102 protein-coding genes, 1 tRNA gene and 1 riboswitch (1 of these 104 only partly in view) are annotated in these 114,520 nt (G+C 71.0%); of the genes, 62 read left to right on the top strand and 41 right to left on the bottom strand.

The window, feature by feature from the left end; genetic code table 11:
* Positions 1-59: 59 nt before the first annotated feature.
* Together P8S73_RS09125 and P8S73_RS09130 are read right to left on the bottom strand one after the other, a co-directional pair.
* Complete coding sequence (locus P8S73_RS09125; protein ID WP_019310624.1) at positions 60-1,016, bottom strand: hypothetical protein; 957 nt, start codon at positions 1,014-1,016, stop codon at positions 60-62.
* Positions 1,017-1,025: 9 nt separating this feature from the next.
* A complete protein-coding gene (locus tag P8S73_RS09130) occupies positions 1,026-1,655 on the bottom strand; it encodes a TetR/AcrR family transcriptional regulator (protein WP_019310623.1) in 630 nt (209 codons plus the stop codon).
* 210 nt (positions 1,656-1,865) lie between these two features.
* On the opposite strand from P8S73_RS09130, the gene P8S73_RS09135 reads away from it, so the two are divergent.
* The 3 genes from P8S73_RS09135 (at position 1,866) to P8S73_RS09145 (ending at position 5,673) form a co-directional block, all read left to right on the top strand.
* A complete protein-coding gene (locus P8S73_RS09135; RefSeq protein ID WP_019310622.1) occupies positions 1,866-3,800 on the top strand; it encodes a primary-amine oxidase in 1,935 nt (644 codons plus the stop codon).
* Positions 3,801-4,018: 218 nt separating this feature from the next.
* Entirely contained in the window at positions 4,019-4,753 is a 735-nt protein-coding gene (locus P8S73_RS09140) for a type IV toxin-antitoxin system AbiEi family antitoxin domain-containing protein (RefSeq protein WP_019310621.1), read from the top strand.
* Positions 4,754-4,833: 80 nt separating this feature from the next.
* The gene (locus tag P8S73_RS09145) at positions 4,834-5,673 is read left to right on the top strand and encodes a nucleotidyl transferase AbiEii/AbiGii toxin family protein (protein WP_235586565.1); all 840 of its coding nucleotides are present in this window, start codon (positions 4,834-4,836) and stop codon (positions 5,671-5,673) included.
* A gap of 26 nt (positions 5,674-5,699) precedes the next feature.
* Here the strand turns inward: P8S73_RS09145 and P8S73_RS09150 are convergent, their stop codons facing one another.
* Both P8S73_RS09150 and P8S73_RS09155 read right to left on the bottom strand, forming a co-directional pair.
* Positions 5,700-6,551: a class I SAM-dependent methyltransferase gene (locus tag P8S73_RS09150; RefSeq protein WP_019310619.1), complete on the bottom strand. Its 852-nt coding sequence runs from the start codon at positions 6,549-6,551 to the stop codon at positions 5,700-5,702.
* Positions 6,552-6,639: 88 nt separating this feature from the next.
* Entirely contained in the window at positions 6,640-6,846 is a 207-nt protein-coding gene (locus P8S73_RS09155; protein WP_124109525.1) for a hypothetical protein, read from the bottom strand.
* 284 nt (positions 6,847-7,130) lie between these two features.
* Between P8S73_RS09155 and P8S73_RS09160 the strand changes: the two genes are divergently transcribed.
* The gene (locus tag P8S73_RS09160) at positions 7,131-7,511 is read left to right on the top strand and encodes a VOC family protein (RefSeq protein ID WP_029603403.1); all 381 of its coding nucleotides are present in this window, start codon (positions 7,131-7,133) and stop codon (positions 7,509-7,511) included.
* Positions 7,512-7,585: 74 nt separating this feature from the next.
* Here the strand turns inward: P8S73_RS09160 and P8S73_RS09165 are convergent, their stop codons facing one another.
* A complete protein-coding gene (locus P8S73_RS09165; RefSeq protein WP_019310616.1) occupies positions 7,586-8,542 on the bottom strand; it encodes a YafY family protein in 957 nt (318 codons plus the stop codon).
* A 94-nt stretch (positions 8,543-8,636) separates the two neighbouring features.
* On the opposite strand from P8S73_RS09165, the gene P8S73_RS09170 reads away from it, so the two are divergent.
* Positions 8,637-9,194: a DUF664 domain-containing protein gene (locus P8S73_RS09170; RefSeq protein WP_019310615.1), complete on the top strand. Its 558-nt coding sequence runs from the start codon at positions 8,637-8,639 to the stop codon at positions 9,192-9,194.
* An 82-nt stretch (positions 9,195-9,276) separates the two neighbouring features.
* On the opposite strand, the gene allB is transcribed toward P8S73_RS09170, so the two are convergent.
* The 5 genes from allB to arsB all read right to left on the bottom strand — a co-directional run bounded on the left by allB (position 9,277) and on the right by arsB (position 14,851).
* Positions 9,277-10,575 (bottom strand): allantoinase AllB, encoded by a 1,299-nt coding sequence (allB, locus tag P8S73_RS09175; protein ID WP_050899499.1) that lies wholly within the window; start codon positions 10,573-10,575, stop codon positions 9,277-9,279.
* Positions 10,576-11,069: 494 nt separating this feature from the next.
* Positions 11,070-12,200, bottom strand: coding sequence for a glycerate kinase (locus tag P8S73_RS09180; RefSeq protein ID WP_019310613.1), 1,131 nt, complete (start codon positions 12,198-12,200; stop codon positions 11,070-11,072).
* A 193-nt stretch (positions 12,201-12,393) separates the two neighbouring features.
* The gene (locus P8S73_RS09185) at positions 12,394-13,179 is read right to left on the bottom strand and encodes a hydroxypyruvate isomerase family protein (protein WP_019310612.1); all 786 of its coding nucleotides are present in this window, start codon (positions 13,177-13,179) and stop codon (positions 12,394-12,396) included.
* Positions 13,180-13,376: 197 nt separating this feature from the next.
* The gene (locus P8S73_RS09190; RefSeq protein ID WP_019310611.1) at positions 13,377-13,790 is read right to left on the bottom strand and encodes an arsenate reductase ArsC; all 414 of its coding nucleotides are present in this window, start codon (positions 13,788-13,790) and stop codon (positions 13,377-13,379) included.
* A complete protein-coding gene (arsB, locus tag P8S73_RS09195) occupies positions 13,787-14,851 on the bottom strand; it encodes an ACR3 family arsenite efflux transporter (protein WP_019310610.1) in 1,065 nt (354 codons plus the stop codon). The genes P8S73_RS09190 and arsB overlap by 4 nt, the downstream gene beginning before the upstream one ends.
* Before the next feature lie 193 nt (positions 14,852-15,044).
* Between arsB and P8S73_RS09200 the strand changes: the two genes are divergently transcribed.
* The 3 genes from P8S73_RS09200 to P8S73_RS09210 all read left to right on the top strand — a co-directional run bounded on the left by P8S73_RS09200 (position 15,045) and on the right by P8S73_RS09210 (position 17,167).
* Positions 15,045-15,344: a helix-turn-helix transcriptional regulator gene (locus P8S73_RS09200; protein WP_019310609.1), complete on the top strand. Its 300-nt coding sequence runs from the start codon at positions 15,045-15,047 to the stop codon at positions 15,342-15,344.
* Positions 15,345-15,464: 120 nt separating this feature from the next.
* The gene (locus tag P8S73_RS09205) at positions 15,465-16,511 is read left to right on the top strand and encodes an NAD(P)-dependent alcohol dehydrogenase (protein ID WP_019310608.1); all 1,047 of its coding nucleotides are present in this window, start codon (positions 15,465-15,467) and stop codon (positions 16,509-16,511) included.
* Between the two features lie 95 nt (positions 16,512-16,606).
* The gene (locus tag P8S73_RS09210) at positions 16,607-17,167 is read left to right on the top strand and encodes a GNAT family N-acetyltransferase (protein ID WP_059280702.1); all 561 of its coding nucleotides are present in this window, start codon (positions 16,607-16,609) and stop codon (positions 17,165-17,167) included.
* A gap of 87 nt (positions 17,168-17,254) precedes the next feature.
* Here P8S73_RS09210 and aceB read toward each other — a convergent pair whose 3' ends face one another.
* Positions 17,255-18,862 carry a malate synthase A gene (gene aceB / locus P8S73_RS09215; RefSeq protein WP_019310606.1) on the bottom strand — a complete coding sequence of 536 codons (1,608 nt, stop codon included), beginning with the start codon at positions 18,860-18,862 and terminating at the stop codon, positions 17,255-17,257.
* Between the two features lie 221 nt (positions 18,863-19,083).
* Between aceB and P8S73_RS09220 the strand changes: the two genes are divergently transcribed.
* On the top strand, positions 19,084-19,845 hold the full coding sequence (locus P8S73_RS09220) for an IclR family transcriptional regulator (RefSeq protein ID WP_019310605.1): 762 nt from the start codon (positions 19,084-19,086) through the stop codon (positions 19,843-19,845).
* Between the two features lie 88 nt (positions 19,846-19,933).
* Here P8S73_RS09220 and rfbA read toward each other — a convergent pair whose 3' ends face one another.
* A complete protein-coding gene (gene rfbA / locus P8S73_RS09225) occupies positions 19,934-20,824 on the bottom strand; it encodes a glucose-1-phosphate thymidylyltransferase RfbA (RefSeq protein WP_019310604.1) in 891 nt (296 codons plus the stop codon).
* A gap of 120 nt (positions 20,825-20,944) precedes the next feature.
* On the opposite strand from rfbA, the gene P8S73_RS09230 reads away from it, so the two are divergent.
* From P8S73_RS09230 to P8S73_RS09240, 3 genes are all read left to right on the top strand, one after another.
* Complete coding sequence (locus P8S73_RS09230; protein WP_019310603.1) at positions 20,945-21,679, top strand: glutamine amidotransferase; 735 nt, start codon at positions 20,945-20,947, stop codon at positions 21,677-21,679.
* Between the two features lie 312 nt (positions 21,680-21,991).
* The gene (locus P8S73_RS09235) at positions 21,992-23,146 is read left to right on the top strand and encodes a CPBP family intramembrane glutamic endopeptidase (RefSeq protein WP_070636645.1); all 1,155 of its coding nucleotides are present in this window, start codon (positions 21,992-21,994) and stop codon (positions 23,144-23,146) included.
* Position 23,147: 1 nt separating this feature from the next.
* A complete protein-coding gene (locus P8S73_RS09240) occupies positions 23,148-24,578 on the top strand; it encodes a M18 family aminopeptidase (protein WP_070636646.1) in 1,431 nt (476 codons plus the stop codon).
* Between the two features lie 193 nt (positions 24,579-24,771).
* On the opposite strand, the gene P8S73_RS09245 is transcribed toward P8S73_RS09240, so the two are convergent.
* The gene (locus P8S73_RS09245; protein ID WP_223110557.1) at positions 24,772-26,187 is read right to left on the bottom strand and encodes a glyceraldehyde-3-phosphate dehydrogenase; all 1,416 of its coding nucleotides are present in this window, start codon (positions 26,185-26,187) and stop codon (positions 24,772-24,774) included.
* Between the two features lie 223 nt (positions 26,188-26,410).
* On the opposite strand from P8S73_RS09245, the gene P8S73_RS09250 reads away from it, so the two are divergent.
* From P8S73_RS09250 to P8S73_RS09290, 9 genes are all read left to right on the top strand, one after another.
* On the top strand, positions 26,411-27,343 hold the full coding sequence (locus P8S73_RS09250; protein WP_259906245.1) for a carbohydrate kinase: 933 nt from the start codon (positions 26,411-26,413) through the stop codon (positions 27,341-27,343).
* 150 nt (positions 27,344-27,493) lie between these two features.
* A complete protein-coding gene (locus P8S73_RS09255) occupies positions 27,494-28,015 on the top strand; it encodes a YbhB/YbcL family Raf kinase inhibitor-like protein (protein ID WP_259906246.1) in 522 nt (173 codons plus the stop codon).
* Between the two features lie 5 nt (positions 28,016-28,020).
* Positions 28,021-28,944, top strand: coding sequence for an HAD family hydrolase (locus tag P8S73_RS09260; RefSeq protein ID WP_396350344.1), 924 nt, complete (start codon positions 28,021-28,023; stop codon positions 28,942-28,944).
* Positions 28,937-29,833 carry a glycerophosphodiester phosphodiesterase family protein gene (locus P8S73_RS09265; RefSeq protein WP_396350345.1) on the top strand — a complete coding sequence of 299 codons (897 nt, stop codon included), beginning with the start codon at positions 28,937-28,939 and terminating at the stop codon, positions 29,831-29,833. Before P8S73_RS09260 ends, P8S73_RS09265 begins: the two co-directional genes overlap by 8 nt.
* Positions 29,834-30,084: 251 nt before the next feature.
* Positions 30,085-30,273, top strand: a complete 189-nt coding sequence (locus P8S73_RS09270; protein WP_259906250.1) for a hypothetical protein — start codon at positions 30,085-30,087, stop codon at positions 30,271-30,273.
* 374 nt (positions 30,274-30,647) lie between these two features.
* On the top strand, positions 30,648-32,057 hold the full coding sequence (locus P8S73_RS09275; protein ID WP_375543991.1) for an ABC transporter substrate-binding protein: 1,410 nt from the start codon (positions 30,648-30,650) through the stop codon (positions 32,055-32,057).
* A gap of 4 nt (positions 32,058-32,061) precedes the next feature.
* A complete protein-coding gene (locus P8S73_RS09280; RefSeq protein ID WP_019310593.1) occupies positions 32,062-33,018 on the top strand; it encodes an ABC transporter permease in 957 nt (318 codons plus the stop codon).
* Positions 33,015-34,031, top strand: coding sequence for an ABC transporter permease (locus P8S73_RS09285; RefSeq protein WP_327062949.1), 1,017 nt, complete (start codon positions 33,015-33,017; stop codon positions 34,029-34,031). Before P8S73_RS09280 ends, P8S73_RS09285 begins: the two co-directional genes overlap by 4 nt.
* Positions 34,032-34,063: 32 nt before the next feature.
* On the top strand, positions 34,064-36,091 hold the full coding sequence (locus P8S73_RS09290) for an ABC transporter ATP-binding protein (protein WP_396350346.1): 2,028 nt from the start codon (positions 34,064-34,066) through the stop codon (positions 36,089-36,091).
* Positions 36,092-36,194: 103 nt separating this feature from the next.
* On the opposite strand, the gene P8S73_RS09295 is transcribed toward P8S73_RS09290, so the two are convergent.
* From P8S73_RS09295 to P8S73_RS09305, 3 genes are all read right to left on the bottom strand, one after another.
* On the bottom strand, positions 36,195-36,923 hold the full coding sequence (locus P8S73_RS09295; RefSeq protein ID WP_396350347.1) for a hypothetical protein: 729 nt from the start codon (positions 36,921-36,923) through the stop codon (positions 36,195-36,197).
* 122 nt (positions 36,924-37,045) lie between these two features.
* On the bottom strand, positions 37,046-37,219 hold the full coding sequence (locus P8S73_RS09300; protein WP_396350348.1) for a hypothetical protein: 174 nt from the start codon (positions 37,217-37,219) through the stop codon (positions 37,046-37,048).
* Between the two features lie 330 nt (positions 37,220-37,549).
* Positions 37,550-38,452 carry a LysR substrate-binding domain-containing protein gene (locus P8S73_RS09305; protein WP_191873223.1) on the bottom strand — a complete coding sequence of 301 codons (903 nt, stop codon included), beginning with the start codon at positions 38,450-38,452 and terminating at the stop codon, positions 37,550-37,552.
* Between the two features lie 203 nt (positions 38,453-38,655).
* Between P8S73_RS09305 and P8S73_RS09310 the strand changes: the two genes are divergently transcribed.
* Positions 38,656-39,777, top strand: coding sequence for a TDT family transporter (locus P8S73_RS09310; RefSeq protein ID WP_245190504.1), 1,122 nt, complete (start codon positions 38,656-38,658; stop codon positions 39,775-39,777).
* A 197-nt stretch (positions 39,778-39,974) separates the two neighbouring features.
* Positions 39,975-41,036, top strand: a complete 1,062-nt coding sequence (locus P8S73_RS09315; protein ID WP_396350349.1) for an enoyl-CoA hydratase/isomerase family protein — start codon at positions 39,975-39,977, stop codon at positions 41,034-41,036.
* Between the two features lie 268 nt (positions 41,037-41,304).
* Here the strand turns inward: P8S73_RS09315 and P8S73_RS09320 are convergent, their stop codons facing one another.
* Positions 41,305-42,720, bottom strand: coding sequence for a uracil-xanthine permease family protein (locus tag P8S73_RS09320; protein WP_257744673.1), 1,416 nt, complete (start codon positions 42,718-42,720; stop codon positions 41,305-41,307).
* A 324-nt stretch (positions 42,721-43,044) separates the two neighbouring features.
* Between P8S73_RS09320 and P8S73_RS09325 the strand changes: the two genes are divergently transcribed.
* The 4 genes from P8S73_RS09325 to P8S73_RS09340 all read left to right on the top strand — a co-directional run bounded on the left by P8S73_RS09325 (position 43,045) and on the right by P8S73_RS09340 (position 47,909).
* Positions 43,045-43,899 (top strand): 3-hydroxyacyl-CoA dehydrogenase, encoded by an 855-nt coding sequence (locus tag P8S73_RS09325; RefSeq protein WP_019310584.1) that lies wholly within the window; start codon positions 43,045-43,047, stop codon positions 43,897-43,899.
* A gap of 245 nt (positions 43,900-44,144) precedes the next feature.
* Positions 44,145-45,257: a hypothetical protein gene (locus P8S73_RS09330; protein WP_191873229.1), complete on the top strand. Its 1,113-nt coding sequence runs from the start codon at positions 44,145-44,147 to the stop codon at positions 45,255-45,257.
* A 9-nt stretch (positions 45,258-45,266) separates the two neighbouring features.
* Positions 45,267-46,127, top strand: coding sequence for a metal-dependent transcriptional regulator (locus tag P8S73_RS09335; protein WP_191873231.1), 861 nt, complete (start codon positions 45,267-45,269; stop codon positions 46,125-46,127).
* A gap of 246 nt (positions 46,128-46,373) precedes the next feature.
* The gene (locus P8S73_RS09340; RefSeq protein WP_070636656.1) at positions 46,374-47,909 is read left to right on the top strand and encodes an LTA synthase family protein; all 1,536 of its coding nucleotides are present in this window, start codon (positions 46,374-46,376) and stop codon (positions 47,907-47,909) included.
* A gap of 161 nt (positions 47,910-48,070) precedes the next feature.
* On the opposite strand, the gene P8S73_RS09345 is transcribed toward P8S73_RS09340, so the two are convergent.
* From P8S73_RS09345 to P8S73_RS09380, 8 genes are all read right to left on the bottom strand, one after another.
* Entirely contained in the window at positions 48,071-49,186 is a 1,116-nt protein-coding gene (locus P8S73_RS09345) for a lipid II:glycine glycyltransferase FemX (RefSeq protein WP_396350350.1), read from the bottom strand.
* 218 nt (positions 49,187-49,404) lie between these two features.
* Positions 49,405-49,722 (bottom strand): YrhK family protein, encoded by a 318-nt coding sequence (locus tag P8S73_RS09350; RefSeq protein ID WP_082019261.1) that lies wholly within the window; start codon positions 49,720-49,722, stop codon positions 49,405-49,407.
* 165 nt (positions 49,723-49,887) lie between these two features.
* Positions 49,888-50,250 (bottom strand): hypothetical protein, encoded by a 363-nt coding sequence (locus P8S73_RS09355; protein ID WP_124109422.1) that lies wholly within the window; start codon positions 50,248-50,250, stop codon positions 49,888-49,890.
* Between the two features lie 11 nt (positions 50,251-50,261).
* Positions 50,262-50,377: riboswitch (SAM riboswitch) on the bottom strand.
* 148 nt (positions 50,378-50,525) lie between these two features.
* Positions 50,526-52,160, bottom strand: a complete 1,635-nt coding sequence (pgm, locus tag P8S73_RS09360) for a phosphoglucomutase (alpha-D-glucose-1,6-bisphosphate-dependent) (protein WP_124109421.1) — start codon at positions 52,158-52,160, stop codon at positions 50,526-50,528.
* Between the two features lie 273 nt (positions 52,161-52,433).
* Entirely contained in the window at positions 52,434-54,026 is a 1,593-nt protein-coding gene (locus tag P8S73_RS09365; RefSeq protein ID WP_208546749.1) for an amidase, read from the bottom strand.
* A 35-nt stretch (positions 54,027-54,061) separates the two neighbouring features.
* Positions 54,062-55,531 carry an amino acid permease gene (locus tag P8S73_RS09370; RefSeq protein ID WP_271073951.1) on the bottom strand — a complete coding sequence of 490 codons (1,470 nt, stop codon included), beginning with the start codon at positions 55,529-55,531 and terminating at the stop codon, positions 54,062-54,064.
* A 305-nt stretch (positions 55,532-55,836) separates the two neighbouring features.
* On the bottom strand, positions 55,837-57,180 hold the full coding sequence (gene gabT / locus P8S73_RS09375; RefSeq protein ID WP_271073950.1) for a 4-aminobutyrate--2-oxoglutarate transaminase: 1,344 nt from the start codon (positions 57,178-57,180) through the stop codon (positions 55,837-55,839).
* A gap of 91 nt (positions 57,181-57,271) precedes the next feature.
* A complete protein-coding gene (locus P8S73_RS09380) occupies positions 57,272-58,747 on the bottom strand; it encodes an NAD-dependent succinate-semialdehyde dehydrogenase (RefSeq protein ID WP_257745116.1) in 1,476 nt (491 codons plus the stop codon).
* A gap of 328 nt (positions 58,748-59,075) precedes the next feature.
* On the opposite strand from P8S73_RS09380, the gene P8S73_RS09385 reads away from it, so the two are divergent.
* A complete protein-coding gene (locus P8S73_RS09385) occupies positions 59,076-60,455 on the top strand; it encodes an NAD-dependent succinate-semialdehyde dehydrogenase (protein ID WP_019310570.1) in 1,380 nt (459 codons plus the stop codon).
* 178 nt (positions 60,456-60,633) lie between these two features.
* On the opposite strand, the gene P8S73_RS09390 is transcribed toward P8S73_RS09385, so the two are convergent.
* The 3 genes from P8S73_RS09390 to P8S73_RS09400 all read right to left on the bottom strand — a co-directional run bounded on the left by P8S73_RS09390 (position 60,634) and on the right by P8S73_RS09400 (position 65,841).
* On the bottom strand, positions 60,634-62,262 hold the full coding sequence (locus P8S73_RS09390; RefSeq protein WP_271073949.1) for an amidohydrolase: 1,629 nt from the start codon (positions 62,260-62,262) through the stop codon (positions 60,634-60,636).
* 120 nt (positions 62,263-62,382) lie between these two features.
* Complete coding sequence (locus P8S73_RS09395; protein ID WP_070636664.1) at positions 62,383-64,029, bottom strand: thiamine pyrophosphate-binding protein; 1,647 nt, start codon at positions 64,027-64,029, stop codon at positions 62,383-62,385.
* 78 nt (positions 64,030-64,107) lie between these two features.
* Complete coding sequence (locus P8S73_RS09400) at positions 64,108-65,841, bottom strand: amidohydrolase (protein ID WP_289929342.1); 1,734 nt, start codon at positions 65,839-65,841, stop codon at positions 64,108-64,110.
* Between the two features lie 377 nt (positions 65,842-66,218).
* On the opposite strand from P8S73_RS09400, the gene P8S73_RS09405 reads away from it, so the two are divergent.
* The 4 genes from P8S73_RS09405 (at position 66,219) to P8S73_RS09420 (ending at position 70,636) form a co-directional block, all read left to right on the top strand.
* The gene (locus tag P8S73_RS09405) at positions 66,219-67,718 is read left to right on the top strand and encodes an amino acid permease (RefSeq protein ID WP_396350351.1); all 1,500 of its coding nucleotides are present in this window, start codon (positions 66,219-66,221) and stop codon (positions 67,716-67,718) included.
* A 184-nt stretch (positions 67,719-67,902) separates the two neighbouring features.
* Positions 67,903-68,238 (top strand): rhodanese-like domain-containing protein, encoded by a 336-nt coding sequence (locus P8S73_RS09410; RefSeq protein ID WP_019310565.1) that lies wholly within the window; start codon positions 67,903-67,905, stop codon positions 68,236-68,238.
* A complete protein-coding gene (gene pheA, locus P8S73_RS09415; protein ID WP_019310564.1) occupies positions 68,235-69,236 on the top strand; it encodes a prephenate dehydratase in 1,002 nt (333 codons plus the stop codon). The genes P8S73_RS09410 and pheA overlap by 4 nt, the downstream gene beginning before the upstream one ends.
* 5 nt (positions 69,237-69,241) lie before the next feature.
* Positions 69,242-70,636 (top strand): GntP family permease, encoded by a 1,395-nt coding sequence (locus P8S73_RS09420; RefSeq protein WP_039101094.1) that lies wholly within the window; start codon positions 69,242-69,244, stop codon positions 70,634-70,636.
* Between the two features lie 84 nt (positions 70,637-70,720).
* Here P8S73_RS09420 and P8S73_RS09425 read toward each other — a convergent pair whose 3' ends face one another.
* Positions 70,721-71,701, bottom strand: coding sequence for a diacylglycerol kinase family protein (locus P8S73_RS09425; RefSeq protein WP_224764877.1), 981 nt, complete (start codon positions 71,699-71,701; stop codon positions 70,721-70,723).
* A gap of 130 nt (positions 71,702-71,831) precedes the next feature.
* On the opposite strand from P8S73_RS09425, the gene serS reads away from it, so the two are divergent.
* The 4 genes from serS to P8S73_RS09445 all read left to right on the top strand — a co-directional run bounded on the left by serS (position 71,832) and on the right by P8S73_RS09445 (position 74,966).
* Entirely contained in the window at positions 71,832-73,136 is a 1,305-nt protein-coding gene (serS, locus tag P8S73_RS09430) for a serine--tRNA ligase (protein WP_239357785.1), read from the top strand.
* 163 nt (positions 73,137-73,299) lie between these two features.
* Complete coding sequence (locus tag P8S73_RS09435) at positions 73,300-73,437, top strand: hypothetical protein (RefSeq protein WP_396350352.1); 138 nt, start codon at positions 73,300-73,302, stop codon at positions 73,435-73,437.
* The gene (locus P8S73_RS09440) at positions 73,434-74,270 is read left to right on the top strand and encodes an HAD family hydrolase (RefSeq protein WP_100205745.1); all 837 of its coding nucleotides are present in this window, start codon (positions 73,434-73,436) and stop codon (positions 74,268-74,270) included. Before P8S73_RS09435 ends, P8S73_RS09440 begins: the two co-directional genes overlap by 4 nt.
* Before the next feature lie 63 nt (positions 74,271-74,333).
* On the top strand, positions 74,334-74,966 hold the full coding sequence (locus P8S73_RS09445) for a hypothetical protein (protein WP_039101037.1): 633 nt from the start codon (positions 74,334-74,336) through the stop codon (positions 74,964-74,966).
* A 53-nt stretch (positions 74,967-75,019) separates the two neighbouring features.
* Here the strand turns inward: P8S73_RS09445 and P8S73_RS09450 are convergent, their stop codons facing one another.
* Together P8S73_RS09450 and P8S73_RS09455 are read right to left on the bottom strand one after the other, a co-directional pair.
* A complete protein-coding gene (locus P8S73_RS09450; protein WP_070636666.1) occupies positions 75,020-75,841 on the bottom strand; it encodes a hypothetical protein in 822 nt (273 codons plus the stop codon).
* A gap of 175 nt (positions 75,842-76,016) precedes the next feature.
* Positions 76,017-76,532, bottom strand: coding sequence for an inorganic diphosphatase (locus P8S73_RS09455; protein ID WP_019310557.1), 516 nt, complete (start codon positions 76,530-76,532; stop codon positions 76,017-76,019).
* 291 nt (positions 76,533-76,823) lie between these two features.
* Between P8S73_RS09455 and dacB the strand changes: the two genes are divergently transcribed.
* The 20 genes from dacB (at position 76,824) to P8S73_RS09555 (ending at position 97,461) form a co-directional block, all read left to right on the top strand.
* Positions 76,824-78,368 (top strand): D-alanyl-D-alanine carboxypeptidase/D-alanyl-D-alanine-endopeptidase, encoded by a 1,545-nt coding sequence (gene dacB / locus P8S73_RS09460; protein WP_070636667.1) that lies wholly within the window; start codon positions 76,824-76,826, stop codon positions 78,366-78,368.
* A gap of 132 nt (positions 78,369-78,500) precedes the next feature.
* A complete protein-coding gene (locus P8S73_RS09465) occupies positions 78,501-79,598 on the top strand; it encodes a zinc-dependent metalloprotease (RefSeq protein ID WP_121241986.1) in 1,098 nt (365 codons plus the stop codon).
* Positions 79,599-79,653: 55 nt separating this feature from the next.
* Positions 79,654-80,115 (top strand): hypothetical protein, encoded by a 462-nt coding sequence (locus P8S73_RS09470; RefSeq protein WP_019310554.1) that lies wholly within the window; start codon positions 79,654-79,656, stop codon positions 80,113-80,115.
* 4 nt (positions 80,116-80,119) lie between these two features.
* Positions 80,120-81,247: a tRNA lysidine(34) synthetase TilS gene (gene tilS / locus P8S73_RS09475; RefSeq protein ID WP_239357781.1), complete on the top strand. Its 1,128-nt coding sequence runs from the start codon at positions 80,120-80,122 to the stop codon at positions 81,245-81,247.
* Entirely contained in the window at positions 81,244-81,795 is a 552-nt protein-coding gene (hpt, locus tag P8S73_RS09480) for a hypoxanthine phosphoribosyltransferase (protein WP_019310552.1), read from the top strand. Before tilS ends, hpt begins: the two co-directional genes overlap by 4 nt.
* A 253-nt stretch (positions 81,796-82,048) precedes the next feature.
* The gene (ftsH, locus tag P8S73_RS09485; protein ID WP_019310551.1) at positions 82,049-84,178 is read left to right on the top strand and encodes an ATP-dependent zinc metalloprotease FtsH; all 2,130 of its coding nucleotides are present in this window, start codon (positions 82,049-82,051) and stop codon (positions 84,176-84,178) included.
* Positions 84,179-84,829: a GTP cyclohydrolase I FolE gene (gene folE, locus P8S73_RS09490; RefSeq protein WP_019310550.1), complete on the top strand. Its 651-nt coding sequence runs from the start codon at positions 84,179-84,181 to the stop codon at positions 84,827-84,829.
* Entirely contained in the window at positions 84,826-85,860 is a 1,035-nt protein-coding gene (gene folP / locus P8S73_RS09495) for a dihydropteroate synthase (protein ID WP_019310549.1), read from the top strand. The genes folE and folP overlap by 4 nt, the downstream gene beginning before the upstream one ends.
* A gap of 7 nt (positions 85,861-85,867) precedes the next feature.
* Complete coding sequence (gene folB, locus P8S73_RS09500) at positions 85,868-86,281, top strand: dihydroneopterin aldolase (RefSeq protein ID WP_019310548.1); 414 nt, start codon at positions 85,868-85,870, stop codon at positions 86,279-86,281.
* Positions 86,281-86,802, top strand: coding sequence for a 2-amino-4-hydroxy-6-hydroxymethyldihydropteridine diphosphokinase (gene folK / locus P8S73_RS09505; protein ID WP_019310547.1), 522 nt, complete (start codon positions 86,281-86,283; stop codon positions 86,800-86,802). The genes folB and folK overlap by 1 nt, the downstream gene beginning before the upstream one ends.
* Positions 86,790-87,344, top strand: a complete 555-nt coding sequence (locus P8S73_RS09510) for a DUF3180 domain-containing protein (RefSeq protein WP_019310546.1) — start codon at positions 86,790-86,792, stop codon at positions 87,342-87,344. The genes folK and P8S73_RS09510 overlap by 13 nt, the downstream gene beginning before the upstream one ends.
* Complete coding sequence (locus P8S73_RS09515; RefSeq protein WP_019310545.1) at positions 87,328-87,843, top strand: PH domain-containing protein; 516 nt, start codon at positions 87,328-87,330, stop codon at positions 87,841-87,843. The genes P8S73_RS09510 and P8S73_RS09515 overlap by 17 nt, the downstream gene beginning before the upstream one ends.
* A complete protein-coding gene (locus tag P8S73_RS09520) occupies positions 87,840-89,576 on the top strand; it encodes a PH domain-containing protein (RefSeq protein WP_039101043.1) in 1,737 nt (578 codons plus the stop codon). Before P8S73_RS09515 ends, P8S73_RS09520 begins: the two co-directional genes overlap by 4 nt.
* A 52-nt stretch (positions 89,577-89,628) precedes the next feature.
* The gene (locus tag P8S73_RS09525; RefSeq protein WP_019310543.1) at positions 89,629-90,618 is read left to right on the top strand and encodes a Rossmann-like and DUF2520 domain-containing protein; all 990 of its coding nucleotides are present in this window, start codon (positions 89,629-89,631) and stop codon (positions 90,616-90,618) included.
* Positions 90,615-91,463 carry a pantoate--beta-alanine ligase gene (gene panC, locus P8S73_RS09530; protein ID WP_053069381.1) on the top strand — a complete coding sequence of 283 codons (849 nt, stop codon included), beginning with the start codon at positions 90,615-90,617 and terminating at the stop codon, positions 91,461-91,463. The genes P8S73_RS09525 and panC overlap by 4 nt, the downstream gene beginning before the upstream one ends.
* A 24-nt stretch (positions 91,464-91,487) precedes the next feature.
* On the top strand, positions 91,488-93,020 hold the full coding sequence (gene lysS, locus P8S73_RS09535; protein WP_019310541.1) for a lysine--tRNA ligase: 1,533 nt from the start codon (positions 91,488-91,490) through the stop codon (positions 93,018-93,020).
* 61 nt (positions 93,021-93,081) lie between these two features.
* Positions 93,082-93,357 carry a hypothetical protein gene (locus tag P8S73_RS09540; protein WP_035885298.1) on the top strand — a complete coding sequence of 92 codons (276 nt, stop codon included), beginning with the start codon at positions 93,082-93,084 and terminating at the stop codon, positions 93,355-93,357.
* Between the two features lie 220 nt (positions 93,358-93,577).
* A complete protein-coding gene (locus tag P8S73_RS09545) occupies positions 93,578-93,919 on the top strand; it encodes an Lsr2 family protein (RefSeq protein ID WP_019310539.1) in 342 nt (113 codons plus the stop codon).
* A 283-nt stretch (positions 93,920-94,202) separates the two neighbouring features.
* A complete protein-coding gene (locus P8S73_RS09550; RefSeq protein ID WP_396350353.1) occupies positions 94,203-96,821 on the top strand; it encodes an ATP-dependent Clp protease ATP-binding subunit in 2,619 nt (872 codons plus the stop codon).
* Between the two features lie 121 nt (positions 96,822-96,942).
* Positions 96,943-97,461, top strand: a complete 519-nt coding sequence (locus P8S73_RS09555; protein WP_029603384.1) for an amino-acid N-acetyltransferase — start codon at positions 96,943-96,945, stop codon at positions 97,459-97,461.
* Here P8S73_RS09555 and P8S73_RS09560 read toward each other — a convergent pair.
* Positions 97,445-98,428: an A/G-specific adenine glycosylase gene (locus tag P8S73_RS09560; RefSeq protein ID WP_052239250.1), complete on the bottom strand. Its 984-nt coding sequence runs from the start codon at positions 98,426-98,428 to the stop codon at positions 97,445-97,447. The genes P8S73_RS09555 and P8S73_RS09560 overlap by 17 nt on opposite strands.
* Before the next feature lie 25 nt (positions 98,429-98,453).
* Between P8S73_RS09560 and P8S73_RS09565 the strand changes: the two genes are divergently transcribed.
* The gene (locus P8S73_RS09565; protein ID WP_039101048.1) at positions 98,454-99,191 is read left to right on the top strand and encodes a DUF4232 domain-containing protein; all 738 of its coding nucleotides are present in this window, start codon (positions 98,454-98,456) and stop codon (positions 99,189-99,191) included.
* A 28-nt stretch (positions 99,192-99,219) separates the two neighbouring features.
* On the opposite strand, the gene disA is transcribed toward P8S73_RS09565, so the two are convergent.
* From disA to P8S73_RS09580, 3 genes are all read right to left on the bottom strand, one after another.
* Complete coding sequence (disA, locus tag P8S73_RS09570; protein WP_039101049.1) at positions 99,220-100,296, bottom strand: DNA integrity scanning diadenylate cyclase DisA; 1,077 nt, start codon at positions 100,294-100,296, stop codon at positions 99,220-99,222.
* Positions 100,297-100,423: 127 nt separating this feature from the next.
* Positions 100,424-101,815, bottom strand: coding sequence for a DNA repair protein RadA (radA, locus tag P8S73_RS09575; protein WP_039101096.1), 1,392 nt, complete (start codon positions 101,813-101,815; stop codon positions 100,424-100,426).
* Between the two features lie 105 nt (positions 101,816-101,920).
* A complete protein-coding gene (locus tag P8S73_RS09580) occupies positions 101,921-103,078 on the bottom strand; it encodes an aromatic acid exporter family protein (protein ID WP_039101050.1) in 1,158 nt (385 codons plus the stop codon).
* Positions 103,079-103,314: 236 nt separating this feature from the next.
* Between P8S73_RS09580 and pstS the strand changes: the two genes are divergently transcribed.
* From pstS to pstB, 4 genes are all read left to right on the top strand, one after another.
* Complete coding sequence (gene pstS, locus P8S73_RS09585) at positions 103,315-104,421, top strand: phosphate ABC transporter substrate-binding protein PstS (RefSeq protein ID WP_039101051.1); 1,107 nt, start codon at positions 103,315-103,317, stop codon at positions 104,419-104,421.
* 148 nt (positions 104,422-104,569) lie between these two features.
* The gene (gene pstC, locus P8S73_RS09590; protein WP_047979436.1) at positions 104,570-105,517 is read left to right on the top strand and encodes a phosphate ABC transporter permease subunit PstC; all 948 of its coding nucleotides are present in this window, start codon (positions 104,570-104,572) and stop codon (positions 105,515-105,517) included.
* Positions 105,517-106,635, top strand: coding sequence for a phosphate ABC transporter permease PstA (gene pstA / locus P8S73_RS09595; protein ID WP_396350354.1), 1,119 nt, complete (start codon positions 105,517-105,519; stop codon positions 106,633-106,635). The genes pstC and pstA overlap by 1 nt, the downstream gene beginning before the upstream one ends.
* Before the next feature lie 34 nt (positions 106,636-106,669).
* The gene (gene pstB / locus P8S73_RS09600) at positions 106,670-107,449 is read left to right on the top strand and encodes a phosphate ABC transporter ATP-binding protein PstB (RefSeq protein ID WP_019310528.1); all 780 of its coding nucleotides are present in this window, start codon (positions 106,670-106,672) and stop codon (positions 107,447-107,449) included.
* 101 nt (positions 107,450-107,550) lie between these two features.
* Here the strand turns inward: pstB and P8S73_RS09605 are convergent, their stop codons facing one another.
* From P8S73_RS09605 to glsA, 4 genes are all read right to left on the bottom strand, one after another.
* Positions 107,551-108,582: an inorganic phosphate transporter gene (locus P8S73_RS09605; protein ID WP_039101054.1), complete on the bottom strand. Its 1,032-nt coding sequence runs from the start codon at positions 108,580-108,582 to the stop codon at positions 107,551-107,553.
* Positions 108,583-108,588: 6 nt separating this feature from the next.
* Positions 108,589-109,206, bottom strand: a complete 618-nt coding sequence (locus tag P8S73_RS09610; protein ID WP_019310526.1) for a hypothetical protein — start codon at positions 109,204-109,206, stop codon at positions 108,589-108,591.
* A 339-nt stretch (positions 109,207-109,545) separates the two neighbouring features.
* A complete protein-coding gene (locus tag P8S73_RS09615; RefSeq protein WP_019310525.1) occupies positions 109,546-110,166 on the bottom strand; it encodes a hypothetical protein in 621 nt (206 codons plus the stop codon).
* A gap of 275 nt (positions 110,167-110,441) precedes the next feature.
* Entirely contained in the window at positions 110,442-112,283 is a 1,842-nt protein-coding gene (gene glsA / locus P8S73_RS09620; RefSeq protein WP_135010767.1) for a glutaminase A, read from the bottom strand.
* 259 nt (positions 112,284-112,542) lie between these two features.
* On the opposite strand from glsA, the gene P8S73_RS09625 reads away from it, so the two are divergent.
* A tRNA-Lys gene (locus tag P8S73_RS09625) sits at positions 112,543-112,618 on the top strand.
* A gap of 249 nt (positions 112,619-112,867) precedes the next feature.
* On the opposite strand, the gene P8S73_RS09630 is transcribed toward P8S73_RS09625, so the two are convergent.
* Both P8S73_RS09630 and P8S73_RS09635 read right to left on the bottom strand, forming a co-directional pair.
* Entirely contained in the window at positions 112,868-113,260 is a 393-nt protein-coding gene (locus tag P8S73_RS09630; RefSeq protein WP_035885296.1) for a hypothetical protein, read from the bottom strand.
* A 415-nt stretch (positions 113,261-113,675) separates the two neighbouring features.
* Positions 113,676-114,520 carry the 3' portion of an IS110 family transposase gene (locus P8S73_RS09635; RefSeq protein WP_019311302.1) on the bottom strand. Its footprint extends 376 nt past the window's final position, so only the last 845 of its 1,221 coding nucleotides appear in the window; its start codon lies off the right edge, out of view — the gene reads right to left on this strand; its stop codon occupies positions 113,676-113,678.

Genomic DNA, 114,520 nt, shown 5'->3' on the forward strand with positions numbered 1-114,520 from the left:
ACGCGGCCGGCCCACCGGGCTGACGTGCCGCAGGAGCGGGCGGGCCGCATCCCGGGCGATCAGCCCGCCTGCTCCTGGATGATCGCGATCTTCTGCCACACCTTCCGCGCCATGTCCGAGGTGAGGGTCTCGATGCCCTCCACCGCATCCAGCACGTCCCCGTCCGTGGTGTCCTCCGCGAACAGCGCCGCAGTCTTGCCCACCAGGGAGAGCATCTCGGTGCAGTAGTCCAGGTACTGCGTCATCTCGGAGCGGGTCATCCACAGTTCTCCGCCGCGCTCATCCGTCGTTGGCGACGATGCCGCGTCGGTCCCGTCCGCAGCCACCGGCGGCACGTCGTCACCGCTCGGACCCGCGCCGCGGCCGTGGGCGTCACCCACCGCCGCCTCCGACGACGCCGCTCCGCCGCCCCGCGCGGAACCGGCACCTGGGCCGCGGGGGTGCGCGGGCGACGTCGTGCCCCCGGCCTCCGGACGGGCGGTCGGCAGGCGCTCGGGGACCTTGACGAGCTGGTGCATGTCGATCACGTGGGCCAGCGAGCGCAGCCGGTGCAGCACGCGCAGCACCCGGGCGCGCTCCATGCGCTGGGGCACGGCCAGCAGGAAGAAGATGGCGATGCCCGCGAAGACGAGGTCGTTGACCACGGTCTCCAGCAGGGGCAGCCAGTCCACGGGGCCCAGGGCGTCGGGGTTGGACCAGAGGCTCGCGGCGGCCAGGGCGATGGCCGTGCCGAAGACCAGCAGCACCACCAGCACGCCGAGCCGCGAGAGCAGCCGGGCCGAGCGGATCCGGCGTCGGCTGATGCCGCCGCCCTCGACCACCTCGTCCACCAGGGCGATCAGCTCACCGCCCACCTCCCACAGGCTGCGGCGGGGGAAGCGCGCGTAGATCCGGCGCTGCAGGGTGGCGGCGGAACCGCGGACGGCGGCGCTGTCGAGGCGCTGGTAGCGGCTGCCGGCCGGAGGGCCGTCGTCGTGGTCGTCGGGGCGCGCGGGAAGCGGGCGAGGGGAACGCATCCCAGCAGGTTACGTCAGCGGGGACGGCCCGCCGGCGTGCTCTGCGCCACGGGCACGCACGGGAGCGAGGACTCCCCGCAGCTGTGCCTCCAGGAGGTCGGAGGAGGCGATCGGCAGGCCGAGCGCGGCAGTGACCTGGGTGCCCAGGAGGAAGGTCAGCAGGGTGTCTCCCCACAGGGTGAGGTCCACGTCCTCCGCGAGCTCCCCGGCGCCGCGGGCCTCGGTCAGCCACCCGGTGACGGACTCGCGCCACTGCGCCATGAACCGCCGGTTGTGCTCCGCCCGCACGGGATCGTGGGTGGCCTCCTGCCAGAAGGTCATGACCACGCGGGCCTCGTCCAGCCGGTCCGCGTCCAGGGGCATGACCTCGCGGCAGAACACCTCCAGGGCGGCCAGGCCGGAGCGTTCCACCACCGCACGGGTCACGCGCTCGTTGGTGCGCTCGAACACGTGGGTGTAGGTGGCCTCGATGAGATCCGCCTTGGAGGCGAAGTACGGCTTGAGGGCGCCGTTCGCGTACCCGGCCTCCGCTGCCACCTGGCGCATGGTCATCCCCGAGGAGCCGTCCCGGGCGAGCACGCGCCACACGGCGCGCACGATCTCCTGCTGGCGGGCGGCGTGGTCCACCACTCGGGGCATCTGCGGACCTCCTGGGGGTCGGGGGTGCTCGGGGTGCGGGCGACGCCGGTGGCGCGGTGGGGCCGGTGCCCGGGCGGCGTCGTCGGTCGTCAGGGGGTTGTCACGGGGCGGGGGCCGCCCTAGTCTCTACAAGCGTAGAACAAAAGTGATCCGGGACACATTCTGCGGGTCACGGCCCGCCGCGGTGTCGGCGCCACGAAAGGATCCGTCATGTCCCACGAGACCACCAGCCCCTACGCCCTGCAAAGCCTCGAGGAGATCCGGGTGGTGCGCGAGGTCCTGGAAGAGGCCGGGCACTTCCCCGAGACGGCGCGCATGGCGTACCTGGGCCTCGTCGAGCCCGCCCGGGGCACACCCGCGGACGCGCCGGCGGACCGCAGGTTCCGCGTGTTCCTGCTCGACGTCGCCGGGGGACCCGCCAAGGACGTCGTCGTCTCCGCGACCGCCCGCCGCGTGGAGAGCGTGACCGAGCTGGACACCTCCGAGACCGGGGAGCTGCCGGTGCTCGAGGAGGAGTTCGAGATGGTGGAGCAGATCCTCTCCACGGACGAGCGCTGGCTGGCCGCGCTGCAGAAGCGCAACCTGCCCGTGGAGAAGGTGCGGGTGGCGCCGCTGTCCGCCGGGGTGTTCGAGTACCCGGAGGAGAAGGGCCGGCGCATGCTGCGTGGGCTCGCGTTCCTGCAGGAGCACGAGGAGGACTCGGCGTGGGCGCACCCGATCGACGGGCTCGTGGCCTACGTGGACGTGACCAACCAGGCCGTGGACCAGGTGCTGGACCTGGAGGTGGTCCCGGTGCCGCAGGAGCACGGCAACTACACGGATCCCGAGCTCACCGGACCCACGCGCACCACCCAGAAGCCGATCGAGATCACCCAGCCCGAGGGGCCGTCCTTCACCGTGACCGGCGGCAACCACGTGGAGTGGGAGAAGTGGAGCCTGGACGTGGGCTTCGACATGCGCGAGGGGCTCGTGCTGCACAACATCGCGTTCGAGGACCAGGGCCAGAAGCGCCGGATCCTGGACCGCGCCGCCATCGCGGAGATGATGGTGCCCTACGGGGACCCCTCCCCGGTGCGGTCCTGGCAGAACTACTTCGACACCGGCGAGTACCTGGTGGGGCAGTGGGCCAACTCCCTGGAGCTCGGCTGCGACTGCCTGGGTGACATCACCTACCTGTCCCCGGTGGTTGTGACCGGGCGCGGCGAACCGCGGGAGATCACCAACGGCATCTGCATGCACGAGGAGGACTGGTCCATCCTCTCCAAGCACACGGACCTGTGGAGCGGGGTGGCGTACACCCGCCGCAACCGCCGCCTGGTGATCTCCTTCTTCACCACCGTGGGCAACTACGACTACGGCTTCTACTGGTACCTCTACCTGGACGGCACCATCGAGTTCGAGGCCAAGGCCACCGGCGTGGTCTTCACCTCCGCCCTGCCCAACGGCTCCTCGGACTTCGCCTCGGAAATTGCCCCGGGGCTGGGTGCGCCGTTCCACCAGCACCTGTTCTCCGCGCGCCTGGACTTCGCGCTCGACGGCGGGCCCTGCCGCGTGGAGGAGGAGGACGCGGTGCGCGTGCCCATCTCCGACGACAACTCCCGCGGCAACGCGTTCACCCGCAGGCGCACCGTGCTGGAGACGGAGAAGGCCGCCATGCGGGACGCGGACATGTCCCGGGCGCGCACGTGGGTGGTCTCCAGCACCGAGCACACCAACCGGCTGGGCCACCCCGTGGGCTACAAGCTGCACCCGGAGGGGCTGCCCACCATGCTGGCCTCGGAGGACTCCTCGATCCACCGCCGCGCCGCGTTCGCCACCAAGGCCCTGTGGGTCACCCCGTACGAGGAGTCCGAGCGGTACCCCACCGGCGACTTCCCCAACCAGCACGCCGGTAACGGCGGCCTGCCGGAGTGGACCGCCCAGGACCGCTCGGTGGACGGCACGGACATCGTGGTGTGGCACACCTTCGGGCTCACCCACTTCCCGCGCGTGGAGGACTGGCCGATCATGCCCGTGGACACCGTGGGCTTCAAGCTGCGCCCGGAGGGCTTCTTCGACCGCTCCCCGGTGCTGGACGTCCCCGCCCCGAAGAAGGGCCACTGCTGCGAGGGCGAGCAGGAGCAGTCCTCCTGTTGCGAGTCGTAGGACCACCCGCGCCGGCTTTTTCCGGTAGCGCGTGAGCGAGGCGCCCACCCTCCACGGGGTGGGCGCCTCGTCCGTCTCCGGGCGACGACGACGCCGTGCCCGGCCTTCGCGGGGCGGGGCACGGCGCCGTCGTGGGAACGTCGCGAATTGGGTGACCGGGGCAGCTGCAGTGGTCAAAAGTGCTTCACTTGTATCTCTAAACAGATACAATTGCAGGTATGAAGCTCCTTGAGGTGGTGTCGCAGGTGTCGCAGCTGGCGGCACGCCAGTGGGGGTTGCTCACCACCGCACAGGCAGCGAGCGAGGGCATCAGTCGGCTGCACCTGGGCCGCCTTGCAGCCGCCGGTGTCATCGAGCGGCTCGACAGGGGCATCTACGGCATCCCGGCGGCGGTGGATGAAAGGACTCCGATGCGGGTTGCGTGGCTGTCGCTCGATGCCGGGCGGTTCGCCGAAGAACGACTGGTGGATCCCGTTGCCTCCGGGGTGCTGTCGCACACCTCGGCGGCGGCACTGCACGGGATGGGAGATCTCCTGGATGACGAGCCGGAACTCTCGGTTCCCGGCAGGAAGCAGAGCAGGCGGGGCATCCGACTGCATCGCGCCGCGCTCGCCGCCGATGACGTGACCCTTGTCAGTGGTCTGCCGGTGACCACACCAGCTCGAACCGTCGCAGACCTCCTGCGCGACGGGCACGAACCCTCCCATGTTGCCGACATCGTCGGCGAGGCGGTGAGGAGGGATCTCGCCACGCCTCACGAGTTGGAGGTGGCGCTGGAACCGCTGGCCCGGAGGAACGGCCAGACGAGCGGGGCCGCACTGCTCGGTGACCTGCTCGACGGGGCAGGTCTGAACTTCGAGTGGGCGCTGCTCTCGAGCGCTGCACCTGCAATGAGCGAGATCAATAGGTATTCGTTGCCCCCGGGCGCTGACTCGACCGGCATCTCGCAATGACGGAAATGACGGAGGGGTTTCCCTATCGGGATGGCAATGCACTCTGGGCTGCAGCCAGAGCCCATGCCAAGACGGAGTCCATGACCTCTGGGGTTCCGGTTGAGGCCGTCATCAGACGGTTCGTCGTCGATCGTTTTCTCGCCCGGGTGTTCGTTTCGCCCTCTGCGAGGTGGGTGCTCAAAGGAGGCAACGCCGTGCTCGTTCGGGTGCATGATGCGCGCACGACCAAGGACGTCGACCTCCTGGCGGAATTGGCTGACCCTGAGGATGCCGTATCGGCGCTGCGGGCGGCAGTCGCCATTGATCTGGGTGACCATTTCCGATTCGCCGTGACCGGGGTCCGCGCAGCGTCCGGGGGTGTTCTGCAACCGGGCATCGCCGGCTGCAAGGTATCGCTCGACGCCTACTGTGGTGTGACGCGGCGCCACAGTTTCAGCGTGGATGTGGTGACAGGTTCCCTGATGACTGCCTCGCCAGAGGTCCGTACCCGTCCAGGTCTCGTTCCCGCCGTCCCGCCAACCCGTGTCAGTCTCTACCCCGTGGTCGACCACATCGCTGACAAGCTCTGCGCTACGCAGAGCATGTACGGCTCCGCCGGGGACCAGTCTTCGACCCGAGTGCGAGATCTGGTCGACCTGGTAGTGCTCGCACGGACCCAGCACGTCAACGGCATTGAACTCTCACAAGCCATTGCGGCCGAATGGGAACACCGCGGACTCTCCGGAGCACCGTTCTTCGCCCCACCGAAATCGTGGGACCGCCTGTATCCGCCCGTAGCGAGGCGTGTTCCAGCGTGTGGGGACTTCCTCACCTTCGATGCCGCTGTTGAGCTCACCACCGCGTTCCTCGATCCGGTGCTTGATGGCTCTGCCGAGGACTGTCTGTGGTCCCCGGAGAGACTTGCCTGGGAGAGGGAGTGAGTCCCGTCGGCGGGGGCTGAGGTCAATTAAGCCTTTCCCTGATGGGCTGCAAGGTTGGGGCGCGCAATGAGCTCGCCGTGGGGCATGCAGAACCAGGCGTCGGGGGACCGGCCCCAGTCCTGCCAGGCCACGGCGATCTGCTCGACCTCGGCGAGGGAGAGACCCTGCTCTCGCGCCCGGACGGCGAAACCGGAGGTGCGGACGCGTTCGGCCTGGGAGCCGCCCCACCAGCGGGTCGTCTCGGGGGTCGCGTAGGTCCACGTAGAGGACTGGGCGGTCTCGACGTCGAGCCCCGCCTCGTTTGCCCAGGCCCGGAGCCGCCGCCCGGCATCCGGTTCGCCGCCCAGAGCCCGGGAGCTCGCGCAGTACGTCTCCCGCCACCGGTCGAGGCCCGCGTTCTCGGGGTACCAGACCATGACCCCGTAGTCGGCGTCGCGGCATGCGATGATCCCGTCCTCGGCGCAGTAGCCCGCCATCGCGTCCAGTGCCGCCACCGGGTCGGGAACGTGCTGGAGCACCTGGTGGGCGTGGACCACGTCGAACGAACCGGGCTCGACGTCCACGGTGAAGAAGTCCGAGGCGAGGAACGTGGCGGTCGTGTCCGCCCGCGTCCGCGCGTTCTCACGTGCCGCGGCGACGGCCTCCTCGGAGAAATCCACGCCGACCACCTCCCCGGCGGGGCCCACGATTTCCGCCAGGTCCAGGGTGATCGAGCCGGGGCCGCACCCCAGGTCGAGAACCCGCATCCCGGGACGCAGCCGGTCGAGGAAATAGGCGCAGCTGTTCGCTGCCGTCCGGGTGCCGTGGGAGGCGAGGACCGCAGGCTGGTGGCCGTGGCTGTAGCGAGGGGTTGCTCCCGAGCTGGGCGAGGTGGTCATGAGGGCACCGTAAGGCGCGGGCAAAGCTCAGGAAAAGACAGGATCACCTGGTGAGACGAGCCCGTGGTGGCGCTGGAGTCCGGGGTCGTCACTTGGCCTGGGGACTGCTCCTCACGAAGATGATGAGGAGCACCGCGATGGCGATCGTGGAGTACGAGTAGAACAGGCCGGACGTGGTCCCCGCCGAGAGCTTCAGAGTGATGGCCACGATGCTGGCCAGAATCGCCAAGGCGGCTCCGATGTAGACGAACATTTTGACCCCGTACTGCACCCTGGCGGTCTTCTTCTCGGTCATGACCATTCCCTCCCCCTGGTGCCCCGGCGGGGCGGTTCCTTTCCGCTGATCCTGGCGGAGGAGGACGGCTGCCGCAAGACACAGTTCCGGTGGAATCGCCAGCTTCCCCGGGGGAAGCAGGGCAGACGGGGACTGTCGCACGGCCAGGTAGCAGCAAACCCGGCTTGCCCAGCGGATCAGCACCATCACAACGGACCACGGGACAACCTGAGAGTTTTCATCAGTGAGATCCACCGTTGACACAGTGGACTGCCGTTGTCGGTGACATCTTCTACCGTCAGTGCATGACTACTCGTGTGGCGCCCCTCGCGTCGATCTCCATCGACTGCCCCAGCCCCGACGACCTTGCCCCCTTCTACAAGAGCCTGCTCGGACTCGAGGAAGCCTTCGCCACCCCTGACCGGGGTGTCATCTGCCTGAGCGGAGCAGGCCCCATGCTGACGCTGATGCGGGTGAACGAGTACGAACCGCCGACATGGCCGCAGGGGCCTCAGTTCCAACAGATGCACCTGGACCTCGCGGCTGACGACCTTGACGCCGATGTGGCGGCGGCCCTCAAGATCGGGGCCCGCGAAGCCGATTTCCAGCCTTTCCCCGAACAGTGGAGGGTCATGCTCGATCCGGTCGGGCACCTCTTCTGCCTGAGTGCTGTCCGTCCTGATTGACCTGGAGTTCAAACGGAGGACTCCGAACCATCGGTCTCTCATGGCCTGCGGCGATCGGCCCTGGCCGGGACTCCTCAGCGTGTGCTGCGCGCCAGGTCCGAAATGCGGGCCATAGCCTCTCGGAACGGGTCTGCTCCTGGACCGTCGAGAACTGTCAGGGGAGTTTTGAGATCGCGACTGATCCACAGCATGTGCCAGGCGAGGTCGTCCCAGTCGGGTGCACCCACCAGGAACCGGCAGCCGTGGGGAGTGGATTCGAGGTCGGCCCGGTAGGGCGCCGGGACCCGGGCACGGACCTTCTCCACGTCGATTCCCATTGCCACACGGACACGACAGGGGTAGCGGTGGGGGAGATCCTGCTGGAACTCCGGTGGAGGTGTCTCCCGTGGGTCGAAGCGCCAGGTGGTGCTGCGGAGGTCGGTCATCCGGTCCAGACGGAACACCCGCCAGTCGTCCCGGCCGCGGTCGAAACCTTGCAGGTACCAGTGCTCGCCCTGCGTCAGGAGACGCGCCGGCTCCACTTCCCGTGCGCTCGTCTCACCCGTGGCCTTGCAGTAGTCGAAACGTACCAGCGCGCGGTCGCGCTGCGACGTGGCGAGCCGTTGCAGAACTGCGAGGTCCACGGGTGGGCGGTTGCCCGGGATGGCGCGGGTGGCCCGGTCGACGGCCGAGGCGAGGGCGCGCAGTCTTGGGGGCAAAACCTGGTCGAGCTTCGTCAGCGCACGCAGTGCTGCTTCTCCCACCTCGTCAGCTCCCGAGAGCGCGCCCATCCGGAGGCAGGCAACCAGCGCGATGGCTTCGTCGTCGTCGAGCAGCAGAGGAGGAAGGCGGCGCCCGGCACCCATGCGGTACCCGCCGTCCAACCCCCGCGCGGCCTCCACCGGATAGCCCAGCTGCCGCAATCTGGTGACGTCCCGGCGCACGGTGCGCTCCGTGACGTCCATGCGGGCGGCGAGCTCGTGCGCCTGCCAGGTGGTGCGCGCTTCCAGCAGCCCGAGCAGGCGCAGGACGCGCTGAGTGGTGTCGGCCATGTCTGCATTCTCTCGGACACAGCGGACTGGAGCTGTCCGCATGCCCAGGTGTCATGTTCCTGACAGCACCCGCTGACCTTGAGAGGACATCACCGTGTACCTGCCCCAGATCGACGACGAACGCACCACTCTCTGCAAATACCTGGACGTTCAGCTCGATGCGATTCGCGCGAGTTCCTACGGGCTCGACGATGCCCAGGCACGCTGCGCTCCCCTGCGCAGCGCTTTGAGCATCAGCGGGATCACCAAACACATCATCTTCTGCATGAAGCAGTCACTCTCCGGAGCTGGACACCACGAGCACGACCAGCCGTTCGAGGCGTTCTTCGCGAGCTTCACAGCGTCGGATGATGAGGACATCGCGACGCTGCTGGAGACCTTCGACGCGGTCCGCGGCCAGTACATGGAGATGTGCCGTGAAGGGGATCTCGAAGCAGAACTGCCCGTGGGCCCCATGCCCTGGGTGGGCATGGACGAAGCCCGCCCGGCGAAACTGCGGTACCTCTACGTGCACCACGTGGAGGAGTTCGCCCGGCACGCGGGACACGCCGACATCATCCGTGAGGAGATCGACGGCGCCCAGGCCGCTGAACTGCTCGCGGCGGTCGAAGGACGACCCGCGAACGACTTCGTGACCCCCTGGAAAGTCTGACAGCGCCGTCGTCCCGAACGCCCGGACCTGGACGACGGGCAGACGACGCCGTGCCCCGCGAAGGCGGGGCACGGCGTCGTCGTCAGGCCTGGCCGCGGCTCAGAAGACGGCCCGTGGGCGTCTCGTAGTCCACCTCGTGCCCGCCCACGAACGTGCGACGAACCTTCCCGGAGAGCACCTTGCCCTGGTCCGGGGTGATGGGGTTCTTGTGGTTCAGGCGCTGGGCGTCTACCACGTAGCTCTCGTCCGCGGCGAAGACCGCCATGTCCGCGTCGTAGCCCAGGGACAGCTTGCCCTTGCCGCGCAGGCCCACGCGCTCGGCCGGGCGCGTGGACATCCACCGCACCACGCGCTCGAGCCCGACCCCGCGGCGTCGCGCCTCGGTCCAGATCAGGGACAGGCCCAGCTGCAACGACGAGACGCCGCCCCACGCCACCCCGAAGTCCCCGTTGCCCAGGTCCTTGAGGTCCAGTGTGGAGGGGGAGTGGTCCGAGACGATGTAGTCGATGGTGCCGTCGATCAGCCCCTCCCACAGCTTCTCCCGGTTGGAGACCTCGCGCACCGGCGGGCAGCACTTGAACGCGGTGGCGCCGTCCGGGATCTCCTCGGAGAGCAGCGTGAGGTAGTGCGGGCAGGTCTCCACGGTGATGTCCAGGCCGTCGTTCTTGGCGGAGCGGATCATGGGGATTGCGTCCGAGGAAGACAGGTGCAGGATGTGCGAGCGGGCCCCGGTCCAGCGGGTGCGCTCGATGACCTCCGCGATCGCGATGTTCTCCGCACCGCGCGGGCGGGACTTCAGGAAGTTCTCGTACACGTTGCCTTTGGGCTGCGGGGCCTTGTCGATGGTGCGGGAGTCCTCCGCGTGCACGATCAGCAGCGAGTCGAAGGTCTTGATCTCGGCGAGCGCCTCCTCCATCTCGTCCGCCTCCAGGTGCGGGAACTCGTCCACACCGGAGTGCAGCAGGAAGCACTTGAAGCCGAACACGCCGTCGTCGTGGAGGGGGCGCAGATCGGACTTGTTGCCGGGCACGGCGCCGCCCCAGAAGCCGATGTCCACGAACGCGTTCTGCTGGGCGAACAGCCGCTTGTACTCGAGTGCGGCCGTGTTCACGGTGGCGGGCACGGAGTTCAGGGGCATGTCCACGATGGTGGTCACACCGCCCGCCGCGGCCGCCCGGGTGGCGGTGGCGAAGCCCTCCCACTCGGTGCGCCCGGGCTCGTTCACGTGCACGTGGGTGTCCACGAGGCCGGGCAGCAGCGTCTCGTCCTCGGCGAGCTCCACGACCCGCGCGCCCTGCAGACCGGCGCCGAGCGGCTCGATCGCGGCGATCTTCCCGTTCCGCACGCCCACCTCCCGGGGCACGAAGTGGTCCCCGCACATCACCCGGTGGCCGCGGACCACGAGGTCGAACTCGCCGTCCCGCCGTCCGGTGCCCCGGGCCTCCGCGGACTCGTCCGCCCCCGTGAGATGGTGCTCGGCTCGGTACTCCCGGATCAGTTCGCGCACGTGCTCCGCACCGTTGACCTCGGCGGCCAGCGCGATCTGCGCGGCACGCTCACCACCCCGTTCGGCGCGGTTCTCGGGGGTCTCCGCGAGGTTCGAGTTATGCTCCGCAACCTCCTCGGGAGACTCGTCACGCTCCGGGGACGACGCCGCCCGCTCCACCTTCGCGCGCACGTCCACCGTGGCCTGCTCGTCGTTCCGGGCGTGGTCCGTGGCGACCGCGTCCTCGGGCCGCTGCGGCGCGCTGTCCGGGGCCGCGGCGTCGTCGTGCGAGGGCTTGCGGGAACCGCGCTGGGGTGAGGCGTTCATGTCGGTGGTCCTTTCGGTGGGGCGTGCCGGTGATGCGGCAGAAGTGGGTGGGCGTACGGGTGCTACTGCGAGCGTAGGCGGTGACCCACCTCACGCAGCAGGCGCGGGGCCTCGCGCATGGAGGTGTTCGTGTCCGGGGCGAGGGCGCGCAGCTCGTGGACGGCGGCGAAGCCCGCTTCGGCCAGCGCCTCCGGGGACAGCGTGGTGCGACCGCACACCGCGATCACCGGGACCCCGTGGCGCCGGCCCACGCGCAGCACGCCCAGCGGGGTCTTGCCGCCCAGGCTCTGCTCGTCCAGGCTGCCCTCGCCCGTGACGAGAAGGTCCGCGCCCGCCACGGCGGCGTCCAGGTCCACGAGGTCCAGGACCACGTCCACGCCGGGCCTGCGCTCGGCCCCGAGCACGGCGAGCGCCGCGTACCCCACGCCACCGGCGGCACCCGCTCCCGGGGCATCGGCGGCGGCGCGGGCGGGCTCGCCGAGCGCGACGGTGAGCCGGTCGCGGAAGGTTCCCAGGGCGGCGTCGAGCTCCGTGACGTCCTGCGGCGAGGCGCCCTTCTGGGGGCCGAAGACGGCAGCGGCGCCGCGCGGACCCGTCAGGGGGTTGTCCACGTCCGCGGCCAGCACGAACTGCGCCTCCCGCACGCGGGGGTGCAGCCGGGAGGCGTCCACGGTGCGCAGGTGCGCGAGAGCCGCGCCGCCGCGGAGGAGGGGCTCGCCGTGCTCGTCCAGCAGGCGCAGACCCAGGGCGGTGAGCATCCCGGCGCCGCCGTCCGTGGTGGCGCTGCCGCCCACGCCCAGGACCACGCGGGTGCACCCGGCGTCCAGGGCGGCGGCGATCAGCTCGCCCGTGCCCTGGCTCGTGGCGGTGCGGGCCTGCAGCACGGGCTCGCCGTCGTGGTGGGGCAGAGCGGCCAGGCCCGAGGCCAGCGCCATCTCGACCACGGCCTCGTCCCCGCGCCGGGCCCACGCCGCGGCCACGGGATCGCCCGCGGGGCCCGTGACGGTGAGGTCCTGGCGCGTGAAACCGGCCTCCCGGGCGGCGTCGAGCGTGCCCTCGCCGCCGTCGGCCACGGGCAGCTCCACCACGTCCGCCTCCGGGGTGGCGTCCCGGATCCCGGCCGCGAGGTGCGCGGCGGCCTCGCGGGCGGTCACGGAGCCCTTGAACTTGTCGGGTGCCACCACGATGCGCACGGCGCCTCCTCGCGGAACGGTCTCGGTCACGGCCGGAGCGCCCCGGTGGTGTGCGCCCCGCGGGGCCATTCCAGCACGACGACGCCGCGGGGCCCCGTTCCGCGCACCGCCCGTCGGGAGCGCGCTGGCACCGCTCTGCGCGGGCGCTCGAACGTGCACGGGGAGGCCAGGCACGTGACCGGTGACGCCGCGCTCATGCCCGCTCCGACCGCGGCAGCCACGCGAACGGGTCCTCGTGGGACGACACGTATTCGAGGGCGACGTCCCCGCTGTAGCCGAGCTCACGGGACCGGGCCACCCAGTCGAGCAGCGGCAGCCCGCCGGTGCCCGGTTCGTGGCGACCGGGGGCGTCCGCGATCTGGACGTGCCCGAAGTCCGCGGCGTGGGCCTCGATGACGGCGGGAACGTCGTCGCCGTTGACAGCCAGGTGGTAGAAGTCCGCGAGCAGCCGCACGTTTTCCCGGCCCACGGCGTCGACCACGGCCAGCGCGTCCTTCGCGGTTCTGAGGGGGTAGGCGGGGACGCCGGAGACCGGTTCGAGCACCACCGTGCCGTCCAGTGGAGCGAGAAGGTCTGCGGCGTGGCGGAGGTTCGTGAGCGCCGTCGTCCTCTGCTCCTCCGCGGTGAGATCGTAAAGGCGGTTGCCGTGCAGCGCATTGAAGTGGCGGCACCCCGTGGCGCGGGCGATCTCCGCGACCAAGTCCACGTTCGCGCGGAACTCCGCCGTGCGGGAGGGGTGGGAGAGCACGCCGCGCTCGCCGGCGGGCATGTCCCCGGCGTAGAAGTTCAGCCCGGTGAGCTGGACGCCCGCGTCCCGCAGGGAGGCCACGAAGGCGTCCACCTCCTCTTGAGGTGGGGTGGGGGAGTCGAACGGCCACCAGAACTCCGCGCGCGTGAAACCGTGCCGGGCGACCGCGGCCGCGCGGTCGAGCAGGGGGAGGTCCGCGAAGACGATCGAGGCATTGACGGTGTAGTTCATGGAGTCATCCTGCCAGCGCCCCGATGCGGCGTCTTTCCGTGACGCGAGCGTGGGGTGCTGGGGTGGCTCCACACCGTCACACCGGGGCAGCCCACCAGGTCAGGTGACCGGTTACGCAGGACTCGCAGGACGGGCCCGCTCGCTCGCCCGGGCGGACGCAGGGCGAGACCGAGCGGGCCGTTGCCGACGAGCGGTGGTCAGCGCGCGTGCACGCCGAGCGAGCCCAGCAGCTCCACCACGCGCCGCCTGATCTCGTCGCGGATGGGGCGCACGGCGTCAACGCCCTGCCCCGCGGGGTCCTGCAGCGCCCAGTCCTCGTAGCGCTTGCCGGGGTAGTAGGGGCACGCGTCCCCGCACCCCATGGTGATGACCACGTCCGAGGCCTCCACGGCGTCCGGGGTGAGCACTGTGGGCTTCTCAGCGCTGAGGTCGATGCCCTCCTCGAGCATGGCCTCGTGGACCGCCGGGTTGATGGACGCGGCGGGCGCGGAACCGGCAGAGCGGACCTCCACGGCACCGCGCGAGAGGTGCCGCACGTAGGCGGCCGCCATCTGGGAGCGCCCCGCGTTGTGGACGCACACGAACAACACGCTGGGATCCGGGTGGCTCATGCGCGGACCTCCTGCTGGGGGTAGCGCTTGCGGAGTGCCAGGCTCACGTAGACGAGACCGACGAGGACGGGCACCTCGATGAGCGGCCCCACGACGCCGGCCAGTGCCTGACCGCTGGTCACACCAAACGTGGCGATGGCCACCGCGATGGCCAGCTCGAAGTTGTTGCCGGCGGCGGTGAAGGCGAGGGTGGTGGTCCGCTCGTAGGAAAAGCCCAGCGCACGCCCCAGCAGGAAGCCGCCACCCCACATCAGCAGGAAGTAGGCGAGCAGGGGAAGGGCGATCCGCACCACGTCGAGCGGGTGTGAGGTGATCTGCTCACCCTGCAGGGCGAACAGGATCACGATGGTGAACAGCAGGCCGTACAGAGCCCACGGGCCGACCTTGGGCAGGAACGAGGACTCGTAGGCCTCCCGGCCCCACTTCTTCTCGCCGATGAGCCGCGAGAGGTATCCAGCCACGAGCGGGACCCCCAGGAACACGAGCACGGACGCCGCGATCCGCCACGGGGAGACGTCCAGTGACGCCTGCTCCAGCCCGAGCCACCCCGGCAGCACCTCCAGGTAGAACCACCCGAGGAAGCCGAACGCCACGATCTGGAAGATCGAGTTGAGGGCCACGAGCACGGCTGCCGCCTCACGGTCGCCGCACGCGAGGTCGTTCCAGATGATGACCATGGCGATGCAGCGCGCCAGTCCCACGATGATGAGACCCGTCCGGTACTCCGGGAGGTCGGGCAGGAAGATCCAGGCGAGGGCGAACATCAGCGCGGGACCGACGACCCAGTTGAGCAGGAGAGACGCCCCGAGCATGCGCTTGTCACCGGTCACGGTGTCCAGGCGGTCGTAGCGCACCTTGGCGAGCACCGGGTACATCATCACGAGCAGACCGATCGCGATCGGCAGCGAGACCCCCTGGATCTCGACGGCGCCCAGTGCCTCTCCCAGTCCCGGCACCAGACGGCCCAGCGCGAGTCCGGCAACCATGGCCGCAATGATCCACACGGGAAGAAACCGGTCGAGGGTGGAGAGGCGGGCGGCCGGTGGTGCGTCAGTTCTCAAGGTCGTCTCCAGTGGTGGGGCACGAGCGGGTGGCGTCGTCGGAGGCTCCGCCCCAGCGGCCCAACGGTGCGCTGGAGGGCCGGTTCGCGGGGGACAGGCGCCGCGCGACTGAGCACCCCGGGGGGTCCTTGCTTAGACAGAAGCCAATACAGTCCAGGTTGCCCGCCGTATAGACGGTTGTCAAAATAGGCGCATGACCTCGGTTGAGCTTCACATCGACAACGCGCCCGACGGCGTCGAACGCTCGGCCGCCGTGTTCAAAGCCCTGGCGGATCCAGTGCGCCTGAGCCTCTACCTCGCGATCCGAAAGGCTCTGCCCGGGAGCATCTGCGTGTGCGACCTCCCGGACTTCGATCTGTCCCAGGCGACCATTTCGCACCACCTGCGCAAGCTCCGGGAGGTCGGGCTCGTCAGCTCGCGTCGGCAGGGCACGTGGGTGCACTACACCGCGCAGGAGGGTGTGTTCGAGCTGGCCGTCGACTCAGTGGCGTAGAGCCGTGTCCCGCCCTCGTCCGCCGTGGCGCCCTTGAAGGCCCCGAGCGGGTGCAGATTGGCACGAACCACTTTCCCCCGAAATGACCTGACCGGGGGCACAGGTCTACAGTCACATCCCATGACTACTAACGTTGCTGCCTATCAGGCCGTCGCCTCCGGTGCTCCGCTCGAGAAGGGCACCATCGAGCGTCGGGACCTGCGCCCGGACGACATCCGCATCGAAATCGAGTTCGCCGGGATCTGCCACTCGGACATCCACACCGTGCGCGAGGAGTGGGGGCCCATCGACTTCCCGCTCGTCCCCGGGCACGAGATCATCGGTCGCGTCACGGAGGCCGGCTCCGAGGTCCAGAAGTTCACCGTGGGGGAACGCGCGGGCGTGGGGTGCCTCGTGGACTCCTGCCGCGAGTGCGAGTGGTGCCTCAAGGGTGAGGAGAACAACTGCCCGAAGGCCGTGGGCACCTACCGCGGCAAGGACCGTTTCACGGGGGAGCAGACCGACGGCGGGTACTCCACCGAGATCATCGTGTCCGAGGCCTTCGCCCTGCACATCCCCGAGAACCTGGACCCTGCGGCCACCACGCCGCTGCTGTGCGCTGGGATCACCACGTACTCCCCGCTGCGCACGTGGGGTGTCACCGAGGGCTCCAAGGTGGCCGTGGTGGGCATGGGCGGTCTCGGCCACGTGGCCGTGAAGCTCGCCGCCGCCATGGGCGCGGAGGTGACCGTGATCAGCCAGACCCGTTCCAAGGAGGAGGACGGCCGCCGCTTCGGCGCCACCGACTGGATCGCCCGCACGGAGGATCCCGAGGCGCTGTCGCAGCACAAGGGCGAGTTCGACGTCATCATCAACACCGTCTCGGCGCACGTGGACGTGCAGGAGTTCATGGCCACCCTGCGCCCGCACGGCGCCATGGTGCTGCTGGGTCTGCCCACCGAGACCCTCGAGGTGAAGGCCCCGCTGCTGGTCAGCGGCCGCAAGTCCCTCACGGGCTCCAACATCGGCGGCATCCGCGAGACCCAGGAGATGCTCGACTTCTGCGGTGAGCACGGGGTCACGGCGGAGATCGAGCTCATCAACGCCGAGGACCTCAACGACGCCTACGACCGCGTGGTGGACTCGGACGTGCGCTACCGCTTCGTGATCGACGCGAAGACCATCTGAGGCAAGACCCAGGCACGCCGACCACGGCGCCCCGGACTTTCGCGGTCCGGGGCGTCGTCGTCGTGCGTCTCACCGCGCTCCACTACCCTGAGCCCATGCCCCGAACCCTGGACGACCTCTCCTGGCCCCGCCGCACCGAGCGGCTCACCGTGGCTCGCCTGGCCCCGGAGGATGCCGACGCTCTATGGGAGTTGAAGAGCGACCCGGAGCTGAACCGCTGGACCACCAGGATCTACGACTCACGCGAGGAGTTCCGCGCGGACTGGAACGCCCTGGCCACCACCCACCTGATGGCCCACTGGGACGGGCAGCTCGCGGCCTACCTCATGGTCAAGCACCAGGACGCGTGGTCCCAGACGGACGTCGCCGAACAGGCCCGGGGGCAGCGGGTGGAGCTCGGCTGGGTGGTGGCGCCCTGGGCCCAGGGCCGTGGCGTGGCCACGGAACTCGTGCGCGAAGGCCTGGCCATCGCGTTCGACATGGGTGTTCACCGGGTGGAGGCCGGCTGCTTCGCGGAGAACACCGGATCCTGGAAGGTCATGGAGAAGGTGGGGATGCGCCGAGAAATCCACACGGTCAGGGACTGCATGCACCGGGATGGTCAGTGGCACGACGGCTACGGGTACGCCATGCTCGCGGAGGAGCACCACGGCTGAGCGAGCGGACGGACAGACCTCCGGCCCCCGAGGTACCGCACGAGGCGGCAACCGCGGGGGCCGGACGGGGCAGGCGCTGGGGGCGGCCTACCTGGTGCTCTCCATCAGGTCGTAGGCGGACAGCGTGAGGAAGGCCGGGTAGTCCTCCCTGAGCACCATGTCCGAGATGAGCCGCCCAGCGGGCACGAACCACTTCTCGTAGTTCTCCTGGTCGATCTCCCCGCGCAGCACCTCGAGCTGCTTGTCGAGGGCGTCGGAGACGAGCTCGCGCGTGGCGGTGCTGCCGGTGTCCGTGTAGACCACGCCGTTCTTGATCTGCTGCCAGATCTGCGAGCGGGAGATCTCCGCGGTGGCGGCGTCCTCCATGAGGTTGTGGATGGCCACCGCGCCGCTGCCGGACAGCCACACCGCCACGTAGCGGATGGCCACGTACAGGTTGGCGTTGAGCTCTTTCTCGGTGCGCTGGTCACCGGCGGAGGGCACGTCCAGCAGCATCTCGGCGGTCACGTCCACCTCGGGGCGCTGGCGGTCCACCTGGTTCGGTTTCTCACCGAGCACGCCGTCGAAGACCTCCTGGCACACGGGCACGAGGTCCGGGTGGGCCACCCACGAGCCGTCGAAGCCGTCCCCGGCCTCGCGGGTCTTGTCGTTGCGGACCTTCTCGAACGCGGCCTTGTTGATCTCCTCGTCCTTGCGGGAGGGGATGAACGCGGCCATGCCGCCCATCGCGAAGGCACCGCGCTTGTGGCAGGTCTGCACCAGCAGGTCCGTGTACGCGCGCATCAGGGGAGCGGTCATGGTCACCGCGGAACGGTCCGCCAGGATGAACTTCTCCCCGGCATCGCGGAAGTACTTGATGATGGAGAACAGGTAGTCCCAGCGCCCCGCGTTGAGCCCGGAGGCGTGGTCCCGCAGCTCGTAGAGGATCTCGTCCATCTGGAACGCGGCGGGGATGGTCTCGATCAGCACGGTCGCGCGGACGGTGCCGTGCTCGATGCCCAGGTACTCCTCCGCGAACGTGAACACGTCGTTCCACAGCCGCGCCTCCAGGTAGGACTCCATCTTGGGCAGGTAGTAGTACGGGCCCTGGCCGTTCTCGATCAGCTGCTTGGCCGTGTGGAAGAAGTGCAGCCCGAAGTCCGTGAGGGAACCGGAGCCGGTCTTCCCGTTGACCGTGATGTTGTACTCGGGCAGGTGCCAGCCGCGCGGGCGCATGACCACCACGGCCAGGGGCACGTCCTCGCGGAGCGTGTACTCCTTGCCCTCCGGGGAGGTGAAGCCCAGGGTGCCGCGGGCGGCGTCGCGCAGGTTGGCGATCGCGTCCACCTGGTTGGCCCAGCTGGGGGAGGCGGCGTCCTCGAGGTCCGCGAGCCACACCTTGGCCCCGGAGTTCAGCGCGTTGATGGCCATCTTGGCGGGCGACGCCGGTCCGGTCATCTCCACGCGCCGGTCCTGCAACGCCTCGGGGGCCGGGGCCACCTTCCAGTCGCCCTCCCGGACCTCGCGGGTCTCGGGGAGGAAGTCCATGGTGCCGGTCTTGGCGGCCTGCGCGCGGGCGGTCTCGCGCTTGCCGAGCAGCTCCTCACGGCGGTCCGCGAACTTCTCGTGCAGCGCCTCCACGAACGCGAGGGCCTCCTCCGAGAGGATCTCGTCCGCCGCGGCCTCGTTCTGCGGGGTGGTGTGGGTGATGCTCATGGAGTGCCTCCAAGTATCCGTATTGTGGAAAAATTATTCCATTACCACGAGTTTAGACATAGGATGTGACCCAGGACAAGGCCCTGCTGAGACGCGGGCCACACGTGCGAGGGGTCACCGGGATCGCCCGAACCCGGCCGTGGCCGTTCGGTCCCGCCGCGGCGCGACCCGACCGGCGGTGAGCCACGCACGACACCATCGACGACCGAGGGAGCGCACGGATGCCAGAGGCCAGGAGCACGGGCGGGGTGCAGTCCGTCGAACGGGTCTTCGGCCTGCTCGACATCATCACCGCAGCCGGGGGAGAGATCTCGCTGAGCGAGCTGGCCTCCAGGGCGCAGCTGCCGCTGCCCACCATCCACCGGCTGCTGCGCACCCTGATCCCGCTGGGCCACGTGCGCCAGCTGCCCAACCGCAGCTACGCGCTGGGCCCGGGACTCATCCGGCTGGGCAACGCCGCGGGGCTCGCGCTGGGCACCTACGCGCAGCCCGTGCTGCAGGGGCTCGTGGACCAGCTGGGGGAGTCCGCCAACATGGCCGTGCTGGACGGGCGCATGGTCGTGTACGTGGGGCAGGCGCAGTCCTCCCACTCCATGCGCATGTTCACCGAGGTGGGCCGTCGCGCGCACCTGCACGGCACCGGCGTGGGCAAGGCCATCCTGGCCACCCTCCCGGAGGAGCAGGTGGTCTCGATCGTCACGTCCATGGGCATGCCCACCCCCACCGAGAAGAGCCTGGGCACCGTGGAGGAGCTGCTCGCGGACCTCGCGCTGATCCGCGAACGCGGCTACGCCGTGGACGACGAGGAGCAGGAGATCGGCGTCCGCTGCTTCTCCGTCCTCGTCCCGGACGCCCCCACCCCCACGGCGATCTCGGTCTCGGGCCCCACCACGCGGGTGGACTGGGACTTCGGCGAGCGCGCCGTTCCGCTGCTGCGCGAGGCCGCGGCGCAGCTGTCCGGACAGCTCTCCCGCGCTGGCTGAGGCGGACGACGCCGCTGTGCCCCGCCTGGGTGGACGTGCTCCACGACGCCGCGGGGCACGCGGACGGGTTCGAGCGCGAGGGTGCGGGTCAGTGGCGCTGGGGCAGGGCGGCGTCGTGCTCCGTGAGCAGGGACTCGAGGTACGCGCCGTAGCCGCTCTTGTGCAGCGCCGCGGCGCACTCGCGCAGCTGGGCGTCGGAGATCAGGCCCATGCGCCAGGCGACCTCCTCGGGGCAGCCGATCGAGGTGCCCTGGCGCGCCTGGACGGTGCGGATGAAGTTGGTGGCGTCCGCGAGGGAGTCGAACGTGCCGGTGTCCAGCCACGCGGTGCCGCGCGGGAGCACGTGCACCGCGAGCTCGCCCCGGTCCATGTACATCCGGTTGAGGTCCGTGATCTCCAGCTCGCCGCGCGGTGATGGCGTGAGCGAGCGGGCGAACTCGACGGCGCGCCGGTCGTAGAAGTAGAGCCCCGGGACCGCGTACGGGCTGCGGGGGTGCGCGGGCTTCTCCTCGATGGACACGGCCTGCCCGGCGGCGTCGAACTCCACCACGCCGTACGCGCTGGGGTCCGCCACCCGGTACCCGAAGATCGCGGCCCCCTGGAGGTCGTGGAAACGGCGCAGCTGGGTGCCGAGTCCCGGCCCGTAGAAGATGTTGTCGCCCAGGATGAGGCACACGCTGTCGTCCCCGATGTGCTCGGCCCCCAGCAGGAACGCCTGGGCGAGCCCGTCCGGGGACTCTTGCCGGGCGTAGGAGATCTCCGCGCCGAAGCGGGAGCCGTCCCCGAGCAGGCGACGGAACTGCTCGGCGTCGTGCGGGGTGGTGATCACCAGGATCTCCCGGATGCCCGCGAGCAGTAGCGTGGAGAGCGGGTAGTAGATCATCGGCTTGTCGTAGACCGGCACGAGCTGCTTGCTCACGCCCAGGGTCACGGGGTGCAGACGGGAGCCCGTGCCGCCCGCGAGGATGATGCCCTTCATGTCCCCATCATGGCAGGGACTCATTCGAGTGCATGGGACGCATGGCCTGTGTGGGGATCGTCCCAGGTGCCCGAGCCGCCGGTGTGCGGCGAGGCCTGCGGCCGTGGCTAGCATGAGGGCATGAAACCGTTCGTGCTGCTGGCCACCCGTGATGACGACGTCCTGGCGGACGAGGAGTACGAGGCCGTGGCGCGCTTCGGAGGGCTGAGTACCTCGCAGCTGGAACGCATCCGCCTGGAGCAGGGGAATTTCCCCACGCTGGACCTGGACCGTTACAGCGGGATCATCGTGGGCGGCTCGCCGTTCAACTCCTCGGACCCCGCGGAGCAGAAGTCCCGCGTGCAGCGGCTCGCGGAGACCTGGATCAGCGGCTTGCTGGACGAGGTGGTGGCCCGTGACTACCCGTTCCTGGGGGCGTGCTACGGCGTGGGGACCCTCGGCATCCACCAGGGCGCCGTGGTGGACCGGACCCGTCCGGAGGAGGTGGGTCCCATCACCGTGACCCTCACGGAGGCGGGGGAGGCGGATCCGCTCCTCGCGGACATGCCCCGGGAGTTCAGCGCCTACGTGGGGCACAAGGAAGGCACCCGCGTGATGCCCCCGAACGCCGTGCTGCTGGCCGAGGGCTCGGTGTGCCAGGTCCAGATGTACCGCATCAAGGAGAACCTCTACGCCACGCAGTTCCACCCGGAGCTGGACGTGGAGGGGCTCGTGAACCGCATCCGCGTGTACAAGGACCTGGGCTACTTCAAGCCGGACGAGCTGGAGACCGTGATCGAGCGGATCACCCACGGGCCCGCCGTGGACCAGGCGCCCAAGGTGCTCAGCGCGTTCGTGGAGCGCTACGCCCGCTGACACCGGCCGCGGGTGCCGCGTGGTCGTCAGGTAGGGGCGTGCGTCGCCGCGGGTTGCCCTCGAACGACGGCGCTCGCGGCAGGAGGTCGCGCGAGCCACCTGGGTGGGCCGTTCCACGGGGCCCCGGGGGCGCCCACGGGCTGCCGCGAGGGTGAGCGCACGGCGGGCGCCCTGCACAATCCGGCGCACCGGGCCCCGGACCGATACCGTGGGGGAATGAGTCACCCCAGCGCACCGTGGTCCCGTCCTGTTCCCTCCCCGACAAGCACCCCGAGCGCACCGGCCCCGGGCGAGACGTGGCCCGGTGCTCCCATGGGCGGGTCTGTGACGGGCGGAGTGCAGCCGGCTCCCCGGACCCGCACGTACTTCTACCACCGTCTGGCCCGCACGGACCCCCACCACCGCTGGTGGATGCCGCTGGTGGAGGGGCTGATCCTCTTCGGCATCTTCATGGTCCTGAGCATCCTGTTCGGGATCGTGCTGGCGCTCGCATTCCCCGAGACCCTGACCGAGGACGTGCTGGCCGCCGACCAGCTGGACCCGGTCGTGTACTTCATGCTCTTCGCGTCCGTGGCGCTGCTGCTGCCCAGCGCCCTGCTGGCCCGGCTCGTGCTCGGCCCCCGGCCGCTCGGGCTGATCTTCTCGGTCACCGGCCGCATCCGGTGGAAGTGGCTGCTCCTGTGCTTCCTGGTGGCTGTGGGCGTCTACGCGGTGGTCAACCTGGCGGGCATCGGCCTGGACCTCGCCACGGGCGGGACCCCCACCTCCGTGCAGCTGGCACCGGGCTTCGGCTGGCTGCTGGCCACCACGCTGATCGTGGTGCCACTGCAGTGCACGGCGGAGGAAGTGGTCTTCCGCGGGTACCTGGCCCAGATGGTGGGCCGCTGGCTCAAGCACCCCGCGTGGGCCATCCTGCTGCCCGTCCCGCTGTTCGTGGCCGGGCACGTGTACGACGTGTGGGGTCTGCTCTCAGTGGCGATCATGGCGGTGTCCATGGGCATCGTCACGTGGCGCACCGGCGGGCTCGAGGCGGGCATCGCCCTGCACGCCGTGAACAACATGACCGTCTCGCTGTTCGCCATGCTCGGTTTGGTGGACATGAACGACACCAGCGGGGCGCCCACGGACCTGGTCACCGAGGTGATCCTCAACGGCGCCTTCATCGCCCTGGTGTTCTGGCTCGTGAAGCGCCACCCGGAGGTCGCGGTCACCCGCACCGTGGTGCTCCCGCAGCCCCCGGCCCCGCCCCGGCTGCCGACCGTGCGGCCCGCGGCGATCGCGGCGGACCGCTCCGGGCTGGCCGCCTACCCCTACGACCCCGCCACGCAGACCTACCTGAGCCTGCCCCCGCAGTACGGCCCCTACGTGGTGCGGGACGGCCAGGGCCGCTACGTGGGTGTCCTGGACACCCGCGGCGCCGGTGAGATGCAGCCCACATACACTGGGCCCCATGACGGACAGTACTGACATGCACGCTTCCGACCGGGCGCACGCGGCCCCAGACAGCCCTGCCCACGCAGAGTTCGCCCGCGACCTCGGGCGGTTCGTGACGGCGTCCCCCAGCTCGTACCACGCCGTGGCCACTGTGGCCGCGGCACTCGACGACGCCGGGTTCACCGCCCTGGACGAGGCCCAGCCGTGGCAGATCGGCGCGGGCCGCTGGTACACGGTGCGCGACGGCGCCCTGATCGCCTGGGTGCTCCCGTCCGGTGCCGCACCGGGGGCGGGTTATCGCATCCTGGGTGCCCACACCGACTCCCCGGGCTTCAAGCTCAAGCCCCGCCCCACCACGGTGACCCACCGCTGGTACCAGGCGGGCGTGGAGGTCTACGGCGGAGCGCTGCTGAACTCGTGGCTGGACCGGGACCTGCGCTTCGCGGGCCGGCTGGTGGTGCGCGGCGCGGACGGGGCACCGCGCTCCGTGCTCACGAGCACCGGGCCCGTGGCCCGCATCCCGCAGCTGGCCATCCACCTGGACCGCTCCGCCAACGACGCCCTGAGCCTGGACCGGCAGCGCCACACCCAGCCCGTGTGGGGTGTGGGGGATGCCCAGGACGCGGACGTCCTCGCGGTGCTGGCAGACGCCGTCCACGCACCGGCCGCCGGCGGCGCCGGGGAGGCGAGCGACCCTGCAGCGCGGACTGCCGGTTCCGGCACGGCGCCCGGCACCGGGACGCCCACGGCGGAGGTGCCCGCCGTGGACCCCGCCGACATCCTGGGCTACGACATCACCGTGGCGGACACCCAGGCCCCCGAGCTCATCGGCGCCCAGCAGAACCTGCTGGCCAGCGGCCGCCTGGACAACCTCACCACCGTCCACGCGGGGCTGCGGTCCCTGGTGGAGCACGCGGAGGAGCTGGAGTCCGCGGAACACGTGAGCGTGTTCGCCGCGTTCGACCACGAGGAGGTGGGGTCCGCGACCCGCTCCGGTGCGGCCGGCCCGTTCCTCGAGGACGTGCTCGTGCGCATCGGCGCCTCCCGCGGGGACTCCACCGACGACCACCGCCGCGCGCTCGCACACTCCGTGTGCCTGTCCTCGGACGCGGGCCACCTGGTGCACCCCAACTACCAGGGCCACCACGACCCGGTGAACACCCCGGAGCCCGGCCGTGGCCCGCTGCTCAAGATCAACGCGCAGCAGCGCTACACCACGGACGCCGTGGGTGCCGCGGTGTGGGCGGAGGCGTGCGAACGCGCCGGTGTTCCGTACCAGGAGTTCGTCTCCAACAACGGTGTGCCGTGCGGGTCCACCATCGGCCCCATCACCGCCACCCGCCTGGGCATCCGCACCCTGGACGTGGGGGTGGGTCTGCTGTCCATGCACTCGGCGCGCGAGCTCGTGCACACCGCAGACCTGTTCGCAATGTACCGCGCCATCGGGGGCTTCTGGCGCGGCTGAGCCCCGCGCCGCCCGCTCCGCCCTACACGCGAGGCTCGGCCGCGCAGCCGCGCACGCCCCTCCGCCCGCGACGCCGCACGCAGAGGCGTGCACACACCACTCCCACGCACGACGCCGCCCGGTGACCTTCGCGCAGAAGGCCACCGGGCGGCGTCGTCAGCAGGGGCGTGACGCCCCGGGATGCAGGAGCGGGTTACGGCAGCTGCAGCATGGAGATGTCCGCCATGCGGGCCATCACGCGCACCACCTGGCAGGAGTAGCCGAACTCGTTGTCGTACCAGACGTAGAGCACCAGCGAGTTGTTGTTCACGATGGTGGCCAGCCCGTCCACCACGCCCGCGCGGCGCGAGCCCACGAGGTCCGTGGAGACCACGTCCGGGGAGTCCACGTAGTCGATCTGCTTGCGCATGGCCGAGTTCAGGGAGATGTCCTTGAGGAACATGTTCACCTGCTCGGCGGACTCCGGGGCGTTCTCCAGCTGGAGGTTGAGGATAGCCATGGAGACGTCCGGGGTGGGCACGCGGATGGCGTTGCCGGTGAGCTTGCCCTTCATCACGGGCAGCGCCTTGGCCACGGCCTTGGCGGCACCGGTCTCGGTGATCACCATGTTCAGCGCGGCGGAGCGGCCGCGGCGGTCGCCCTTGTGCCAGTTGTCGATCAGGTTCTGGTCGTTGGTGTAGGAGTGCACCGTCTCCACGTGGCCCTGGACGATCCCGTACTCGTCGTTGAGGACCTTGATCACCGGGGTGATGGCGTTGGTGGTGCAGGACGCCGCGGAGATGATGGTGTCCTCCGGGTCGATGTCCTGGTCGTTCACGCCGCACACGATGTTCTTCATCTCGCCCTTGCCGGGGGCGGTGAGCAGCACCTTGCCCACGCCCTTGGAGCGCAGGTGCTGGGAGAGGCCCTCCTCGTCACGCCACACGCCGGTGTTGTCCACCACGAGGGCGTCGTGGATGCCGTAGGCGGTGTAGTCGATCTCCTCGGGGGAGTTCGCGTAGATGAACTGGATCGCCACGCCGTTGGCGGTGATCACGTTGTTCTCTTCATCCACGGTGATGGTGCCGTCGAAGGAGCCGTGCACGGAGTCGCGGCGCAGCAGGGACGCGCGCTTGACGAGGTCGTTGCCGGGCTTCTTGCGCACCACCACGGCACGCAGGTTCAGGCCGGTGCCGTCGTTGCGGTTGAGGAGGATGCGGGCGAGCAGGCGGCCGATGCGCCCGAAGCCGTACAGCACCACGTCCCGGGTCTCGGCGTCGTTGCTGCCGTGCTGGTCCACGGCCGGGGCGAGCGCCTCGCGCAGGTAGCCGTCCAGGTCCGTGGAGCCGGACTCGGTGAAGCCCTGGTAGAGCTTGGCCACGTCCACGTTGCACACGCCCAGGTTCAGCGCACCCAGTGCCGTGACGATCTCCACGGTCTTCTCCAGGGGCATCTCCTCACCCATGATGCGGCGGGCGAAGCGGTGGACCTTGATGATGTCCGTGACGGACTTGTGCACCAGGGACCGGCCGAAGACGGTGGTGACCACCTTGTTGTTGCGGTGCAGCTGCCCCACCAGGGGGACCAGCTGCTCGGCGAGGGCCTCTCGTTCTGACCACGTGGCGCTCATGAGCATCCTTCTTCCTCGGCCCGGACGTCCTCGTGCGGGCCGTGTTGGTGTCGCGCGGCGGTGCGCGAGCCGGCGTGATGGAGCGCCCCGTGAGCGGCGCTGCTCGTCGGCCCCAGTTTACGTGCCCCCGCGCCCCCTCGTGGTCTGTGCCCACGGATGACGACGCCGCCCGCTCCGGTTGCGCGCTCGGGGCGGGCTGCGGCCGCTTTGCTACCGTGGAGCCATGTTGACCGTGATTGGTGAGGCCCTCGTGGACGTGGTGTCCCGCAGCGGCGAACAACCCCGGGCCCACGTGGGTGGAAGCCCCATGAACGTGGCCGTGGGCCTGGCCCGGCTGGGTCACCAGGTGCAGTTCCTGGGCCGCTACGGCCAGGACGAGTACGGCCACCAGGTGGTCGAGCACCTGCGCGGCAACGGGGTGCGGCTGCCCTTCGAGGCGGATGACCGCCCCACCTCCGTGGCCCAGGCCGTGCTGGACGAGAACGGCGCGGCGGACTACGACTTCCAGCTGGACTGGTCCCTGGACGTCTCCCCGGGCCGGATCGACGAGCTGCTCGCGGACACGGACCTGCTGCACGTGGGGTCGATCGGCGCCATGCTGGAGCCGGGGGCCGCCGTGGTGCGGCAGGCGCTGGAGCGCGCACACCGCCACGCGCTGATCTCCTACGACCCCAACTGCCGGCCCTCGATCATCCCCGACTCCTCGGACGCCCGCGCCCGGGCGGAGCAGATCGTGGGACTCGCCCACGTGGTCAAGGCCTCGGACGAGGACATGCTGTGGCTCTACCCGCACCGCACCGTGGAGGACTCCGCCCGCGCGTGGCTGGCCGCCGGCGTCCGCCTCGTGGTGGTCACGCGCGGCGCCATGGGACCGTGGGCACTCAGCCGCGGCACGGGGCACGACGGCGTGACCGTCCCGGCTGCCAAGGTCACCGTGGCGGACACCGTGGGCGCGGGGGACTCCTTCATGGCCGCGCTGCTGAGCGGACTCGCGGACCGCGAGATCCTGGGGGCCTCCGGGGCGTCGTCGCTCGAGCAGCTCGGTGCGGACGAGGTGACCGCGCTGCTGGTCTACGCCGCCGCGGCCGCGGGCGTCACGGTCTCCCGTTCCGGGGCGCAGCTGCCCACCCGAGAGGACCTGCCGCCGAGCGGCTGACAGCTCGCCACCGCTCCCGCCCGGACAGAATCCACTGCGCCCGGCAGGAGCGTCTGTGCAGGGCCACCCGCCGTGGCTGGATGGACCGCAGAACCCCACGGACAGCAAAGTCCGGACACCACCACCCCGCGAGATGAGAGGAACACCGTCATGTACGACCGTCATCCCTACGCCGATCTCCCCGAGCTGCCGACCTTCACCCTGACCTCCACGGACGTGACCGACGGCGAGCCCGTGGCCACGCCCCAGGTCTCCGGGATCATGGGCGCCGGAGGAGAGGACGTCTCCCCGCAGCTGTCGTGGTCCGGTGCTCCGGAGGGCACGCAGTCCTACGTGGTGACCATGTTCGACCCGGACGCCCCCACCCCCAGCGGGTTCTGGCACTGGTGCCTGTCCAACATCCCGGCGGACGTCACCGAACTGGCCACCGGGGCGGCGTCGAGCCCGCCGAAGGGTGCCGTGAAGCACCGCAACGACGGCGGCACGGACGAGTACCTGGGTGCCGCACCGCCCGAGGGCCACGGCCCGCACCGCTACATCATCTGCGTGACCGCCGTGGACGTCCCCGAGCTCGAGGTGGACGAGAGCGCGAGCCCCGCCGTGGTGAACTTCACCCTGTCCTCCCACGCCCTGGGGCGCGCGTTCCTCACGCCCACGTACGAAGTGAAGTAGTCGCGGTGGCGGAGCACGTGCAGGATCCGGGGCGGGCGCCCGTCCGGCTGATCGCGAGCGATCTGGACGGGACCGTCCTGGGCCCGGACTTCCGCTTCCGCCCCCGCACCCTGGAGGCCATCGCCGCGGCTCGGGACGCCGGGATCCAGGTGGTGTTCGTGACCGGGCGCCCCAAACGGTGGCTGGACCCCCTGCACGAGCAGCTCGACGACGTGGGCGTGGTGATCTGCTCCAACGGCGCCGTGGTCTTCGATCCCGGCACGGAGCGTGTGCTGCACGCCAACGGCTTCGACGTGTCCGAGGCGCTGCCGGTGATCGAGGACGTGCGCCGGGCGTTCCCGGACTCGCTGTTCGCCGCGGAGACCCTGGACGCCGTGCACACGGACCACGGATGGGCGCGCACGGACCGGATGGAGATCCGGGACGTCACCGAGGCACCAGTGACCGAGACCCTGCGCGCCGGCGCCCAGGTGGTCAAGCTGCTCGCCAAGCTGGACGGTGCCGAGCCGGAAGCCTACTTCGAGGCCGTCCGCGACGTGGTGGCGGGCAGGCTCGCGGTCACCCACTCGGTGGCCGCCGCCCCGCTCGTGGAGATGGGCCAGCGCGGGCTCACCAAGGCCCGCACCCTCGAGCACTTCGCCGCCGAGCTGGGGATCTCCCGCCACGAGGTGATGGCGTTCGGGGACATGCCCAACGACCTCGAGATGCTCACCTGGGCCGGGCGGGGCTACGCCATGGCGGACGGGCACCCGGGCGTCGTCGCCGCCGTGGAGCGCACCGCACCGGCCTTCACCGAGGACGGCGTGGCGCACGTGATCGAGCGGTACCTGGCGGGGGAGGAGCACGACGCCGCGGCGGTCCCCGCCCCCGCGCACCCCGCCCGCCCCGGGCGCCCTGGTGTGCCGACCACCGAGGAGGACCATGCCTGAGACCCCGCGCGCCCACCCCCGAGCCCGGTTCCGTGCCGGCCGGAACCCCGCCGCGCTCGCCCACCGCGGGTTCTCCCCGGACGGGCACGAGAACACGATGGCCGCCTTCCGGGCCGCCGCGGAGCTGGGCTTCGTGTGGCTGGAGACGGACGTGCACACCACGAGCGACGGCGTGGTGGTGGCGTTCCACGACCCCACGCTGGAGCGGGTCACGGGCACGGACGGGGACGTCAACGAGTTCACGTGGGAGCAGCTGCGCGAGCTGCGGGTGGGCGGGGAGCACGGGATCCCCACCCTCGCCGAGCTGCTGCGCGAGCTGCCGGACGCGTGCCTGAACATCGACGTCAAGGACGAGGCCTCCGTGGCCGCGCTGCCCGAGGTGGTCGCCCGGGAGGGTGCGGCGGAGCGGGTGCGTGTCACCTCGTTCTCCGAGTCACGACGACGCCGCACGCTCGCCCGGATCGCGCACCTCACCGGCCGCCGTGTTCGGACCTCCGCCGGAACGCTCGGCACCGCCGGGTTCCTCGCGGTGTCCGCGGTGGCACCGCTCACGGACCGGCTCTCCCCGAAGATCGCCGCGGCACTGTGGGCGGGACACCGTCGCGCGTGGGCCCGGGCGGTGGCGCCGTTCGACACCCTGCAGCTGCCCGAGCACCACACCCTGGACCTGCCCCTGGGGAGGAAGGTCACCGTGCGGATCGTGTCTGCGCGGTTCCTGGAGTTCGCCCACCGGGAGGGGCTCGCCGTGCAGGTGTGGACGGTCAACGACACCGCGGACATGCACCGGCTGCTGGACATGGGCGTGGACGGGCTCATCACGGACCGGGCGGACCTGCTGCGGGCGGTGCTGGAGGAACGCGGCCAGTGGCCGCCGGACGCGCAGCTCTGACGTCCGCCTCCGACACGCCCGCGCGTGGGCCCTCCTCGGACGGGGTGCGTCACGCGTCCCGGCGGAGGCGTCCGGCGGGCCCTTGCAAGGGTGGAGCGGGTCTCGCCTGGTTCGACGCGAGGGCCGCGGACCGGCCCGCCTCACCCCGTCGAGCCCCGCGGCGCGGTAGCTTGGGGGTGATCGGGGCCACGGGCGATCTCGGAATCGCCTCACCGGTCCCGGTGCCCGTCCGACGAGCCGAGGGAGGCCGCATGCACTGCACGGCCGTTCTTCCTGCCCTCGTCCGCACCCGGGCCTGCCAACTGGCCGCCGCGTCCGCGTCGCCGCCGAGCAGGCCCGCGCACCCCGAGCAGTCGGTCATCTACCGCCGTCGGCTCACCGTTCAGACGCCCCTGCAGGGCCACCGTGTGGTGGCCCCGCGCCTGAGCAAGATCCCGTAGCTGGGCCCACGCCGCCTCGACGCCGCCCGTGCCCGCGGGTGCGCGTCCGCACTGCCTGCGACGCCGCGCGTCGTTCCGCGTGCCCGCGACCATCCCGCCCGCGACCACTCAGCCTGCGAGGAACCATGAACCCTGTGCCACCGTCCGCGCTCCCCTCCGGAGGACCTGATCCCGAGAGCCGCGTGCACCGTCCAGGACCGGACGGGCCGCACCACGGCGTCCGCTCCGGGCTGAGCCGGCGCGGGTTCATGGGACTGGGCGCCGCGGCGGCGTCGTTGGCCCTGGCGGGCTGTGGCAGCGGCGAGGGGCAGCCCGGAGCGGCCGTGGCCCAGGCCTCGGGAGAACCGCAGCGCGGGGGCATCCTGCGGATCGGGATGACCGGCGGCGGCGCGTCCGACAGCCTGGACGCCCACGCCCCGGTGGTCACCGCGGACGGCGGCCGCGTGATGGGGCTGTACGACCGTCTCTACGAGTTCGACCCCGACTACAAGACCGTGCCCGGTCTCGCCGAGTCCGCGCGTCCGCTCAAGGGCGGGCGGACGTGGGAGTTCCGGCTGCGCGAGGGCGTGCGCTTCCACGACGGCCGTCCGCTGACCCCGCAGGACGTGGTCGCCACGTTCGAGCGGATCACCGATCCGAAGGACCCCAAGACCGGCGCGTCCTCGCTCGCGGAGCTCAAGCGCGTGGTGGCCGTGGGCGAGCGCACGGTGCGCTTCGAGCTGGAGCAGCCGGACTCCACCCTGCTGGACTCCCTGTCCCAGAACTCCATGGGCATCGTGCCCGCGGACTACGACCCCGACAAGCCGGTGGGCACGGGGCCGTTCACCCTGGGGGACTTCGAGCCGGGGCAGCTCACCGTGCTCAAGCGCAACGCCGACTACTGGACCGAGCCGCCGTACGTGGACGAGATCCACCTGCTGAACTTCAACGACCCGGACGCCCTGGTCAACGCGCTGCTCTCCACGCAGGTGGACGTGGTGGGCCAGCTGCCGCTCGCACTGGTGGATGTGGTCAACACGGACCCGCGGCTGCACACCGTGCTCTCCGAGACCGGCAACTGGCTGCCGTTCACCATGCGTGTGGACGTCGCACCGTTCGACGACCCCCGCGTCCGGCAGGCGTTCCGGCTGGTGGTGGACCGTGAGCAGATGGTGGAGCAGGTGTTCTCCGGCCACGGCACCGTGGCCAACGACATGTACGCCCCGTTCGACCCCGGGACGCCCAAACTCGAGCAGCGCACCCGGGACATCGCGAAGGCCAGGAAGCTGCTCGCGGACGCCGGGCACCCGGACGGGCTGGATGTCGAGCTCGTCACCGCGCCCATCCAGTCCGGCGCCGTGGAGGCCGCCCAGGTCTTCGTGGAGCAGGCCGCGGACGCCGGGATCACCGTCACGCTGCGCCGCGTGGACAGCACCACGTTCTTCGGCGACGGGTACCTGCAGTACCCCTTCTCCCAGGACTTCTGGTACACCCGCAACTTCCTCTCGCAGACGGCCCAGGGCACCGTGGAGAAGGCCCCGTTCAACGAGACCCACTGGGCGGACCCCGGGTTCACGGAGCTCTACGCGAAGGCGCGCGCCACCATGGACGAGAAGAAGCGCAACCAGCTGATCGCCAAGGCCCAGAAGCAGCTGCACGACGAGGGCGGGTACATCGCCTGGGGGTTCTTCAACCAGGCGGACGCCTACCAGAACTACGTGGGCGGTGGGTTCGCGCACCGCATCGGCATGCCGGTGTGCGGGTTCCACATGCGCCACCTGTGGATCGACCAGGAAAGGAAGTGATCGCATGGCCGCCATGATCCTCAAACGGCTGGCAGTCTCGGTCTTCGTGCTGCTGGCCGTGTCCCTGCTGGTGTTCGCGTTCACCCTCATGCTCCCCGGTGATCCCGCACAGGCGATCCTGGGTCAGCAGGCCACCCCGGAGCGGCTGGCCGCGCTGCGCGAGCAGCTGCAGCTCAACGACCCGTGGTACACCCGCTACCTCACGTGGCTGGGCGGGCTGTTCGTGGGAGACCTCGGAACCTCGGCTGCCACGGGCGGTTCGGTGAACGAGCTGCTCGCCAGCAAGGTCTCCGCCTCCATGGTGCTCATGGTCATCGCCGCCGTGATCGCGATCCCCGTGGGCCTGCTGCTCGGCACGTGGTCCGCGATGCGCGAGGGCCGGGCCTCGGACCAGGCGCTCACCGGCTTCTCCCTGGTGCTCGCGGCGCTGCCGGAGTTCGTGATCGGTGTCATCCTCACCACCCTGCTCTCCACCACGGTGTTCACCCTGCTGCCCTCCGTGACCATGGCGGCCCCGGGGATGCAGGTGTGGGACTACCCGCTGCAGCTGGTCCTGCCGTCCCTGACCCTGGTGCTCGTGGTGGTGCCGTACATGATCCGCATGACCCGCACCACCATGATCGACGTCCTGGACTCCGGGTACGTGGAGATGGCCCGGCTCAAGGGCCTGCCGGAGCGCCAGGTGATCTTCAAGCACGCCCTGCCCCACGCGATCGGCCCCGTGGCCCAGGTGGTGGCCATGCAGCTCGCGTGGCTGGCCGGGGGCATCGTGGTGGTCGAGTACCTCTTCCGCTTCCCCGGACTGGGCCAGGCCATGGTGGACGCCGTGAACAACCGCGACGTCCAGGTGGTCCAGGCCCTGTCCATGATCATCGCCGCGTTCTACGTGGTCGTGAACCTCATCGCGGACGTCATCGGCATCCTCGCCAACCCCAAGCTGCGGACGGAGTCCCGCTCATGAGCGCGCAGAACAGGGCGGGTGTCCCGCCCCAGGAGACCGGCGGCACCACGGCCGCGAACGACGTCGCCGTGGCCGCAGACCCTGCCGTGACGCCCGGGGGCGCCGGCGCACCGGACGGCGGTGCGGCTGCGGACTTCGGGCACTCCGAGTCCCGCGGGGACGCGCGGCCCGTGTCCTTCGCGCGCCGTGTGGCGCAGCAGCCCACGGCCAAGCTGGGCTTCCTGCTCACGGGCCTCGTGCTGCTCGTGGCGCTGCTCGGGCCCTTCGTGGTGCCCGCGTGGACCGGGTACGGCCCCAACTCGTTCGCGGGCAAGCCGTTCCAGCCCGGTGTGTTCGGCACCGACAACCTGGGCCGGGACGTGCTCTCCCGGTTCCTGGAGGGCGGCTGGCGGCTGCTGCTGTACTCGGCGCTGGCCACCGTGCTGGGCGTGGGAATCGGCGCGGTGCTGGGCATGCTCGCCGCGTTCCGCCGCGGCTGGCTGGACGCCGTGATCATGCGCTCCGGGGACGTGCTGCTGGCCATCCCGCAGCTCGTGTTCGCGCTGCTGGCCATCACGGTGCTGGGACCGCAGGGGTGGGTGCTGGTGCTCGTCATCGGCATCACCCACGCGCCGCGCGTGGCCCGCGTGATCCGCTCCGCCACCGCCGGCGTGGTGGCGGAGGACTACGTGCTCGCCTCGCAGATGTACGCGGTGCCGCAGTGGAAGATCCTGGGCCGCGACGTGGTCCCCAACATCATGGGTCCGCTCATGGTGGAGGTGGGGCTGCGGCTCACGTACTCCATCGGTGCGGTGGCCTCCCTGTCGTTCCTGGGACTCGGCATGCAGCCACCCACCCCGGACTGGGGCCTGATGATCAACGAGAACCGGATCGCGCTGTCCCTGCAGCCGTGGGGGGTGCTCCTGCCCGTCATCGCGATCGCGGTGCTCACCGTGGGCACCAACCTGCTGGCCGACGCCGTGGCCACTGCCTCCGCGGGCCGTGTCCGCACCATCGCGAAGAAGGGCGCCTGATGAGAAGGTCGGAGCACAACGCACGGAACCGGATGCGCGACACCACCGTTCCCCGTGCCACCGTGGACACCGCGATCACCGTGTCCCACCTGGACCTCGGGGTCACCGGCGGGGACCTCATCCTGGACGACGTCAGCTTCACCCTGCACCCGGGCCGGATCCTCGCGCTCGTTGGCGAGTCCGGATCCGGCAAGACCACCGCCGCGCTCGCGTGCATGAACCACCTCCGCTCCGGTCTGGAGCTGCGCGGCGGCACGGTGCGGCTCGAGGAGGGGGCCTCGCGCTTCCACCGCAGCGCCGTGGACCTGCTCACGCTGTCCGAGAAGAAGATGCGCAGGCTGCGCGGCGGCACGATCGCCTACGTCCCGCAGGATCCCGCGCTGTCCCTGAACGGCTCGCTGCGGGTGGGTGAGCAGATCCACGAGGTGCTGCGCGCCCACGAGTTCGGCCGCAACGCCGGTGAGCGGGACGCCCGCGTGGCCGAGGTGCTCTCCGAGGTGGGTCTGCCCGGCACCCGCGAGTACCAGCGCCGGTTCCCGCACGAGCTCTCCGGCGGTCAGCAGCAGCGCATCGGCATCGCCATGGCGTTCGCGTGTCGCCCTGCCGTGATCATCCTGGACGAGCCCACCACCGGCCTGGACGTGGCCACGCAGGACCTCGTGCTCAAGACCGTCTACCAGCTGACCACCAAGCACGACGTCGCGGGGCTCTACATCACCCACGACCTCGCCGTGGTGGCACAGGTGGCCAACGACGTGGCGGTCATGCTCCACGGCCAGATCGTGGAGCACGGCCCCGCCGAGCGCGTCCTGCACCGCCCCGAGCACCCGTACACGCGCACCCTCCTGGACGCCGTGCCGGACATGCGCGGCGCCCGGGACATGGGTGGTGGACCCGCGGTGAGCCCGGAGGCCTCGGTGCGCGCGCCGTGGGACCGCGGCAGGGCCGCTCCCGGTCAGGCCGCTGCGTCCGCACCCGGCACTCCCCCCACCACTGCGGGCGACGACGCCGCGGTGCCCCCGGATGCCCCGGCTCCGGACGGGGCCCGCCCCGCCTCGGACCGGGCGGGCGCACCGGAGGACCCGGGCAGTACGGCGGCTTCCCTGCGCGGTGCCGACCGGACGTCCGACGACCACAGCGGGTCCGAGGACGCGCGCGCCGGGGACCGTGCGAGCGGTGAGCACGAACCGGCTGCCGGATCGACGCCCGCGGCGACAACGAGTGCCGACCACCCCGGAACCGGTGCGGTGGTGCGCGCACGGGGCGCGGGCGGCGTCGTCGGCGCGGGTGGGCAGGACGTGCCCGTGGTGAGCGTGCGGAACCTGCGGATGGCGTACGGGTCCGCGGTGATCCTGGACGGGATCAACCTGGACCTGGAGGCCGGGCAGACCACCATGCTGCTCGGGGAGTCAGGGTCCGGGAAGACCACGCTGTCCCGCAGCGTGGCCGGTCTCAACGACGGCTACACCGGGGAGGTGCTCCTGGACGGGGAGGTGCTGGCACCGAGCACCCGGCGGCGCAGCAACGAGCAGCGCCGGCGGATCCAGTATGTGTTCCAGTCGCCGTTCTCGTCCCTGAACCCACGGCGCAGCATCGGCGACTCGCTGCAGGTTCCGCTGCAGATGACGGGCGGGATGTCCCGCGCGCAGCGGCGGGAGGCCGTCGCGGACGCGCTGGACGCGGTGCGGCTCGGGCGCAGCTACATCGACCGCCGGCCCGGGGAGCTCTCGGGCGGCGAGCGGCAGCGCGCCGCGGTGGCCCGGGCGCTCGTGAACGCACCCTCGCTGCTGGTGTGCGACGAGATCACCTCCGCGCTGGACGTGTCCGTGCAGGCCTCCGTGATCGAGCTGCTGCGCGAGCTGCAGCACGAACGCGGGCTCGCCATGCTGTTCGTGACCCACAACATCGCGCTGGCCCGGCACATCTCGCACAAACTGGCGGTGCTGGAGAAGGGCAAGCTCGTGGACTACGGGCCCACGGACACGGTGCTGCGCCACCCGGAGCACGACTACACCAAGGCTCTGCTGCGCCACGTGCCCACGCTGGAGGACGCGAGCTGACGCGTCGCCCGTGACGCGTGAGGAGAGGTTCTGACGGGGTTTCGGCGCGATCCGGGGTCAGGTCCTCTCCTCACACGCTGCCGCCTCCCCGAGCGGCGGAACCTCACGTCGTGGGGGTGATGCTCCTGTGCAGGTGCACCATCAGGGGGCCCGGCACTCGCAGCTCCTGCGCTGTGAACATGACCGTGCTGGCCAGTGCTCCGACCACAAGCGGGCTCCATTCTCGGAGCCGGGTGTCCACGGTTGCCACGTGCTTCCAGGGGGTGCCCTGGAACTCGGGGAGCGGTGTGGCGCCCGTTTCCAGCGTCACCCCTGTTCGTCGCGGTGAGGACGGTCCGATCATCAGGTCGCGCGCCTCGGCCAGCAGGGTGCCGAGCAGATCGACGCCGCCGGGCCGCTCCAGCGCCGCGAAGAGACTGACGCCCACGGAGACCCCCGGTGAGGCGGGCACATGGTCGAAGAACTCAGGACCCGTGGGGTGCCGGAGCGCCGTGTCCGTGACGTCGAACCCGAACGAGCACCCCGCGGGGTCCCCGAGCCCCCACCGCTCCAGCAGGGTGTGCGCGCTCGTGGTGATGCCCGCCCACGGGGCACGGACCGCCCGGTCGTGGGGAAGGCTCACCTGGATCGAGTACGTGAGCCCGGTGGCACTGCTGATCCGGGTCACCTCATTGACCTGCCACGTCCAGGAGTCCCGGTCCTCGGGATCAAAACCCTGATTCCACCCCAGCAGTTCGGTGTGGTCGATCATCAGCCCCGTCATGTCGTCGTCGCCCGGAAGATCAGGGAGCTGCGCGGCGTCGAGGTCGTAGTGCACTGCAAGCGAGGCCATGGGTTGATCATGTCCGGCCAAAGGGCAGGGGGCAAGAGCAACGGGATGTTCGAGACCGTCAAGCGGCCGCGGCCGCAGAGAGGGGTGTCCCGACAGTCAGGGGGCCCCGGTACGTCAGGGGATCAGCGCCACCCGAAAGCTGAGGCATCGGGCACCGTCGGGGTGCTGCGGTCCGGCAGATCCCCCATCCACCAGATCCCGTACTCGTCCTGGCAGGCATCGTCAACGGCCCGCCCGGGAGGTTCCATGATCTCGGTGTAGATGCCCCCACCGTTGGTGGCTGGATCGTCGTCCATGTAGTGGGGAGGCCACGCGCGGAGAAGTCCGAGGACTCGCCCCCAGCAGTCTGGATGGGCATAGACCACCGCCAGGCTGGTCCCGGAGGCCCAGGCTCCGAAGACGTGGGGAGCACTGTCGTCCCGTTGACCGTCTCGGGCGGCCGCGTGGAAATGGGCCAGCACACGCCGGGGAGGATACTCGTCGCTCATGGAGGGCCTTTCCGTGTTCCACCGAAGGAAACGCGTGAGGAGAGGTTCTGACGGGGTTTCGGCGCGATCCGCCGTCAGATCCTCTCCTCAGACGCTCCCGCTCGTGTGGGAGGGGGGGAGGGGGGCGCCTTCGCACCGTCATGGGCCCGGCGGGTCCGTGCGCCGTGCCACCGCGATCAGCTCCGCCGCCAGGCCCTGCGTCCGCCGGGGGCCGTGCCACACCGCGCGCAGCTCGCGGTGCAGGTCCAGGACGGTGGGAACCTGCACCAGGGTGCCGGCGGCCACCGCGTCGCCGACCGCCAAGCGGCTGAGCACAGCCGGCCCGGAGCCGGCCTGCACGCTGACCCGCACGGCCGCGTTGCTGGGCATCTCCAGCAGGGAGGTCACTGGCCGGCTCAGTGCCTCGTCCAGGGCCAGGCGGGTTCCTGAACCAGCCTCCCGGGTGATGAGCGGTGTGGCGGCGAGCTCGGCGGTGGTCACCGGATCATGCCGCGAGGCCCACGGGTGTCCCGACGGCACCACGAGCACGAGCTCGTCCCGCGCCACCACCGTGTGGTGCAGTCCGGAGGGGGGTGCGGGCGCCTCGATGAACCCCACGTCTACGGCACCGCGCAGCACGTCCCGGGCCACCTCGTGGGAGTTGTGCACGGTCACCCGCACGCGGGACTCCGGGTGGGCGGAACGCATCTCCGCGAGCCACCGGGGGAGCAGGTGCTCTGCCACGGTCTGGCTCGCGGACACCCGCAGCGAGAGTGAATGGGAAGAGTCCTGCGCGAGGAGGGCGGCGCCGTCGACGAGTCGGCGGGACGCGGCCACCACGTCCCGAGCCCAGTCCGTGACCAGCAGGCCGGCAGGGGTCAGGGTGGAGCCGCGGGTGGAGCGATGCAGCAGGGGAACCCCCACCGAGCGCTCCAGCCGTGCCATGGACCGGCTGGCGTTGGGCTGGGCGGTGCCCACGGCGCGGGCCGCGGCGGCCAGGCTGCCGTGGTCCGCGACCGCCACGAGCAGTTCGAGTGCCGCCACATCCGGCCATTGAGACATATCCGCAGGATATACCCCGGATACGGGATCGAGGGCTACCCGGGCGAGCATGACAGCCGCATCCTGGAGAGATGACCCGCCCTTCCCAGCCCGCTGCTGCGCCCGTGCCCGCGCCCGCTGCTGCCTCCGCAAACGCAGAAACCCCTGCCCCCCGGACCACCAGCCCGACCCGGTCCCAGAACGTCTCTCGCAGCGCATCCGCGGTGGCACCCGGGAAGAAATCCGCGGTCAACGCCCTCCCGCTGCCGCCCGCCGGCCCGCAGTGGTACGGCTCTCTCATGGGCACCGGCATTGCCGCGACCCTCACGCAGACGCTCAGCGGGGACCTTCCCGGTGCCCAGGCGCTCGCGGTGGTGCTGCTGGTGATCGGCTGGCTCATCTTCATGGGCTTGACCGCGGCGTTCGGGCTGCGGATCGTGCGCCGCCCGGCGGTGCTCGCGGGGACCATCCGGGACCTCCCGGTGCTCGCCACATGGGGCATGGTGGCCATGGGTGTGCTGTCCCTGGGGTCGGCCACCGCCACCGTGGTGCCCGCGCACTGGCCCTCTCTCGCCCCGGCCGCCTGGGCGGTGGACGGGGTGCTCTGGACCGTGGGCACGGTGCTCGGGATCCTCACGGCGCTGGGCTTCGCGGTGCGGCTGATCGGCCGGGACGTGGGGGCGCCCACCACCACGTGGGGCCTGCCGATCGTGCCTCCCATGGTGTCCGCGACCACCGGCTCGGCCCTCGTGCCGCACCTGGCCACCCGCGAGGGTCAGCTGCTGCTGGTGATCACCACCGTGGCGTGCTTCTTCCTGGCGCTCGTGCTCGGCCTGGTGGTCTTCGCCGTGGCCTACCACCACCACTGGCGCGTGGCACCGCTGCCGCTGGCCGCCTCCACGAGCGCGTGGATCCCGCTGGGCGTGGTGGGCCAGTCCACCGCCGCCGCGCAGGCCATCGCGGTGCAGGCGCAGCGTTTCGTCCTCCCGGAGGACACGGGCACGCTGGTCCACGTGGCGAACGCCTACGGGATCGTGATGCTGAGCTGCGGCGTCCCGCTGATCGTGTGGGCCACGGTCATGACGGTCCGCGGGTTCCGGCAGGGCATGCCGTACTCGCCAGGCTGGTGGGCGCTCACGTTCCCCATCGGCACGGTCTGCCTGGGCCTGCACGGGCTCGAGGGCGGCACGGGCGTCCGTGCCTTCGGCATCGCCTCGGACGCCGTGTGCCTGGTGCTGCTGTGCACCTGGACCCTGTGCACGGTCGCCACGATCCGCGCGGTGCGTGCCTACCTGTTCACCACCGAGGAAGCCGCGGAGGAGCGGGTTCCGCGCACCGCCTCCTGACACCCACCGCGACCGCAGGGCGCGCGGGGGAGCGGGCGGCGTCGTCGGGCTCGGGGGACGACGACGCCGCACGCCAGGCCCGGGGCCCACATCGCCGACGCGGCCCCGGGCCTCTGCATGCCGACCCCGAGCGGCGTCGCGGCGCGTCGATGTGACCGCCGCGACACGTTCAGGTCCGGCTCGTTAGCATGGGGATCATGAAGGCCACCGAAGAATCCCTCGTCCGCGCCGAGATCGTCGGGCACACCGGACTGCTGACCCTCACCCGTGACAAGGCGCTCAACGCGCTGAACCGCAGCATGTACCACCAGCTGGTGGACGCCCTGCAGATGTGGCGTGACGATCCCGCCATCACCGAGGTGGTCGTGCGCTCCGAGCTGCCCAAGGCGTTCTGCGCGGGCGGTGACATCAAGGAGGTGCGCACCGCCGCGCTGGAGGGTCACGAGGACGAGATCCGGGACGCGTTCGGCACCGAGTACTCCATGAACGCGGTGATCGCCCGCTACCCCAAGCCGTACGTGGCCATGATGAACGGAATCGTGATGGGCGGCGGCATGGGTCTCTCGGTCCACGGCTCGCACCGGATCGTCACGGAGACCACGGTCATGGCCATGCCGGAGACTGCGATCGGCTTCTTCACGGACGTGGGGGCAAGCTATTTCCTGCCGCGCGTCACCCGCGGCGCCGGGGCCGCCATCGACGACGACGCCGCCCGCCGCGAGTCCCTCGCCGTGGGTCGCTACCTCGGGCTGGCCGGTGTGCGGATCACCGGGGCGGACGCGATCGCCCTGGGCCTGGCGGACGTGTTCATCGACTCCTCGGACGTGGACGCGTTCGTGGAGACCGTCACCACGGACGGTGTGGATGCCGCGGTGGAGAAGTACTCGAAGGACGCCCCCGAGTCCGAGTTCCCCGCCCGGTGGGACGAGATCGTGGCGACCTACGGCGCGGACACCCTGGAGGAGGTCGTGCGCAATGCGGGCTCGGACCTGGACGGCATGAGCCCCACCTCGCTCGCCCGCGTGTTCGAGCTGCTGACCAAGGGCTCCGAGGACGACGACGTGGTGTCCTGCCTGGAACGCGAGCTGCGCATGGCGGAGGACACCGCGGTGGGCCACGACTTCATCGAGGGCGTGCGCGCCATGGTGATGGACAAGGACAAGTCCCCGCAGTGGGAGCCGGCCACCGCCGCCGAAGTGGACGAGAATCGCATCCGGGCTCTGGTGTCCGAGAAGTCGGAGCTGCCCATCCGGGTCTGAGCCGCCCATCCGGAGCTGAACCGCGCAGACCCCCTGAGACGCCGACACCCCGCACACGAGGACGTGTGCGGGGTGTCGTGCTGCGTGCCGCTGCTGCGGGTTCCCTGTGGCTTCCGGCGCACGCCCGTGTCCGGACCTGCGGGCTCGACCGGGTGGTGTCGGCGCCGGGCTGCCCGGGGGCCGGGTCGGGACCGAGCCCGCGCCCGCATGGTGAGGGTGCGCGCGGGGCCGGCTGTGCGGCGTCGTCGTTCGCGCGGGTGCTGGTAGCTCAGCCCAGGGGCGAGGGGCTCTGCGAGGTGTCCGGGGTGAGCGGGTCCGAGCCCACGGAGCCGCGGGCGCGCGCGATGGCCGCCATGAGGTGGTAGGCCACCAGGGCAGCTGCGGTGCCCAGGGCGATGCCGGCGAAGTCGAGCCCGGCCACGGACCAGGTGTAGTCGCCGATGCCCACGATCATGGCGATGGCCGCGGTGGTGAGGTTGACCGGGTTGGAGAAGTCCACGCGGTTCTGCACCCAGATCCGCACGCCCAGCATGCCGATCATGCCGTAGAGCACGGTGGCCGCGCCGCCCAGCACGCCCTGGGGCACGGTCGCGACGGCCGCGCCGAACACGGGGGTGACGCTGAGCAGGATCGCCACGAGCGCGGCCACCCAGTACGCGGCGGTGGAGTAGACGCGCGTGGCGGCCATGACCCCGATGTTCTCCGCGTACGTGGTGGTGCCGGAGCCGCCGCCGGCGCCCGCGATCATGGTGGCCAGGCCGTCGGACATGATGGCACGGCCGGTGTAGGGGTCCAGGTCGTCGCCGGTCATCAGGGCCACGGATTTCACGTGGCCGATGTTCTCCGCCACGAGCACCAGGATCACGGGGATGAACAGCCCGGCCATGCTGAGGTGGAACTCGGGCGCCTGGAACTGCGGCAGCCCGAACAGTCCCTGCTGCTCCCACGCGGCCTGGATGGCGTCGAACTTTACCTCGCCGCGCAGCACCGCGGTGAGGTAGCCGATGGCCACGCCCAGCAGGATGGACAGCCGGCCCAGCAGACCGCGGAACAGCACGGAGATCAGCACGATGGAGCCCAGCGTGACCAGCGCGGTGACGGGCGCGGCCGTGAAGTTCTCCTTGGCGGACGGCGCCAGGTTGAACCCGATCAGCGCCACGATGGTGCCCGTGACCGCCGGGGGCATGAGCTTCTGCAGCCACCCCGTGCCCGCGACCTGCACGATCACACCGATCAGGAACAGCGACGCACCGGCCATGATCACGCCGCCGAGTGCGCCACCCGGACCGTACTGGTTCACGGACGCGGTGATCGGGGCGATGAACGCGAACGAGGACCCCAGGTAGCTGGGCACGCGCCCCGCCGTGATGACCAGGAACAGCACGGTGCCGATGCCCGAGAAGAACAGCGTGGTGGCCGGCGGGAAGCCCGTGAGCAGCGGCACCAGGAACGTGGCGCCGAACATCGCCACCACGTGCTGCGCACCGATCGAGATGGTCCGCGGCCACGCCAGCCGCTCCCGCGGGGTCACCACGTCCCCCGGGGCCACGTGCCTGCCGTCTCCGTGCAGTCGCCAGTTCAGGCCCAGGCGCTCGACGACGCCGCCGCGCCGGTTCCGCCCGCGCGGCTCGTGCTGCTCGTCCTGCGTGGGCGGGGTGTGGTCGGGGGAAACCGGCGAACTCATGGGTGCTCCTTCTCCTGGGCGGGCCGTGGATGCCGCCCCGAGGATTCTAGTGCGCGGGCGGGGAAGGCCAGCGGGCCCGGAGGGGCATGACGGCGCGGGTCAGGGCCACCGGGGCTGCGCCGCGGGAATCGCGCGATGAGGGGCCCTCGCGGGACCACGTGCGCGCTGGTGAGGGCACCGGGGGAGGCGGCCGTGCGGCGTCGTCGGCCCCTGGCGCGAAACCTACGGGCGAGTACGGTGAGTGACGGGGGCCACGCCCGTGGTCCTCGGGCCCGCGGAGGCCGACTCGCGCGAGCGTGACTCACACAGGAGTGGGGGAACATCATGGCTGAACTGACCAACGTGACCGTGATCGGATCCGGGGTGCTCGGATCGCAGATCGCGTTCCAGGCGGCGTACTTCGGCAAGACCGTGACCGTGTACGACATCAGCGAGGAGATCGTCGGGGCGCTGCCCGGGAAGTGGGAGAAGCTGTCCCTGCTGTACACGCGGGACATGGCGGCCACGCCCGAGCAGCGGAAGGCCGCGACGTCGCGGTTGAGCGGAACCACGGACTTGACGGCGGCGCTCGCGGACGCGGACATCGTGATCGAGGCGGTCCCCGAGAACCTCGAGCTCAAGAAGAAGGTGTGGGCGCAGATCGGGGAGGCGGCACCGTCCGACACGCTGCTGTGCACGAACTCGTCCACGCTGCTGCCCAGCGACATCGCGGAGGCCACGGGCCACCCGGAGCGGTTCCTGGCGCTGCACTTCGCCAACGAGGTGTGGCGCAACAACACCGGCGAGGTCATGGGCCACGCCGGCACGGACCCCGCAGCGGTGCAGGCCGTCCTGCAGTTCGCGGAGGAGATCGGGATGGTGCCCATCCACATCCAGAAGGAGCAGGCGGGCTACATCCTCAACACCCTGCTGGTCCCGTTCCTCACGGCGGCGTCGCACCTGTGGGTCAACGACATCGCCCAGGCGGAGGACATCGACAAGACGTGGCGAACGGCCACCGGATCCCCGCTGGGCCCGTTCCAGATCCTGGACCACGTGGGCATGGAGACGTACTACCAGATCAACCTCAACGCGGGGACCGAGGAGTCCCAGCGGGTGGCGGAACGCGTGAAGCGGGAGTTCATCGACCAGGGCCACATGGGCCGCAGCTCGGGGCAGGGGTTCTACACGTACGAGTGAGGGGTGGTGCCCCGGCACCAAGCCGCGCACGGCCACTGCCTAAGCCGTGCAATAACGGAGCAAGTGCAGATCTGAGCGCCATTTTCTGCGTTTGCTCCGTTATTGCATACTCCGGAGGGTCCCATACTGCATACCTCCGGAGGGTCCCACCCCGGGATCCGTGAACCGCGAGCCCCGCCTTTTTGCGCGGTGTGGTCACCGCGCCGCTGCCGCGTCCCCGGCGCACCCTCCGCCACAATGACCACATGCCCAGCCACCTGCACCGCCCCGGGTCCCGGCTCGAAGATCTCCGCACCACGCTGCGACGCATGGGCCTGCCCCTCGTGCTGGAACCTCGAGCGCGGCTGCAGGGGCTGCTGGGCCGCAGTGCCCCCGCGCTGCTGGGGGTCCTGACGCTCCTGCTGGGGGACACCCTGATGGAGGCCGCCGCGCGCGGGCTGACCCCCGCGCAGCTGGAGCACCCCTCCGAGGACGTACTGGTGGCCCTCGGCGTGGGCACCCTGGTGATGTTCAGCTTCCCCGTGGTGTGGTGGCTCGCGAGCCTGCTCCTGCGGTGGTGCCCTCCGATGGTGCGGACGGTGGTGGGTGTCCTGGCGGTGGCGGGCCTGGTGCTGCTTCCCTGGCTGGGCCCGGTGGGTGGCGGGTCCGGGTTCGCGGAGACGCTCGTGCTCCTGGCCGTGGTGCTGCTCGGCTCCTACCTGGGCGTGGGCACCGTGACCATGTGGGCGTTCCGCCGGGCGGCGCGGGAGCTCAGCCACCTGGGGTCCATGGTGGGCCGCGTGCTGCCCATCCTGATGCTCGCGCTGCTGTTCTCCTTCTTCAACGCGGAGATCTGGCAGGTGGTGGCGCAGCTGTCCATGGGACGCACGTGGGCGATCGTGGGGGTCATGGCGGCCCTGGGAATCGCGCTCGCCACCCTCAATGCCCGGGACGAGATCTCCCAGATCATCCGCACGTACGACGACCGTTCCGGGGCCCGGGACCTGCGGTTCTCCGAACGCGTCAACATCACCGCAATGTGCGTGCTCATCAGCCTCATCCAGGTGACCCTGCTGGGCGTGGTGGTGTTCGTGTTCTACGTGGTATTCGGGGTGCTCTCGGTGTCTCCCGTGACGGCCACGCAGTGGATCGGCAGCCCGCCGGAGTCCTTCGGCGGCGTGTTCGCGTCCCTGCCCTTCACCAAGCCCCTCGTGCAGGTCTGCCTGGTCCTGGCCGCGTTCAGCGCCCTGAACTTCATCGTGAGCATTGGCACGGACGCCACCTACCGCACCACGTTCCTGGAACCCGCGCTGGACGAGGTCCGCACGGGCCTGCAGGTGCGGGACGAGTACACCGCGCTGAGCGCCACGGGCCGCTAGCCTGAACCCGTGCACCCCGCAGAGCTGAGCCCGTCCACCCAGGACTACCTGAAGACCATCTGGCGGCTGGGCGAGTGGGAGCCGGAGCGGGTGACCACCACCTCGTTGGCCGCGCGCATGGGCCTGGCGGCCTCCACCGTCTCGGAGGCGCTGAAGAAGCTCACCGCGCAGGGCCTGGTGACCCGGCCTGCGTACGGGGTCGTGGAGCTCACCCAGCAGGGGCGTGACGTGGCCGTGCACATGGTGCGCCGCCACCGGATCCTGGAGATGTTCCTGGCCACCGAGCTGGGCTACGCGTGGGACGAGATCCACGACGAGGCCGAAGTGCTTGAGCACGCCGTCACCGACCGTTTCATCGACCGGGTGGACGCCAAGCTCGGCCACCCGTCCGAGGATCCGCACGGGGACGCGATCCCCTCACGGGACGGGGTGGTCACCCCCGCCCCGGCCGTTCCGCTCGCGGACGTGACCCACCCGGAGCCCGTGCGGGTCACGCGCGTCTCGGACGAGAGTCCCGAGACCCTGCGGGTGCTCGCGGAGGCGGGGATCCGGCCGGGCGCGGTGCTGCGGGTGCTTCCGGGTCCGGCCCGCAGCGCCACGGTGAGGGTGCGCGTGGCCGCAGGGGGAACGACGCCGGAGGCTCACCTTCCCGGGGGCGGTTCGCGCGACTCGCGGGATGCGGACTTGCCGGGGGACAGCTGCTCCGCCGCGCCGGACACTCGCGTTCCGGGGGGCGGCTCGTCCGCCGCTCGGCACACGCGGAGACCGACCGGCACCGCGGGAACGGACGCAGCCGGTGGCGAGGCTGTGGACCTCGGCATCCTCGTGGCGGAGGCCGTCTGGGTGCAGGCGCTCACCCACGCGAGCTGACCGGAACGGACGCTCCCCGGGCCGGCCGCGGACAGCGTCAGCCTCGCGCTGGACCGGCCGTCGCCTCCCCGGACAGTGGGTTCCCCTGCCATGTCCGGCGCCGTCGCGGGCCCTCAAGGTGAACAGCAGGTGACCGGAACATGTCCTACCCTTGAAGAAACACGAACGCGAACGCGGCGGCACACCATGCCCGGGCCGCGGCGGTGCGGACTGGCACCGGATGATCCAGGAACACGAGGTCCAGACATGTCCGAGGGTTTTCTGCGCGTGGGCAGGCGGCTGGGCCGCTGGACGGGCCGCGGGCTGTGCTACGGCCTGATCTGGCTGGGGCTCACCCTGCTCGCGGCGGGCGGGATCATCCGGCACTACTGGGGCCAGATCTCGGTGGGGCAGATGCGCATGAACCTGATGTCCGTGCAGACGGACGGTGGCGGCGGGTCCGTGGTGTGGATCTCCGTGCTGGTGATCGGGGTACTTCCCGTCCTGGTCACCGTGGGCATCGCCCTCGCGCGTCGGGCGTGGCTCCGCAGAGCACGACGCGAGCACGGCACCCGGCCGCCCCGCGGCGTCGTGCGCTCCGCCTCCGCCGTGACCGTGGCGGCGGTGTTCGTGGCCGGGAGCACGAGTTTCGCGTCCGCGGTGGACCTGCCCCAGTACGTGAAGGCCGTGAAGTCCCCGCACGACATCGGCTCCAAGTACGTCCAGCCCACCATCACGAGTGACGCGGACAAGCGGAACATGGTGGTCATCTACCTGGAGTCCGGGGAGGCCACGCTCGCGGACGACGAGCTGTTCGAGAAGAACGCCTTCGCTCCGCTCGAGGACGTCACCCGGCCCGAGGACGGGTGGCGCAGCGTCGAGGACTTCCAGCAGTACGAGGGCGGTGGCTGGACCATGGCCGGGATCGCCTCCACGCAGTGCGGGATCCCGCTCAAGGAGTCGGGTGACGCAGGCTCCGCCGACATCGGCGCCGGGCAGGAGCAGTACCTGGGCGGCGTGACCTGCCTGGGGGACGTGCTGCAGAACCACGGGTACACCAACACGTTCCTGGGCGGGGCCAACTCCTCCTTCGCGGGCAAGGACACGTTCCTGCGAAGCCACGGCTACACCGAGGACAAGGGTCTGGAGGACTGGCGCGCGGCGGGCGAGCCCGCGGAGAACTTCCGCAGCGACTGGGGCCTGAGCGACGAGCGGCTCATGGCCCACGCCAAGGACGAGGTGGACCGTCTGCACGCCGAGTCCGAGCGCACGGGCCAGCCGTTCAACCTGTCCATGCTGACCCTGGACACCCACGAACCCGTCCACGTCTACGACTCGTGCGACGTGGACACCCAGAACCAGGTGACCTCCGTGTTCGCGTGCTCCATGACCCAGGTGGCCGGGTTCGTGGAGCACATGAAGTCCCAGGGCTACCTGGAGGACACGTCCGTGGTGATCATGGGCGACCACCTCAAGCACATGAGCGCGGGGGACGCCTTCCACGAGCAGCTGGACCACCACCCCAACCGCACCGTGTTCAACCGCGTGTGGATCCCGGGCGAGACCGCCGGGCAGCCCCTGCGGGCCGGCGCGGACCAGCTGTCCATGTACCCCACCCTCCTGGAGGCGGCGGGCCTCTCGGTACACGACGGCGCTGCGGGCCTCGGCACGTCCGTCCGGCAGCAGGAGCCTCCCCAGGGTTCGGCGCAGGCCATGGACCCGGAGGAGTACCAGCAGCTGCTGGACTCGCGCTCCGCGGACTTCTACTCCCGGGCGTGGGACCCCGAGAACCCGGTGGGATGACCCCCTGACCTCTCCGGAGGGGCGCCCGGCAGCGGGATCCGGCTCGCGGGCCGCACAGCGCCGCGCAGAGCCGCACAGCGCCGCCAGGACGCGAGTCCCCGGGGCGGACCCCGTGGTGCCCGCCGCGTGGTCCGAGGCGCTGGACGACACTGCTCGCGGGGCTACGCCCCGCTGGGTGTCCCCTCCGCCGCATGCATCCCGCCGGCCAGCCCGGCACGGATGCGGCCGGTCGTCTCCCGGGCGCGCGTGCGCGCAGAGCCGGCCTCGTCCCGGGCGCGGCGGGCGGCGCGGTAGGCCGTGTAGCGGGGGCTGCTCACGGGAACGTCCCACGTGCCGCCCAGGGCCACGTCCGCACCGCCGAAGGAGCGTTTGAACGCGCTGAACCCGGTCCACGGGTGGGTGGGATCGCTCAACGGGGCAATCCCGAAGAGGTCGCCGATCGCGAGACCCTGCTCGGCGGCGTCGAGCAGCGCCTGGGCGATGAGCGGCTGGTTGGGGCGCAGCTTGCGCATGCTCGCGTCCATGCCGGAGTGGGCGAAGATCCGGGTGGTGGGGGAGTCGTAGGTCAGCAGCGCGCTGACCACGGTGCCGTCCACGGAGCTCGTGTAGGCCGTGGAGTTACCCGTGGCGCCCAGGCTGCGGGCGGCGGTGCGGAGGTAGTCCTCGCTGTGGGCCGTGAACCCCTTGCGCCCGGCGGTGCGGTGCTGCAGCTCGATCACCGCCTCGGCGGCGTCCGGGTGGGAGTCCGAGGCCAGGGTGATGCCCTTGTCCCGGTGGCGCCGCCACAGGTTGCGGTTGGTGCCCGTCATGGCGGCCAGGATCTGCTCCGGCTCGCGGGTGAGATCCACCCAGCGCGTGTACGCGGGCTGGATGTCCCGCGGGGACGGCCGTGCTCCGAGCCGGCGCAGACCCGCGGCGATCGCCGGTGCCGTGGCGTTCTGCCGCTGCACGGCTGCCGCGAAGGCCGTGCCCACCGGGGACGGCATCTGCGGCTCCACCCGCAACCACGCCACGGAGTGATCACGCGCGGCGTACCACAGCTCGCGCAGCGCCCCCGGCAGAAGCTCGGGGTGCGCCAGGACCGGGCCGTACGGGGTGTACCAGACCACCCCGGCCCGGGAGCGCTCCTCGACGACGAGGGCGTGCCACCCAGCCCCGTCAAGAGTGTGAGTGCGTCGCGAGAGACCGGCCTGGAAGTGCTGCCAGGGCTCGGCCTGCAGCACGCTGGACGGGCCGAGAAGTGTGCGGGGGTCCGGTTGGGCGTGGGTGTGCCTCATGCGGGGTGCTCATCCTTGAGTGTCTGCCCCCGCTGCGAGGGTCGTCCTGGGGTCGCGGGGGTCGATCCTCATTAGATAGCCAACCTCACCGACCCGCAACATCACCCGTGCGGCGTGTTCCCATGTGACGGCGGCGTGTCCAGCGGCAGCAGCCCGTGGAACGTGTCTATGCCACGCCCCGCCGGCCGTTCGGATCCCGGGAGGGTCCGCGCGGCGGGTCAGAAGTCGTGCGAGTCCTCCGGTGCTGATTCCGGGGCGATGCGCTGCAGGTGCACCCGCCGGGTGATCCGGATGCTGGGTCGGACCAGCATGAGTGCGCTGCCCAGCACGAACAGCCACGTCCCGGCGTAGACGGTGGCGTCCTGGAAGAAGAGGATCGAACCCACCAGGAAGATCAGGCCGATCAGGATGTCGTTGACGATCGACAGGGTCTCGTACCGGCCACGGATGACCAGCTCGCGGTGCCCCACACGGACCTCGATCGGCTTGGCGGCCCGGGACAGGGAGTCGGAGGTGGCGCTGGCGGAGGGAGTCACTGCTCGGTTCCTTTCACGAAGGCGCAGACCGGGCGGGCCGGCGGGAACGGCCGGTGGGTCACGCCTGCGGCGCGCACCACCGGCCGACCAGCCTACGGGAGGAGCCGGCGGCTCAGCACGCGGCGTGCTCGCCGCCGGTGTCCTCCCCTTCCCATGCCCAGGGCATCACTGCCCGTCGACCACCGCGGGGTGCAGCAGGGCGAGCCTGCCCTGTGAAGTCGGCACGGTGGCGAGTGACGTCCCAGGATCGAACGACGCCGCGGCCCCGCTGTGCTGCAGCGTGTGGAACCGCTCCAGCAGCGCGGGGTCGTGGCACCACCAGGTCCGGGTGCCGCCGTCCGGGAAGGTGGCCTGCACCGTGTTCCCGCGCGGGGCGCCCAGTTCCACCCGGACCCACCGGTCCTGGTTCTCGAGGGCCAGGCGGGACTGGATGTAGTGCGCGTGGTGCCCCGGGTGGTAGCTCCGGCAGGCGGAGTCCCCGTCCATGTGGACGCAGGGGTGTTCGGGAGTGGGAGCGGAGTTGCTCATGATGGTGACCTTTCGCAGACTTCCGCGCGGCAGGTGCCGGGCGGCGGATCTTCCTCCGGGGGCACCGGGTGCGAACAACCGGTTGCCAGCCGACCAGCCGGAGGGCTGATGGTCGGGCTTCTTGATCCGGGAATATTTCAGCACAGCGCTCCGACACGCACAAGCGCGGCCTTCGTCCGGGCACAACGAGGGGCCGCCGAGCAGCACGGGAGAACCCCGTACCGCTCGGCGGCCCCTGGGCAGCAGGTCGGTGCGGGCGGCCCGCACCGCGGCACTCAGCCGATGACCGAGTCCACCAGAGCCTTGGCCTCCTGCTGCACCTGCTTCAGGTGCTCCTCACCCTTGAAGGACTCGGCGTAGATCTTGTAGACGTCCTCCGTGCCGGAGGGCCGGGCCGCGAACCACGCGTTCTCCGTGGTGACCTTGAGCCCGCCGATCGCCGCACCGTTGCCGGGGGCCTCCGTGAGCTTGGCGGTGATGGGCTCACCGGCCAGGGTGTCCGCGGTGACCTGCTCCGCGGAGAGCTTCTTCAGCGCCGCCTTCTGCTCGCGGTTGGCCGGGGCGTCGATGCGCTGGTACACGGGATCCCCGAACTGCTCCGTGAGCTCCCGGTAGCGCTGGGAGGGGGTGGTGCCGGTGGTGGCGGTCATCTCCGCGGCGAGCAGCGCCAGGATGATGCCGTCCTTGTCCGTGGTCCACACGGAGCCGTCCCGGCGCAGGAACGAGGCACCGGCGGACTCCTCCCCGCCGAAGCCGATGGAGCCGTCCAGCAGACCCGGCACGAACCACTTGAAGCCCACGGGCACCTCGTCCAGGCGGCGACCCAGGGACTGCGCCACGCGGTCGATGATCGAGGAGGACACCAGGGTCTTGCCCACCCCGGCGTCACCGCGCCAGCCGTCGCGCGTGCGGTAGAGGTAGTCGATGGCCACCGCGAGGTAGTGGTTGGGGTTCATCAGCCCGGCATCCGGAGTCACGATGCCGTGGCGGTCGCTGTCCGCGTCGTTGCCCGTGGCGATGTCGTACTTGTCCCGGGCCCCGATCAGAGAGGCCATGGCCGAGGGGGAGGAGCAGTCCATGCGGATCTTCTCGTCCCAGTCCAGGGTCATGAACGCCCACTGCGGATCCACGGTGGGGTTCACCACTTCCAGGTTCAGCCCGAAGCGCTCGCCGATCTCCTGCCAGTACGCCACCGACGCCGAGCCCATGGGGTCCGCACCGATGCGCACCCCCGCAGCCTTGATGGCGTCCAGGTCGATGATCTCCGGCAGCGCGGACACGTAGCTGTCCAGGAAGTCGAACGTGCCGGTGGTCTCCGCGGCCTTCGCCTCCTCCAGGGACACGCGCCGCACGCCCTCCAGGCCCGCCTCGATCAGCTCGTTGGCGCGGTCCGCGATCCATCCGGTGGCGTCCGTGTCCGCGGGGCCGCCGTGCGGGGGGTTGTACTTGAAGCCGCCGTCCGTGGGCGGGTTGTGGGACGGGGTGATCACGATCCCGTCCGCGCGGTCCTTGGGCCCGGACGCGTTGTACGTGAGGATCGCGTGGGACAGCGCCGGGGTGGGGGTGAAGCCGCCCCGGGAGTCCAGCAGGGTGCGCACGCCGTTGGCGGCGAGCACCTGCAGCGCGGTGTCCTGCGCGGGCCCGGACAGCGCGTGGGTGTCCTTGCCCATGAACAGCGGACCGGTGATGCCCTGCCCGGCGCGGTACTCCACGATCGCCTGCGTGATCGCGGCGATGTGGTCCTCGTTGAACGAGGTCTTCAGCGAGGAACCGCGGTGCCCGGAGGTTCCGAACGCCACCCGCTGGTCCGGGTTCCCGGCATCCGGCGTGCGGTCGAAGTACGCCGCCACGAGGTCGTCGATGTCCACGAGGTCACTGGGTTGGGCAACGGTGCCCGCACGGTTGGTCATGCCACCAACCTAGTCCCGAAAGCGCGCCCCGTCAGGCCGTGCGCCGCTCGGTTTCGGGCCCCGGCCCTGCCCCGGCGGACGACGACGCCGCGCGGCCACCTCCCGCGCCGAACCGCCGCTGCCCGCGGGGAGACGGCGCGGCGTGGACTCCACGAGCCCTTGCGCAGACCGGGCCGAACCGTCGGTCTGCCCGCGGAGCCCAGGACCGGTGGGCCGTCAGCAGCCCGGTGGGGGGCGCTGGACCGGGCTGCGGCCCTCCGTGGGCAGGTGCGCTCAGGCGACGAGGTGCGCGTGCGGCGTGGTGGGCGGGTCCAGCTGGGCGGCCAGGGCGAGCAGCTGCGCCTCACCGGACGCGCGCCCCACGAGCTGGACGCCCATGGGCACCGGACCCGGGTATTCGCCGGTCTCGGGGGTGCGCCACGTGGTGGGCACCGTGATCGCGGGCAGCCCGATCACGTTCACCACCGAGGTCCACGGCGTGTACTGGCACTGGCGCCTGTAGTCCTGGTCCGCGCCCGCCGGATCCGCGATGTCGAAGCCCTCGTGGAACCAGCCCACGGGCCGTGGCGGCATGGCCAGGGCCGGCGTGAGGATCATGTCGAACCGGGAGAACTGGCGGATCAGGTCCGCCTCGATCCCGCGCAGCACGGCGAAGGCGTCCGCGAGCTCCACCGCGCTGCGGGACAGGGCGCGCTCGCGGAACGAGCGGGCCAGCCCGGTGAGCAGGTGCTCGGTGCCATCGAGGGGCAGCTGACCCATGGCCGTGGTCCAGAGCCGCGAGAAGGCCTCGGGGTAGGAGGGGTCGTAGAGAACGTCCGCGTCCTCCACGGTGTGGCCCAGTGCTCCGAGCGCGCGGATCCCCTCGTCCAGCGCGGCCCGTGCCTCGGGGGACACCGTGATCTCGTACGTGCCGTCGAACGGAGAGGCCGTGCTCACCCCGATGCGCAGGGACCGCTCACCCCACGGCGCATCGCCCTGCCGAGCACGTTCCACGACCCGCGAGAACGACGCTTCGGGCGCGGCCACCACGGGCCGGTCGATCCGCTCGTGGCCCGGTGTGTGACACAGCACGTCCAGGAGCAGGGCGGCGTCCGCGGCGGTGCGGGTGATGGGTCCGTTGACCCCCAGCTGCCCGACGTTGGACAGCGCATCGCTGCTGGGCACCCTGCCCCGGTTCGGTTTGAGCCCGATGAGCCCGCATGCCGCAGCGGGGATCCGCACGGAACCGCCGCCGTCCGAGCCGATGGCCGCGGGGAGGATGCCGGCGGCCACGGCGGCGGCCTGGCCACCGGAGGAGCCGCCCGCCGAGCAGTCCAGGGCAAAGGGGTTGCGCGCTGGAGGGTATGCCCGGTTCTCGGAGTAGCAGTTGAGCAGGAACTCGGGCACCTGGGTCTTGCCGAGCAGCACGGCTCCGCTGTCCTGCAGGGTGGCGGCGAGCTCGTCCGAGCGTTCCGCCCGCGGGATGCTTCCGTCCTCCCCGCGCGCGGTCAGCGAGCCCCAGGAGGTGGGCATCCCGGCGACGTCGTGCCCGTCCTTCAGGGACAGGGGGACGCCGCGCAGGACGGCCGCTTCCGCGCGGCCCCGGGATGGGACCGCGGAGGGACGCGTTCCGCCGTGCCGGGTGGCTCCGCCGGACTGCTCGGATTCCGGTGCCCGAGGGTCGTCGAGGAGGCCCCCGCAGCGCAGCCGCTGGTCCGCGTCGCGCGCCGAGGTCAGAGCGGCCTCCCGCTCAACGTGCACGAACGCCCCGAGGTGATTGTTCAGGGCATCGATGCGATCCAGTGCCGCGGTGGTCAGGGCTTCACTCGTGGTCTCGCCGTGGCGCAGGGCGGCCACGGTCTCGGTCAGGGTGGGGAAGTGCGCCACGGGATCCTCTCGGGCGGTCGGTGGGCGGTGGCGGATCAGGCCGTGGGCGTCGCGGCGGGAGCCGCGGTGTCGGCTGCCCGGCGGCGTCGCAGGTTGCGGCGCACGAGCGGCCAGAACACGGCGAGCACGGCGACGGCCACGAGGCTCGTCCACACCTGGGTGCGGCTTGCATCGTCCGCGACCAGCATGACCACCACGATCCCCGCGACGGCCACGATCACCAGGATGCCGAGCCACGGGTGCAGCCACATCTTGAGCTTCAGGTTCGCGCGCTCCTCGGGGCTCATCTGAGAGCGCAGCTTCATCTGGGTGATCGCCACGAACACGTACACGAACAGGGCCACGAGACCCGCCGAGTTCATGATGAAGTCGAAGATCCCGGACTCCGGGGCCAGGAAGTTCACGAACACCGCCGCATAGCCGCCCAGGGTGGAGGCGAGCACGGCCACCACGGGGACGCCGTTCTTGGACTTCCGTGCCACGATGCGCGGAGCCAGGCCCTCGCCCGCGAGAGCGGAGAACATGCGCGCTGCGGAATACAGTCCGGAGTTCAGCACGGAGCACACTGCGGTGAAGATGACGATGCTCATGATCATCTCCGCGCCGGGGACGCCGAAGAGGTCGAAGACGTACACGAACGGTGCCTGCACGTCCGGGTCCGGGAGTTCATTCCAGGGCACGATGGTCACGATCAGCAGGATGGATCCCACGAAGAAGATCAGGATGCGCCACACCACGGTCACGGTGGCCTGGCGGATGCCCTTGGCGGGGTCCTCGGACTCCGCGGCCGCCATCACGGCGATCTCCGTGCCGAAGTAGGAGAAGATCACCACTGCCACGCCCGAGATCACGGCCCAGCCGCCCTGCGGTGCGAAGCCGCCGTGCTGCCACAGGTTGGGGATCGAGAAGTCCGCGCCCGGCCAGAGCCCGAACGCGAACAGCGTGCCCACGGCCAGGAACGCGACGATCACCGCCACCTTGACGCTCGCGAGCCAGAACTCGACCTCCCCGAACGAGCGCACGGAGATCAGGTTGGTGGCGGTGAAGATCAGCAGCAGGATCACGGAGCCCAGCCACACGGGCATGGCCGGGAACCACCCCGCGAGCAGCGACCCGCCCACCACGGCCTCGAACGCGATCACACCCACCCAGAAGTACCAGTAGAGCCAGCCCACGAAGTACCCGGCCCAGTCGCCAAGGCCCACGCGCGCGTACTCCATGAACGAGCCCACGGCGGGGCGCGAGGCCGCCATCTCCCCGAGCATCCGCATGGCCAGGAACACGAGCAGCCCGCCCAGCAGGTAGGAGAGCACCGCGGCCGGGCCCACCATGCGGATCACGTTGCCGGAGCCCACGAACAGGCTGGCTCCGATGATCCCGCCCAGCGTGATCATGGTGACGTGGCGTGAGCGCAGCGCCTTGTGGGTGATCTCGGGGGAGTCCCCGCCCGCGGCGGCAGAGCTGCCGGCCGGTGCTGGTCCCTGTGCTGCCTTGCCGGTGCTCATGGCTGGTCCTCTCGACTGCTGGAAACGGGGCCCGCAGAACGGCCGGGTCTGGGTGCGAATAGGTGAGTTCTACCACACGAGAGGCGCGAGCGGCGTCGTCGTACGCCGTGCGGCGCACGGGTGGATCTGCGCCGTTGCCGCAGGTCCGGGCCGGCCCCCGTGGAACGGTGCCGGACCGGGCGCGGTGCCGCAGCAGGTCCGAGCAGCGCGGAGCCGTCGTGCCGGGCAAGCGAGTGGCACGCGAACGGGCGGCCACCGGAGAACCGGTGGCCGCCCGCGGTGCACGAGGCATCAGATCAGCAGGCTCAGGCGCCGGCCTCCTGGATGGCCCCGGCGAACACGCCGAGGGCGTCGCGCAGCAGGTCCATGTCGATGACCAGCGGCGGGAGCAGGCGCACGATGTTGCCGTACGTGCCGCACGTGAGGATCGCGACGCCCTGCGCGAGGCAGCGCGCGGCGATCTGCTTGGCGGCGTCCGGGTTGGGCTCCGTGGTGCCGGGCTTCACGAACTCGAGCGCGATCATCGCGCCGCGGCCGCGGAGGTCTCCCACCACGGGGGAGGACTCCGCCACGGAGCCCAGCTCCTCACGGATGACCTTTTCGATCTCCCGCGCGCGCTCCACGAGACCCCACTCCTCGATGGTCTCCAGTGCGCCGAGGGCCGCGGCGCACGCCACGGGGTTGCCGCCGTAGGTTCCGCCCAGGCCGCCGGGGTGCACGGCGTCCATGATCTCCGCGCGGCCCACCACGCCGGACAGCGGCATGCCGCCCGCGATGCCCTTGGCGAAGGTCACCAGGTCCGGCTCCACACCCTCGTGCTCGGACGCGAACCACGCGCCGGTGCGCGCAATGCCGGCCTGGACCTCGTCCGCGACGAACACGGCGCCGTTCTCACGGCACCACGAGGACAGTGCGGGCAGGAAGCCCTCGGCGGGGACGATGAAGCCGCCCTCGCCCTGGATGGGCTCGATGACCACGGCGGCCACGTTCTCCGCGCCCACCTGCTTCTCCACCATGGTGAGCGCGCGCTTGGCGGCCTCGGCGCCCGTCATGCCCTCGGGGTCGCGCAACGGGTAGGACATGGGCACGCGGTAGACCTCGTTGGCGAACGGCCCGAAGCCCTGCTTGTACGGCATCACCTTGGCGGTCATGGCCATGGTGAGGTTGGTGCGCCCGTGGTAGGCGTGGTCGAACACCACGACGGCCTGGCGCTTGGTGTGCACGCGCGCGATCTTCACGGCGTTCTCCACGGCCTCGGAGCCCGAGGTGAACAGCGCGGTGCGCTTGTCGAAGGACCCGGGGGTCAGCTGTGCCATCTTCTCGCCCACGGCCACGTAGTCCTCGTACGGGGTGACCATGAAGCACGTGTGGGTGAACTTGGCCACCGCGTCCTGGACGCGCGCCACCACCTTGGGGTTGGAGGCGCCCACGGACGTCACGGCGATGCCGGAGCCCAGGTCCACCATCTGGTTGCCGTCCACGTCCTTGATCACGCCGCCGTCCAGCTCGTCCGCGAAGACGGGCAGGGAGGAGGCGACGCCGGCCGCGACGGTCTGCGCGCGGCGCTCGGCGAGTGCCTGGGACTTGGGCCCGGGAATGCTGGTCACCAGCTCGCGCTTCTGCGGGAGCCGGTACTCGATCTCTGCCATCTCTGATGGTCCTTTCGTGCTGTGCGCGGCGCGTCGCTGCGCCGCGGGATGCGGTGCGGGCGGATCGGGCCCGCGGAATCCGGTGCGGGGATCAGGCCCAGGGGGAGGGCATACCCATGTACTGCACGGTGGTGTACTCGGCAATGCCCTCGGCGCCGCCCTCGCGGCCCACGCCGGACTCCTTGACGCCGCCGAACGGCGCGGCCGCGTTGGAGATCACGCCCACGTTCAGGCCCAGCAGGCCGTACTCGATGCGCTCGCCGATGCGCAGCGCGCGGGAGATGTCCTCGGTGAACACGTAGGAGGCCAGGCCGTACTCGGTGGTGTTGGCCAGGCGCACGGCGTCGTCCTCGTCCGTGAAGGTGATCACGGGCGCCACGGGACCGAAGATCTCCTCCTGGAACACGCGGCACTGCTCGGTGACGCCGGTCAGCAGGGTGGGCTCGAAGAAGTAGCCGGGCCCGTCCACGGGCTTGCCGCCCACGACGGCGCTCGCGCCCTTCTCGAGTGCGTCCTGCACGAACTCGGTGACGGAGTCCAGGGCCTTCTTCTCGATCATGGGGCCCACGGTGGAGTCCTCGTCCAGGCCGTTGCCGGGCTTGAGCGCCTTGAGCTTGGCCGCGAACTTCTCCGAGAACTCCTCGGCCACGGACTCGTGCACCAGGAAGCGGTTGGCGGCGGTGCACGCCTCACCCATGTTGCGCATCTTCGCGGCCATCGCGCCCTCCACGGCCTTGTCCAGGTCCGCGTCCTCGAACACGATGAACGGGCCGTTGCCGCCCAGCTCCATGGAGGTGCGCAGCACGTGGTCCGTGGCCGTCTTCATGAGCTGCTTGCCCACGGGCGTGGAGCCCGTGAAGGACACCTTGCGCAGGCGCGGGTCCGCCATGATCGGGTCCGAGACGTTGGACGCGGACTTGGAGGACACCACGTTCAGCACGCCCGCGGGGATCCCCGCCTCGATCATGAGCTTGGCGAAGAACTGCGAGGTCAGCGGGGTCAGGCGTGCGGGCTTGAGGATCATGGTGCAGCCCGCGGCCACCGCGGGGGCCACCTTGCGGGTGGCCATGGCCAGCGGGAAGTTCCACGGGGTGATCAGCAGGCACGGGCCCACGGGCTTGTGGGACACGAACATCTTGAGGTTGCCCTCGGGCGTGGACGCGTAGCGGCCGTAGTGGCGCACGGCCTCCTCTGAGAACCAGCGCAGGAACTCGCCGCCGTAGACCACCTCGCCCTGGGCCTCCTTCAGCGGCTTGCCCATCTCCAGGGTCATCAGCAGCGCGAGGTCCTCCTTGTGCTCCTGGACCAGGTCGAAGGCGCGGCGCAGGATCTCGGAGCGCTCGCGGGTGCTCGTGCGGGCCCAGGACTCCTGGGCGTTCGCGGCGGCGTCCATGGCCGCGCGGGAGTCCTCCTCGGTGGCCGAGGCGAGCGTGGCCAGGACCTCGCCGGTGGCAGGGTTCTCGACGTCGAACGTGCCGCCGTCCGAGGCGTCGCGCCACTCACCGTTGATCAGCAGACCCTTGGGGGTCGCCTCGAGGACGGCGGAGACCTTGTCGTGGATGCTCATCTGTTTCCTTTCGGCGCGCGCCGGTGCGCGGTGATCTCGGGTTCGTGGGACGGAGCTGTCTGAGTTCATCGTATGCCCGGGCGCAAGGGGCGCCGGTCCCGGACCGCCCATTGTCCAGAAGCGGGACCCGCGCGCGCCGATTGTTCCGGTTCGTGACGTCCGTCATGCCCGGCTCGTGCTCGTCCCCGCCCTCCTGCGCGACCCCGGCGTCCCGGCACGACGCCGCTCGGCCCGGTCCGCGCCCGGGGCGCGGCGGCGCCGTCGTCCGGCCCTCTCGCCCTGGGTGAAACCCCTGCCGCCGCGGTGTGACGGGGCCTACGCTGGCAGCATGGCTTACGCAACCACCAACCCCGCGACCGGGGAGACCGTCAAGACCTTCGAGACCGCCACGGATCAGCAGATCCGCGATGCCGTGGCCCGTTCCGCCAAGGAGTACTCCTCCTGGCGCACCGTCCCGGTGGCGGATCGCGCCCGGCTGATGCACGCCATGGCCGGTCTGTACCGCGAGCGCCAGGACGAGCTGGCCGCGCTGATCACCCAGGAGATGGGCAAGCCCCTGGCGCAGTCCGTGAGCGAGGTGCAGCTCGTGGCGGACATCTACGACTACTACGCGGACAACGCCGAGGAGTTCATGAAGGGCCGCACGCTCACGCCCTCCACCGGGGGCGAGGCCCGCGTGGTCCTGGACTCCACGGGCGTGCTGCTGGGAATCATGCCCTGGAACTTCCCGTACTACCAGGTGGCGCGGTTCGCCGCCCCGAACGTGATGCTCGGCAACACCGTGCTGCTCAAGCACGCCGGCAACGTCCCGCAGGCCGCGCTGGTCCAGGAGCAGCTCTTCCGGGACGCCGGCTTCCCGGAGGACGTCTTCATCAACATCTTCGCCTCCAACGAGCAGATCGCGGAGATCGTGATCCCGGACCCCGCCGTGCAGGGCGTGTCCCTCACCGGTTCGGAGCGCGCGGGAGCGTCCGTGGCGGCCACCGCGGGCAAGAACCTCAAAAAGGTGGTGCTGGAGCTCGGCGGCTCGGACCCGTTCATCGTGCTGGACGACCAGAACGTGGAGCGCACCGTCAAGCAGGCGGTCTTCGGGCGCATGCTCAACAACGGCCAGGCCTGCACCAACGCCAAGCGCTTCATCGTCCTCGAGGACGCCTACGAGTCCTTCGTGGAGAACTTCACCCAGGCCGTGCAGGGCGTGACCCCGGGGGATCCCACGGACCAGAAGACCTTCCTGGGTCCGCTGTGCGCCGTGGAGGCCCGTGACGGGATCATGGAGCAGGTCCAGGACGCCGTGGACAAGGGAGCCACGGTGCTCGCAGGCGGCAAGAAGCTGGACCGGCCCGGCGCCTGGATGGAGGCCACCGTCCTCGCGGACGTCACCCCCGAGATGCGCGCCTACGCCGAGGAGATCTTCGGCCCCGTGGCCGTGGTCTACAAGGTCAAGGACGTGGACGAGGCCGTGGAGCTCGCCAACTCCTCCCCGTTCGGACTGGGCGGTTCCGTGTTCGGCGCGGACGAGGCCCAGGCCGCCGAGGTCGCGCAACGCGTGGACTCCGGCATGGTGTTCGTCAACGAGGTCACCGGCACGGCCCCGGACCTGCCCTTCGGCGGCGTCAAGCGCTCCGGCGTGGGCCGCGAGCTGGGCCCGTTCGGCATCGAGGAGTTCGCCAACAAGAAGCTGATCCACACGCCGGGCACGAAGTAACCGGCCGCGCCGCACCCCGTGACGACCGCCCCTGCGCCTTCCAAGGTGCGGGGGCGGCGTCGTTTCCGGGGGGTAGCACCCGTGGTTCCGAGTCCACCGCCGCGTGCGCGGGGGCACCGGTTCGGACCGGGGTCCCGGACCGCGGACGACGGCGCCGGGCTCGGCCCGCGGGCGGGTGTCAGTCCTCGCGCTGGTAGCGGATCTGGGCGCCCACCACGGTGGTCTCCACCACGGTGTCCCGCACGGCCTCCGCGTCCACCGCGAAGATGTCCCTGTCCACGCACACGAAGTCCGCGAGCATCCCGGGGGCCAGGCAGCCCTTCTGGTTCTCCTCGTAGGAGGCGCGGGCCACGGAGTGGGTGTAGTGGGACACGGCCTCCGGGCGCGAGATGATCTCGTGCGGCTGCCACCCGCCCTCGGGGGAGCCGTCCCGGGTGCGGGTGATGGCCGCGTGGATGCCGTGGAACGGGTTGGGGTCCTCCACCGGGGCGTCGGAACCGAAGACCAGCTCCGCGCCCGCCCGCCGCAGGCTGTTCCACCCGTAGGCCACGAGGTCCCGGTCCTCCAGGAACCCGTTGAGGGGGATGTCCGTGGTGCAGTGCATCGGCTGCAGGGAGGCGGTGACCTCCAGCTCCCGGAACCTGGGGACGTCGGTGCGCTTGACGTACTGCGCGTGCTCGATCCGGTGGCGCAGCCCGAAGGCCCGGGAAATGGCCTGGTTGGCCGCGATCGCGTCCAGCGCCTCCGTGGCCGCCTGGTCCCCGATGGCGTGCACGGCGGCGGCGATCCCCGCCGAGGCCGCCCGGTGGATCCAGTGCTCCAGCTCCTCGGGCTCCATCACCGCCATCCCGTGGTCCTGCGTGCCGGGCCACGCCTCGGACATGTGGCACGTGTGGGAGCCCAGGGCACCGTCCGCGAAGAGCTTGAGCGGGCCCATGGAGATCCACTCGTCCCCGGAGTGGGTGCGGATCCCGCGCCGGATGAAGTCCTCGATCTGCTCCTGCCGCAGGATCTTGTGCACCCGGATGTCCAGCTCACCGCGGTCGTGGAGCTTGCGGTAGGCGTGCAGGCAGTCCACGCCGTCGATGTCGTGGATGGAGGTGATGCCGCGCTGGAGCAGCTCACGCTGGCCCAGGGGCAGGTAGCTGTCGATGCTCCCGGAGACGTCCGACTGCATCAGGCCGTCCCGGATGGGGATCGCGGCGGCCTCCTTGAGCACCCCGGTGAGCTCACCGTGCTCGTCCCGCTCGAACTCCCCGCCGTCCGGGTCCTTCACGGTGCGGTCCAGGCCCAGCTCGGTCAGCGCACGCGAGTTCAGCCAGAGGGTGTGCAGGTCCAGGGAGCTCAGCGCCACGGGAACGTCCGGGGCCACCCAGTCCAGCACGTGGCGGTCCGGACGCTCGGGGCCCGTCCACGCGTTGATGTTCCACTGCCCGCCGAAGATCCACGTGATGGACGGGTCCGTCCTGGCCTGCTCCACGTAGGGCCGCAGCACCGCCAGGGCCTCCTCCAGATTCACGCAGCCGCGCATGTCCGGCTCGATGAGGGAGCGCGAGTACATGGCCGAGTGGATGTGCCCGTCGCCCATGCCCGGCAGGACATACGTTCCGCCCAGGTCCGTGCGCTCGGTCCCCAGCGGAGCCATGTCACGCAGTGCGCGGTACTCGCCCACCGCCACGATCCGGTCCTCCGAGGTGAGGATCGCATCGGGGTGCGGCATGTCGTGGGAGTGCCACTGGCCCTGTGGGGTCCAGCCCGTGGCCGGGTTCATGGCGTGGACGGTGGCGTTGTGGAACAGGCGGTGCATGGGACTCCTCGTGGTGCGCCGGGGCGACGGCGGCGCGGTGGCCTCCGATCGTCAGGCACCACCCTACGACGACGCCGCGCCGGACCCGAGGGGCGCGGTGCGTCGCCGTTGCGGGGACAGCTACATGCCGGGCAGCAGCTTCGCGGGGTCCGCGACCACGTGCACCACGGCCGGGATCCGGTCCTCGGTGACGGCCCGCACGGCGTCGGCGACGACCCCCTCGATGTCCTCGTTGCGCTCCAGGCGCGCACCGAAGGCCCCGTAGCCGCGGGCCACGGTGGCGAAGTCGGGGTTCTCCAGCTGGGTGCCGGACACGCGGCCGGGGTAGTGGTTCTCCTGGTGCGCGCGGATGGTGCCGAACTGGCCGTTGTCCAGCACGATGATGAGAGGGTGCGCGCCGAACTGCCGGGCGGTCGCGAGCTCCTGCGAGTTCATGAGGAACTCGCCGTCGCCGGCCACTGCGAACACGAAACGTTCGGGCTGCTCCAGAGACACGGAGACCGCGCCGGGCACGGAGTAGCCCATGGTGCCGTTGCGCACCGACAGCTGCGAGGGGTAGGCCCCCGTGGGAACGTACGTGTTCGCCCACGCGGTGTGGTTGCCGGAGCCGTAGACCACCGCCGCGTCCTCGGGCAGGTGGGGGATCAGCGCCTTCATCACCAGGGTCATGTCCGCGGTGCCGGGCGCGTTGTCCCCCGCGGAGGCCGGGATCTCGTAGCGGGCGCGGCGGGCGGCCACGGGCTTCTCGAGCCACTGCGACCAGTCCGGGTGCCCACCCAGCTGGAGATCCGCCAGGACGCGGCCGAAGGCCACCGGTGAGGCCAGGATCTGGCGGGTCACGGCACCGGAGTGCTGGCGCAGGGAGGTGTCGATGTTGACGATCCAGTTCACGGCCGAGCGGTCCTGGCGCACGGTGAACCCGTCCGTGGGGATGTCCGAGAGCGTCCCGCCGACCACGAGCAGCACGTCCGCGTGCTCCAGGGTCTCGATCGTCTCCCGGCTGCGGCCGTAGCCGGTCTCGCCCGCGTTCACGGGGGAGGTGCCCGGGACCCGGTCCGCCGCCCGCCAGTCGGAGACCACGGGGATGCCGTGGCGCTCGGCGAAGTCCGTGACCTGCCGCGCGGCCTCCGGGCTCCAGCGGGGTCCGCCCACGAGGATCGCGGGGCGTTCCGCTCGCTCCAGTGCCTCCCGCAGCTCGGCCAGCTCGTCGGCACCCACGGCACCCTCGGCCACGGGGACGGGAGGAACCACGGGCGCGTCCGTGAGCTGGGTGATGACGTCCTCGGGCAGACCCACCACCACCGGCCCGGGCCGTCCGGAGCTTGCGGCGAAGAACGCCTCGGCCACGTACTCGGACGCGCGGTCCGCCTCGTCCAGGACCATCACGCGCTTGGCCTGGGAGCCGAACCACTGGTGCGGGTCGAACTCCTGGAACGCCTCCTTCTCCCGGTGGGCCACCGGGACGAGTCCCACGAAGAGCACCAGGGGAGTGGAGTCCTGCCATGCCAGGTGGATGCCCACGAAGGCGTTGGAGGCCCCCGGACCGCGGGTCACCATGGCCACACCGGGGCGACCGGTCAGCTTGCCGTGCGCCTCCGCCATGTAGGTGACCCCGCCCTCCTGGCGGCACACCACGTTCTGCACCCCGGAGTCGTAGAGCCCGTCCAGGACGTCCAGGAAGCTCTCCCCGGGCACGCTGAACACGCGGTCCACGCCGTGGGCCTTGAGGGACTCGACGATGAGGTGGCCGGCGGACTGCTGGGGCATGGGGTTCTCCTGACTCCGGGTCGAGTGTGGCCCGAATCACCGTTCTGGGGCTTGTCCGGCGATCCTACCGCCGGGGCGTCACACGGAGCCGTGCACCACCTCGCCGCCCACCACCGTGGCGGTCACCCGCAGGTCACGGATGGTCGCGGGGTCCACCGTGTGGATGTCGTCGGAGAGGACCGCGAAGTCCGCGAGCATCCCCGGCACCAGCCGCCCCTTCTCGTGCTCCTGGTGGGAGGCGTACGCGCTGCCCACGGTGTACGCGTGCACCGCCTCGGCCACCGTGACGCGCTCCTCCGGCACGAACGGTGCGCCGGAGGACGTGGACCGGTTGACCATGTCGTGGATGTTGGCCAGCGGCGGGTAGTCCACCACGGGGGCGTCCGTGGAGGCGGGAACCACCATGCCGGCGTCCAGCAGGGATCTCATGCGGTAGCAGAACCGGGTGCGCGGTTCGCCCATGGCCCGGGCGATGCCGTCCCCGAGCTCGTTCACGAACCGGCCCTGGGGCACGGGAACCACGCCGAGCCGGGCCGCCCGGGCCACCTGCTCGTCGCTGGCCACACCGAAGTGCTCGATGCGGTGGCGGCAGTCCTCGCGGGGGAACCGCCGTTGCGCCGCCTCGAGGACGTCCAGGACCACGTCCACCGCCCCGTCCCCGATGGCGTGCACGGCGAGCTGCCAGCCGTTCGCGTGCGCCGCGGTCAGTCGCTCCTCGAGCCACTCCCGTGGGAACTGCAGGTACCCGGCGTTGGAGACGCCGGCCTCCGCGTCCGCCGCGTAGTCCTCGGTCATGAACGCGGAGCGGCCGATGAGCGAACCGTCCGCGAGCACCTTGACCGCGCCGATGCGCAGCCGGTCGTCCCCCAGCCCCGTCCGCAGCCCCAGGTCCAGGCCGAAGGGCCGGTCCGCGTGGTCCCCGTCCGCACCGGCCGCGCCCGCGCCGGAAGGGGACCCAGCGGCGTCGTCACCCCGGGCGTCTGCGGCGTCCGGCGCGTCCTGTGCGCCCACCGGGTGCAGCGTGGTGAGGTACGGCATGACGGTGGCGCGCACGCCCAGCCGCCCCTGCTCCCGCGCGAGCTGGTATGCCGCGAGGTCCGTGACGGACTGCCCCAGGTGCTCGGGGGCGCCCAGCCCGGGTTCCGTGACGGACGTGATCCCGGCGGCCAGGGCGACGTCGCTCGCGGCCCCGATCTGCTCGGCCACCTGTGCGGTGGTCTTGGGCGGCATGGCCCCGGAGACCAGGCCGCGCGCCGTCTCCTCGAGCAGCCCCAGCGCGGCGCCGTGCTCGTCGAGCGGCACGCTGCCGCCCTCGGGGACGGTGAACCCGGTGCGTCCGGGGTACCCGGCGGCCTCGAACGCGGCGGTGTTGACCACGGCCATGTGCCGGGAGTTGTGCCACAGCCACACGGGGTTCTCCGGCGCCACGGCGTCCAGCGCCTCGGCGGTGGGGTGGGAGCCGCCCAGGTGGTTCTGGTCGTAGCCCTGCCCCAGGACCCACTCGCCCGGCGCGGCATCCCGCGCGGCGGCGGCCACGGCGTCGAGCAGCTCGGCCAGGGTGGGAACGGTCGTCGGGCGCAGGTCCACCTGCACGAGGGCCTCGCCCAGCATGGTGAGGTGGCAGTGGGCGTCGTGGAAGCCGGGGACCACGGTGGCGCCGCGCAGGTCCACCGTGCGGTCGAAGAGCTCCGGTGCGAGGTCGTCGTCCAGGCTCACCACCCGGCCGTGGTGGACCCCCAGGGCACGGGCCATGGGGCGCTCCGGGTCCTGGGTGTGGATGATGCCGTTCGTGAAGATGACGTCGAGGGCCATGGGTGCCGTCCTGCTTCCGGTCGGTTCGGGCCGCACGTGCCCGCTGCGTGCCGCGCGGGCCGGTCCACGACTCGCGGGCAGAGGCCCATCGTCTCGCGCGCCGTCGCCCGTGTCACGCCTCGCGCCGCGCTCGACGACGGGCCCCGCGCCGTGCGCCACGACACGCCGCGGGGACCGTGGACGCAGGCGCCGCGGAACGCGGTCCGTCCCGCGGCGCGGACGCTGCCCGGGTCCCGTCACGACGCCGCAGTGTCACCCCGGGCGCACTGTGTGCCGCTAACCTCATGGACAACGAAGTGTGCTTCCGGTGTGAGTGCCGGACGCCGGGCGCAGCACGAGCGCCACGGACGCACACCCCCTCCCACCCAGGAGAACTCATGCCCTTCGACCCCAAGGCGCCGGCCACCGGCCCCATGCCCGTCTACAAGGAGAGGGGCGACCAGGGGTACAAGAAGTCCCTGGGCAACTTCCAGATCCAGATGATCGGCATCGGCGGTGCGATCGGAGTGGGCCTGTTCCTGGGCATCGGCGAGCGCCTGGCCACCGCCGGTCCTGCGCTGATCCTGTCCTACCTGGTGGTCTCCACCGTGGTGTACCTGCTCATGAGGGCGCTCGGAGAGCTCGTGATCCACCGCCCCACCACGGGCGCGTGGGTCTCCTACGCGCGCGAGTTCGTGGGCAACCGGTTCGCGTTCATGACCGGGTGGATCTACGTGGCGCTCTCCGCGGTGGCCGGCGTGGGGGAGATCGCGGCGCTCGCCGTGTACGTGCAGTTCTGGTGGCCCGAGATCCCGGGCTGGATCCCCTCCCTGGTGGCCGCCATGACCATCGTGGGCTGCAACCTGCTGAGCGTGAAGCTCTACGGGTTCATCGAGACCTGGGCCGCGGCCATCAAGGTGCTCGCCATCCTGCTGTTCCTGGGTGCGGGCATCATCCTGGTGGTGGCCGGCGACATCTTCAACGCCCCCACCGCGGCGTCCGTGTCCAACCTGTGGAACCAGGGCTTTGCGCCCAACGGGGCGCTGCAGCTCGTGGTCGTGATGACCGGCGTGGTGTTCTCCTTCTCGGCCATCGAGATCGTGGGCGTCTCCGCCGGCGAAGCCAAGGACCCCGAGGAGTCGATGCCCAAGGCCATCAACTCCGTGGTGCTGCGCATCGCCATCTTCTACATCGGCTCCATCCTGGTGCTGTCCATGCTGCTGCCCACCTCCGAGTACTCGGGTGAGCAGTCGCCGTTCGTCACCGCGCTGTCCTCGCTCAACATCCCGGCGCTCGCGGGCATCATGAACTTCGTGGTGCTCACGGCGGCGATCTCCGGTGTGAACGCCACGCTCTACGCGTGCGTGCGGCTGCTGCGGAACCTCGCGGCCCACGGCCAGGCCCCGGAGGTGATGTCCAAGGTCTCCCACCGCGGAGTCCCCTCCGGAGCCCTGCTGTGCATCTTCGTCTTCGACCTGTTCGGGATCGTGCTCATCTACGCGCTGGGTGCCGCGGACGCGTTCGAAGTGGTGCTGAGCGCGTGCTCCGTGTTCGTGCTCTTCGGGTGGATCTCGATCTTCGTGTCCCACCTGGGCTACCGCCGTCAGGTGGACCGCGGCCAGGTGGCGCCGGTGAACTTCAGGATGCCCGGCGCACCGGTGACCAACTACGTGTGCCTCACGTTCCTGGTGGTGCTCTCCCTCTACATCATGTTCGACTTCAGCAACCCGCACTGGTACTACAGCCTGCTGGCCGGTGTGCTGATCATCGTGGCCACCACCGTGGGCTACGAGTTCTCCAAGCGCCACGTGGCCAAGAAGGGCCTGCCCGAGCTCAAGACCACCGGTGAGGACGACGACCACGTGGCCGCCGAGCCCGGCGAGAACGAGGTGCGCTGAGCGGCGTCGTCCCCGGCGGTCGGCGCGGCGCACCAGGGGCGGCGGCGCACGGCACCCGGGCGTTCGGACGAGAGTGCCGCGCCGGGTCCGGCTCGCGCTGAACCGTGGCGCGGAACGTGATCGCGCTCATGGGCACTATGGTGGGGCACCGGAAGAAACGGCCGGGCCCACTACGGAGGAACCCATGGACAACGTGAACAACCTGCCGTCCGCAACCGTGGACGAGATCCCGGCGGGCGCTCCCGTGCTGGACGTGCGCGAGCAGAACGAGTGGGACGCGGGGCACATAGAGGGCGCGCAGCATCTGCCGCTGTCCGAGCTTGCGGAGCGCTCCGAGGAGGTCCCGCTGGACCAGGACGTCTACGTGATCTGCCGTTCCGGCGGCCGCTCGCTGCGCGCCACCGCGTACCTCGCGCAGTACGGCTACGACCCCGTGAACGTGCTGGGCGGCATGGGTGCGTGGGCGGACGCCGGCAAGCCCATCGTGTCCGAGACCGGGGAAGCGGCGCGCGTTCTGTGAACGCCGCTGTCTCCGGTGTGGCCCCGGGTCCGGTGGACCCGGGGCCACGCGCCCGTCGGTACGCGTTCCTGGGCCCGGCGGGCACGTTCACCGAGGCCGCCCTGATGCAGGTCCCGGGCGCCGACGCCGCCGAGCGGACTCCCATGAACTCGGTGCCCGCCGCGCTGGCCGCCGTTCGTGAGGAACGCGTGGACGCCGCCGTGGTGCCCATCGAGAACTCGGTGGAGGGCGGGGTGACCGCCACGCTGGACGACGTCTCCTTCGGTGCCGAGCTGCGGATCCTGCGGGAGATCGTGGTCCCCATCCGGTTCTCGCTCGTGGCGCCGCCGGGCACCGAGCTGGCGGACGTCCGCACCGTGTCCACCCACACGGTGGCGTGGGCGCAGATCCGCCGCTGGGTGGAGGAAAACATGCCGAATGTGGCATACGTTCCGGCGCCCTCCACTGCGGCGTCCGCCGTGGCCATGCTGGACGGCGCGGGCGGTGTGAGCACCGAGGGCCTCGGCTACGACGCCGCCGTGTGCTCACCCGTGGTCGTCACGGCCCACCCGGAGCTGCACGTGCTGGCCGAGGACATCGGGGACAACAAGCAGGCCGTGACCCGCTTCGTGCTCGTGGCCCGCCCGGACGCCCGGATGCCCGCCCCCACCGGAGCGGACAAGACCTCCCTGGTGGTGCCGCTGTGGCAGGACCGCCCCGGGGCGTTGCTCGACATCCTCGAGCAGTTCGCCACCCGCGGGGTCAACCTCACGCGCATCGAGTCCCGCCCCGCCAAGACCCACCTGGGCGACTACTTCTTCTCCGTGGACATCGACGGGCACATCCAGGACGACCGGGTGGCTGACGCCCTCATGGGCGTCCGCCGGATCTGTCCCCGCACCCGGTTCCTCGGGTCGTACCCCCGGGCTGACCAGCTCGTGGTCCCCGTGGCCTCGCACCACAGCGACGCCGCGTTCGTCCAGGCCCGTTCGTGGGTCGACAACCTGAAAGGACAGTGACGTCCATGGAGATCGAGGGCTGGAGCCAGACGCTGACAGCGGGCCCGCTCCTACTCATCGCAGCGGCGGCCATCGCGGTGCTGCTGGTGCTCATCATCAAGTTCCGGGTGCACGCGTTCCTGGCTCTGATCATCATCTCGGCCCTCACCGCGTTCGTCACGGGCATCCCCACCGACCAGGTGGTCCCCGTGATGCTCTACGGCTTCGGCAACACCCTGGCCAACGTAGCTCTGCTCGTGGGCCTCGGGGCGATGCTCGGGCGGCTGCTCGAGACCTCGGGCGGCGCGCAGGTGCTCGCGGACAAGCTCATCGGGGTCTTCGGCGAGAAGCGGGCACCGCTCGCACTGGGTGTGGCCTCCCTGCTCTTCGGCTTCCCCATCTTCTTCGACGCCGGTCTGGTGGTCATGCTGCCCGTGGTCTTCTCGGTCGCGCGTCGGCTGGGCGGCAGCGTGCTCACCTACGCTCTGCCCGCCGTGGGCGCGTTCTCCGTGATGCACGTGTTCCTGCCGCCCCACCCCGGGCCGGTCACGGCGGCCACGTTCTTCGAGGCCAACGTGGGCTACATCATCCTGGTGGGCCTGATCTGCGCGATCCCCGCGTGGTACCTGTCCTCCTACCTGTTCGGCAAGATCGTGGGCCGGCGCATCAACCTCCCCGTGCCCACCATCCTGGGCCGCGCGGAGGACGTGGCGAACCCGCCCGCGGTGGGCAGCGTGGTGGGCATCCTGCTGCTGCCCATGCTGCTGATCTTCCTCAACACCGGGCTGGGCACCCTGGCCAAGTCCGGGGCCGTGTCCGAGGAGACGGCCTCGCAGACCTGGTTCCAGCTGCTGCGCGCGATCGGTGAGACCCCGATCGCCCTGACCCTGACCCTGATCGTCGCGGCCCTGGCCATCGGCAGGGCCCGCGGGCTCAGCGGCTCCGCGATCGAGAAGACCTTCGAGTCCGCCCTGGGCCCGGTCTGCTCCGTCATCCTCATCACCGGCGCCGGTGGCATGTTCGGCGGGGTGCTGCGCACATCCGGGATCGGCGACGCCCTCGAGGACGTCCTCTCGGACCTCGGCATCCCCGTGATCCTGGCCGGGTTCCTGATCGCCGCCGTGATGCGCGTGGCGCAGGGCTCCGCGACCGTGGCGCTGACCACGGCCGCCGGGCTGATCGCCCCGGCGGTGCTGGCCGGGGGCTACAACGAGGTCCAGCTGGCCGCCATGGTGGTGGCCGTGGCGGCTGGTTCCGTGGTGCTCTCCCACGTCAACGACTCCGGGTTCTGGCTGGTGGGCCGCTTCCTGGAGATGGACGTGCGCACCACCTTCAAGACCTGGACGGTGCTGGAGACCATCATCGGTGTGGTGGGCTTCACGGTGGCCGCCGTGATCTTCGGGCTGGCCGGCGCCTTCTGACGCGCCTCTGCCTGAACGAGAGCGTCCCGGCCCGGAAGAACATCTTTCGGGCCGGGGCGCTCTCCGTTCTGGACGGGGAGCCGCTCAGGCGCCCCGTTCGGGATCCCGCTGACGGATGCCGGCGTCGTCGGCCTGGGACGGTGGGACGCGCACCTTGAGCGAGCGGTGGTCGATGGTGGTCTCGAAAGCCTTGACGTCCCCCAGGGGGTCGCCGTCCACCTCGGACTCGATCGGCTCGTGGAACTCCACCCGCACGGTCTTGCCGCTGTAGTAGTCGATCACCGGCGGCTCGTGGCGGTGCTGCAGCACCACCTTGGCCATCATGCGCAGCCAGCCCACCACGGAGCGGGGGGTCATGACCACGAGGTCCAGGAAGCCGTCGTCGAGCTTGGCGTTGGGCACCAGCACGATCCCCGCCGTGAGCTCCCCGCAGTTGCAGATCATGACGGAGCGCACCAGGCGCGAGACCCACGGCCCGCCGTCCAGGCTGAAGCGGGCCCACCGGGGGCCGCTGAACAGGTGGCGCGCCCCCGCCTCCGCGTACGCGGCCCAGCCCACGAGGTCCTTGAGGTTGTCCTTGGTGTCGGCCATGATCTGCGCGTCGAAGCCCGCACCGCCCATGACCAGGAAGCGGTGGTCCTCGGTGCGGCCGTCAGCGGTCTCCAGGTGCATGACCACGGTGTCGATGGACCTCTCCGAGCCGAACAGGGCCACGTCCACGGAGTGGTGCGGATCCGCGAGGTCCGCCTCGAGGTTGCGGGCCAGCAGGTTGCCCGTGCCCAGCGGCACCAGGCCCAGGGGGACGTCGCCGCCGGCGAGGGACTCGCCCACCGCGCGGATGGTGCCGTCACCGCCCGCGGCCAGCACGACGTCGGCGCCCTGCTCCACCGCGCGGCGCGCCATGGAGAACCCGGGATCGTCCGCCTCGGTCTCGTAGAACACGGGATCTGCCCAGCCTGCCTTGCGGCACGCGATGATGACCGAGTCCCGGGCGACGTCGGCAAGGGCCTTGATGGGGTTGACCACGACGGCCACTCGCTGGGGTTCCCACGGATGATCCTGCACGGGCACCCTTTCCTGGATCGGTTGAGAAGGGGGGTGGAGACGGTAGCGGCCAGTCTACGGTGGCGGGGCCGCCGTGGCGGTCCGGGACGCTGTATCGCGCCCCCGAGCCTCCGTTGGATACCCTGGACGGGTGATCGACATCAACGAGCTGCGCGCCGACCCTGACACCTACCGTGCCTCCCAGACCGCCCGCGAGGCGGACCCGGGACTCGTGGACCGCATCCTCGAGGCGGACTCCCGGCGCCGCAGCGCGATCACCGAGTTCGAGTCCCTGCGGGCCGAGCAGAACGCGTTCGGCAAGAAGGTGGCCAAGGCCCAGGGTGAGGAGAAGCAACAGCTGCTGGCGCAGGTCAAGCAGCTCGCCTCGGACGTGAAGGCCGCCCAGGCCGCGGCGGACGAGGCCCAGGCCACGCAGCAGGAGCTCGTGGCCCAGTTCCCCAACCTCATCGTGGCGGGCATCCCCTCCGGCGGTGAGGACGACTTCGTGCAGCTGCGCACCGAGGGCACGCCCCGGGACTTCGCGGCCGAGGGCTTCGAGCCGCGCGACCACCTGGCCATCGGTGAGCTGCTGGACGGCATCGACATGGAGCGCGGCGCCAAGGTCTCCGGCTCCCGTTTCTACTTCCTCAAGCGGGACGTCGCCCGGCTGGAGACCGCGCTGCTGATGGCCGCGCAGGACCTTGCCCTGGACAACGGCTTCGTCCCCATGACCACGCCCAACCTGGTGCGCCCGGGCATCATGAACGGCACGGGTTTCGACGTGGAGCACGACGACGAGATCTACCGCGTGGGCAAGGACGACCTCTACCTGGTGGGCACCTCCGAGGTGGCCCTGGCCGGCTACCACGCGGACGAGATCCTGGACCTCTCGGACGGCCCGCTGCGCTACGCCGGGTGGTCCTCGTGCTACCGCCGCGAGGCCGGTTCGGCGGGCAAGGACACCCGCGGGATCATCCGCGTGCACCAGTTCAACAAGCTGGAGATGTTCGTCTACTGCCACCCCGAGGACGCCGCTGCGGAGCACGAGCGGCTGCTCGCGTGGGAGGAGCAGATGCTGCAGGCGTGCGGGCTCGCGTACCGCGTGATCGACACCGCCGCAGGTGACCTGGGCACGTCCGCCGCCCGCAAGTTCGACTGCGAGGCGTGGATCCCCACCCAGGGCAAGTACCGCGAGCTGACCTCCACCTCCAACTGCACCACGTACCAGGCCCGCCGCCTCAACATCCGCGAGCGGCTGCCCGAGACCACGGACGCCGGTGGAAAGGCCAAGAAGGGCGGCACCCGCGCCGTCGCCACCCTCAACGGCACGCTGGCCACCACCCGCTGGCTCGTGGCCCTGCTCGAGACCCACCAGCAGGCCGACGGCTCCGTGACGGTCCCCGAGATCCTGCGGCCCTACCTGCGGGGCCAGGACGTCCTGCGTCCCGTCGCCTGACCGCGTCCTGCCGCGGCCCGTCCACGACGCCGCCCGCCCACCGTGCCCACGCGCGGCGAGCGGGCGGCGTCGTGCGTGGCGGTGCGCAGGGGACTTCACCCCCGCGTCACCCGGGCGTCCACCGGCGGACATGCCCCCGTGCTCATGTGACACCATGACTCTCATGACTGACATCCAGGCCGGCACCGACGACCGGCGCACCGACGACCGGCGCACCGACGACCGGCGCACCGACGACCGGCGCACCGACGACCGCGCGACGAGCGCGCGACGAGCGCCGCGGACGCGTTCGCGCCCATGAAGATCCAGACCCCGCGCTCCAGCTCCTGGACCAGGGAGGACGGCGTCCAGTACCTCGTGGCGCTGGACGTGGACGGCACGCTCGTGGACCACGACGGCCACATGTCCCGCGGCGTCAAGGATGCCCTGCGCGCCGTGGTGGGTGCCGGGCACCACGTGGTGATCTCCACGGGCCGGTCCATGGGCGCCACCCTGCCCGTGATCCGCCAGGGGCACATCGAGTCCGGTTTCGCCGTGTGCTCCAACGGCGGAGTGACCCTGCGGCTGGACCCCGAGCTGCCGGAGCACTACGAGGTCACGGACCGCGTGAGCTTCGACCCCGCCAACGCCCTGAAGGCACTGGCCAGCAAGCTTCCCACCGCCAAGTTCGCGCTCGAGGGGGCGGACGGGCGGTTCTACTCCACCGAGCGCTTCCAGGACGCCTCCTTCGGCATCGAGGCCGTGGGCGTGGACATCCACGAGCTCGCCGAGATCCCGGCCGTGCGCCTGGTGGTCTACAGCGCCACGGACGCCCCCGGGGACTTCGCGGACGCGATCGAGCAGGCCGGTCTGCACGGCGTGGCCTACTCCGTGGGCTGGTCCTCGTGGCTGGACGTGGCCGCGAACGGCGTCTCCAAGGCCAGCGCCCTGGAGCAGATCCGCGAGCACCTGGGCGTGGACCCCGCCCACACCGTGGCCATGGGGGACGGCCGCAACGACATCGAGATGCTGCAGTGGGCCGCCCGCGGCGTGGCCATGGGCCAGGCCCCGGACGAGGTGGCCGAGGTCAGCCGCGAGGTCACGGGCAGCGTGTACGACGACGGCGCGGCGACCGTCCTGCGCACCCTGCTCTGAGGTCCACGCTCACCGGCGCGGGACACGACCTGTGAAACCTCATGGAACTGCGATACTGAGACCGTGTTCGTCCTGACCCTGACCCAGCGCGAGGCGGACGCATCCCGCCCGGATCCCGAGACGGACCGCGAGGTGTGTCGGCGGCTCAGCGCGCTGCCCACCCGCGCACCGTTCCAGCCCTCGGCCCCCGGTGTGGTCCGCGGTCTCACGGAGGACCCGCAGGCCGCGGTGGACGCCGCCATGACCGGGTTGCGGAACAGCGCGTACGCCGTGGGCATCGGGGTGGGGGACGTGTACCTCACGCGCGTTGACCAGCCGGACGGCCGGGTGGCCGTCACCGCGGAGGGCCCGGGCATGGGCTTCGGGCACCACGCCGCCCAGCACACCCGCAGCACCGACCGTGTGGCCGTGCGTGTGAGCGCGGCGGACCCGGAGGCCGCGGCGCAGGCGGAGGCCGTGCTGCGGATCGTGGGCCACATCGTGGCCGTGCGCAGCGAGGCCGAGTGGCGCGTGGTGGACCTCATGGTCCCCGGTGCGCGAGGACAGCAAAAGGCCGCCGCGCAGCAGCTGGGCATCACCCCGCAGGCGGTGTCCAAGGCCGTGGTCCGCTCCCTGTGGAACGAGGAGTGGCGGGCCCGCCCCGCGGCGGCCACGCTGCTGCGGCTGTGCGAGGCCCCCGGCACGTTCGAGGGATAGCGCCCTGGACCAAGAGCGCACGCTCTCACCCGGGGAGAACGCGTCCCCGGTTCTCACCACCAGGTGTCCACGGGATGTCCGGCCCCCGTCAGGTCCGCCGCCAGCAGGGGCAGGCACTCTGCGGGCAGCCGCAGCGAACCAGCCACGTCCCGGGCGTCGAAGTAGCCCGTGAGCCACGAGAACGCGGGGTGGTCCTGCGCCAGGGCCTCGCAGCGGGCCACCACGGCCGGGACGTCCTCCTCGGGAGGGAACACCCAGAAGGACTCGAGGTCAGTCAGCTGGAACAGTCCGATCCCGTGGTGCCGCGACCCGGCCGGACCGTGCGTCTGCGCGGGAGGCCTGGCAGCTGCGGGCTGGTCCCAGGCCCGGGACGGACTGCGCACCCACCCGCCCGACGCCGCCGGGCCCAGGGCGGGGGCCAGCGGATCCAGTTCCCAGCGCGGTGCTCCAGCGAGCCAGTCCGGAGTGGTGGGAGGGAACAGGGGCGCCTGCGGCGACTCCGGCCACCGGTCCCGCCACGTGGCGAAGCTGCCCGCCTCGATCCGGTCCCAGAACCGCTCGGCACCCAGGTCCACGGAGACCTCGGCCACGCTGCTGCGCTCCCGCGACCACGGGACGGGCCCGGTGTCACCGGGCAGCTGAGCGGCCTCCGAGGTGAACGGTCGGGAGGCGATGTCCGGGTGGGCGGTGGGTGAGGGCAGCGGCACGGCCCCGGCCGCGGAGAGCAAGGTGCGGACCCGGTCCATCAGGTGCTCCGGACCGAGCACCTGGGTGGAGTCCGTGCCGTGGAAGACGTAGACGCGCGCGGCGCTCTCGTCCTGCGGGTCGTGCACGGTCACCTCCGGGGTGGACAACGGGTGTGCGGTGGGGGTCACCGCCGCGGGAGAGCTTCGTCAGAGACCATCGCGCCGCCGAGCCCTCCAGGTGGCGCCGCGACGATCCAGGATCATCCGACCACGGCCCGGCGACACGCATAAGGAGCCGTGAGACGACGGGGTCCCCGCCGCCGGAGCGCTCCGGCAACGGGGACCCCTCGGAGTCCTGTGGGAATCAGCCGTCCTGCTCGGCCTCCGCGGCGGAGTCGTACTGCGACTGCTCGAAGCGCTGCTGGGCCTCGACGATGAGACGCTCGGCGGTCTCCTTGCCCTCCCAGCCCTCACCCTTGACCCACTTGTTGGGCTCAAGGTCCTTGTAGCGCTCGAAGAAGTGCTGGATCTCCTTCTGGCGGAACTCGTTGACGTCCTCCAGGCCCTGGATCTCGTCGTAGCGCTTGTCGGTGGACACGCACAGCACCTTGGCGTCCCCGCCGGCCTCGTCCGTCATGTTGAACACGGCAATGGGACGGGCCTCCACGATCACGCCGGGCATGATGTCCACGTCCATGATGACCATGGCGTCCAGGGGATCGCCGTCCTCGCCCAGGGTGTCCTCGAAGTAGCCGTAGTGCGTGGGGTACTGCATGGAGGTGAAGAGCACGCGGTCCAGGCGGATCCGGCCGGTCTCGTGGTCGATCTCGTACTTCACGCGAGAGCCGCGGGGGATCTCGATGGTGACGTCCAGCTCCATGGTGACACTCCTTGAGTCGTGATGATGTGACCCGGGCAGCGCGCTCACCCGGCGCCCACGGCGCACCGGGCGCGTGGGCAGATGACTCCACGATACCGGCCACGCCCGTCACGGTCCCACCGGCCGCCCGCCGACCGCACGTCGGTTGCCCGGGGTTCCGGGCCGTCACCCCGGTCACCGCGGGCACCCCGGGGCGCGGGTCGTCCCTCTCGTCCAGGGACACGGACCTCGCGAGTCCTGAGAACCGGGCGGCGCGTTGTCCCCGTCGGAGCGGTGCAGAACAATGGGGCCATGCCATCTTCCTCCCGGCGCTCGCGGGCCGCCCGCCTCCCGTGGGTGCTCGTGTGCGTGCTGCTCACACTCGCCGTGGCGGTGGCGGGTGTGCTCGCGGTCCCCGCGATCGCGGGCGAGCTCGCACCCGCGGCCCAGTGGCGGCGGACCCACGCGGAGCTCGGGGCCGGCGCCTCACCGGAGTCGTCCTCCGCCGGATCGGAGGCTCACGACGCCGCCGCGGGAGAAGCGGGGTCCGGAACCTCGAGCGCGTCCGCAGGTGCGGAGGACGCGGGGCCCCGGGCGGCGTCGTCGTCCGAGGAAGCCGCCGCCCCCGCGCCCCTGGACCCCGCAGAGGTGGAGCGCGCTCTGCACGCGGGGCTGGCCGGGGCGCCGGGCACCGCGGCGGCCACCGTGAAAGAGGCTGGGCAGGACACCGCGCTCGCGGGGCGGTCACCCGGAAAGCCCATGGTCCCGGCCTCCAACCAGAAGGTGCTCACGGCCCTGAGCGTGGCCGAGCACGTGGCGCCCCAGGAGCGGCTGGCCACCACCGTGGTCGCGGGCGAGGAACCCGGGGAGCTCACGCTCGTGGCGGGCGGGGACACGCTGCTCGCCCCCGGCGCGGGGGATCCCGGGGCCGTCAACGGCCACGCCGGGCTGGGCACACTCGCCCAGCGCACCGCCGAGACCATGCGCCAGGAGACCCCGGGAGGCGTCTCGGGGCCGGTGTCCGTCACGGTGGACACGAGTCTGTTCGCGGGACCGGACCGCAACCCCGCGTGGGAGGACGAGGACGTGGCCTCCGGGGAGATCACGCGGGTCTCCCCGATCGCCCTGTACTCGCACCGTGTGCCCGCCCGGGACGGCACGGATCCGGGGGCCGCGGGGGAGCGGCCCGAGGATCCCGCGGTGGCGGCCCTCGACGAGTTCGCGCGCCAGCTGCAGGCAGAGCTCGGCGACGCCGCCCGGGTCACCGCGCGCGGTCGGGCCCGTGCGCCCGCGGAGGCCCGGGAGGTCGCCCGCGTGGAGTCGGCACCCGTGCACGAGCAGAGCGCCTACATGCTCGCGCACTCGGACAACTCCCTCGCGGAGACGCTGGCCCGTGTGGCCGCTGGGCGCTCCGGGCGGGAGGCCGGCGTGGCCGGTGTCCAGAACATGCTGCCGGCCACCCTCCGGGAGCACGGGATCGACGCCACCGGCCTGCACGTCCTGGACGCCAGCGGCATGGCACCGGGGAACAGGGTCACCCCCACCACGCTGGCGGGCGCCCTCGACACGCTGCTCACCGAGCCGCGTTTCGCCCCGTACGCCCGGGGTCTCCCCGTGGCCGGGGGCACCGGCACGCTCTCGGAGCGCTTCGACGATCCGCAGGAGGCAGCCGCCCGTGGCGTCTCGCGTGCCAAGACGGGCACGCTGCTGGACGTCGTGGCGCTCACCGGGTACGTGCAGCGGGAGGACGGGCGCGTGCTGGTGTACTCCGTGGTGCTCAACGGCGTCACGGGGAGCACGGACGAGGCCAAGGACCACGTGGACCGCACGGTCGCGGAGCTCGCGCGGACCGGGTGACTCCGGGTCGCACGCAAGGTCGTGCGGGACGGCCGACCCGGGCGTGCCGGCGTGGTGCGCTCCCTCCGTTCGGCGGTCTGCGGCGGGTGACTTCCCACCGAGCACGTCAGCCCGGTGTGGTTGAGTGAGCGCATGAGCCGAGAACTGACCCGCCGCTCGCTGGTCGACTGGGACGCCGCCGCCCAGATCGCCGCCAAGGTGACCCCCGCAGGACCCACCCCCTCCCCGCGGGAGATGTCCAGAGCAGTGGAGTCCCTGCGCTACTTCGCACACGAGTCCGTGCACCACGTGCACACCATCACGGGACTGGACGCCGCCGAGAACCTGCGGAACTCCACGGTGCTCGTGGTGGACCGGGCGGGGTGGTCCAAGGCCAACACGCAGACGTTCTCCGTGCTCCTGCAGCCGGTCTTCGACAGGCTCCGCAGCAAGGACCCGGCCACGTTCGACGCCGCCGGACGCGGGATGGCACCCACGGCCGCCGCCGCGGAGATGGGTGCGCTGGTGGGCTTCCTGTCCTCCAAGGTGCTGGGGCAGTACGACCCGTACGCGGGTCTCGTGTCCGAGCAGGCGGCCCGCTCCCACCCGGGCGGGCGGCTCATGTTCGTGGCTCCCAACGTGCTGTGGACCGAGCAGGAGCTCAACGTCTCCCCGGAGGACTTCCGGCTGTGGGTGTGCCTGCACGAGCAGACGCACCGGGTGCAGTTCGCGGCCGCACCGTGGCTGCGGGACCACATGCTGGGCCAGATCTCCCAGCTGGGCTCGCTGGATGCGACCGCGTGGCAGAGACTGCGTTCCGTGGGCGCCTCGCTCGCGGGCCGCTCCAAGGACCCCCGCCCGGACGCGGGACTCGGTCCCATGACCCACCTCCTCACGGACGCCGAGCGCGCCACCCTGTCCCACGTGACCGCGGTGATGTCCCTGCTGGAGGGGCACGCGAACGCGGTCATGGACGCGGTGGACGCGAGCATCGTGCCGTCGGTGAAGACCATCCGGCGCCGGTTCGACTCCCGCTCCTCCACGCACGGCGCCCTGGACCGCCTAGTGCGCTCCCTGCTGGGCATGGACGCCAAGATGCGCCAGTACAGCAACGGCCAGAAGTTCGTGGAGCACATCGTGCAGCGGGTGGGGATGGAGCAGTTCAACACGGTGTGGAGTTCCCCACAGACGCTGCCCACCGAGGCCGAGATCCACGACCCACAGGCCTGGATGCGGCGGGTTCTCGCCTGAGACCCGGTTCCACACCCGGGGGCGACGCCCAGGTCCGGTGTGTCAAGATGAGCCCGTGAGCTCTGAAAACATCAATCAGCAGATTCGGCTGTACGGTCAGCCGCTGTCAGAGCGTTTTGGCGCCGTGGTGGGGGCCTACGGCATTACGCAGCGCAGACTGGCACAGGTCCTGGGCCTGTCCGCGCCCATGCTCTCCCAACTCATCAGCGGCAGACGCATCAAGATCGGAAATCCGGCCGTCTACGAACGGCTGGTCATGCTCGAGGACAGCACGGGGGCCTCGGACCTCGAGGCGGTCCTCACCAGGGTGGAGGCATCGCAGCCGGTGCTCTCCACGTCCCAGATCCGCACGGGGATCACCAAGGACACGGATGCCGTGTCCGCGCTGGCCGGCGTGGTGCCGGCGGGGGAGCTGGAACGCGCCCTGGTGATGCTCGGGGACAGCACCCCGGTGCTCTCCAAGGTGCTGGCCATGGCCGAGGAGTGCGCTCGGCGCACCGGCACCACCCAGGACTGAGCGCGTGCAGCAGGGACGCACCGGGCGCTTGAATCCCGCCGTGGCACGGGCGCGGCGCGCGGTGCAGCGCACCGTGGACGCGGCGCTCGGGCCGGACCTGGGGAACGGCACCGCCCCGCCCCTGGTGCTCGTGGGCTGCAGCGGAGGCGCGGACTCTCTCGCCCTTGCGGCGGCCACCGCCCACCTGCTGCGCCGGGGAAGGCTGCGGGTGGGGGCCATGGTGGTGGACCACCAGCTGCAGGAGGGCTCGGCGGAGGTGGCCTCACGCACGGCGGCCACCCTGCGGGGCATGGGACTGGATCCGGTTTACGTGGAACGGGTGCACGTGGCCCGCACCGGCACCGGCACCGGTCCGGAGATGGCCGCACGCCTCGCCCGGTACGAGGCGTTCCGCGCCGTCGCCGAGCGCACGGGCGCGGCCGCGGTGCTGCTGGGCCACACCCGCGACGACCAGTCGGAGACCGTGCTGCTGGGTCTCACCAGAGGATCGGGCACGCGCTCGCTCTCGGGCATGCCCGAGAGCCTCGTCAAGGACGGTGTGCGCTACCTGCGTCCGCTGCTCAACATCACCCGCGCGGAGACTGAGACGGTGTGCGCGGCGGAGGGTCTGCAGCCCTGGCACGACCCCAGCAACGCGGACACGGCCCTCACCCGGTCCCGGATCCGCCACGAGGTCCTGCCGTTCCTGGAGTCCCAGCTGGGTCCCGGCGTCGCGCGCGCCCTGGCCCGCACCGCGTCTGTCCTGGGGGCGGACGCCGACTACCTCGAGGAACAGGCCGCCGCCGCGTACGACGACGCCCGGGTGCAGGTGGAGGGCACAGCGGCGTCGTCCGTGCTGCTCGACGGCGCGGGGCTCCAGCAGATGCCGGCCGCGCTGCGGCGTCGTGTGCTGGCCCGGGCGTGCGTGGACGCGGGCGGGGAGACACCCACGTTCGAGCGGCTGGGCGCACTGGAGGACTTCGCCCTGGGCTACGGCGCCGCCGGGCCCGTGCAGATGGCGGGTAAAGTGGCCGCGTGGCGGCACCGCTCGGACGCGGACCACGCGCGGGGGTGCCTGGAGCTGCGCGGGGAGCCCACCCCGGCGGCTCAGCAGACATCGTCCACCCAGAACAACCCCGGGAGCGCCCAGTGAAGGCCGAACACGTCAAGGACGACCTCAGCGGCGTCCTGTTCACCAAGGAACAGATCGCCGAGAAGGTCCGCGACCTCGCCCAGCAGATCGACCGCGACTACGAGGGACGCGACGTCCTGCTGGTGGGTGTGCTCAAGGGTGCGGTGCCGATCATGGCTGACCTCATGCGCGAGCTCGACGGCCAGTACCCCATGGACTGGATGGCGGTGTCCTCCTACGGCTCCGGGACCAAGTCCTCCGGCGTGGTGCGCATCCTTAAGGACCTGGACACGGACCTGCACGGCAAGGACGTGCTGATCGTGGAGGACGTCATCGACTCCGGGCTCACGCTGTCCTGGCTGCGCACCAACCTGGAGTCCCGCGGCACCAGGTCCGTGGAGATCTGCACGCTGCTGCGCAAGCCGGACGCCATGAAGACCAGCGTGGACGTCCGCTACGTGGGCTGGGACATCCCCAACGAGTTCGTGGTGGGCTACGGCCTGGACTTCGCGGAGAAGTACCGGAACCTGGACTGCATCGCCACGCTCTCGCCGCACGTCTACGAGTGAGTGGGCGGCGCACACACCCGGTCCAGGGTGCGCTCGCACGACTCCTAGAGAACACCGGGACGGCGCGTGTACCGTGATCCGATCGTGTGCGCTGTGAAAGAACGAACGGCACCCGAGGCGCTGCGGCGCCACTCGAAACGATAGATTGTGCGATACGCGCCACGGCCGCCGTGTCCGCCCCGGGCCCCGGGGACGGCACTCAGAAACGGTGAACCGCGGCAGAGCGTGACACGTCCACGGGAGGATCAACGGCTTGGCCACGGCAAAAAAACCCACCAGTTTCTTTAGAGGTCCCCTCTTCTGGATCCTCCTGGCCATTGTGGTCCTGGTGCCCGTGGGCGCCAGCTTCTTCAGCCCCACCACTGCGCGTGTGGACACCAACGTGGGCCTCGAGCTGCTGGACGAGGGCAAGGTCAACGAGGCCAAGATCTACGACGGCGAGCAGAAGGTGGAGCTCTCCCTCAAGGAGGACTACCACCAGGGTGACCAGAACCTGGGCAAGGAGGTGGAGTTCTACTACGTGAAGCCCCGAGCCGAAGAGGTCGTCAAGACCATGGACGAGGCCAACCTGGAGGGCTTCACCGACCAGCCGGTGGAGAACAACTGGTTCCTGTCCCTGGTGCGCTTCCTGCTCCCGTTCCTGATCATCATGGGCCTGTTCTGGTTCATCTTCTCCCGCATGCAGACCGGCGGGCAGGCCATGAAGTTCGGCCGCTCCAAGGCCAAGATGTTCAACAAGGAGAACTCCGAGGTCACGTTCGCGGACGTGGCCGGCGCGGACGAGGCCGTGCAGGAGCTCGACGAGATCAAGCAGTTCCTGGTGGAGCACGACCGCTTCACCGCGGTGGGCGCCAAGGTGCCCAAGGGTGTGCTGCTCTACGGTCCTCCCGGCACGGGCAAGACCCTGCTGGCCAAGGCCGTGGCGGGTGAGGCCGGCGTGCCGTTCTACTCCATCTCCGGCTCGGACTTCGTGGAGATGTTCGTGGGCGTGGGTGCCTCCCGCGTGCGGGACCTCTTCCAGCAGGCCAAGGAGAACGCCCCCGCGATCATCTTCGTGGACGAGATCGACGCCGTGGGCCGCCAGCGCGGCGCCGGCATGGGCGGCGGCAACGACGAGCGCGAGCAGACGCTGAACCAGCTCCTGGTGGAGATGGACGGCTTCGACGCGAACACCAACGTGATCCTGATCGCCGCGACCAACCGCCCGGACGTCCTGGACCCCGCGCTGCTGCGCCCGGGCCGGTTCGACCGTCAGATCGGCGTGGACGCGCCGGACATGAAGGGCCGCGAGCAGATCCTGCGCGTGCACGCCAAGACCAAGCCGCTGGCCGAGAACGTGGACCTGGCCTCGGTGGCCAAGCGGACCCCGGGCTTCACGGGTGCGGAGCTCGCCAACGTGATGAACGAGGCCGCGCTGCTGACCGCCCGCTCCCACGCCCAGCTGATCGACGACCGCGCCGTGGACGAGGCCATCGACCGCGTGATCGCGGGGCCGCAGAAGCGCTCGCGCGTGATGAAGGAGCTCGAGCGCAAGGTCACGGCCTACCACGAGGGCGGCCACGCCCTGGTGGCGGCGGCCCTGCGCAACACGGACCCGGTCACCAAGATCACCATCCTGCCGCGTGGCCGGGCCCTGGGCTACACCATGGTCATGCCCTCGGACGACAAGTACTCGACCACCCGCAACGAGCTGCTGGACCAGATGGCCTACGCCATGGGTGGGCGCGCCGCGGAGGAGATCGTGTTCCACGACCCCTCCACCGGGGCCTCCAACGACATCCAGAAGGCCACGGACACCGCGCGCAAGATGGTCACCCAGTACGGCATGAGCTCCAAGATCGGCTCCGTGAAGATCGGCGGGGACAACTCGGACCCGTTCGTGGGCCGTGAGATGGGCTCCGGCTCCAAGGAGTACTCGGATCGCACCCTGGCCGTGGTGGACGACGAGGTGCGGCTGCTGCTCGAGCAGGCGCACGACGAGGCCCACCAGATCCTGCTGCAGAACCGGCCCGTGCTGGACCGCCTGGCGCTGGAGCTGCTGGAGAAGGAGACCCTCAACGAGGCCCAGATCCGCGAGATCTTCCGGGACGTGACCCTGCGGGACGTGCGTCCCGTGTGGCAGTCCGGTGAGGAGCGCGAGATCTCCCACGTGCCCCCGGTGGTCACCGCCGCCGAGCACGAGGAGGCCCGCCGCAAGAACCTGCAGGACCCCAGCACCATGGCGCCCCAGGACCAGGCGGTTGCCGCCAAGCCGGAGCACCCGCTGGAGGTCCCGGAGCACCAGGACCCGCAGCCCGGGGGCCAGTCCTCCTCCGGTTCCGGGAGCACGCCGGGCGGGGAGCCCGGCCAGGAACCGGGTGGTGTCCGGCGGGAGAACCGCTGAATGACGCACCAGCACGAACCCGGTGAGCCCGTCTCCGGCTCGTACCTGGAGCACGTGGCGGGTGCGGAGACGGCCGCCGCCGTGGATCAGCCCCGCATCGCGGCGGCCGTCCGGGAGATCCTCCTGGCCGTGGGGGAGGACCCGGACCGCAGCGGTCTGCGGGACACCCCCGAACGGGTGGCTCGCGCCTACGCCGAGGTCTTCGCGGGGCTCCACGAGGACCCGGCCGAGCTGCTGGCCACGTCCTTCGACATCGGCCACTCGGAGATGGTCCTGGTGCGCGACGTGCCGTTCTACTCCACGTGCGAGCACCACCTGGTGCCGTTCCACGGGGTCGCGCACGTGGGCTACATCCCCGGTCCCGAGGGCAAGGTCACGGGGCTGTCCAAGCTCGCGCGCCTCGTGGACCTCTTCGCCAAGCGGCCGCAGGTCCAGGAACGGCTGACCACCCAGGTGGTCGAGGCGCTCGTGGAGCACCTGCACCCCGCCGGCGCGATCGTGGTGGTGGAGTGCGAGCACCTGTGCATGTCCATGCGGGGCGTCCGCAAGCCGGGAGCCAAGACCGTGACGTCCGCCGTGCGGGGCCAGCTGCGCGATCCCGCCACGCGGGCCGAGGCCATGAACCTGATCGCCGCGGGGCACTCGCGGTGACGGGCGATCGCGACGCCGCCACCGGCCTCCCGGCCGCCGCGACCGGCGCCCGGGGCGTCGCGACAGGCGCTTCTCACGTCGCAACCGGCGTCCACGACGCCGCCCGCCACGGTTCTCGTCCGGACGCACCGGCCCGAGCGGGCGGGGGCGCGCCCCTCGGGTGGGGCTCCTTCGACGCGCTGCCCACCGGGCGCACCCTGGTGATGGGCGTGCTGAACGTGACGCCCGACTCCTTCAGCGACGGTGGTCGGCACGACTCCGAGGCCGCCGCCGTCGAGCACGGCCTGCGTCTCGCCGAGCAGGGCGCGGACATCGTGGACGTGGGCGGGGAGTCCACCCGGCCCCACGCGCAGGGAGTGGACCCCGCGGAGGAGCGCCGTCGGGTGCTGCCCGTCATCCGCGAGCTGAGCCGGCACGGCGTGGTGGTGAGCGTGGACACGTTCCACCCGGACACCGCGCGCGCCGCGATCGAGGCCGGCGCCCACATCGTCAACGACGTCTCGGGAACCGCCGCGAGCGACGAGATGATCGAGCTGGTCGGGCAGAGCGGCGTGCCGTACGTGCTGATGCACTCTCGTGGCACCCCGCAGACCATGACCGGTCTGGCCACCTACACCGACACGGTGGGCGAGGTGCTCTCGGAGCTCACGGCCGTGCGCGACCGTCTGCTCGCGGCCGGGGTCCGTCCCGAGCGGCTCGTCGTGGATCCCGGGCTGGGCTTCGCCAAGGCGGGTGGCCAGGACTGGGAGCTGCTCCGAGCGCTGCCGCGGCTGCGGGAGCTCGGCCACAAGGTCCTCGTGGCAGCCTCCCGCAAGCGGTTCCTGGGGGCGCTGCTCGCGGAGGGCGGCACCCCGCGCCCGGTCACGCAGCGCGACGGCGCCACGGCCGCCGTGAGCGCACTGTCCGCGTTCGGCGGGGCCTGGGCCGTGCGCGTGCACGACGTGCCCGCTTCGGTGGACGCGGTCGCCGCCGCCCACGCGTGGCGGGGGATCGAGCCACCCGTCCTGCGCCCCCGTGACACCGAGAGCTGAGGCCACCATGACCACCACGACCCCCGATCCGAGCAGCCACGACCGCATCGTCCTCACCGGACTGGGCGCGGTGGGCTACCACGGCGTCTTCGAGAAGGAACGCCGCAGCGGTCAGCCCTTCTTCGTGGACCTGGTCCTGCACATGGACCTGCGCCCCGCCGGGAGCACCGACGACCTCACGCGCACCGTGCACTACGGCGAAGTGGCCGAGATGGTCCGGGAGATCATCATCGGCACGCGGTTCCAGCTCATCGAGGCCCTCGCGGAGGAGATCGCGCGCAGCCTGCTGGAGACCTTCCCCGCCGTGGCGGTGCTGGAGGTCACGGTGCACAAGCCCAAGGCGCCGATCGACGTCACCTTCTCGGACGTGGCCGTGAGCATCGTCCGACGCCGCCCCGTCCGTTCTGAGGACGGCAGCTGATGCCGCTGCGGTGCGTCGTGGCGCTCGGGGCCAACCTCGGGGACCGGATCACGGCGCTGAGAGAGGCCGTCCGGGAGCTGGCCGCGACCCCGGGCATTGCTCTGCTGGCAACCTCTCCCGTGGTGCGCACCCGTTCGGTGGGCGGGCCCGAGGGCTCACCCGACTACCTCAACGCGGTGGTGGAGCTGTCCTCGGACCTCACCCCGTTCGAGCTGCTGGAGGTGTGCCAGGGGATCGAGCACCGCCACGGTCGCACGCGCGAGGTGCGCTGGGGCCCGCGCACCCTGGACCTGGACGTGATCTGCGTGGCGGGAGTTCGCAGCACCGACCCCCGGCTCGAGCTGCCGCACCCGCGCGCGGCCCAGCGCGCCTTCGTCCTGCGCCCGTGGGCCCTGATGGACCCCGCTGCGGAGCTGGACGGCGTGCCCGTGGCGCGTCTCGCGGACGCCGCCCCGGACCGCGAGGACCTCGTGGTCACCGAGCACACCCTGCGACCGGAGGAGCCGCCGTGCGCTACCTGAACCCGCTGTCCCTCGCGGCCGCGGCACTCGTGGCCGCCGCCATCGGCTGGAGCATGACCCAGGTGGTGGCCGGTGGCCGCCAGAGCCTGCTGGTGCTGCCCTGGATCAGCGTGCTCGCCGAGGTGGGGGCGGGAGTCGTGCTGGCCTACCTGGGACTGCGGCTGCGTGCCTACCGCGACCCCGGGAAGGGCGCCGGGCGGCGTCGTGACCCCGCGAAGCGCAAGCCCTACGATCCCGTGTGGGCCGTGGGCACGGCGGCGGCGGCGCAGGCGGTGGCCTACTACGGTGCACTGTGCGCGGGATGGCACGCGGGGGTCGGGCTGGACCAGCTCACGCTGCTGGGCGTGCGCTCAACGCAGCAGTCCCTGTGGCAGTGCGTTGCCCAGGTGGTGGTGGGAGTGGGCCTCACCGTGCTCGGGTGGATCGTGGAGAAATCCTGCAGGCTTCCTCCCGATGACCCGGACGCGGAGGAGGAGACCCCTTACGGTGGACGGCAGGAACCGTACGCCACTGGAGAGGGAGGCTATGCCCGCCACCGATGAGCTCAGCCCGCCGGATCTGTCCTGGCGGCGGGTCTCACCCAAGTACGTCACGGTGCGCGTGATCGGCGCGGTGACGGCCACGGTGGTGTGGGTGGTCCTCATGGCGGTGCCCCTCGTGCTCGCGCTGCTGGGGCTCTGGGACCGCGGGACCGCGCAGTGGCTGTGGCTGCTGCCCGCGGTGGCTCTCGTGTGGGGTGGCATCAACCTCGCCCTGGTGCCCCGCAGGGTGCGGGCGATCGGCTATGCGGAGGCACCCACCGAGCTGTGGCTGCGCCGGGGCCTGTTCTTCCGCACCGTCACGGTGGTGCCCTACGGGCGCATGCAGTACGTGGACATCAAGACCGGGCCCCTGCTCAGCGCGTTCAACCTCGCGTCCGTCACCCTGCACACGGCCGCCGCGAGCACCGACGCCGTGCTGCCCGGGCTGCCCCGCGAGGAGGCGGACCGGTTGCGCGAGCAGCTCACGGAGCGCGGGGAAGAGCACATGGTGGGCCTGTGACGGGCCGGGACTCCGCCGCAGGAGCACCCGCGGAACGGCCCGTCGGCCACGCCCCGGAGATCACCGTGCGCGGTGACGCCGAGGGCGTGTGGCACCGGGTGCACCCGCTGACCCCGTTCGTGCGCAGCTGGCTGCTGCTCGTGGCCCTGGTGTGGGGCATCGGCAACGCGTTCGTGGACGACCTCGTGTCCTCGCTGGTCAAGCACGAGCCCCTTGAGGTCAACGTGAGCGGGGCGGTCGAGGTCGTCGGCCTGGGCCTGGCGCTCGCCGTGCTGTGCGGCGCCCTGGGTGTGCTGATCGCCCTGGGTCTGCTCTCCTGGTGGTTCATCCGCTACCAGATCACGGAGGACCACGTGCGCTTCCGCAGCGGGTGGCTGTTCCGCACCCAGCGCCAGGCGCGCCTGGACCGGGTGCAGGGCATCGACATCGAACGCCGGTTCCTGCCACGCATCCTGGGCCTCGCGTCCCTCAAGTTCGACGTGGCCGACGGCGGGTCGAGCGTTCTGGAGCTGTCCTACCTCGGGCGGGAGCACGCGCAGCAGCTGCGCCGCCAGCTCCTCGTGGCCGCCCAGCGCGCGGCCACCGACCACCTCGGGCCCGCGTCCTCGGAGGCGGACCGGGCGGCCGCCGGCTCCGATCCGGGGGCGGGTGCCACGGTGGGAACGGACCGGGGGTCCGGGCGGGTGGCCCCGTGGGCGCTGGCCCCCGCGGACGGCCCGGGCGGCGTCGCCCACTCCGGTGCGGGGACGCAGGGGGCGGCCGTACGACGCCGCACCGGCATGGACCTGCGCATGGCCGAGAAGTACGGCCTGCTGAACCAGCAGGACGAGCTGCGGCGCGTGTTCATCGTGCCCACGGGGCGCGTGCTGCTCGGGCTGGTCTGCTCGCCGCCCGCCGTGGCGCTGGTGCTGATCGCGCTCATCACCGCGGGTCTGGCGCTGTGGTTCCCGGAGGCCCTGATCATCGTGCTGCCCTCGGCGATCGCGCCGCTGCTGGGTGTGCTGTCCGGGCTGTACACGCGGCTGGAGCGCAGCTGGGGATTCACGCTGAGCGAGGTCCCCTCCGGGGTGCGCACGCGCGCGGGGCTGTTCAACGAGCGCTCCTCCACGATCCCCACCGGCCGGGTGCAGGCCCTGCAGGTCACCCGGCCCCTGCTGTGGCGCTTCTTCGGCGGTCACAGGGTGGTGGTCACCACCGCGGGCAAGGGCGGCGCAGGGGAGACGGAGGACCTCGGCTCCGTGGTGCTGCCCGTGGGCACGTGGGACAACGTCCAGGAGATCCTGCGTCTGGTGCTGCCTCTGGAGCACGCCCCGCGTGACCTCGTGCGGGAGGGACTCTCGGGGGTCGGGGGCTCGTCACGGTTCACGGCGAACCCCCGCCGCAGCCGGTGGCTGGACCCGGTCACGTGGCGGCGCAACGGCTTCGCCCTGGACGACTCCTCCCTGGTGCTGCGCTGGGGCCGGATCACTCGCCACGCCTGCGTGGTGCCGCACCACAAGACACAGTCCGTGGCCGTTCGCCAGGGCCCGGTGGAGCGACGGATGGGTCTGAGCGGTGTGGCGGTGCACGTGACCCCGGGCGCCGTGACCACCGCGCTCGACCACCTGGACGTCCGCACGGCCCGGGAGCTGCAGTGGCGTCACGCGCAGCTGTCCCGCGCCGCCAGGGAGCGGGACGCCGCCGGCGGGTCCTGGGCCGCGCTCCCGCCCGAGGGATCCGCGTCCGAGGTGTGAGCGCCGTGCGCTACCCTGTGCGTGCCGTCGTCCCCCTGTGAGGAGTTCCCGCGTGTCCCAACCCAGTCACCGTCCCGGCCGTCTCGGCGTGGGCGTCATCAGCGCGGGCAGGGTCGGTGCCGTGCTCGGTGCGGCGTTGCGGGGCGCGGGCCACGCCGTGGTGGGTGTGCACGCGTCGTCGGAGGCCAGCCGCGAACGCGCCGCGACCCTGCTCCCGGACGTTCCCGTGCTGGACGTGCAGAGCATCGTGGAGCGCAGCGAGCTGGTCCTGCTCGCCGTGCCGGACGACCAGCTTCCCGGTCTGGTGAGCGGGCTCGCGGCCACCGGTGCGTGGCAGCCGGGCCAGCTCGTGGTCCACACGGCGGGCCGCCACGGCACGGGCGTCCTGGAACCCGTCCGGGCGGCCGGTGGCATCGGGCTCGCCGTGCATCCCGCCATGACCTTCACGGGGCTCAGCCTCGACCTGCAGCGCCTCGCGGACTGCAGCTTCGGGGTCACCGCCGCGGCACCCGTGCTGCCCATCGCCCAGGCCCTCGTGGTGGAGATGGGAGCCGAGCCGGTGGTGGTCGCGGAGGCGGACCGCCCGCTCTACCACGCGGCGCTCGCCCACGGCTCGAACCACGTGATGACGGTTCTGGGAGAGTCCATGCAGCTGCTCGGGGAGATCGGGGTGGAGCACCCGGACCGCGTGCTGGGCCCGCTCGTGCGCGCCACGGTGGACAACGCCCTGGCCTCCGGGGAGAACGCCCTCACGGGTCCCGTGGCCCGCGGTGACGTCACCACGGTGGCCGCGCACGTGGCCGCGCTGCGGGAACTGGCGGGCGGCGGTGCCAGGGCCGGGCACGACGCCGCGGGCCCCGTTGGCAGCGCCGACCACGACGCCGCGGGCCCCACCGGGAACGCCGACCACGACGCCGCCCGGCAGCTGCTGGCCGGCTACCGCGCCCTGGCGAGGCAGACGGCCCGGCGGGCGGCGGCGTCGGGCAGACTGGACGAGACGAGCTACCGAGCCGTCATGGCGGCGATCGAGGAGGAGCAGTGAGCAGCACCGGACCCCTGGTGTGCACGTCCATTGCGCAGGTGCGCGAACAGATCGAGTCCCGCGTGGCGCGGGGCGCCCGCAGCGTGGGGCTGCTGCCCACCATGGGGGCGCTGCACCACGGGCACGTGCAGCTGGCGCGGCGGGCGCGGGACGAGAACGACCTCGCGGTCGTGTCCGTGTTCGTCAACCCGTTGCAGTTCGGACCGGGGGAGGACTTCGAGAGCTACCCCCGGCAGCTGGAACAGGACCTCGCCCTGCTCGCGGAGGTGGGCGTGGACCTCGTGTTCGCCCCGGACGTGCAGGAGATGTACCCGGACGGTGTCCCCGTGGTCTCGGTGACGTCCGGCGCCGCGGGAGGAGTCCTCGAGGGGGCCACTCGCCCCGGACACTTCGACGGCGCCCTGACCGTGGTGAACAAGCTGTTCACCATCATGGCGCCCGGGCCCGGAACCCCTTTCCGGGCGTACTTCGGTGAGAAGGACGCCCAGCAGCTGCTGCTCATGCAGCGCATGGCCCGTGATTTCGATCACCGCGTGGAGATCCGCCCGGTGCCCATCGTCCGCTCGGAACGGGGCCTCGCCCTGTCCTCGCGCAACCAGTACCTCTCCGAGGAGCAGGCGGAGCACGCTCTCGTGCTGCACAGCACCCTGCGCGCCCTCGCGGCCGGGGAACTCACCCTGGAGCAGGCCCGTCAGCGTGTGGACGCGGAACCGGAGGTCTCCCTGGACTACCTCGAGACCGTGGACCCGCGCACTCTCGAGTTCGTCGCGCCGGAGCCCGGGGTGCTGGCCCTCGTGGCCGCGTGGGTCGGTCCCACCCGGCTCATCGACAACATGCGGATCTGAGCGCTACCGGTATCCTGGTCCACTGTGACCGAGCAGCCTGAAACCACCGTTCCCGCCCAGCCCGCCAGCACCGATCCGGAGCTGAGCGCGCACGAGCTCAACGACCAGATGGCCGTGCGCGCCGCCAAGCGGCAGGCGGCCGCGGACGCCGGAATGGCGCCGTACCCGGTGGGCGTGGGGCGCACGGACACCCTCGCGCACGTGCGCGAGCAGTTCGCCCACCTCGAGGCGGGGGAGGAGACCGAGCACCGCGTGACCGTGGCCGGGCGTGTGGTGCACGTGCGCAACACCGGCAAGCTGTGCTTCGGGACCCTGCAGGAGGGGGACGGCACCCGGCTGCAGGTCATGCTGTCCAAGGCGAACGTGGGGGAGGACTCCCTCGCGCAGTGGAAGGCCCTCGTGGACCTCGGGGACTTCGTGGCGGTCACCGGCAACGTCATCAGCTCCCGGCGCGGTGAGCTGTCCGTGATGGCGGGCTCCTGGACCATGGCGTCCAAGGCGCTGCGCCCCCTGCCCACCATGCACAAGGAGCTCAACGAGGAGACCCGGGTGCGCCAGCGCTACCTGGACCTCATCGTGCGCCAGGAGGCCCGCGACGTCGTCCTGACCCGCTCCCTGATCACCCGCACCGTGCGCCGCGTGATGGAGGAGCAGGGATACGTGGAGATCGAGACGCCCATGCTGCAGCTCGTCCACGGCGGAGCGGCCGCGCGTCCCTTCGAGACCCACCTCAACGCCTTCGACCAGGACATGACCCTGCGCATCGCCACCGAGCTCTTCCTCAAGCGCGCGGTCGTGGGCGGCATCGACCGGGTGTTCGAGATCGGCCGCGTGTTCCGCAACGAGGGTGTGGACTCCTCCCACAGCCCGGAGTTCACCACCCTGGAGGCGTACGAGGCCTACGCGGACCAGTTCGTCATGGCGGACCGGATCCGCGAGATCATCCAGGAGTGCGCCCGGCAGCTGGGCGTCGAGGGCATCGACACACCGCAGGGGCGCATCGAACTGTTCGGTGAATGGCAGTGGGTCTCCGTGTACCCGGGCCTGTCCGAGGCCGTGGGGCAGGAGATCACCCCGGAGACTCCCGCGGAGCAGCTGCGGGCCCTGGCCGCGGAGCGGGAGATCCCGGTCAACCCCGCGTGGGACGAGCAGAAGCTCGTGATGGAGCTCTTCGAGGAGATCGTGGAGCCCACCCTCATCCAGCCCACGTTCGTCTACGACTACCCGCCGGCGGCCCAGCCGCTGGCCCGCCCGCACCGCGAGAAGCCCGGGCTGATCGAGGCCTGGGACCTCATCATCGGCGGCATGGAGCGCGGAACGGCGTTCTCCGAGCTCATCGACCCCGTGGTGCAGCGGGAGCGGCTCACGGAGCAGTCGCTGCTCTCCGCGGCCGGGGACGACGAGGCCATGCAGCTGGACGAGGACTTCCTGCGGGCCCTGGAGCACGGTGCGCCCCCCATGGGTGGTCTGGGCCTCGGTCTCGACCGCCTGATCATGCTCTTCACGAACCTCGGAATCCGGGAGACCATTCTGTTCCCGTTGATGAAGCCGGAGTGAGCCGGACCCGCGGAATCCTCCGCACAGCATTCGCACAGTCCCGGAGAGGATGATCTGCATCATGGAATACGTGGCGGTCTTTTTGCCCTCGCTGGGCGTGGGTCTGGTGTTCTACCTGATCATGAGGTGGTTGCTTCGGGGGGACCGCGCCGAGCGGTCTGCGCAGGGCGAGGCGCAGGCGGATGCCGAGCGCTGGTACCAGGCCGTCCGGGAGCGCGAGGGTGACAGGACGCCCTTCGGCCACCAGGAGGAGAATCCCCGTCAGCAGAGGGGTCTGGGGCTGCGGCACAGCATTCCCATTCGTGATTCGGCGGAAGACCGGAATCCTGCGGAATAGCCCGTGATGACAATTCAGGAATTGCGTGCCATGATGGGCCACGTGATTCGGAGATGAATTCTGTTCCAGGATCCGCGATAACCGTCTGATCCAGGGTGTCGCGCTGGGGCATTGATCGGGCACATCGCGCGAATGCCCGGGGAATCTCCGCACGGACCACATATCTTTGCACACGAACAAAAGACCTATGCAGCCCGCGGGGCGTTTGGAGGAGCTGACCATGGCTCAGACCGTGAAAATCATCCTGGAAGACGACATCGACGGCGGAGAGGCCCACGAGACCGTGCGTTTCGGCCTCGACGGCGGCCAGTACGAGATCGACCTGAGCTCGGAGAACGCCACCAAGCTGCGCGACGCACTGCGTCCCTTCATCTCCGCGGGTCGCCGCGCCACCGCCAAGACCGGCCGCAGTGCGACCACCACCACGCGGCCCAGCCGCTCGGGCAACCCCGAGACCCCGAAGATCCGGGCGTGGGCCAAGGAGCAGGGCCTGCAGGTCTCGGACCGCGGGCGCATCCACCAGGACATCCAGGACAAGTACTACGCGGCCCACAGCAGCTGAGCCGCACGCCGGGCGCACCGGCGGGAAGAGCTCTCCCACCGGGCCCCGCGCCCGGGTCCCCGGCGAACGACTCGGGGCCCTTTCCACGACGGCCGGGGCACACCAGATCTGGTGTGCCCCGGCCGTCGACGTTCGTGCCGGGATCGGGCTGCGGAACCCCCGGGGCCGGGGGTGGAAGGGCGATTTCGCCCCCGGCCGAGCACCGTGCGCCAGTGGCGAACAGTGCCCATGGCGGCCATTGCGGTGCCTAGCATCGTGGGCAGAGATCAATGAAGGAGTATCCATGTTCGAACGCTTCACCGACCGTGCCCGCCGGGTGGTCGTGCTGGCCCAGGAAGAGGCCAGGATGCTCAACCACAACTACATCGGCACCGAGCACCTGCTGCTCGGTCTGATCCACGAGGGGGAGGGCGTCGCCGCCAAGGCCCTCGAGTCCATGGGCATCACCCTGAGCGCCGCGCGCGAGCAGGTCCAGGACATCATCGGCCCGGGCCAGCAGGCGCCCTCGGGCCACATCCCGTTCACGCCGCGCGCCAAGAAGGTGCTGGAGCACTCGCTGCGCGAGGCCCTGCAGCTGGGCCACAACTACATCGGCACCGAGCACATCCTGCTGGGCATCATTCGCGCGGGTGAGGGTGTGGCCTCCCAGGTGCTCGTGAAGCTCGGCGCGGACCCGGCCAAGGTGAGGGCCACGGTGCTCGAGCTGATCTCGGGCTACCAGTCCGGGAACTCCGGCGGCGAGAAGGAAGCGGCCGGCGTCGGCGGCGGTGGACGTGCCGAGGGAACCCCGGCCGGTTCCGCCGTGCTGGACCAGTTCGGGCGCAACCTCACGGCGGCGGCTCGCGAGTCCAAGCTGGACCCGGTGATCGGGCGCTACCGCGAGATGGAGCGCGTGATGCAGGTGCTCTCGCGACGCACCAAGAACAACCCCGTGCTGATCGGCGAGCCCGGCGTGGGCAAGACCGCCGTGGTGGAGGGCCTCGCGCAGGCCATCGTCCGCGGAGACGTCCCGGAGACCCTGAAGGACAAGCAGCTCTACACGCTGGACCTCGGCTCCCTGGTGGCGGGTTCTCGCTACCGCGGTGACTTCGAGGAGCGCCTGAAGAAGGTGCTCAAGGAGATCCGCACCCGCGGGGACATCATCCTGTTCATCGACGAGATCCACACCCTCGTGGGTGCCGGTGCCGCCGAGGGCGCGATCGACGCCGCCTCGATCCTCAAGCCCATGCTGGCCCGCGGTGAGCTGCAGACCATCGGCGCCACCACCCTGGACGAGTACCGCAAGCACATCGAGAAGGACGCCGCCCTGGAGCGTCGCTTCCAGCCCATCCAGGTGGACGAGCCCTCCGAGGCCCACGCCGTGGAGATCCTCAAGGGGCTGCGCGACAAGTACGAGGCGCACCACCGCGTGTCCATCTCGGACGACGCCCTGGAGGCCGCGGTGCACATGTCCGCGCGCTACGTCTCCGACCGGTTCCTGCCGGACAAGGCCATCGACCTGATCGACGAGGCCGGTGCCCGCCTGCGCATCAAGCGCATGACCGCCCCGCCGGAGATCAAGGCGCTGGACGAGAAGATCGCGGAGACCAAGACCGCCAAGGAAGCCGCGATCGAGGGCCAGGACTACGAGAAGGCCGCGTCCCTGCGTGACACCGAGCAGAAGCTCATTGCCGAGCGGGACGAGAAGGACAAGGCCTGGCGCGAGGGCGACGACCAGATCTCCGAGGTCACCCCCGAGGTCATCTCGGACGTGCTCTCGGCGTCCACGGGTGTGCCGGTCTACAAGCTCTCCGAGGAGGAGTCCGGGCGTCTGCTGCACATGGAGGACGAGCTGCACAAGCGCGTCATCGGGCAGAACGAGGCCATCAAGGCCCTTTCCCGCTCCATCCGCCGCACGCGCGCCGGTCTGAAGGATCCCCGCCGTCCCGGTGGCTCGTTCATCTTCGCCGGGCCCACCGGCGTGGGCAAGACCGAGCTGGCCAAGGCGCTCGCGGAGTTCCTCTTCGGTGACGAGGACGCCCTGATCACCCTGGACATGTCCGAGTACCAGGAGAAGCACACGGTCTCCCGGCTCTTCGGTGCCCCTCCCGGCTACGTGGGTTACGAGGAGGGCGGCCAGCTGACGGAGAAGGTCCGTCGCAAGCCGTTCTCCGTGGTGCTCTTCGACGAGGTGGAGAAGGCCCACCAGGACCTGTTCAACTCCCTGCTGCAGATCCTCGAGGACGGCCGCCTGACCGACTCGCAGGGCCGCGTGGTGGATTTCAAGAACACGGTGATCATCATGACCACCAACCTGGGCACCCGGGACATCTCCCGCACGGTTCCCGTGGGCTTCCAGGCCAGCGGGGACGCCGCCACCTCCTACGAGCGCATGCAGGCCAAGGTGCAGGAGGAGCTCAAGGAGCACTTCCGTCCGGAGTTCCTCAACCGCGTGGACGAGATCATCGTGTTCCCGCAGCTGAGCGAGTCCGAGATCGTGCAGATCGTGGACCTGTTCGTGGCGCGGCTGCAGCAGCGGCTGCGCGAGCAGGACATGTCCATCACGCTCACGGACGAGGCCAAGAAACTGGTGGCCAAGAAGGGGTACGACCCCGCCATGGGCGCCCGCCCGCTGCGCCGCACCATGCAGCGCGAGATCGAGGACCAGCTCTCGGAGCGGATCCTGTTCGGTGAGATCGCCTCCGGCGAGAAGATCACCGTGGGCGTCGAGGGCGAGGGTGACGACGCCTCGTTCACCTTCTCCTCCACTCCCATGTCGGAGCTCTCCGACGAGGAGATCGCGGAGATCGAGAACACCCCCACCCTGACGGACAACGACGACAGCACGTCCGGCAAGGACGTCCCGCGCTCGCCGCACACCGGCGGGGACACGGGCGGGGGAGCGGCCCAGGCGCAGGCCTGACCCACCCCGGCCCGGGCGGGCCCCGGATGCTGCCGGCGGGCGGCGTCGTGAACCACAGCGGTTCGCGACGCCGCCCGCTCGCGTCCCGGGGGGCGCGGTCGGCCCGCGTACAGTCGTGGCCATGACCGAGATCCGCATCCGCCCAGCCCGCACGTCGGACGTCCACGGGATCAAGGAGCTCGTGGCCCCCATGGCCACGGAGCGCATCCTCATCACCAAGGACACCGTGACCTACTACGAGAGCATCCAGGAGTTCGTTGTCGCGGAGGACGAGTCCGGGGCGCTGGTGGGCTGCGGCGCGCTGCACGTGATGTGGGAGGACCTCGCGGAGGTGCGCACGCTCGCCACGTCACCGGCCGCGCGCGGCCACGGTGTGGGCGGGCGGATGCTGCGCGAACTGCTGTCCCGGGCGGAACGGCTGGGGGTGAGCCGGGTCTTCTGCCTCACGTTCGAGGTGGGGTTCTTCGCCGCCCACGGTTTCGAGGTCATGGCCAACCAGGAGACCATTCCCGCGGAGGTGTTCGCGGAGCTGCTGCGCTCGCACGACGAGGGCGTCGCGGAGTTCCTGGACCTCGCGCGGGTGAAGCCCAACACGCTGGGCAACACCCGGATGATCCGGCAGCTCACACCGGAAGGCTGACCCCGGCGTCGTCCGCGGCGGCGAGACCGTCGGTCAGCAGGCCGGCCAGGGCACGACGGCGCTGCTCCGGCGGGGCCGGCAGCCGCCACAGGGCCTTCAGCTCGTCCACCACCACGGCGGGTGGCGCCTGGTGCTCGGACGCCAGCTGCTCCGAGCCCGCGAGGTCCGTGAGCAGGAGGGCCTCCGGCACCGGAGCGGTGGCGGCCCTCAGCACGGCCATGACGGCGCCCCGGACCTGCCGGTCCGTCCCGTGCCACGACTGCCCGCGGGGCGTCTCCTCAGCCGGAGGACTGCCTGCGGCCACCCACGCGCACGCGTCCCGCACGGGGCACTGCCCGCAGCGCGGGGCGCGGGCGGTGCACACCAGTGCGCCCAGCTCCATCACGGCCTGGTTCCACGCCACGGACTCGGCCACGTCCTCGGGGAGCAGCCAGTCCGCGAGCCTCGTCTCCGCGGCGGTCAGGGAGCGTGAGGGAAGCGCGCGGCCCGAAAACAGCCGGGCCTCCACACGGCGGATGTTGGTGTCCACCACTGTGTGGCGCTGCCCGAAGGCGAACACGGCCACGGCCGCGGCGGTGTAGGTCCCGATGCCGGGCAGGGCGAGCAGCTCGGCGTGGTCGCCGGGCACCCGCCCGCCGTGTTCGTCCCGGATCTTCTGGGCGGCCGCGTGCAGACGCAGTGCTCGCCGCGGGTAGCCCAGCCTGTCCCACTCGCGCACCACGTCCGCCGGCGCGGCCCCCGCGAGGTCACCCGGGATGGGCCAGCGCTCCAACCACCGCCGCCACACGGGCAGCACCCGCGCCACGGGGGTCTGCTGGAGCATGATCTCGCTGACCATCACGCCCCACGGGGTGCGCTCGGCCGCGCGCCACGGCAGCTCGCGCGCGTTCGCGCGGTACCACCGGAGCACCGCCTGGCGGACGTGGTGGGTGGCGGGCTGTCCATGGGTTTCGGCACTCGAGTTCATCACGGACCACGGTAGCCTGGAGCGCATGGCTTCCCACGGTTCCGATCGGCACGATCCTCCTGCTTCCCCCGCCGACCACGAGGACACCGAGGCCAGGCTCCCGCAGCACGTCTACCGGCGACGCCGCCTGGTGGCGCTGGGCGTCGTCGTCCTGCTCCTGCTTCTGCTGGTCTGGGGCGTCACCAAGGGGGTGCGTGCGGTCACCGGCGCGGGAGACGCGCCCGACGACGCCCCGGCCACGGCACAGGAGCCGGCCACCTCCCCGCAGGTGAGCGCGGATCCGGCACAGAAGTTCGCGGACTTCACGCCGCGCCCGAGCCCCTCCGGCTCGGCATCGCCCGGTGGCTCGGCCGGCCCGAGTGCCTCGAGCACGGCGGCCGCCGAGTGCCAGGCGGACCTTTCCGTGAGGGCCTCCACGAGCAAGGAGAGCTACGCGGGGGAGGAGGAACCGGTCCTCACCATGACCCTGGAGAACACGGGCGAGCAGCCCTGCACGGTCAATGCCGGGACCAAGCAGATGGCGTTCGTGGTCACCTCCGGCGCGGACACCGTGTTCGACTCCCGGCACTGCGCCGCGGGCGGCGAGGACCGCAAGGTCACCCTGGCCCCCGGGCAGAAGGAGACCTCCAACCTCACCTGGAACCGCGTGCGCACCGCGGAGGGCTGCCCCGCGGGACAGCCGAAGGCACTCGCCGGGTACTACAACCTGGCGGTGTCCCTGGGAGAGACCACCAGCGAGCAGGCCGCCTTCGTGCTGCAGTAGCGCGGCACCCTCGGGGGCCGCGCCCGGTTCACATGAACCGGTCCAGCAGGCTGGTCTCCGCCATCCGGGACAGGGACTCCCGCACCGTGCGGGCGCGCTGCTCGCCGATGCCCTCCACGGACATCAGGTCCTCCAGGTTTGCCGCCATGAGCGACTGCAGCCCGTCGAACTGGGCGACCAGCCGTTTGGCCACCGCGCCGGGCATGGACTTGATGCCCTCCAGCAGGCGGTACCCGTGCGGGTGCAGGTCCGTCTCCAGGGTGCCCTGGGGACCCGTGAGTCCTGCGGCCACCGCGACCTTCTGCAGGTCGATGAGGTCCACGGAGGAGAGCTCGGCGAGCGCGGCCAGGGACTGTGCCAGGGCCTCCGCGTCTGTGCCCTCGGGGAGGTAGTCGCGCAGCACCACGTCCGGGCCCGGGCCGTTGCCGGCGGTGAGCTCCTCCAGCTGGAGGGAGATCAGCCGGCCGTCCGTGCCGAGCTCCAGCACGTACCAGCCGATCTCCTCCGAGATCCGGCGCACCATCTCCATGCGCTGCAGCGTCAGGGCCACGTCCCGGATGGTGACCGCGGCCTCGATCTCCAGCGCTGAGAGGCTGCCCAGCACCTGTTCGAGCCGGTTGCTGTAGTGCTCGAGGGTCTGCAGGGCCTGGCTGGCCCGGGCCATGATGGCCTGGGAGCCCTCGATGACGTAGCGCTCCTCGTTCTTGTAGATGGTGATCACGTTCATGGACTGGCTCACGGAGATGACCGGCACCCCGGTCTGCTTGGCGGTGCGCTCTGCGGAGCGGTGCCGGGTTCCGGACTCCAGCGTGGTGATGTCCGCGTCCGGCATGAGCTGCACGCCGGCCTTCAGGATGCGGGTGGCGTCCTTGTCGCACACGATCGCGCCGTCCATCTTGGCGAGCTCGCGCAGCTTGGTGGGGGTGAAGTCGGTGTCGATGTCGAAGCCCCCGGAGCACAGGGACTCCACCGAGCGGTCGAATCCGAGCACGATCAGGGCTCCGGTGCGTCCGCGCAGGATGCGTTCGAGGCCGGTGCGCAGCTCCGTGCCGGGGGCGACCCTGGCGAGGGTCCTGCGCAGGGAGGTTTCGCGAGTTTTGGCCACGGGCTCATTCTAGGGTCGGGGCGGGGACGCGCGGCGGCACCGCGCGCGGCACTGGCGCGCTGCACGGCGGCGTGCGGCACGGGGGACGCGCGGCACGGGGGGACGCCGGACAGCCGACCCCGGCGCCTCAGTCCGGGCGCGCCGGGAACAGCAGCTCCAGGGCCTGCCCCACGGTGGTCACTTCGCGCACCGAGAACCCCGCGGGGATCTTCCCCGGGCCGGTGGGGGAGGCCGGCACCACGGCGTGGGTGAACCCGAGGCGCGCGACCTCCTGGATGCGTCGGTTGATCTCGGGCACCGGCCGCACCTCCCCGGCCAGGCCGATCTCCCCGAAGCACACGAGGCGCTGGGGCAGCGGGCGGTCCTGGGCCGCGGAGGCCAGGGCCATGCACACCGCGAGATCGGTGGCGGGCTCCGTGAGGCGCACCCCGCCCACGGTGGAGACGTAGCAGTCCAGGGAGGCGAGGGCGAGGCCCGCCCGGCGCTGCAGCACGGCCAGCAGCATGGCCACGCGGGAGCCGTCCAGCCCGGACGTGGCGCGGCGTGGCTGAGCGGTGCTGGAGGTGTCCAGCAGCGCCTGGACCTCGGCCAGCAGCGGTCTGCGCCCCTCCACCGTGACGCTCAGACACGTGCCCGCCACGGGCACGGGGGTGCGCGAGACGAACAGTCCCGAGGGGTCGGAGACGGAGCGGATGCCGTTCTCCTCCAAGTCGAAGCACCCGACCTCGTCCGTGGGTCCGAACCTGTTCTTCACGGCGCGCAGCAGCCGGATGCGCGAGTGCTTCTCCCCCTCGAACTGGCACACCACGTCCACCAGGTGCTCCAGCAACCGGGGCCCCGCGATCGAACCCTCCTTGGTCACGTGGCCCACCAGAAGAGTGGTCATGTTCCTGGTCTTCGCGGCGTGGATCAGGCTCGCGGCGACCTCCCGCACCTGGCTCACGCCGCCGGCGGATCCCTCGATCTCCGGGCTCGCGAGCGTCTGGACGGAGTCCACGACCAGCAGGTCCGGCTCCAGCTGCGCCACGTGGGCGAGGGCCACGGAGAGGTCGGACTCCGCCGTGAGGTAGAGGGTCTCGGAGATGGCACCGATCCGTTCGGCGCGCAGCTTGACCTGCGCCGCCGACTCCTCGCCCGTGACGTACAGGACGGTGCGGGGCGTGTCCCCGCCGGCCACCTTGGCGGCCGCGTCCAGCAGCAGGGTGGACTTTCCCACACCCGGTTCTCCCGCGAGCAGGATGACCGCGCCGGGCACGAGACCCCCGCCCAGCACGCGGTCCAGCTCCTCCACACGGGTGGGGGTGAACTGCGCCAGCGAGGAGTCCACCCGGGCGATCGGCTGCGCCGGGGTGGTCACGGCCGCCGCGGCCCTGGTGCGGCCGTGCTCCTGCTCCGCGCCCATCTCCTGGACGGTGCCCCAGGCCTGGCACTCGCCGCACCGGCCCACCCACTTGGCCGTGGTCCAGCCGCACTCGGTGCAGCGGTAGACGGTGGACTGCTTGCGGGTCTTTGTGGCCATGCCCACACGGTAGGTCCCCGTTCCGACGCGCACAGCGTTCCGGCGCACGACGCCGCTCCGCGGGCCTGGTCGGCGGGAGGTGAGCGGGCGGCGTCGTGCGCCGAATCAGCAGCGCTCGAGGGGCGGCAGGTGCTTGGCCGCGGTCTCGTGGGAGACGCCCGCGGCCTCCAGCAGGTCCACGACCATGGGGCGCAGCAGCAGCACGAGAGCCTCGCCCTCCATGGTGCGGATGCCCATCTGCGCGGGGGACAGCCGCTCCGCCACGGAGAAGAGCTCGTTGCGGGTCTGGCGCAGGTAGCTCTCACGGCTCTGGGCGTGGCTCTCGCGCAGGGCGTGGCCGTAGCTCAGCACCGCGTCGGAGAGGTCTGCGAGGGCCTCGGAGAGGGACTCGACGGCGGCGTCGGCCAGGGTCACACGGTTGAGCACCGAGGCGAGCCTGCGCGCGAAGACGCGGGAGTTGCGCACCGCGAGGTCCAGGTAGCGGATGCTCGCGCTGAGCTCGTCGATCTCCTGCCGGTGGCGCCGGTAGATGGGGGAGGCGTGGGCGATCTCCTTGGAGCCTGTCAGGCCGGTGCGCACGGAGTCCACGAGCGGCTGGGTCTGGCGTCCGCGCACGAGTGCGTGCCAGGCCAGCTGCGAGTCGGTGTCCGCCACGGCGCGGGAGCAGTCGGAGAGCATCCGGGTGAACTCGGTGATGAGGACGGTGAGGTCCTGTCGCGGCTCCCGGCGCGGGTCCTGGGGCACCACGTACGCGAGCACCAGGGCGCACAGGCAGCCCACCACGGCGTCCAGGGAACGGGCGAACACACCGTCCTGGGATGGCGGCAGCAGCACCACGAGCACGGACTGCAGGCCCATCTGCGTGGTGAAGATCGCGCCGTTGTCCAGGAAGCGGGCCAGCAGCAGCGAGATCAGCAGCACCACGGCCGCCTGCCACTCCCCGGGGCCCAGCACGTGGATGAGCAGGTCCCCCATGATGATTCCGAGCGTGCAGCCGACCGAGACCTCCAGCACCCGGCGGTAGCGCAGCCCGCCCTTGGCGTAGCCCAGGGACACGAGGGCGGCCGTGGCCGCGAAGATGGGGCCGTGGTGGCCCAGCACCCGTTCCGCGATGATGTAGGCGCCCACCGCGGCCACGGTCATCTGCACGGCCTGGAACAGGCCGGACGTCATGCGGTCCCAGCCCGTGCGGCAGCGCTGCCACACGAGGTCCGCGGCACGGCGGGTCCGGGAGCGGGAGAGTGCTGCTTCCGAGGACGCCATGACGCCATCTTAGGCGGGACCGGACCCCGCTCTGGCGCCACCCGGTGCCACGGGGTGGAGTCGGTTCCGGCATCCCCCGGCGTTGTTAATCGTCCGTTCACCTTCTTGGCTGAATCTGGCAACATCTGCTCCCTACCGTGATCCGCGGGCACGCTGCGCACGCAGCGGAGATGGGCGTCGGGCTGCGACGCCACACGCCGCCGGAATCGCCGGCAACCGTTTTCGAAGGAGAAACAGTGAAGGTTTCGAACGTCGGCCGCTCGGCCGCAATCCTGGCCATTGGCGCCCTCGCCCTGACCGCTTGCGGTTCCGACAACCCCACCGGCGAGAGCGGTGGCGGTGGCGGCGAGAGCAGCGGTGTCTCCGGCACCCTGACCGGCATCGGTGCCTCCTCCCAGCAGGCCGCCATGACCGCCTGGCAGAACGGCTTCCAGTCCTCCAACAGCGGCGCCACGGTGCAGTACTCCCCGGACGGCTCCGGCGCGGGCCGCGAGGCGTTCCTCGCTGGCGGCGCGAACTTCGCCGGCTCGGACGCCTACCTCTCCGAGAAGGAGATCCCGGACGCCAAGAAGCAGTGCGGCGACGCCGGGGCCATGGACCTGCCCGTGTACATCTCCCCGATCTCCGTGGCGTTCAACCTGCCCGGCGTGGAGAGCTTGAACCTGGACGCCCCCACCATCGCCAAGATCTTCAAGGGCGAGATCAAGAAGTGGAACGCCGAGGAGATCAAGAAGCAGAACCCGGACGCCGACCTGCCGGAGACCGCGATCACCGTGGTGCACCGCAGCGACGACTCGGGCACCACCGAGAACTTCACCGACTACCTCAGCCAGGCCGCTCCCAAGGACTGGACCGACGAGCCGGACCAGGCCTGGCCCTCCAAGTACGCCGCGGAGAACAACAAGGGCACCTCCGGTGTGGTCACCACGACCTCCGGCACCGAGGGCGCCATCACGTACGCTGACTCCTCCGCCGTGGGTGACCTCGGCACCGCCGCCATCAAGGTGGGCGAGGAGTACGTCAAGCACTCGCCCGAGGCCGCGGCAAAGGCCGTGGAGGTCTCCAAGCAGGTCGAGGGCCGCGGCGAGCACGACATGGCGATCGAGATCGCCCGCGACACCAAGGAGGCCGGCGCCTACCCGCTGGTGCTGGTGTCCTACCACATCGTGTGCGCCCAGTACGACTCCAAGGAGACCGCCGACCTCGTGAAGGCCTTCGAGACCTACGTGGTCTCCGAGGAGGGCCAGAAGGCGGCTGCGGACTCCTCCGGCTCCGCCCCGCTGTCCGAGTCCCTGCGCAAGCAGACCCAGGCCGCCGTGGACACCATCTCCGCCAAGGGCTGATCCGGCCCGAGGACCCTCGAGTGCGGCGTCGGTGCGTTGAGCGCGCCGACGCCGCACTCGCGCACGAGGTCGTCGACCGCCGCCACGTCCTACGCTGGGCGGTGGCCACCGCCCAGCTCGCACCACACCTGAACGAAGGGACTGGTCCATGTCCACCACCGTCAGCACACAGAAACCGGAGTCGAAGTCCTCCTCGGCCGGTCGTGCCGGGGACTCCATCTTCTCCGGGCTCAGCCTGGCCGCCGGCATCCTGATCTTCGTGGTCCTGGCGGCCGTGGCGATCTTCCTGTTCCTGCAGGCCGTGCCCACATTCACCGCCGCACCCGAGGACATCACCGGTGGAAAGGGCTTCGGCGCCTACATCGGTCCCCTGGTCGTCGGCACGATCATCTCGTCCGTCATCGCGCTGCTGATCGCCACACCGATCGGGATCCTGGTGGCCCTGTACATTTCCCACTACGCGCCCGCGAGGGTTTCCAAGCCGGTGGGCTACGTGATCGACCTCCTGGCCGCGATCCCCTCCGTGATCTTCGGCGCGTGGGGTGCCACTGTGCTGGCCCCCGCGATGGTGACGCTGTACAACTGGCTCGCGGAGCACCTGGGATTCATCCCGTTCTTCGCCGGCCCCGCCTCGCAGACCGGCAAGACGATGCTCACCGCAGGTGTGGTGCTGGCCATCATGATCCTGCCGATCATCACCTCCATGTCCCGCGAGATCTTCACGCAGACGCCCAAGCTCCACGAGGAGGCTGCGCTCGCACTGGGGGCCACCCGGTGGGAGATGGTGCGGATGTCCGTCCTGCCGTTCGCCCGTCCGGGCATCATCTCCTCCGTGATGCTGGCCCTGGGGCGCGCGCTCGGTGAGACGATGGCCGTGGCCCTCGTGCTCTCCTCGGGCCCGATGATCGCCTCGCTCATCAAGTCCGGCAACCAGACCATCGCCGCGGAGATCGCCCTGAACTTCCCCGAGGCCTACGGACTGCGGCTGTCCGAGCTGATTGCCGCCGGCCTCGTGCTGTTCCTCATCACCCTGGTGGTCAACATGATCGCCCGTGCCATCATCGCTCGCTACAAGGAATTCTCGGGGGCCAACTGATGTCATCGACCACGAACTCTCCGGGCGTCTCACCCGTCCGGCAGTCCAAACTGACCCGCGGGCAGCGCCCCGGGTGGCTGGTCCCGGTCATCGGCCTGGGTGCCGTGGTGGCGGGGGCCGCCATCGCAGCCCTGGTGGGCTTCAGCATCGCCCTGTGGGCACTGTTCGCCGCCGTGATCTTCCTGATCGCGGGGCCCCTGGCCGTCGGCCTCATCGAGGGCCGCCGCTCCGGTGCGGACTCCATGATGACCTTCCTGGTCTACGGCGCCTTCGTGCTGGCCGTGATCCCGCTGGTGTCGGTGATCTGGACCGTGCTGGCCAACGGCCTGCCCGGTCTCAGCGCGGACTTCCTGACCACGTCCATGAACGGGGTCACCGGGTTCCAGGACAACCAGGCCAAGACCTCCGGCGACGTGGTCGGCGGTGCCTACCACGCGATCGTGGGCACCGTGTCCATCACTTTCTGGGCCACCCTGATGTCCGTCCCGGTGGGCCTGCTCACGGCCATCTACCTGGTGGAGTACTCTCACGGAGGCTGGCTCGGCAAGGCCATCACGTTCTTCGTGGACGTCATGACGGGCATCCCGTCCATCGTGGCCGGCCTGTTCGCCGCCGCGCTGTTCGGGCTGATCTTCGGCCCGTCCACCCGTACCGGCTTCGTGGCCGCCGTGGCCCTGACCGTGCTCATGATCCCCACGGTGGTGAAGAACACCGAGGAGATGCTGCGGATCGTTCCCAACGAGCTGCGTGAAGCCTCCTACGCGCTGGGTGTGCGCAAGTGGCGGACCATCCTCAAGGTGGTCATCCCCACCTCGATCTCGGGTATCGCCTCCGGCGTGACGCTCGCGATCGCCCGCGTGATCGGTGAGACCGCGCCGCTGCTCGTCACGGCGGGCTTCGCCACGGCCATCAACTGGAACTCGTTCTCCGGCTGGATGACCACGCTGCCCACGTACATCTACTACCAGATCATGAACCCCACGTCGCCCACGAACCCGGATCCGTCCCTGCAGCGAGCCTGGGCCGCGGCCTTGATCCTGATCCTGATCGTGATGCTGCTGAACCTCGTGGCCCGCCTCGTCGCCCGGGCGTTCGCTCCCAAGACCGCCGGCCGCTGATCTTCCGACCCACCTGAGCTAAGGACAAGCAACCATGTCGAAACGCATTGACGTCGATCACCTCAACGTCTACTACGGCGACTTCCTGGCGGTCCAAGACGTCAGCATGAACATCGAGCCCCGCTCCGTCACGGCCTTCATCGGCCCGTCGGGCTGCGGCAAGTCGACCTTCCTGCGCACCCTGAACCGGATGCACGAGGTCATCCCCGGCGCCTACGCCGAGGGCAAGGTGCTCCTGGACGGGGACGACCTCTACGGCAAGGGTGTGGACCCCGTGACCGTGCGGTCCATGGTGGGCATGGTCTTCCAGCGCCCCAACCCGTTCCCCACCATGTCCATCCGGGACAACGTGCTGGCGGGAGTGAAGCTCAACAACAAGCGGATCTCCAGCAGCGAGGCGGACGACCTGGTGGAGAGCTCGCTGCGCGGCGCGAACCTCTGGAACGAGGTCAAGGACCGGCTGGGCAAGCCCGGCTCCGGGCTCTCCGGAGGTCAGCAGCAGCGTCTGTGCATCGCCCGTGCCATCGCGGTCAAGCCGGACGTCATCCTCATGGATGAGCCCTGCTCCGCGCTGGACCCCATCTCCACCCTGGCCATCGAGGACCTGATCAACGAGATCAAGACCGACTACACGGTGGTCATCGTGACGCACAACATGCAGCAGGCCTCCCGTGTCTCGGACAAGACGGCGTTCTTCAACATCGAGGGCACCGGCAAGCCCGGCCGCCTGATCGAGTACGCACCGACCTCCGAGATCTTCAACACCCCGCAGAAAAAAGAGACCGAGGACTACGTCTCCGGCCGCTTCGGCTGATCGCGTCCTCCTGCGCCCGCCCGGCCCGTCACCGCTGACCGCGGTGGCGGGCCGGGCGTCGTCGTGCCGGGACACTGGTGCGCGGGACCTGCGCGCGAGGGTCAGCCGGCCGGGGTGGGGATCAGCGGGGACACGGCGAGGAAGAGGACCGCTGAGACCACGCCGCACACGGGCACGGTGAGCAGCCACGTGCCGAGGACCCGCACCAGGGTGGAGTGGTACACGGTGCGGAACTTCTGGGCCGAGCCCGCGCCCAGGATGGCTGCGGTGCTCGTCTGCGAGCTCGACAGCGGGATGGGGGAGAGGAAGGCGCCCAGGAACAGCAGCGTGCCGGAGACGGTCTGGGCGATCGCCCCGCGCAGCGGGTCCAGGGAGACCACGCGGGAGGACAGCGTGTAGGAGATGCGCCAGCCGCCCAGCAGGGTGCCGAACGCCAGGCACAGGCCCACGAGCAGGCTCAGCCACACGGGGATGCCGTCCCGGGAGCCGCCCTCACCGGCCATCAGCAGCAGCAGGACCAGCAGCCACAGGGTGCGGCGGGCGTGCTGGATCCCGTGGCCGAAGTGGATGGCGGCGGCGCCGGTGGCCTGCACCACGCCCGCGCGGAAGCCCACACGGCCCGGGGACTGGTGCTTGACCAGGTGGACCATGGGGATGACCAGCAGGAACGCGAGCACGAACGCGATGATCGGCGCCACGACGAGAGGTGCAACCACGTTCCACGAGAGGTACGGACCGAGGGAGAGGTCGCCGCCGGACAGTCCCACCGCACGAGCGCCCAGCAGCGATCCCACGAGGGCGCCGCCTATCGCCGCGGTCGAGGAGGAGGGCATGCGCCACCACCAGGTGAGCAGGTCCCAGCCGATGGCGCTGAGCAGCGCGCAGATCAGGGCGACCGTCCCCACGCCGTTGAGGGGCACGGGGATCTCGAAGGTGATCATGTCGGTCAGCACGATCCCCACGAGGAGGGCACCCACGAGGTTGAACACGGCCCCCATCCACAGAGCCACTCGCGGTGTGAGGGCGTTGAAGCGCACGGGCAGTGCCACGGCATTGGATGCGTCGTGGAAACCGTTGATCACGGTGAACGCGAGCGTCAGCAGGATGCCCGCGAAGGCCAGCACCTCGGTCATGACGGGTCAGTACTCCGCCACGAGGATCCGGCCCACCTCGGAGGAGACCTGGCCCAGGGCCTGGGCGGCGTCGAAGAGCTGCTGGGCGGTGTCCATGCGGCGGATCGCCTGGGCGGCCTTGTAGTCCTCCATGAGGCGGGCCCGGTACGCCCGCTGGGTGCGCTCCGCCTGGCGGGTGAGGCGCATCATCTCGAACCAGTAGTCGTCCAGCTCGTCCATGCTGGTGAGACGCCCCATGGCCTTGCAGGTCATGTGGGCCATGTGCTGGATCACGGCCAGCTGCTCGGTGGCCTGGGAGCTGGGGCGCTCCACCTTGTACTGGCGGTGCAGCTCGGCGCACGCCACGAGGCACTGCACGGAGCGCAGCAACCAGTGGCCCAGGACGTAGACGTCCTGGCGGGGGATAGGCACCACGTACGAGGAACGAGTGGTGGTCATCAGCGAGAAGTAGAGGTTGGTGCAGCGGTCCTCGGTCTCCAGCAGGTCCGTGAGCGGTTGCTCCCAGACCTTGTCCACCTGCCCCACGTGCTCGGAGAGCTGCTCGACCGCGGTGACGACGCATCGGCTCATCTGGACCAGCAGGTCCGTGACCCGCTCGTCCTCCGGGAAGATCCGAAAGGCCATCCGTCCGTCCTTGGGTTACGCACCGTGAAGTTTCGGCGTCATGCTACCCAACGAAGGTTAACCGGTCGGATTCGCCACGAACCGGTGAGGAAGCGGTGCCGGACCGGGAGCGCCTCTCGGCGGAAGGCCGCTCGTAGCGGCTGAATGATGGAGCCCGGGGCTGCCACGGCCCGACACCTGCTCATCATTTTAGCGCCGGCCCCCGGGGGCCCACCAACCGGAGCGCACCCACCGGGCCGCGCTCGCCGGCGATCACCAACGGTGTGTCGCACCGGCCAAGGCGCGGCCACCGGACCGTGCCCGCCGGGAAGAGGCACCTGGGCGCCCGGTGGGTGCCGGTCACTCGAGGTGGCCGTGGCGCCAGGCCCGCGCGGCGGCGTCGAGCTCGTCGGCGGTGCGCAGCAGCCGGGGGATCCGCTCCCACGGACGGTCCACGGTGAGCCCGGGTGCGTCCAGCGTGTGCTCCTGGCCCACGGCGATCACACGGCAGAACGCGGCGAACCGTTCGAGGGCCACGTCGAACTCGCCGTCGAAGGCCCCGGAGAGGATGACGTCCGCCACGTCGCAGATCTCCTCCGCGCCTGGAGGGTCCGCCACGCCCGCGACCACGTTCGAGACCTGGGCGGCGTGGCGGCCCGTGGCGAACCACCGTCCCATGCGATGCGGATCGGTGCGGGCCGCCGCGCGCAGCGCGTAGAGCCGCCACAGCGCTCCTGGGAGGGAGACGGCCGGGGCCTCGGCCCACATCTCGGCGATCCCGTCCAGCCCCTGCTCGTCCGTGAGCCGCACGAGACGTTCGTGCACCTCGGGGTCGCGGGAGCGCCGCCCCCTGGACACGAGCGCCTGCGCCGCCAGGTGCGCCGCCTCCGAGACCCGCGCGGGGTCCGTCCCGCCCTCGTGGGCCTCGAACTTCTCGGGGGAGAACTTCACGGGTGAGTGGTGCATGCGGCGTTCGGACATGCGCCCGAGTGTACGCCCGGGGTCGTCCGGTCCGACCGGCCCGGGGGCGTCCCCCGGCGCGGACGGTGGGCCGTGGCGCGGGCGCACCCCGGGCGCCGTCGGGCCCGTGGGGCCCCCGCGCCCCGTGCAGGCCGCGCACTCCCGTGCGCAGGTCGGACGCACCCGCGCAGACCAGGCGCCCGCCCACAGGCCGGGCGCTCCGGTGCATGCCGGGTGACCGGGCCAGACCAGGTGCGCGGGCGGCGTCGTCCGGGGCGCGCACGACGCCGCCCGGCTCAGTCCGCGGTGTACGTCTCGCCGGCCTGCTGCCGCCAGCGCTCCTCGAGGCGCAGCATGGCCTGCTGGCTCACCGCGCGCCACCAGCGCAGGGCCAGGGCGGGGTCCTGCTCCTCGATGCGCGTGATGGCCTCGGGGGAGAGTCGGCGTGCGGTCACGTGGGTGAGCGCGGTGAAGCTCACGAGGTAGCGCAGCTCGGTGCCCAGGGCGATCTCGCCGAAGCTCATGCCGGGGCCGATCACCTCGAGCTCCACGCGGTCCCCCTGGGGAGAGCGGCGCGAGACCTCCACGCTGCCGGAGGTGACCATGTACACGCCGCTGAACTTCTGACCCGTGCGCAGAAGCGTGGTCCCGGCGTCCCACTCCACGGCCTCGGTGTGGGAGCGGATCTGGCGGACGTCGTCCTCGGCGAGGGTGCTCAGCAGCTCCGAGCGGGTGGAGTGGACGTTGTCCGGCATGCAGTCGGGGTCCCCGAACTGCTCCAGGATCCTGTCCTCAGCCCACGTCAGGGCCTCCGCGCGGGTGGCGAAAACCGTCATGGGGTGCTCCATCCCGCGGGTGTGCTCGTTGCTCTTCTCCGCGATCAGCACCATGTGGTGCCCGGTGCTCTCCACCTGTTCCGCGGTGCGGGAGAGCATGGGGATCACGAACCGCGCCATGTCGTCGACCTGCCGGATGTCCACGAGCACGTACTGGGAGCGCCGGGCGGCGTCGCGGACCGTGCGCACGGCGGTCTCCGCCCCCGCGAACCGCAGGTCCCCCTGCAGCTCGATGATCCGGGCGTCCTCACCGTGCTGCTCCAGGACCTGGCTGGCGGCCTCGTTGCGGCGCACCAGAGAGGGGGCTTCCGCGAGGGTGTACTCGGAGCGCACCGTGGAGTGGCCGTTGCGCTCGGTGCGTGCGAAGTGCAGGTCCAGGTCCTGGGTCAGGCGCTCGCACGCGGCCACACCGCGCACCGAGTTCCCGTGCCGGTCCAGGGGAGGGGAGAACACCGCCACCGCGAGCTGACCCGGGAGCACCGCGATCACGCCGCCGCTGACCCCCGACTTGGCGGGCAGGCCCACGCGCAGCGCCCACCGTCCGGCGTCGTCGTACATGCCGCACGTGCTCATCACGGACAGCACGTCGGAGACCACGGCGGGCTCCAGCACCCGCTCTCCCGTGACGGGGTTGCGCCCGCCGGCCGCCAGGGTGGCGCCCATGCGCGCGAGGTCCACGCAGTTGAGCATCACCGCGCACTGGCCGAAGTAGTCGTCCAGGGCACCCGTGGGGTCCCCGTCGATGATGCCCCGCGAGGTCAGCAGCCACCCGAGGGCCCGGTTGCGGTCCCCGGCCCGGCGCTCCTGGGCCTGCACGTTCTTGTTGATCCGCAGTCGGCGCCCCGCGCACGCCGAGTACAGCCGCAGGATCCGCTCCATGCGTGTCCCGTGGGACGTGTTGCGCACCAGGGAGGTGGCGGCGATCGCCCCGGCGTTGATCATGGGGTTGGAGGGGCGCCCCGTCTCGGGCTGCAGGGAGATCTCGTTGAACGCGTCCCCGCTGGGCTCCACGTCGATCTTCTCGAACACCCCGTCCGCTCCGCGGTCCGTGAGCGCCTGGGCGTACGTGAACGCCTTGGAGATGGACTGGATGCAGAACTCGTGCTTGGTGTCCCCGGCCTGGTACAGGGCGCCGTCCACGGTGGCCACCGCGATCCCCACGGTCCCGGGATCCGCTCCGGCGAGCTCCGGGATGGACGTGTTGACCGCACCGCCCTCAACCTCACGCAGCTCCGCCACGACCCGCCGCAGGTACTCGGTCACCGGGGACGGGCCCAGCTTGGACATGGGGACGGTGCTCATGGGTGTTCCTCGGGGGTCGGTGGGCTGGTGCGCCGGGGTGGACCGCGGCCGTGCACGCCGCGCTCTTCTCGGCCTCCAGGGTCCCACATCTGCGCGGTCCCGGCGCGCCGGGCCCCGGACGACGACGCCGCACGGCCGCCTCCCCGGCCCAGGGCCCGGCGCGGTTGGGGGCCCGGGCTGCGCACGGGTGAACTGGCGGCGGGTCGGTGCTGCGGTAGAGTGGGGCTGCTCGTGCGCGGGGTGACCCGGCGGCGAGCACGCGCCTTTAGCTCAGTTGGTAGAGCAGTGGACTTTTAATCCATGGGTCGTGGGTTCGAGCCCCACAGGGCGCACCACCCGTCCCGCGCCGGTCCCGACCGGCGCGGGACGTTCCATGTCCGGCCGCTGCGCGGCACGCGGCGTCGTTCTCCGGGAGCTGCGGCCTCGCCCGTGCGCATGCCCAGGGTCACAGACCCTGCTCTGGCCACGGCCCCCACTCACGGCCAGTGCCCAGGCCGTGGTGCTCCTGCCCGGGAGGGGCGGCGTGTGGGGAGTCCGGTGCCCTCACCCTGGTCCGTGGCGCCGGGACCGCCGGACCTCCGCGGTCAGCGCCCGGTGCCCACCCTGACGAGTCTCGAAAGCGCCCAGCCCATGAGGGGGCGGTAGGCCACGAGCACCGCGGCCGGTCCGTGGACCGTGACTCCCGCGCGGGTGCCGCCGCTCGAGGACGGGGAGACCCAGTGCGCCAGCGTCAGCTCGAGCGGTCCCAGGCGCACCCGCCACGACCAGCGGCCCTGAGCGGCCTGCACCGAGAGCACGCGGAACGGAACGGGAACCACGCGCAGCGCCCGCACCGTGCCCTCGGTGCCGGGCAGAAGCGTCTCGGAGTCCGCCCGCACGTTCGTCAGGTGCGGTGCCCACGCGGTCCACAGGTCGAGGCGCTCGTAGTGCTCCCACGCGTCCGAGGTGCGTGCCGGTCCGGTGCGGGTCACTGTCATCTTCACGAGGTCGAGTCTGCCCCCGTGCCACAGGAAGCGCCACCGGCGCCGAGGGGGTGAGGCTGTCCCCACTTTGCGCTACGTCCCGTGCGGTCGAGGCTGCGCCGTGCGCTGTCCGGTCTCGCGAAAGGTCGGCCTGACCTGGGCAAACATGCGAAATGGTCGGCTTGTCCACAAAATGGGGATGGTTCGGGGGCGCACTCGCAACCGGTGGAAATACGGGTGGGTGCGTGCCAGCATGAAGACATCGCAACACGGAGCTGGATGGTGCGGTGCGGTCATGACCGGGGGGAAAACGGGCCGCCTGTGCCGCCGCTGATCCGAACGTCCACCACGCTGGGGGGTGTGGTGTGTTCGGAGCCTCCGTGTGGCGTTGGAACGAAGCCAGTGCCGGGGGGTGTCCCTATGTTCCGAGTCAAGCCGCGAGAGCGGTTGGTTCGGGGGTAGGGGCGGTGGGTGGTTGGTAGTAGGTGCCGTTGCGGAGCATCGCGAAGATGACGTTGCAACGACGACGGGCCAGGCAGATCACGGCGGCGTTGTGTCGTTTTCCTTCGGCTCGTTTGCGATCGTAGTAGGCCTTCGAGATCGGGTCGCGATTCGAGGCGATCCACGCGGAGTAGAACAGTGCGTTCTTCAATCGTTTGTTGCCCGAACGAGCGGGGAACTCACCACGGATCGACGTCCCTGATCGCCGTGTGATCGGGGCGATGCCCGCATACGCGGCCAGGTGGCCCGCGGTCTCGAACCCGGTGCCATCGCCGATCGCGAGGAGGATCTGGGCTGCGGTCTTGATGCCGATCCCCGGCATGCTCATCAAGACCGAGGCGAGAGGGAAGTCCTCCAGCATGGCCTCGACTTCGTGGGCGACCGTGGCCCGTTGCGCTTTCAACTCCTTGACCTGCCCGGCCACCCTGGGGATCACGAGCTCGACCGCCGCGGTCGCCGGCACTGTCACGGTCTGCTCGCTCAGCGCCGTGAAGATCTTCTCGACCAGCGCAGAGGGATCGCGGCGAGAATGGGAACGAGCGAACCTCAAAACCCGCCCCCGCCCAGCGGACGTGAACCCGGTGGGGCCTCCGAACTTCTCTAGCAGCTCCAGCACGAGGTCGGTGGAGAGGGTCCCGCCGGGGAAGACACGTTCTAGTGCGGGGTGGATCTGGGTGAGCAGCGAACGGATCCGGTTCAACGCCCTGGTGGTCTCGTGGGCGAGGTCCTCGTCGAACCCGGCGAGGACTTTCAGCGCGGAGAGGACCTCGTTGT

Source organism: Kocuria sp. ChxB, assembly GCF_044359605.1.
Classification (GTDB): domain Bacteria; phylum Actinomycetota; class Actinomycetes; order Actinomycetales; family Micrococcaceae; genus Kocuria; species Kocuria rhizophila.

Bases quoted from the DNA above. Each gene is read 5' to 3' on its own strand.
- P8S73_RS09390 (WP_271073949.1), bottom strand. From the start codon at position 62,262: ATGCACCGCCTGTTCCACAACGCCACCGTCCACGCCATGAACCCGGCC.
- folB (WP_019310548.1), top strand. From the start codon at position 85,868: ATGACCACCACGACCCCCGATCCGAGCAGCCACGACCGCATCGTCCTC.
- folE (WP_019310550.1), top strand. From the start codon at position 84,179: ATGACGCACCAGCACGAACCCGGTGAGCCCGTCTCCGGCTCGTACCTG.
- P8S73_RS09355 (WP_124109422.1), bottom strand. From the start codon at position 50,250: ATGAGCAACTCCGCTCCCACTCCCGAACACCCCTGCGTCCACATGGAC.
- P8S73_RS09550 (WP_396350353.1), top strand. From the start codon at position 94,203: ATGTTCGAACGCTTCACCGACCGTGCCCGCCGGGTGGTCGTGCTGGCC.
- aceB (WP_019310606.1), bottom strand. From the start codon at position 18,862: ATGAGCATCACCCACACCACCCCGCAGAACGAGGCCGCGGCGGACGAG.
- P8S73_RS09200 (WP_019310609.1), top strand. From the start codon at position 15,045: ATGACCTCGGTTGAGCTTCACATCGACAACGCGCCCGACGGCGTCGAA.
- P8S73_RS09345 (WP_396350350.1), bottom strand. From the start codon at position 49,186: ATGAGGCACACCCACGCCCAACCGGACCCCCGCACACTTCTCGGCCCG.
- P8S73_RS09185 (WP_019310612.1), bottom strand. From the start codon at position 13,179: ATGAACTACACCGTCAATGCCTCGATCGTCTTCGCGGACCTCCCCCTG.
- P8S73_RS09555 (WP_029603384.1), top strand. From the start codon at position 96,943: ATGACCGAGATCCGCATCCGCCCAGCCCGCACGTCGGACGTCCACGGG.
- P8S73_RS09270 (WP_259906250.1), top strand. From the start codon at position 30,085: ATGCACTGCACGGCCGTTCTTCCTGCCCTCGTCCGCACCCGGGCCTGC.
- P8S73_RS09615 (WP_019310525.1), bottom strand. From the start codon at position 110,166: ATGTCCGAACGCCGCATGCACCACTCACCCGTGAAGTTCTCCCCCGAG.
- P8S73_RS09285 (WP_327062949.1), top strand. From the start codon at position 33,015: ATGAGCGCGCAGAACAGGGCGGGTGTCCCGCCCCAGGAGACCGGCGGC.
- P8S73_RS09275 (WP_375543991.1), top strand. From the start codon at position 30,648: ATGACCGGCGGCGGCGCGTCCGACAGCCTGGACGCCCACGCCCCGGTG.
- P8S73_RS09605 (WP_039101054.1), bottom strand. From the start codon at position 108,582: ATGACCGAGGTGCTGGCCTTCGCGGGCATCCTGCTGACGCTCGCGTTC.
- P8S73_RS09230 (WP_019310603.1), top strand. From the start codon at position 20,945: ATGAAACCGTTCGTGCTGCTGGCCACCCGTGATGACGACGTCCTGGCG.
- glsA (WP_135010767.1), bottom strand. From the start codon at position 112,283: ATGAGCACCGTCCCCATGTCCAAGCTGGGCCCGTCCCCGGTGACCGAG.
- P8S73_RS09160 (WP_029603403.1), top strand. From the start codon at position 7,131: ATGACTACTCGTGTGGCGCCCCTCGCGTCGATCTCCATCGACTGCCCC.
- P8S73_RS09255 (WP_259906246.1), top strand. From the start codon at position 27,494: ATGTACGACCGTCATCCCTACGCCGATCTCCCCGAGCTGCCGACCTTC.
- P8S73_RS09325 (WP_019310584.1), top strand. From the start codon at position 43,045: ATGGCTGAACTGACCAACGTGACCGTGATCGGATCCGGGGTGCTCGGA.
- P8S73_RS09295 (WP_396350347.1), bottom strand. From the start codon at position 36,923: ATGGCCTCGCTTGCAGTGCACTACGACCTCGACGCCGCGCAGCTCCCT.
- P8S73_RS09205 (WP_019310608.1), top strand. From the start codon at position 15,465: ATGACTACTAACGTTGCTGCCTATCAGGCCGTCGCCTCCGGTGCTCCG.
- P8S73_RS09190 (WP_019310611.1), bottom strand. From the start codon at position 13,790: ATGAGCCACCCGGATCCCAGCGTGTTGTTCGTGTGCGTCCACAACGCG.
- P8S73_RS09395 (WP_070636664.1), bottom strand. From the start codon at position 64,029: ATGCCCCAGCAGTCCGCCGGCCACCTCATCGTCGAGTCCCTCAAGGCC.
- P8S73_RS09385 (WP_019310570.1), top strand. From the start codon at position 59,076: ATGGCTTACGCAACCACCAACCCCGCGACCGGGGAGACCGTCAAGACC.
- P8S73_RS09280 (WP_019310593.1), top strand. From the start codon at position 32,062: ATGGCCGCCATGATCCTCAAACGGCTGGCAGTCTCGGTCTTCGTGCTG.
- P8S73_RS09370 (WP_271073951.1), bottom strand. From the start codon at position 55,531: ATGAGCACCGGCAAGGCAGCACAGGGACCAGCACCGGCCGGCAGCTCT.
- P8S73_RS09320 (WP_257744673.1), bottom strand. From the start codon at position 42,720: ATGAGTTCGCCGGTTTCCCCCGACCACACCCCGCCCACGCAGGACGAG.
- P8S73_RS09405 (WP_396350351.1), top strand. From the start codon at position 66,219: ATGCCCTTCGACCCCAAGGCGCCGGCCACCGGCCCCATGCCCGTCTAC.
- P8S73_RS09245 (WP_223110557.1), bottom strand. From the start codon at position 26,187: ATGAGCGCCACGTGGTCAGAACGAGAGGCCCTCGCCGAGCAGCTGGTC.
- radA (WP_039101096.1), bottom strand. From the start codon at position 101,815: ATGGCCACAAAGACCCGCAAGCAGTCCACCGTCTACCGCTGCACCGAG.
- pgm (WP_124109421.1), bottom strand. From the start codon at position 52,160: ATGACCAACCGTGCGGGCACCGTTGCCCAACCCAGTGACCTCGTGGAC.
- P8S73_RS09145 (WP_235586565.1), top strand. From the start codon at position 4,834: ATGACCTCTGGGGTTCCGGTTGAGGCCGTCATCAGACGGTTCGTCGTC.
- pstB (WP_019310528.1), top strand. From the start codon at position 106,670: ATGTCGAAACGCATTGACGTCGATCACCTCAACGTCTACTACGGCGAC.
- P8S73_RS09125 (WP_019310624.1), bottom strand. From the start codon at position 1,016: ATGCGTTCCCCTCGCCCGCTTCCCGCGCGCCCCGACGACCACGACGAC.
- P8S73_RS09515 (WP_019310545.1), top strand. From the start codon at position 87,328: ATGCCCGCCACCGATGAGCTCAGCCCGCCGGATCTGTCCTGGCGGCGG.
- P8S73_RS09135 (WP_019310622.1), top strand. From the start codon at position 1,866: ATGTCCCACGAGACCACCAGCCCCTACGCCCTGCAAAGCCTCGAGGAG.
- P8S73_RS09610 (WP_019310526.1), bottom strand. From the start codon at position 109,206: ATGGCCTTTCGGATCTTCCCGGAGGACGAGCGGGTCACGGACCTGCTG.
- P8S73_RS09410 (WP_019310565.1), top strand. From the start codon at position 67,903: ATGGACAACGTGAACAACCTGCCGTCCGCAACCGTGGACGAGATCCCG.
- P8S73_RS09380 (WP_257745116.1), bottom strand. From the start codon at position 58,747: ATGAGCATCCACGACAAGGTCTCCGCCGTCCTCGAGGCGACCCCCAAG.
- P8S73_RS09250 (WP_259906245.1), top strand. From the start codon at position 26,411: ATGTTGACCGTGATTGGTGAGGCCCTCGTGGACGTGGTGTCCCGCAGC.
- gabT (WP_271073950.1), bottom strand. From the start codon at position 57,180: ATGGCAGAGATCGAGTACCGGCTCCCGCAGAAGCGCGAGCTGGTGACC.
- P8S73_RS09435 (WP_396350352.1), top strand. From the start codon at position 73,300: ATGACTGACATCCAGGCCGGCACCGACGACCGGCGCACCGACGACCGG.
- P8S73_RS09140 (WP_019310621.1), top strand. From the start codon at position 4,019: ATGAAGCTCCTTGAGGTGGTGTCGCAGGTGTCGCAGCTGGCGGCACGC.
- P8S73_RS09165 (WP_019310616.1), bottom strand. From the start codon at position 8,542: ATGGCCGACACCACTCAGCGCGTCCTGCGCCTGCTCGGGCTGCTGGAA.
- P8S73_RS09420 (WP_039101094.1), top strand. From the start codon at position 69,242: ATGGAGATCGAGGGCTGGAGCCAGACGCTGACAGCGGGCCCGCTCCTA.
- P8S73_RS09440 (WP_100205745.1), top strand. From the start codon at position 73,434: ATGAAGATCCAGACCCCGCGCTCCAGCTCCTGGACCAGGGAGGACGGC.
- P8S73_RS09565 (WP_039101048.1), top strand. From the start codon at position 98,454: ATGGCTTCCCACGGTTCCGATCGGCACGATCCTCCTGCTTCCCCCGCC.
- P8S73_RS09300 (WP_396350348.1), bottom strand. From the start codon at position 37,219: ATGGACGACGATCCAGCCACCAACGGTGGGGGCATCTACACCGAGATC.
- rfbA (WP_019310604.1), bottom strand. From the start codon at position 20,824: ATGAAGGGCATCATCCTCGCGGGCGGCACGGGCTCCCGTCTGCACCCC.
- P8S73_RS09580 (WP_039101050.1), bottom strand. From the start codon at position 103,078: ATGGCGTCCTCGGAAGCAGCACTCTCCCGCTCCCGGACCCGCCGTGCC.
- P8S73_RS09330 (WP_191873229.1), top strand. From the start codon at position 44,145: ATGCCCAGCCACCTGCACCGCCCCGGGTCCCGGCTCGAAGATCTCCGC.
- P8S73_RS09455 (WP_019310557.1), bottom strand. From the start codon at position 76,532: ATGGAGCTGGACGTCACCATCGAGATCCCCCGCGGCTCTCGCGTGAAG.
- P8S73_RS09465 (WP_121241986.1), top strand. From the start codon at position 78,501: ATGAGCCGAGAACTGACCCGCCGCTCGCTGGTCGACTGGGACGCCGCC.
- P8S73_RS09290 (WP_396350346.1), top strand. From the start codon at position 34,064: ATGCGCGACACCACCGTTCCCCGTGCCACCGTGGACACCGCGATCACC.
- pstA (WP_396350354.1), top strand. From the start codon at position 105,517: ATGTCATCGACCACGAACTCTCCGGGCGTCTCACCCGTCCGGCAGTCC.
- allB (WP_050899499.1), bottom strand. From the start codon at position 10,575: ATGTGCGGGGACCACTTCGTGCCCCGGGAGGTGGGCGTGCGGAACGGG.
- P8S73_RS09315 (WP_396350349.1), top strand. From the start codon at position 39,975: ATGAAGGCCACCGAAGAATCCCTCGTCCGCGCCGAGATCGTCGGGCAC.
- pstC (WP_047979436.1), top strand. From the start codon at position 104,570: ATGTCCACCACCGTCAGCACACAGAAACCGGAGTCGAAGTCCTCCTCG.
- P8S73_RS09130 (WP_019310623.1), bottom strand. From the start codon at position 1,655: ATGCCCCGAGTGGTGGACCACGCCGCCCGCCAGCAGGAGATCGTGCGC.
- P8S73_RS09210 (WP_059280702.1), top strand. From the start codon at position 16,607: ATGCCCCGAACCCTGGACGACCTCTCCTGGCCCCGCCGCACCGAGCGG.
- P8S73_RS09630 (WP_035885296.1), bottom strand. From the start codon at position 113,260: ATGACAGTGACCCGCACCGGACCGGCACGCACCTCGGACGCGTGGGAG.
- P8S73_RS09560 (WP_052239250.1), bottom strand. From the start codon at position 98,428: ATGAACTCGAGTGCCGAAACCCATGGACAGCCCGCCACCCACCACGTC.
- P8S73_RS09340 (WP_070636656.1), top strand. From the start codon at position 46,374: ATGTCCGAGGGTTTTCTGCGCGTGGGCAGGCGGCTGGGCCGCTGGACG.
- P8S73_RS09240 (WP_070636646.1), top strand. From the start codon at position 23,148: ATGCACGCTTCCGACCGGGCGCACGCGGCCCCAGACAGCCCTGCCCAC.
- P8S73_RS09540 (WP_035885298.1), top strand. From the start codon at position 93,082: ATGGAATACGTGGCGGTCTTTTTGCCCTCGCTGGGCGTGGGTCTGGTG.
- P8S73_RS09545 (WP_019310539.1), top strand. From the start codon at position 93,578: ATGGCTCAGACCGTGAAAATCATCCTGGAAGACGACATCGACGGCGGA.
- P8S73_RS09155 (WP_124109525.1), bottom strand. From the start codon at position 6,846: ATGACCGAGAAGAAGACCGCCAGGGTGCAGTACGGGGTCAAAATGTTC.
- P8S73_RS09235 (WP_070636645.1), top strand. From the start codon at position 21,992: ATGGGCGGGTCTGTGACGGGCGGAGTGCAGCCGGCTCCCCGGACCCGC.
- folK (WP_019310547.1), top strand. From the start codon at position 86,281: ATGCCGCTGCGGTGCGTCGTGGCGCTCGGGGCCAACCTCGGGGACCGG.
- dacB (WP_070636667.1), top strand. From the start codon at position 76,824: ATGCCATCTTCCTCCCGGCGCTCGCGGGCCGCCCGCCTCCCGTGGGTG.
- P8S73_RS09305 (WP_191873223.1), bottom strand. From the start codon at position 38,452: ATGTCTCAATGGCCGGATGTGGCGGCACTCGAACTGCTCGTGGCGGTC.
- P8S73_RS09220 (WP_019310605.1), top strand. From the start codon at position 19,084: ATGCCAGAGGCCAGGAGCACGGGCGGGGTGCAGTCCGTCGAACGGGTC.
- P8S73_RS09400 (WP_289929342.1), bottom strand. From the start codon at position 65,841: ATGGCCCTCGACGTCATCTTCACGAACGGCATCATCCACACCCAGGAC.
- P8S73_RS09150 (WP_019310619.1), bottom strand. From the start codon at position 6,551: ATGACCACCTCGCCCAGCTCGGGAGCAACCCCTCGCTACAGCCACGGC.
- P8S73_RS09265 (WP_396350345.1), top strand. From the start codon at position 28,937: ATGCCTGAGACCCCGCGCGCCCACCCCCGAGCCCGGTTCCGTGCCGGC.